General features: G+C 59.5%; 114 protein-coding genes, 4 tRNA genes and 1 pseudogene (2 of these 119 only partly in view). 72 read left to right on the top strand and 47 right to left on the bottom strand.

The window, feature by feature from the left end:
* Positions 1–378: the 5' portion of a MarR family winged helix-turn-helix transcriptional regulator gene (locus ACOH1Z_RS03340; protein ID WP_449647065.1), read on the bottom strand. Its footprint begins 213 nt before the window's first position; 378 of the gene's 591 nt are visible here — the first part of the coding sequence; its start codon is at positions 376–378; the stop codon falls past the left edge of the window.
* 75 nt (positions 379–453) lie between these two features.
* Between ACOH1Z_RS03340 and ACOH1Z_RS03335 the strand changes: the two genes are divergently transcribed.
* Complete coding sequence (locus ACOH1Z_RS03335) at positions 454–2652, top strand: MMPL family transporter (RefSeq protein WP_449647064.1); 2199 nt, start codon at positions 454–456, stop codon at positions 2650–2652.
* 29 nt (positions 2653–2681) lie between these two features.
* On the opposite strand, the gene ACOH1Z_RS03330 is transcribed toward ACOH1Z_RS03335, so the two are convergent.
* Positions 2682–3224 (bottom strand): M23 family metallopeptidase, encoded by a 543-nt coding sequence (locus ACOH1Z_RS03330; protein ID WP_449647063.1) that lies wholly within the window; start codon positions 3222–3224, stop codon positions 2682–2684.
* Between the two features lie 321 nt (positions 3225–3545).
* Here ACOH1Z_RS03330 and rpsB point away from each other — a divergent pair, with 321 nt between their 5' ends.
* The 9 genes from rpsB to ACOH1Z_RS03285 all read left to right on the top strand — a co-directional run bounded on the left by rpsB (position 3546) and on the right by ACOH1Z_RS03285 (position 10230).
* Positions 3546–4556, top strand: a complete 1011-nt coding sequence (gene rpsB, locus ACOH1Z_RS03325) for a 30S ribosomal protein S2 (protein ID WP_449647062.1) — start codon at positions 3546–3548, stop codon at positions 4554–4556.
* A 12-nt stretch (positions 4557–4568) separates the two neighbouring features.
* Complete coding sequence (tsf, locus tag ACOH1Z_RS03320; protein ID WP_449647061.1) at positions 4569–5396, top strand: translation elongation factor Ts; 828 nt, start codon at positions 4569–4571, stop codon at positions 5394–5396.
* A 165-nt stretch (positions 5397–5561) separates the two neighbouring features.
* Positions 5562–6275, top strand: coding sequence for a UMP kinase (gene pyrH / locus ACOH1Z_RS03315; RefSeq protein ID WP_449647060.1), 714 nt, complete (start codon positions 5562–5564; stop codon positions 6273–6275).
* Positions 6276–6470: 195 nt separating this feature from the next.
* Positions 6471–7022, top strand: a complete 552-nt coding sequence (gene frr, locus ACOH1Z_RS03310) for a ribosome recycling factor (RefSeq protein ID WP_449647059.1) — start codon at positions 6471–6473, stop codon at positions 7020–7022.
* Positions 7022–7897, top strand: coding sequence for a phosphatidate cytidylyltransferase (locus tag ACOH1Z_RS03305; protein ID WP_449647058.1), 876 nt, complete (start codon positions 7022–7024; stop codon positions 7895–7897). The genes frr and ACOH1Z_RS03305 overlap by 1 nt, the downstream gene beginning before the upstream one ends.
* A 14-nt stretch (positions 7898–7911) precedes the next feature.
* On the top strand, positions 7912–8463 hold the full coding sequence (locus tag ACOH1Z_RS03300) for a DivIVA domain-containing protein (RefSeq protein ID WP_449647057.1): 552 nt from the start codon (positions 7912–7914) through the stop codon (positions 8461–8463).
* Between the two features lie 158 nt (positions 8464–8621).
* On the top strand, positions 8622–9155 hold the full coding sequence (locus ACOH1Z_RS03295; protein WP_449647056.1) for an aggregation-promoting factor C-terminal-like domain-containing protein: 534 nt from the start codon (positions 8622–8624) through the stop codon (positions 9153–9155).
* A gap of 31 nt (positions 9156–9186) precedes the next feature.
* Positions 9187–9486 (top strand): Rv1322 family protein, encoded by a 300-nt coding sequence (locus ACOH1Z_RS03290; protein WP_449647055.1) that lies wholly within the window; start codon positions 9187–9189, stop codon positions 9484–9486.
* Between the two features lie 9 nt (positions 9487–9495).
* The gene (locus tag ACOH1Z_RS03285; RefSeq protein ID WP_449647054.1) at positions 9496–10230 is read left to right on the top strand and encodes an alpha/beta hydrolase; all 735 of its coding nucleotides are present in this window, start codon (positions 9496–9498) and stop codon (positions 10228–10230) included.
* A gap of 23 nt (positions 10231–10253) precedes the next feature.
* Here the strand turns inward: ACOH1Z_RS03285 and ACOH1Z_RS03280 are convergent, their stop codons facing one another.
* Positions 10254–11315 (bottom strand): AI-2E family transporter, encoded by a 1062-nt coding sequence (locus ACOH1Z_RS03280; protein WP_449647053.1) that lies wholly within the window; start codon positions 11313–11315, stop codon positions 10254–10256.
* 70 nt (positions 11316–11385) lie between these two features.
* The gene (locus ACOH1Z_RS03275; RefSeq protein WP_449647052.1) at positions 11386–13728 is read right to left on the bottom strand and encodes a hypothetical protein; all 2343 of its coding nucleotides are present in this window, start codon (positions 13726–13728) and stop codon (positions 11386–11388) included.
* Positions 13729–14010: 282 nt separating this feature from the next.
* Between ACOH1Z_RS03275 and ACOH1Z_RS03270 the strand changes: the two genes are divergently transcribed.
* Both ACOH1Z_RS03270 and ACOH1Z_RS03265 read left to right on the top strand, forming a co-directional pair.
* Positions 14011–15759, top strand: a complete 1749-nt coding sequence (locus ACOH1Z_RS03270) for a DUF8094 domain-containing protein (protein ID WP_449647051.1) — start codon at positions 14011–14013, stop codon at positions 15757–15759.
* Positions 15756–16679, top strand: coding sequence for a tetratricopeptide repeat protein (locus ACOH1Z_RS03265; RefSeq protein WP_449647050.1), 924 nt, complete (start codon positions 15756–15758; stop codon positions 16677–16679). Before ACOH1Z_RS03270 ends, ACOH1Z_RS03265 begins: the two co-directional genes overlap by 4 nt.
* 15 nt (positions 16680–16694) lie before the next feature.
* On the opposite strand, the gene ybaK is transcribed toward ACOH1Z_RS03265, so the two are convergent.
* On the bottom strand, positions 16695–17174 hold the full coding sequence (gene ybaK / locus ACOH1Z_RS03260; protein ID WP_449647049.1) for a Cys-tRNA(Pro) deacylase: 480 nt from the start codon (positions 17172–17174) through the stop codon (positions 16695–16697).
* Between the two features lie 116 nt (positions 17175–17290).
* Here ybaK and ACOH1Z_RS03255 point away from each other — a divergent pair, with 116 nt between their 5' ends.
* The 8 genes from ACOH1Z_RS03255 (at position 17291) to gatA (ending at position 26180) form a co-directional block, all read left to right on the top strand.
* Positions 17291–18481, top strand: a complete 1191-nt coding sequence (locus ACOH1Z_RS03255; RefSeq protein ID WP_449647048.1) for a cysteine desulfurase family protein — start codon at positions 17291–17293, stop codon at positions 18479–18481.
* A gap of 80 nt (positions 18482–18561) precedes the next feature.
* Entirely contained in the window at positions 18562–18936 is a 375-nt protein-coding gene (locus tag ACOH1Z_RS03250) for an ArsR/SmtB family transcription factor (RefSeq protein ID WP_449647047.1), read from the top strand.
* Complete coding sequence (locus tag ACOH1Z_RS03245; RefSeq protein WP_449647046.1) at positions 18936–19190, top strand: hypothetical protein; 255 nt, start codon at positions 18936–18938, stop codon at positions 19188–19190. Before ACOH1Z_RS03250 ends, ACOH1Z_RS03245 begins: the two co-directional genes overlap by 1 nt.
* Positions 19191–19226: 36 nt before the next feature.
* A complete protein-coding gene (mnmA, locus tag ACOH1Z_RS03240) occupies positions 19227–20384 on the top strand; it encodes a tRNA 2-thiouridine(34) synthase MnmA (protein WP_449647045.1) in 1158 nt (385 codons plus the stop codon).
* A 67-nt stretch (positions 20385–20451) separates the two neighbouring features.
* Entirely contained in the window at positions 20452–22779 is a 2328-nt protein-coding gene (gene ligA / locus ACOH1Z_RS03235) for an NAD-dependent DNA ligase LigA (protein WP_449647044.1), read from the top strand.
* A 192-nt stretch (positions 22780–22971) separates the two neighbouring features.
* Positions 22972–24261, top strand: coding sequence for an alpha/beta hydrolase (locus ACOH1Z_RS03230; RefSeq protein WP_449647043.1), 1290 nt, complete (start codon positions 22972–22974; stop codon positions 24259–24261).
* Between the two features lie 90 nt (positions 24262–24351).
* Positions 24352–24666, top strand: a complete 315-nt coding sequence (gene gatC, locus ACOH1Z_RS03225) for an Asp-tRNA(Asn)/Glu-tRNA(Gln) amidotransferase subunit GatC (RefSeq protein WP_449647042.1) — start codon at positions 24352–24354, stop codon at positions 24664–24666.
* 8 nt (positions 24667–24674) lie between these two features.
* The gene (gatA, locus tag ACOH1Z_RS03220; protein WP_449648186.1) at positions 24675–26180 is read left to right on the top strand and encodes an Asp-tRNA(Asn)/Glu-tRNA(Gln) amidotransferase subunit GatA; all 1506 of its coding nucleotides are present in this window, start codon (positions 24675–24677) and stop codon (positions 26178–26180) included.
* Between the two features lie 84 nt (positions 26181–26264).
* Here the strand turns inward: gatA and ACOH1Z_RS03215 are convergent, their stop codons facing one another.
* A complete protein-coding gene (locus ACOH1Z_RS03215; RefSeq protein ID WP_449647041.1) occupies positions 26265–26822 on the bottom strand; it encodes a CGNR zinc finger domain-containing protein in 558 nt (185 codons plus the stop codon).
* A 71-nt stretch (positions 26823–26893) separates the two neighbouring features.
* Here ACOH1Z_RS03215 and ACOH1Z_RS03210 point away from each other — a divergent pair, with 71 nt between their 5' ends.
* From ACOH1Z_RS03210 to ACOH1Z_RS03185, 6 genes are all read left to right on the top strand, one after another.
* On the top strand, positions 26894–27937 hold the full coding sequence (locus tag ACOH1Z_RS03210) for an EamA family transporter (protein WP_449647040.1): 1044 nt from the start codon (positions 26894–26896) through the stop codon (positions 27935–27937).
* Positions 27930–29447 carry an Asp-tRNA(Asn)/Glu-tRNA(Gln) amidotransferase subunit GatB gene (gene gatB / locus ACOH1Z_RS03205; protein ID WP_449647039.1) on the top strand — a complete coding sequence of 506 codons (1518 nt, stop codon included), beginning with the start codon at positions 27930–27932 and terminating at the stop codon, positions 29445–29447. Before ACOH1Z_RS03210 ends, gatB begins: the two co-directional genes overlap by 8 nt.
* Before the next feature lie 50 nt (positions 29448–29497).
* Positions 29498–29830: a glutamyl-tRNA amidotransferase gene (locus tag ACOH1Z_RS03200; RefSeq protein ID WP_449647038.1), complete on the top strand. Its 333-nt coding sequence runs from the start codon at positions 29498–29500 to the stop codon at positions 29828–29830.
* A 26-nt stretch (positions 29831–29856) separates the two neighbouring features.
* Positions 29857–31251 (top strand): MFS transporter, encoded by a 1395-nt coding sequence (locus ACOH1Z_RS03195; RefSeq protein ID WP_449647037.1) that lies wholly within the window; start codon positions 29857–29859, stop codon positions 31249–31251.
* A gap of 80 nt (positions 31252–31331) precedes the next feature.
* The gene (locus ACOH1Z_RS03190) at positions 31332–31883 is read left to right on the top strand and encodes an OsmC family protein (protein ID WP_449647036.1); all 552 of its coding nucleotides are present in this window, start codon (positions 31332–31334) and stop codon (positions 31881–31883) included.
* Positions 31884–31948: 65 nt separating this feature from the next.
* A complete protein-coding gene (locus ACOH1Z_RS03185) occupies positions 31949–32242 on the top strand; it encodes a DUF1905 domain-containing protein (RefSeq protein ID WP_449647035.1) in 294 nt (97 codons plus the stop codon).
* A gap of 46 nt (positions 32243–32288) precedes the next feature.
* On the opposite strand, the gene ACOH1Z_RS03180 is transcribed toward ACOH1Z_RS03185, so the two are convergent.
* Genes ACOH1Z_RS03180 through ACOH1Z_RS03165 form a run of 4 tightly spaced genes read right to left on the bottom strand, consistent with a single transcriptional unit; the run spans position 32289 to position 34486 of the window.
* A complete protein-coding gene (locus ACOH1Z_RS03180) occupies positions 32289–32708 on the bottom strand; it encodes a DUF1761 domain-containing protein (RefSeq protein ID WP_449647034.1) in 420 nt (139 codons plus the stop codon).
* 47 nt (positions 32709–32755) lie between these two features.
* Entirely contained in the window at positions 32756–33505 is a 750-nt protein-coding gene (locus ACOH1Z_RS03175) for a cytochrome c biogenesis CcdA family protein (RefSeq protein WP_449647033.1), read from the bottom strand.
* 6 nt (positions 33506–33511) lie between these two features.
* Complete coding sequence (locus tag ACOH1Z_RS03170; RefSeq protein ID WP_449647032.1) at positions 33512–33988, bottom strand: thioredoxin family protein; 477 nt, start codon at positions 33986–33988, stop codon at positions 33512–33514.
* Between the two features lie 57 nt (positions 33989–34045).
* Complete coding sequence (locus ACOH1Z_RS03165; protein WP_449647031.1) at positions 34046–34486, bottom strand: hypothetical protein; 441 nt, start codon at positions 34484–34486, stop codon at positions 34046–34048.
* A gap of 144 nt (positions 34487–34630) precedes the next feature.
* On the opposite strand from ACOH1Z_RS03165, the gene ACOH1Z_RS03160 reads away from it, so the two are divergent.
* The 5 genes from ACOH1Z_RS03160 (at position 34631) to ACOH1Z_RS03140 (ending at position 38558) form a co-directional block, all read left to right on the top strand.
* Positions 34631–35239, top strand: coding sequence for a hypothetical protein (locus ACOH1Z_RS03160; RefSeq protein ID WP_449647030.1), 609 nt, complete (start codon positions 34631–34633; stop codon positions 35237–35239).
* Positions 35240–35282: 43 nt separating this feature from the next.
* Complete coding sequence (locus tag ACOH1Z_RS03155; protein WP_449647029.1) at positions 35283–36653, top strand: glucose-6-phosphate dehydrogenase; 1371 nt, start codon at positions 35283–35285, stop codon at positions 36651–36653.
* A complete protein-coding gene (locus ACOH1Z_RS03150) occupies positions 36650–37144 on the top strand; it encodes an SRPBCC family protein (RefSeq protein ID WP_449647028.1) in 495 nt (164 codons plus the stop codon). Before ACOH1Z_RS03155 ends, ACOH1Z_RS03150 begins: the two co-directional genes overlap by 4 nt.
* Before the next feature lie 125 nt (positions 37145–37269).
* Positions 37270–37716, top strand: a complete 447-nt coding sequence (locus ACOH1Z_RS03145) for a VanZ family protein (RefSeq protein WP_449647027.1) — start codon at positions 37270–37272, stop codon at positions 37714–37716.
* On the top strand, positions 37713–38558 hold the full coding sequence (locus ACOH1Z_RS03140; protein ID WP_449647026.1) for a DUF3097 domain-containing protein: 846 nt from the start codon (positions 37713–37715) through the stop codon (positions 38556–38558). Before ACOH1Z_RS03145 ends, ACOH1Z_RS03140 begins: the two co-directional genes overlap by 4 nt.
* Before the next feature lie 9 nt (positions 38559–38567).
* On the opposite strand, the gene ACOH1Z_RS03135 is transcribed toward ACOH1Z_RS03140, so the two are convergent.
* Positions 38568–39494, bottom strand: a complete 927-nt coding sequence (locus ACOH1Z_RS03135; RefSeq protein WP_449647025.1) for an LLM class F420-dependent oxidoreductase — start codon at positions 39492–39494, stop codon at positions 38568–38570.
* 154 nt (positions 39495–39648) lie between these two features.
* Here ACOH1Z_RS03135 and ACOH1Z_RS03130 point away from each other — a divergent pair, with 154 nt between their 5' ends.
* The 4 genes from ACOH1Z_RS03130 (at position 39649) to ACOH1Z_RS03115 (ending at position 43004) form a co-directional block, all read left to right on the top strand.
* Positions 39649–40290, top strand: a complete 642-nt coding sequence (locus ACOH1Z_RS03130) for an ECF transporter S component (protein ID WP_449647024.1) — start codon at positions 39649–39651, stop codon at positions 40288–40290.
* Positions 40291–40361: 71 nt separating this feature from the next.
* On the top strand, positions 40362–41726 hold the full coding sequence (locus ACOH1Z_RS03125) for an ABC transporter ATP-binding protein (protein ID WP_449647023.1): 1365 nt from the start codon (positions 40362–40364) through the stop codon (positions 41724–41726).
* On the top strand, positions 41723–42478 hold the full coding sequence (locus ACOH1Z_RS03120; protein ID WP_449647022.1) for an energy-coupling factor transporter transmembrane component T family protein: 756 nt from the start codon (positions 41723–41725) through the stop codon (positions 42476–42478). The genes ACOH1Z_RS03125 and ACOH1Z_RS03120 overlap by 4 nt, the downstream gene beginning before the upstream one ends.
* The gene (locus ACOH1Z_RS03115; RefSeq protein ID WP_449647021.1) at positions 42468–43004 is read left to right on the top strand and encodes a nucleoside/nucleotide kinase family protein; all 537 of its coding nucleotides are present in this window, start codon (positions 42468–42470) and stop codon (positions 43002–43004) included. Before ACOH1Z_RS03120 ends, ACOH1Z_RS03115 begins: the two co-directional genes overlap by 11 nt.
* On the opposite strand, the gene ACOH1Z_RS03110 is transcribed toward ACOH1Z_RS03115, so the two are convergent.
* From ACOH1Z_RS03110 to orn, 4 genes are all read right to left on the bottom strand, one after another.
* Positions 42991–43581 carry a hypothetical protein gene (locus ACOH1Z_RS03110; protein WP_449647020.1) on the bottom strand — a complete coding sequence of 197 codons (591 nt, stop codon included), beginning with the start codon at positions 43579–43581 and terminating at the stop codon, positions 42991–42993. The genes ACOH1Z_RS03115 and ACOH1Z_RS03110 overlap by 14 nt on opposite strands.
* A gap of 70 nt (positions 43582–43651) precedes the next feature.
* The gene (locus ACOH1Z_RS03105; protein ID WP_449647019.1) at positions 43652–44002 is read right to left on the bottom strand and encodes a metallopeptidase family protein; all 351 of its coding nucleotides are present in this window, start codon (positions 44000–44002) and stop codon (positions 43652–43654) included.
* Positions 44003–44142: 140 nt separating this feature from the next.
* A tRNA-His gene (locus tag ACOH1Z_RS03100) sits at positions 44143–44218 on the bottom strand.
* A 46-nt stretch (positions 44219–44264) separates the two neighbouring features.
* Complete coding sequence (gene orn, locus ACOH1Z_RS03095) at positions 44265–44885, bottom strand: oligoribonuclease (protein WP_449647018.1); 621 nt, start codon at positions 44883–44885, stop codon at positions 44265–44267.
* A 66-nt stretch (positions 44886–44951) separates the two neighbouring features.
* Here orn and ACOH1Z_RS03090 point away from each other — a divergent pair, with 66 nt between their 5' ends.
* The 5 genes from ACOH1Z_RS03090 to ACOH1Z_RS03070 all read left to right on the top strand — a co-directional run bounded on the left by ACOH1Z_RS03090 (position 44952) and on the right by ACOH1Z_RS03070 (position 46510).
* On the top strand, positions 44952–45230 hold the full coding sequence (locus tag ACOH1Z_RS03090; protein WP_449647017.1) for an oligoribonuclease: 279 nt from the start codon (positions 44952–44954) through the stop codon (positions 45228–45230).
* A complete protein-coding gene (locus ACOH1Z_RS03085) occupies positions 45208–45513 on the top strand; it encodes a thioredoxin family protein (protein ID WP_449647016.1) in 306 nt (101 codons plus the stop codon). Before ACOH1Z_RS03090 ends, ACOH1Z_RS03085 begins: the two co-directional genes overlap by 23 nt.
* Positions 45514–45562: 49 nt before the next feature.
* Positions 45563–45635: transfer RNA gene (locus tag ACOH1Z_RS03080), tRNA-Arg, on the top strand.
* A gap of 20 nt (positions 45636–45655) precedes the next feature.
* On the top strand, positions 45656–46096 hold the full coding sequence (locus tag ACOH1Z_RS03075) for a DUF1801 domain-containing protein (protein ID WP_449647015.1): 441 nt from the start codon (positions 45656–45658) through the stop codon (positions 46094–46096).
* Positions 46097–46111: 15 nt separating this feature from the next.
* Positions 46112–46510 carry a BP74-related protein gene (locus ACOH1Z_RS03070; protein WP_449647014.1) on the top strand — a complete coding sequence of 133 codons (399 nt, stop codon included), beginning with the start codon at positions 46112–46114 and terminating at the stop codon, positions 46508–46510.
* A 10-nt stretch (positions 46511–46520) separates the two neighbouring features.
* Here ACOH1Z_RS03070 and ACOH1Z_RS03065 read toward each other — a convergent pair whose 3' ends face one another.
* From ACOH1Z_RS03065 to ACOH1Z_RS03055, 3 genes are all read right to left on the bottom strand, one after another.
* On the bottom strand, positions 46521–47207 hold the full coding sequence (locus ACOH1Z_RS03065; protein WP_449647013.1) for a hypothetical protein: 687 nt from the start codon (positions 47205–47207) through the stop codon (positions 46521–46523).
* 55 nt (positions 47208–47262) lie between these two features.
* The gene (locus ACOH1Z_RS03060) at positions 47263–47508 is read right to left on the bottom strand and encodes a hypothetical protein (RefSeq protein WP_449647012.1); all 246 of its coding nucleotides are present in this window, start codon (positions 47506–47508) and stop codon (positions 47263–47265) included.
* 155 nt (positions 47509–47663) lie between these two features.
* Positions 47664–48671, bottom strand: a complete 1008-nt coding sequence (locus tag ACOH1Z_RS03055; RefSeq protein WP_449647011.1) for an aldo/keto reductase — start codon at positions 48669–48671, stop codon at positions 47664–47666.
* A gap of 90 nt (positions 48672–48761) precedes the next feature.
* On the opposite strand from ACOH1Z_RS03055, the gene msrA reads away from it, so the two are divergent.
* The 6 genes from msrA to ACOH1Z_RS03025 all read left to right on the top strand — a co-directional run bounded on the left by msrA (position 48762) and on the right by ACOH1Z_RS03025 (position 53160).
* Positions 48762–49283: a peptide-methionine (S)-S-oxide reductase MsrA gene (gene msrA, locus ACOH1Z_RS03050; protein WP_449647010.1), complete on the top strand. Its 522-nt coding sequence runs from the start codon at positions 48762–48764 to the stop codon at positions 49281–49283.
* Positions 49284–49442: 159 nt separating this feature from the next.
* Positions 49443–49655 carry a methyltransferase gene (locus ACOH1Z_RS03045; RefSeq protein WP_449647009.1) on the top strand — a complete coding sequence of 71 codons (213 nt, stop codon included), beginning with the start codon at positions 49443–49445 and terminating at the stop codon, positions 49653–49655.
* Positions 49656–49854: 199 nt separating this feature from the next.
* Entirely contained in the window at positions 49855–50397 is a 543-nt protein-coding gene (locus ACOH1Z_RS03040) for a single-stranded DNA-binding protein (protein WP_449647008.1), read from the top strand.
* 70 nt (positions 50398–50467) lie between these two features.
* Entirely contained in the window at positions 50468–50959 is a 492-nt protein-coding gene (locus tag ACOH1Z_RS03035) for a DUF6993 domain-containing protein (RefSeq protein WP_449647007.1), read from the top strand.
* 48 nt (positions 50960–51007) lie between these two features.
* The gene (gene ettA / locus ACOH1Z_RS03030; RefSeq protein ID WP_449647006.1) at positions 51008–52690 is read left to right on the top strand and encodes an energy-dependent translational throttle protein EttA; all 1683 of its coding nucleotides are present in this window, start codon (positions 51008–51010) and stop codon (positions 52688–52690) included.
* Between the two features lie 2 nt (positions 52691–52692).
* Positions 52693–53160 carry an acyl-CoA thioesterase gene (locus ACOH1Z_RS03025; RefSeq protein ID WP_449647005.1) on the top strand — a complete coding sequence of 156 codons (468 nt, stop codon included), beginning with the start codon at positions 52693–52695 and terminating at the stop codon, positions 53158–53160.
* 35 nt (positions 53161–53195) lie between these two features.
* Here the strand turns inward: ACOH1Z_RS03025 and ACOH1Z_RS03020 are convergent, their stop codons facing one another.
* From ACOH1Z_RS03020 to ACOH1Z_RS03000, 5 genes are all read right to left on the bottom strand, one after another.
* On the bottom strand, positions 53196–54428 hold the full coding sequence (locus tag ACOH1Z_RS03020) for a glycerate kinase (RefSeq protein ID WP_449647004.1): 1233 nt from the start codon (positions 54426–54428) through the stop codon (positions 53196–53198).
* Between the two features lie 158 nt (positions 54429–54586).
* Positions 54587–55480, bottom strand: a complete 894-nt coding sequence (locus tag ACOH1Z_RS03015) for a glycine betaine ABC transporter substrate-binding protein (protein ID WP_449647003.1) — start codon at positions 55478–55480, stop codon at positions 54587–54589.
* A 104-nt stretch (positions 55481–55584) separates the two neighbouring features.
* Positions 55585–56553: an ABC transporter permease gene (locus tag ACOH1Z_RS03010; protein WP_449647002.1), complete on the bottom strand. Its 969-nt coding sequence runs from the start codon at positions 56551–56553 to the stop codon at positions 55585–55587.
* Positions 56550–57896, bottom strand: a complete 1347-nt coding sequence (locus tag ACOH1Z_RS03005; RefSeq protein ID WP_449648185.1) for a quaternary amine ABC transporter ATP-binding protein — start codon at positions 57894–57896, stop codon at positions 56550–56552. The genes ACOH1Z_RS03010 and ACOH1Z_RS03005 overlap by 4 nt, the downstream gene beginning before the upstream one ends.
* Positions 57897–58294: 398 nt before the next feature.
* On the bottom strand, positions 58295–59149 hold the full coding sequence (locus ACOH1Z_RS03000) for an acyl-CoA thioesterase (RefSeq protein ID WP_449648184.1): 855 nt from the start codon (positions 59147–59149) through the stop codon (positions 58295–58297).
* 32 nt (positions 59150–59181) lie between these two features.
* Here ACOH1Z_RS03000 and ACOH1Z_RS02995 point away from each other — a divergent pair, with 32 nt between their 5' ends.
* On the top strand, positions 59182–59862 hold the full coding sequence (locus ACOH1Z_RS02995) for a DUF8185 domain-containing protein (RefSeq protein WP_449647001.1): 681 nt from the start codon (positions 59182–59184) through the stop codon (positions 59860–59862).
* Positions 59863–59874: 12 nt separating this feature from the next.
* On the opposite strand, the gene ACOH1Z_RS02990 is transcribed toward ACOH1Z_RS02995, so the two are convergent.
* Both ACOH1Z_RS02990 and ACOH1Z_RS02985 read right to left on the bottom strand, forming a co-directional pair.
* Positions 59875–60513, bottom strand: a complete 639-nt coding sequence (locus tag ACOH1Z_RS02990; RefSeq protein ID WP_449647000.1) for a hypothetical protein — start codon at positions 60511–60513, stop codon at positions 59875–59877.
* Positions 60514–60551: 38 nt separating this feature from the next.
* Positions 60552–62210, bottom strand: a complete 1659-nt coding sequence (locus ACOH1Z_RS02985; protein ID WP_449646999.1) for an FAD-binding dehydrogenase — start codon at positions 62208–62210, stop codon at positions 60552–60554.
* A gap of 225 nt (positions 62211–62435) precedes the next feature.
* Between ACOH1Z_RS02985 and pdhA the strand changes: the two genes are divergently transcribed.
* Genes pdhA through ACOH1Z_RS02960 form a run of 5 tightly spaced genes read left to right on the top strand, consistent with a single transcriptional unit; the run spans position 62436 to position 67429 of the window.
* A complete protein-coding gene (gene pdhA, locus ACOH1Z_RS02980; RefSeq protein ID WP_449648183.1) occupies positions 62436–63548 on the top strand; it encodes a pyruvate dehydrogenase (acetyl-transferring) E1 component subunit alpha in 1113 nt (370 codons plus the stop codon).
* On the top strand, positions 63545–64546 hold the full coding sequence (locus ACOH1Z_RS02975; protein WP_449646998.1) for an alpha-ketoacid dehydrogenase subunit beta: 1002 nt from the start codon (positions 63545–63547) through the stop codon (positions 64544–64546). Before pdhA ends, ACOH1Z_RS02975 begins: the two co-directional genes overlap by 4 nt.
* The gene (locus ACOH1Z_RS02970) at positions 64546–66039 is read left to right on the top strand and encodes a dihydrolipoamide acetyltransferase family protein (RefSeq protein ID WP_449648182.1); all 1494 of its coding nucleotides are present in this window, start codon (positions 64546–64548) and stop codon (positions 66037–66039) included. Before ACOH1Z_RS02975 ends, ACOH1Z_RS02970 begins: the two co-directional genes overlap by 1 nt.
* Positions 66040–66074: 35 nt before the next feature.
* Complete coding sequence (locus ACOH1Z_RS02965) at positions 66075–66662, top strand: signal peptidase II (RefSeq protein ID WP_449646997.1); 588 nt, start codon at positions 66075–66077, stop codon at positions 66660–66662.
* Entirely contained in the window at positions 66659–67429 is a 771-nt protein-coding gene (locus ACOH1Z_RS02960; protein ID WP_449646996.1) for a hypothetical protein, read from the top strand. The genes ACOH1Z_RS02965 and ACOH1Z_RS02960 overlap by 4 nt, the downstream gene beginning before the upstream one ends.
* Positions 67430–67493: 64 nt before the next feature.
* On the opposite strand, the gene ACOH1Z_RS02955 is transcribed toward ACOH1Z_RS02960, so the two are convergent.
* Together ACOH1Z_RS02955 and ACOH1Z_RS02950 are read right to left on the bottom strand one after the other, a co-directional pair.
* Positions 67494–68030: a hypothetical protein gene (locus ACOH1Z_RS02955; RefSeq protein WP_449646995.1), complete on the bottom strand. Its 537-nt coding sequence runs from the start codon at positions 68028–68030 to the stop codon at positions 67494–67496.
* Between the two features lie 146 nt (positions 68031–68176).
* Positions 68177–68752, bottom strand: a complete 576-nt coding sequence (locus ACOH1Z_RS02950) for a TetR/AcrR family transcriptional regulator (protein ID WP_449646994.1) — start codon at positions 68750–68752, stop codon at positions 68177–68179.
* A gap of 98 nt (positions 68753–68850) precedes the next feature.
* On the opposite strand from ACOH1Z_RS02950, the gene ACOH1Z_RS02945 reads away from it, so the two are divergent.
* From ACOH1Z_RS02945 to ACOH1Z_RS02915, 7 genes are all read left to right on the top strand, one after another.
* The gene (locus ACOH1Z_RS02945) at positions 68851–70452 is read left to right on the top strand and encodes a carboxyl transferase domain-containing protein (RefSeq protein ID WP_449646993.1); all 1602 of its coding nucleotides are present in this window, start codon (positions 68851–68853) and stop codon (positions 70450–70452) included.
* Positions 70452–72431, top strand: a complete 1980-nt coding sequence (locus ACOH1Z_RS02940) for an acetyl/propionyl/methylcrotonyl-CoA carboxylase subunit alpha (RefSeq protein WP_449646992.1) — start codon at positions 70452–70454, stop codon at positions 72429–72431. The genes ACOH1Z_RS02945 and ACOH1Z_RS02940 overlap by 1 nt, the downstream gene beginning before the upstream one ends.
* Positions 72428–73615 carry an acyl-CoA dehydrogenase family protein gene (locus ACOH1Z_RS02935; RefSeq protein WP_449646991.1) on the top strand — a complete coding sequence of 396 codons (1188 nt, stop codon included), beginning with the start codon at positions 72428–72430 and terminating at the stop codon, positions 73613–73615. Before ACOH1Z_RS02940 ends, ACOH1Z_RS02935 begins: the two co-directional genes overlap by 4 nt.
* Positions 73612–74091 (top strand): MaoC family dehydratase, encoded by a 480-nt coding sequence (locus ACOH1Z_RS02930; protein ID WP_100388689.1) that lies wholly within the window; start codon positions 73612–73614, stop codon positions 74089–74091. Before ACOH1Z_RS02935 ends, ACOH1Z_RS02930 begins: the two co-directional genes overlap by 4 nt.
* A complete protein-coding gene (locus ACOH1Z_RS02925) occupies positions 74088–74903 on the top strand; it encodes an HpcH/HpaI aldolase/citrate lyase family protein (RefSeq protein WP_449646990.1) in 816 nt (271 codons plus the stop codon). Before ACOH1Z_RS02930 ends, ACOH1Z_RS02925 begins: the two co-directional genes overlap by 4 nt.
* Before the next feature lie 211 nt (positions 74904–75114).
* Entirely contained in the window at positions 75115–76194 is a 1080-nt protein-coding gene (locus tag ACOH1Z_RS02920) for a toll/interleukin-1 receptor domain-containing protein (RefSeq protein WP_449646989.1), read from the top strand.
* Between the two features lie 352 nt (positions 76195–76546).
* Complete coding sequence (locus ACOH1Z_RS02915) at positions 76547–77305, top strand: hypothetical protein (protein ID WP_449646988.1); 759 nt, start codon at positions 76547–76549, stop codon at positions 77303–77305.
* A gap of 109 nt (positions 77306–77414) precedes the next feature.
* Here the strand turns inward: ACOH1Z_RS02915 and ACOH1Z_RS02910 are convergent, their stop codons facing one another.
* From ACOH1Z_RS02910 to ACOH1Z_RS02875, 8 genes are all read right to left on the bottom strand, one after another.
* On the bottom strand, positions 77415–78446 hold the full coding sequence (locus tag ACOH1Z_RS02910) for an XRE family transcriptional regulator (protein WP_449646987.1): 1032 nt from the start codon (positions 78444–78446) through the stop codon (positions 77415–77417).
* Positions 78447–78482: 36 nt separating this feature from the next.
* Positions 78483–78962, bottom strand: coding sequence for a hypothetical protein (locus ACOH1Z_RS02905; protein ID WP_449646986.1), 480 nt, complete (start codon positions 78960–78962; stop codon positions 78483–78485).
* A gap of 528 nt (positions 78963–79490) precedes the next feature.
* Complete coding sequence (locus ACOH1Z_RS02900; RefSeq protein WP_449646985.1) at positions 79491–79790, bottom strand: thioredoxin family protein; 300 nt, start codon at positions 79788–79790, stop codon at positions 79491–79493.
* Positions 79791–79856: 66 nt separating this feature from the next.
* Positions 79857–80336 carry a hypothetical protein gene (locus tag ACOH1Z_RS02895; RefSeq protein ID WP_449646984.1) on the bottom strand — a complete coding sequence of 160 codons (480 nt, stop codon included), beginning with the start codon at positions 80334–80336 and terminating at the stop codon, positions 79857–79859.
* Between the two features lie 167 nt (positions 80337–80503).
* Positions 80504–81736, bottom strand: a complete 1233-nt coding sequence (locus ACOH1Z_RS02890; RefSeq protein ID WP_449646983.1) for an Nramp family divalent metal transporter — start codon at positions 81734–81736, stop codon at positions 80504–80506.
* Positions 81729–82709 (bottom strand): Gfo/Idh/MocA family oxidoreductase, encoded by a 981-nt coding sequence (locus ACOH1Z_RS02885; protein ID WP_449646982.1) that lies wholly within the window; start codon positions 82707–82709, stop codon positions 81729–81731. The genes ACOH1Z_RS02890 and ACOH1Z_RS02885 overlap by 8 nt, the downstream gene beginning before the upstream one ends.
* A gap of 6 nt (positions 82710–82715) precedes the next feature.
* Positions 82716–83780, bottom strand: a complete 1065-nt coding sequence (locus ACOH1Z_RS02880) for a dihydrodipicolinate synthase family protein (RefSeq protein WP_449646981.1) — start codon at positions 83778–83780, stop codon at positions 82716–82718.
* Positions 83780–84811, bottom strand: coding sequence for an NAD-dependent epimerase/dehydratase family protein (locus ACOH1Z_RS02875; protein ID WP_449646980.1), 1032 nt, complete (start codon positions 84809–84811; stop codon positions 83780–83782). Before ACOH1Z_RS02875 ends, ACOH1Z_RS02880 begins: the two co-directional genes overlap by 1 nt.
* A 227-nt stretch (positions 84812–85038) precedes the next feature.
* Here ACOH1Z_RS02875 and ACOH1Z_RS02870 point away from each other — a divergent pair, with 227 nt between their 5' ends.
* Positions 85039–86163: an ROK family protein gene (locus tag ACOH1Z_RS02870; RefSeq protein WP_449646979.1), complete on the top strand. Its 1125-nt coding sequence runs from the start codon at positions 85039–85041 to the stop codon at positions 86161–86163.
* A gap of 63 nt (positions 86164–86226) precedes the next feature.
* On the opposite strand, the pseudogene ACOH1Z_RS02865 reads toward ACOH1Z_RS02870, so the two are convergent.
* The 3 genes and pseudogenes from ACOH1Z_RS02865 to pepN form a co-directional block, all read right to left on the bottom strand.
* Positions 86227–86595 (bottom strand): annotated as a pseudogene (locus tag ACOH1Z_RS02865) (globin); the annotation flags it as partial.
* A 152-nt stretch (positions 86596–86747) separates the two neighbouring features.
* Entirely contained in the window at positions 86748–87737 is a 990-nt protein-coding gene (locus tag ACOH1Z_RS02860; RefSeq protein WP_449646978.1) for a mechanosensitive ion channel family protein, read from the bottom strand.
* Between the two features lie 78 nt (positions 87738–87815).
* Positions 87816–90356, bottom strand: a complete 2541-nt coding sequence (gene pepN / locus ACOH1Z_RS02855; RefSeq protein ID WP_449646977.1) for an aminopeptidase N — start codon at positions 90354–90356, stop codon at positions 87816–87818.
* Between the two features lie 106 nt (positions 90357–90462).
* On the opposite strand from pepN, the gene ACOH1Z_RS02850 reads away from it, so the two are divergent.
* From ACOH1Z_RS02850 to ACOH1Z_RS02835, 4 genes are read left to right on the top strand one after another with little or no spacing between them, the layout of a single operon-like run.
* Entirely contained in the window at positions 90463–90951 is a 489-nt protein-coding gene (locus ACOH1Z_RS02850) for a ribose-5-phosphate isomerase (RefSeq protein ID WP_449646976.1), read from the top strand.
* Complete coding sequence (locus ACOH1Z_RS02845; protein ID WP_449646975.1) at positions 90951–92024, top strand: Fpg/Nei family DNA glycosylase; 1074 nt, start codon at positions 90951–90953, stop codon at positions 92022–92024. The genes ACOH1Z_RS02850 and ACOH1Z_RS02845 overlap by 1 nt, the downstream gene beginning before the upstream one ends.
* Position 92025: 1 nt before the next feature.
* Positions 92026–92649, top strand: coding sequence for an FMN-binding negative transcriptional regulator (locus ACOH1Z_RS02840; RefSeq protein WP_449646974.1), 624 nt, complete (start codon positions 92026–92028; stop codon positions 92647–92649).
* Positions 92636–94081, top strand: a complete 1446-nt coding sequence (locus tag ACOH1Z_RS02835) for an amidohydrolase (protein WP_449646973.1) — start codon at positions 92636–92638, stop codon at positions 94079–94081. The genes ACOH1Z_RS02840 and ACOH1Z_RS02835 overlap by 14 nt, the downstream gene beginning before the upstream one ends.
* Before the next feature lie 36 nt (positions 94082–94117).
* Here the strand turns inward: ACOH1Z_RS02835 and ACOH1Z_RS02830 are convergent, their stop codons facing one another.
* The gene (locus ACOH1Z_RS02830) at positions 94118–94606 is read right to left on the bottom strand and encodes a Dps family protein (RefSeq protein WP_197105938.1); all 489 of its coding nucleotides are present in this window, start codon (positions 94604–94606) and stop codon (positions 94118–94120) included.
* Positions 94607–94821: 215 nt separating this feature from the next.
* Here ACOH1Z_RS02830 and ACOH1Z_RS02825 point away from each other — a divergent pair, with 215 nt between their 5' ends.
* Together ACOH1Z_RS02825 and ACOH1Z_RS02820 are read left to right on the top strand one after the other, a co-directional pair.
* Positions 94822–96192, top strand: coding sequence for a sensor histidine kinase (locus tag ACOH1Z_RS02825; RefSeq protein WP_449646972.1), 1371 nt, complete (start codon positions 94822–94824; stop codon positions 96190–96192).
* 10 nt (positions 96193–96202) lie between these two features.
* Positions 96203–96850: a response regulator transcription factor gene (locus ACOH1Z_RS02820; RefSeq protein ID WP_449646971.1), complete on the top strand. Its 648-nt coding sequence runs from the start codon at positions 96203–96205 to the stop codon at positions 96848–96850.
* A gap of 17 nt (positions 96851–96867) precedes the next feature.
* Here the strand turns inward: ACOH1Z_RS02820 and ACOH1Z_RS02815 are convergent, their stop codons facing one another.
* Complete coding sequence (locus ACOH1Z_RS02815; RefSeq protein ID WP_449646970.1) at positions 96868–102318, bottom strand: SCO7613 C-terminal domain-containing membrane protein; 5451 nt, start codon at positions 102316–102318, stop codon at positions 96868–96870.
* A 51-nt stretch (positions 102319–102369) separates the two neighbouring features.
* The gene (locus tag ACOH1Z_RS02810; RefSeq protein ID WP_449646969.1) at positions 102370–102555 is read right to left on the bottom strand and encodes a DUF2510 domain-containing protein; all 186 of its coding nucleotides are present in this window, start codon (positions 102553–102555) and stop codon (positions 102370–102372) included.
* A gap of 185 nt (positions 102556–102740) precedes the next feature.
* On the opposite strand from ACOH1Z_RS02810, the gene ACOH1Z_RS02805 reads away from it, so the two are divergent.
* Positions 102741–102914 carry a hypothetical protein gene (locus ACOH1Z_RS02805; protein WP_449646968.1) on the top strand — a complete coding sequence of 58 codons (174 nt, stop codon included), beginning with the start codon at positions 102741–102743 and terminating at the stop codon, positions 102912–102914.
* A 6-nt stretch (positions 102915–102920) separates the two neighbouring features.
* Positions 102921–103814 carry an alpha/beta hydrolase fold domain-containing protein gene (locus ACOH1Z_RS02800; protein WP_449646967.1) on the top strand — a complete coding sequence of 298 codons (894 nt, stop codon included), beginning with the start codon at positions 102921–102923 and terminating at the stop codon, positions 103812–103814.
* Positions 103815–103875: 61 nt separating this feature from the next.
* On the opposite strand, the gene ACOH1Z_RS02795 is transcribed toward ACOH1Z_RS02800, so the two are convergent.
* Positions 103876–103949 (bottom strand) — tRNA-Gly (locus ACOH1Z_RS02795).
* 234 nt (positions 103950–104183) lie between these two features.
* Here ACOH1Z_RS02795 and ACOH1Z_RS02790 point away from each other — a divergent pair.
* Positions 104184–104257: transfer RNA gene (locus ACOH1Z_RS02790), tRNA-Pro, on the top strand.
* Positions 104258–104291: 34 nt separating this feature from the next.
* Complete coding sequence (tig, locus tag ACOH1Z_RS02785) at positions 104292–105623, top strand: trigger factor (RefSeq protein WP_449646966.1); 1332 nt, start codon at positions 104292–104294, stop codon at positions 105621–105623.
* Positions 105624–105693: 70 nt separating this feature from the next.
* On the opposite strand, the gene ACOH1Z_RS02780 is transcribed toward tig, so the two are convergent.
* Together ACOH1Z_RS02780 and ACOH1Z_RS02775 are read right to left on the bottom strand one after the other, a co-directional pair.
* On the bottom strand, positions 105694–106650 hold the full coding sequence (locus tag ACOH1Z_RS02780) for a nucleoside hydrolase (protein WP_449646965.1): 957 nt from the start codon (positions 106648–106650) through the stop codon (positions 105694–105696).
* 28 nt (positions 106651–106678) lie between these two features.
* Positions 106679–107167 (bottom strand): tetratricopeptide repeat protein, encoded by a 489-nt coding sequence (locus tag ACOH1Z_RS02775; protein WP_449646964.1) that lies wholly within the window; start codon positions 107165–107167, stop codon positions 106679–106681.
* A 119-nt stretch (positions 107168–107286) separates the two neighbouring features.
* Here ACOH1Z_RS02775 and ACOH1Z_RS02770 point away from each other — a divergent pair, with 119 nt between their 5' ends.
* Positions 107287–107907, top strand: coding sequence for an ATP-dependent Clp protease proteolytic subunit (locus tag ACOH1Z_RS02770; protein WP_219948205.1), 621 nt, complete (start codon positions 107287–107289; stop codon positions 107905–107907).
* A 2-nt stretch (positions 107908–107909) separates the two neighbouring features.
* On the top strand, positions 107910–108584 hold the full coding sequence (locus ACOH1Z_RS02765) for an ATP-dependent Clp protease proteolytic subunit (protein WP_449646963.1): 675 nt from the start codon (positions 107910–107912) through the stop codon (positions 108582–108584).
* 90 nt (positions 108585–108674) lie between these two features.
* Here ACOH1Z_RS02765 and ACOH1Z_RS02760 read toward each other — a convergent pair whose 3' ends face one another.
* The 3 genes in view from ACOH1Z_RS02760 to ACOH1Z_RS02750 are tightly spaced (at most 57 nt apart) and all read right to left on the bottom strand, a layout consistent with a single transcriptional unit that may run on beyond the window.
* Positions 108675–109307: a copper resistance CopC family protein gene (locus tag ACOH1Z_RS02760; RefSeq protein WP_449646962.1), complete on the bottom strand. Its 633-nt coding sequence runs from the start codon at positions 109305–109307 to the stop codon at positions 108675–108677.
* An 8-nt stretch (positions 109308–109315) separates the two neighbouring features.
* Positions 109316–110056: a YcnI family copper-binding membrane protein gene (locus tag ACOH1Z_RS02755; protein WP_449646961.1), complete on the bottom strand. Its 741-nt coding sequence runs from the start codon at positions 110054–110056 to the stop codon at positions 109316–109318.
* A gap of 57 nt (positions 110057–110113) precedes the next feature.
* On the bottom strand, positions 110114–110465 hold the 3' portion of the coding sequence (locus ACOH1Z_RS02750) for a hypothetical protein (RefSeq protein ID WP_449646960.1). It continues 227 nt past the right edge of the window; the window shows 352 of its 579 coding nt (coding positions 228–579); its start codon lies beyond the right edge, outside the window; the stop codon is at positions 110114–110116.

Below are 110465 nucleotides of genomic sequence, written 5' to 3'. Positions count from 1 at the left end.
GTCGAGTACGCGATCGATGCCCATGATCATTGGCATCAGGGTCGCCATTGCTGTTTCAACTGAGCGAGGGTTCGGCACAACGACAACGCTGCGGCGGTCAGTCGGATGTTGCTGTCTGGTGACATGCCCGACGCCGATGAGGCGGTCAATCACTCCGGTGACTGCTGCGGTTGAAATGTTGAGTCGACGCGACAGTTCGGTTGGGGGAAGCGGGCCGTGCATGATCAGGTGTTCCATCGCTTCGAGATCGGTGGAGTTGACGGAAAGCGTGCGCCCGACATGCTGCTCGAACTCATCGCTGGAATCGAGAATGTCGCGCAGCAGCTGAGTGGGCCGCCGCGCTGCTGGGCGCTCCGTTGCTGCTTGAGGAGGTTGCATGTCCACTACTTTACCGGTAGGTTCCTAAGTTGTCTAATAACTAAGCAACCGAAACATATTTTCAGGAGGAGCGCGATGTATCGCCTCAGGACCTTCATCACCTCACGACGCACCTCCTGGATCGTTTTGGTCGGAGCACTCGTCGCCGCCGGCGCCATTTTCGCCGCCGGAACCGGCAACGAAGAAGGCACACTTCCGGGAGTTGGGCTTCCAGAATCGGCCGAATCCGCACAGGCCGCCGCGGCCGCTGAAGCGCTGCCAGGCGCAGACTCTACCGTCGCGCTGTTGGTCTTCAGCCGCGACGGAGAGACCCTCACCGACGCTGACACGCAGGCCGTCGCATCCGCCGCCGGATCGCTCAGCGACTACTCGGCTGAGGACTTCGTTCCGCCGCCCACATTTTCTGATGATGGAACCACCGCGCTGGTAACAGTCCCCTTGGACAAGCTCTCTGAAGCGGGGGAGCAGGCTGAACGCGCTGACGAGATTCGCGCAACAGCGAACGCTGACCTGCCCAGCGGCCTCACTGCGCTCCTCAGCGGCCCAGAAGGTTTCGCGGTTGACATCGCGGCCGTCTTTGAAGGCGCCGACTTTACGCTGCTGCTCACAACAGTCATCGTGGTTGCTGTTCTTCTCTTGATCACGTACCGAAGCCCGTGGTTGTGGCTTGTTCCACTCGTCGTCGTCGGAACCGCTGACGGTCTCGCCGGAATAGTAGCCGCCAGAGTCGCGGCACTCGCGGGCATCCAACTGGATGCGTCAGTCACCGGCATTCTCTCGGTACTCGTCTTCGGTGCCGGCACCAACTATGCATTGCTGCTAATCGCTCGTTACCGCGACGAATTGCGGCTCGTTGAGGATCGCCGTGAAGCAATGTCCCGTGCGCTGCGCGGCGCTGGCCCCGCCATCATCGCCAGCGGAAGCACGGTCGTTCTCGCCCTCCTCACGCTTGTCTTCGCGGAGCTACAGGGCAACCGTGCGCTCGGAATTGCGTGTGCGACGGGCGTTGTGATCGCGATGATCTTCGCTCTCGTAGTGCTTCCGGCCGCACTGGTCCTCTTCGGTCGTGGCTTGTTCTGGCCGTACATCCCCAAATTCGGATCCGAGGGCAGCGCTGAACGCGGTGTCTGGCACAAGCTCGGTGTTCTGGTCTCCAAGAAGCCCGTTGCCGTCGCGATTCTTGGTGCGATTGTTCTTGGTGCACTCTCGCTTGGTGTTCCCCAGATCAAGATTGGGCTCTCGCAGACCGAGAGTTTCACCCAGGTTCCTGAAGCAGTTCAGGGGCAAAATATCATCGCGGATGCTTTCCCGGCAGGAAGCGGTTCGCCAGCATCCGTCATTGTGAACTCTGATTATGCTGAGGAAGTTGCTCAGGCAGCCGAGGGCGTCAACGGCGTCGATTCGGTGCGCATCGGCGAAAGCACCGACACCATTACCCAGCTCACTGTGGTGTTGGATGACGCCGCCGAGACGGAAGAATCCTTCGCCGCTATTGAGGCCCTTCGCTCGGAGCTGTCGACTATCGAGGGCGCCAACGCGCTCGTTGGCGGTCTGGATGCTCAAGCTCTTGATGTCGAACGCGCTCAACAGTCAGATCAGGATCTAGTAATCCCGCTTATCTTGGGCCTCGTGTTCATTGTGCTTGTGCTCCTGCTGCGGTCGCTGCTCGCGCCTATCCTGTTGTTGCTGACGGTTGTGGCGTCGTTCTTTGCCAGCTTGGGAGCCAGTTGGTTGCTTTTTGAGTCGGTATTCGGCTTCCCCGCGATCGACACGAACGTGGTCTTGTTCGCGTTCCTCTTCCTCGTGGCACTCGGTGTTGACTACAACATCTTCCTGGTGACTCGAGCTCGGGAAGAAGCGGTCGAGCACGGTACGCGAGCGGGAATGATCCGCGCACTGTCGTCTACAGGCGGCGTCATCACAAGCGCCGGTATTTTGCTTGCCGCCGTGTTTGCGGTACTGGGCGTTCTGCCACTCATCACCCTCACCCAAATCGGAATTATTGTCTGCATCGGTGTGCTGCTTGACACGCTTCTCGTTCGCACGGTTATTGTGCCGTCGCTCGCGTTTATTGCTGGCGAGAAGTTCTGGTGGCCGGGTCGCGTGATCTCGATCGGCGCCGAGGTACGCACACCGCAGCATTCCGCATCTCCACGTGCTGCTGCACAGCACGCGGCTTCGAGTGCCGCAGAGGCGCCCCGCGCGGAAACCCTGCCGGAGGACGAACTGCCATCGGACGAACCGCACGCTGCCGAGCACAGCGTTAGCCGTTAGCCTTTAGCCGTTAGCGCGGTGCTGGGCGATCAGGGACCGCGCGTCGGCAACAAGATGGCTCGAGGTGTGCCGCTCAGATAGTTGAGCGGCGAGACATATTCGCCATCCAGTCGGACTCCGAAGTGCAGGCAGGGCCTAAGGCAGTGGCCCTCCTGCACTTCGCCAATTATTTCACCCTGAGAAACAAGATCTCCGCGGGTCAGAGCTGTGGTTACCGGTTCATAGCTGGTGATCAACCCTCCCGGATGCCGAATCGACAGCACGGGACGATCGACCACGATGCCAGCGAAGTGCACGATCCCCGCTGTGGGCGCTCGAAGTTCGACGTCAAAGCTCGCACCAATATCGATGCCACGGTGGCCGGCAGAGTAGGGAGTTTCGGGCGAAATGTATGGCCGAACGATGGGATGAGGTTCGGAAATCGGCCAACTCCACGGTGTCGAGGCTGATCCATTCGCAATGTCATCTAGTGGGACGGCGTCAGGCTCACCTCCCCAGGCGACCCCTGCAGAAGTGGTGCTCCCCGAAAGCACGAGTGTCGCAAGAAGCAGAACGGTGGAGGCTCGAAGCATCCCCTCACTCTCGAAGAAAACGCGGTCGGGTGGCCCCAAAAACGCAGAGCCGGGGAAAGTCGCTACCGGTGATGAAGTTGTGGGGGAGCGATGGTATGATTTTTGCAGCACCGCGTGTATTCGCGGTGACTACGCGTGCCCCGCTGCGGTAAAACTACTGCAGCACACGGCCGCTATCTCCACTCAGTCCCCACTCGCACACCGTTGCGGCTGGGGCGGAGGTATGCCCGGGCACCAGGATTCGCGCCAACCGGCCGCGAGTATTAACTGAGAAGGCCGCTATTGCCACGCGCACTAGTGAGCCAGAAAAGGAGAACGGCCATGGCCGTCGTAACCATCCGCCAGCTGCTCGACAGCGGCGTACACTTCGGACACCAGACTCGTCGTTGGAACCCGAAAATGAAGCGCTTTATTCTGACCGAGCGCTCGGGCAGCCACATCATCGACTTGCAGCAGTCGCTCGCTCACATCGACGCTGTCTACGACTACGTCAAGGAGACGGTCGCCCACGGCGGAACCATCCTCTTCGTCGGTACCAAGAAGCAGGCACAGGGAACCATCGCTGAGCAGGCACTGCGCGTAGGCCAGCCCTACGTCAACCAGCGCTGGCTCGGTGGACTCCTCACCAACTTCCAGACGGTTTCCAAGCGTCTTGCACGCATGAAGGAACTCGAAGAGGTTGACTTCGATGACACCACTCGTGGTTTCACCAAGAAGGAACTGCTCATTCAGAAGCGCGAGCTTGTGAAACTGCAGAAGAGCCTCGGCGGTATCCGTAACCTCACAAAGACCCCGTCGGCCATCTGGATCGTCGACACCAAGAAGGAGCACCTCGCCATTGACGAGGCTCACAAGCTTGGTATCCCCGTTATCGCGATCCTGGACACCAACTGCGACCCCGACGACGTTGCGTACCCGATCCCCGGTAACGACGACGCTATCCGCTCGGTAGGTCTCCTCACACGTATCGTTGCTGACGCTGCCGCTGAGGGTCTCATCCAGCGTCACCAGAAGCCAGAAGAGGGCAAAGAAGTAGAGCCCATGGCTGCATGGGAAGCTGAGCTTCTCGGCCAGGCGGACGCCGATGCTGCTGCAAAGTCAGAAGAGCCTGCCAAGGCTGAGAAGGCTGAAGCACCCGCGAAGGCTGAAAAGGCTGAAGAGCCTGCCAAGGCTGAGAAGGCTGAAGAGCCCGCCAAGGCCGAAAAGGCTGAGAAGGCTGAAGCACCTGCCAAGGCAGACAAAGACGAGGCAAAGGCAGCAAAGCCTGCTGCCAAGCCCGCAGCAAAGAAGCCCGCCGCGAAGGCCGCTGACGCAGCCGACGACAAGAAGTAAGGATTCGAAACAATGGCAGATTTTAGCCTCGAAGACCTCAAGACCCTGCGCGAGCGCCTCGGCACCGGCATGGTCGAAACGAAGAACGCACTCGTTGAAGCTGGCGGAGACCTCGAAAAGGCCACCGAGCTGCTGCGTCTGCGCGGTGCCAAGAGCAACGCCAAGCGTTCAGACCGTTCAACTAGCGAAGGCCTCATCGCCGCGAAGTCGTCCGGTGCAACGACCACGATCATCGAACTCGCTTGCGAGACCGACTTTGTTGCCAAGGGTGACAAGTTCGTCGCGCTAGGTGAGGCCGTTGCTGAAGCGGTCGCTGCTGCTGGCGCCTCGACTGTAGAAGAAGGCCTTGCGGCATCCGCAGGTTCGAAGACTGTCGAAGAGCTCATCAACGATGAAGCTGCGATTCTGGGCGAGAAGTTTGAGCTCCGTCGCCTTGCCAAGCTCGAGGGCGACTCGTTCGAGGTCTACATGCACCGCACCAACAAGGACCTGCCGCCGCAGGTTGGCGTTGTCGTTGCGTACACCGGCGACGATGCAGAGACTGCTCGCGGAATCGCGCAGCACATCTCGTTCGCTGCACCGTCGTACCTCTCGCGCGAAGACGTTCCGGCAGCTGATGTCGAGAACGAGCGTCGTATCGTTGAGGAAATCAGCCGTGGCGAGGGCAAGCCTGACGCTGCTCTCCCGAAGATCGTCGAAGGTCGTCTCGGTGCGTTCTTCAAGCAGGTCGCACTGCTTGACCAGGACTACGCTCGTGACAACAAGGTATCGATCGCTAAGGTTTCTGCTGATGCTGGCATCACCATCACTGGTTTTGCACGCTTCAAGGTAGGCGCCTAACACGCACACTCATAGGGCCCGGGGCATTTTTGCCTCGGGCCTTTAGTGTGCCGGAAGCCACAGTGGACGTTGAGCAAATCGCTTGCACCGAATTTGCTGTGCGGCGCTGCTGAACGCTAGTCAAACCAATAGCCTGTATATGTCGACCACGAAGGAAAGAAGACGATGACAACTCAACGCAAACGCCGGGTGCTGCTGAAACTGTCGGGAGAATCCTTCGGTGGTGGACAACTGGGGGTTAACCCCGATGTCGTTTCGTCATTGGCCAAAGAGATCGCCGCAGCATCCGCCGATGTTGAAATTGCCATCGTCGTTGGTGGCGGAAACTTCTTCCGTGGTGCTGAACTCAGCCAGCGCGGTATGGACCGCGGCCGCGCCGACTACATGGGCATGCTCGGCACCGTCATGAATGCCCTCGCCCTCCAAGACTTCCTTGAGCAAGCCGGCGTCGCTACGCGAGTGCAGTCCGCGATCGCGATGACCCAGGTTGCTGAGCCCTACATTCCTCTTCGCGCAGAACGTCACCTTGAAAAGGGGCGCATTGTGATCTTTGGTGCTGGCGCAGGCTTGCCCTACTTCTCCACTGACACCGTGGCTGCGCAGCGCGCCCTCGAGATCGGTGCTGAAGAGGTGCTCGTGGCAAAGAACGGAGTCGATGGAGTTTACGATGCCGATCCTCGAAGCAACCCGGATGCTCGAAAGCTTGACTCCATCAGTTTCCAAGACGCGCTTGTTCAAGGTCTCAAGGTCGTCGACTCGACCGCCTTTAGCCTGTGCATGGACAATGCAATGCCGATGCTAGTTTTCGGTATGGAACCCGCCGGAAACCTTACTCGTGCCATCGTGGGGGAGCAGATCGGAACCCGCGTGCACGGCTAACGTGCTCAGAGGCTCTGCTCGCGGCCAACCCAGACCAACCAACGCAGACCAACCAACGCAGACCAACCAACCCAGATCGACCCAACTGCGCATAGCAAAGCAAGAGCTGAGCGAAGCCAGAAAGACTCCGAGCGCGCTGCAGCCGTCGTTGCGACGACTGCACGCTAAACTCGGGTGAGACTAAGAGGAGCGCTCGTGATTAGTGATGTTCTAGCGGAAGCTAGCGAAAAGATGAACAAGGCACTGGAAGCTGCCAAAGACGACTTCGGTACAGTGCGCACTGGCCGCGCCAACCCTGCGCTGTTCCAGAAGGTGCTCGTTGACTACTACGGCACTCCTACTCCCTTGCAGCAGCTCGCGTCGATGGTCAACCAGGAAGCCCGCACGCTCCTTATTACCCCGTTCGACAAATCTGCGCTCAAAGACATTGAGAAGGCAATCGCTGGTGCACACCACTTGGGTGCCAGCGTTGGTAACGATGGAAGCGTCATCCGCGCGACCCTTCCCGAACTGACCGAGGATCGCCGCAAGGAGTTCGTCAAGATTGTTCGCGACAAGGCCGAGCAGGCTCGCGTGTCGCTTCGCAATATTCGTCGCAAGGCAAAAGACGACCTCGATGCACTTACTGAGGTTGGCGAAGATGATGTAGCGCGTGCCGAGAAGGAGCTCGAAGCGAGCACCAAGGCTCACGTAGACGCGATCGACGACGCTCTCAAGCGCAAAGAGTCCGAGCTGCTCGAGGTCTAATGGTTTCCGAATTCGAAGCTCAGGTTCGGGCAACTAACGACAAGATCAACGCCCGCACAGGGCGTCCATTGGCGATGGCTCTCACAGTGGGTCTTGCGTTGGGGCTTTCGTTATTGTTCAGCCTGATCTTTGTCAAAGAGCTCTACATGCTCTTTGCCGGAGTTCTGGTTGCATTCACGGCTTTTGAGCTCGCCAGTGCGCTTCGATTTGCAGGGCTGAATATTCCGAGGCTGCCGACGGTCATTGGTGCCGTCGCTGTAGTGCCGGCATCGTTCTACTGGCTCGCTGAGGGTCAGTGGTACGTCACACTCGCAGGTATTGCCTTCGTCGGAGTGTGGCGACTCGTGTGGCTGTTCTCGCCCAAGCACCGCGCCCCAGTGCGCGCTGTTCTCAGAGATCTCGGTGCTGGCGTTTTCGTCATGCTTTATGTCGCATTCTTGGCGAGCTTCACCGTTTTGCTGACGACTCAAGATGGTGGCCAGTGGTGGACGCTGGCAATGCTGATCGTCGTTGTTGTCAGCGATATTGGGGCGTATGCGAGTGGTCTTTCCTTTGGCAAGCATCCGATGGCACCGACGATTAGTCCCAATAAGACGTGGGAGGGATTCGCCGGAGCTGCGCTCGCTTCGGTGACCGCCGGAGTGCTGCTGGCGCTCTTCATGATTGACCAGCCTGTGTGGGTGGGAATAATCTTTGGACTCGTTATTCTCGGCACGGCAACTATGGGTGACCTAGCCGAGTCGCTGATCAAGCGTGACTTGGGAATCAAAGACATCAGCACGTGGCTTCCCGGCCACGGTGGCTTCCTCGACCGGGTCGATTCATCGCTGCTGTCGGCCGCAGCTGGCTACGCGCTGTTTCTTATCTTCGCGTAAGGCACAATAGAACCGTGAGCACCACTTTCCCCCGCACCCGAAAGTCAAAGTTGGGCTACAACGTTGACCAAGTCGAGGACTTCCTCGAGGAGGCTCGCAGCGCCTACACTTCCGATCGAACCGATAGTGCCGTGGTCTCTTCGCGCACTATCCGAAAGCTTGCTTTCGCAATGCAGAAGGGCGGCTACTCGCCCGTGCATGTTGACTCTGCACTTGAGCGTCTCGAAGACGCTTTCGCCGCTCGTGAACGTGATCGCTCCATTGCCGAGCTCGGTGAGTCGGCATGGTACGCAAATGCTCGTTCAGAAGCGCAAGAGATTCTCAATCGCCTGGCACGTCACAAGGGCAAGAAGTTTTCGCGAGTTAGCTCGTTTACTCGCGGCTACGCGATAAAAGATGTCGATGCGTTCGCGGAAGAACTGGCCAACTACTTTCAGAACGGTGCACCGCTCACAATCGAACGAGTGCGCACTGTTGCTTTCCGCAGCACTAAAGGCGGATATCGTGAGGCGCAAGTGGACTATCTGCTCGACAGCGTGATTGATGTAATGCTGGCGGTTCGCTAGTTCCCTCTGTTTTTTCAGGTGAGTGGGCTAATATCGCACTTATTGTGGTCAAAAATTCGCGAACAGCAATCCTCCGCGCCCAGGCTAAAAGCCAGAGCGCGGATCTTTCTGGACGCCACACACGTTCGTCGTTGAGTCTTCGACTCTTCGCATCGATAGTGAGTCTCGGGTTTGTCGCTACCTTCGTCATGGCTGCGCCAAATCCCGTGAGCACAGTGTCTGCTTCGAGCGTTCCGCTCGCCGCCGTCGAGCGCGCTGAAGTTCAGTCAATAACCGTCGCGGAAGGTTTCGTCAATGAAATCGCGCGCGACAAGCTTGCGGTTAAAGAAATTGTCGTCGAGCCCGTAATTCCGGCTGCCCCTGTTGCCCCTGCCGCTGGAGTTCCTGATCCTGGAACAGCTCAAGCAATCGCGCTGTCGATCCTCACGTCACGAGGTATGGGCGCCGATCAGTACAACTGTTTGGTAAGCCTGTGGAATCGCGAATCAGGTTGGAATGTTTACGCGATGAACTCGTCGAGTGGCGCGTACGGCATCCCACAAGCGCTCCCTGGCAGCAAGATGGCCACTGCTGGCGCCGACTGGGCAACGAACCCGGCAACCCAGATTAACTGGGGTCTTAGCTACATTTCGGGCCGCTACGGCACTCCGTGCGACGCCTGGGCCTATTCTGAAAGCCACGGCTGGTACTAGCCGTTCCCGATCGAGCGCATAAGCTTGAACTATGCCTCGTTCGAATCGCCCCCGCGGACGGCGTCGCCCCGATGATGATGACCGCGGTGACCTGAATCAGGTACTTTTTGGTTCTCGACGCACTGAGCACAAATCTGACGGCGAATGGAATGTTCAGCCTGTTTCCTCAGGTAGCGCGGTCAAAACTTATACCTGTCCAGGATGCTCTCAACCTGTTTCGGTGGGAGTCGCCCACACCGTCACTTGGCGCGCCGACGGCATCATGGGCGCAGCAGACGATCTTGCAGCACGGCGTCATTGGCACCAGCACTGCTGGAAAATCAGATTGTGAGAACCGTACGTGAGTGAAACCATCCGAGGCGCTAGCGAACTTCCTGCTACACGCGAAGATATCGAGCTGCACACCAGCGACGGTTTCACGTTGGTTGGGGAACTCACTTTGCCCGAGTCCGGTCATATCGCTGCGACGCTTGTCACCTTGCACCCCCTGCCAACTGCCGGTGGTTTCATGGATTCCCACATCATTCGCAAGGCTGCGGCACGCCTGCCAGCGCTGGCGGATGTCGCGGTCTTGCGTTTCAACTTTCGCGGGGTTACTTCGCCACGCGGTACGTCGGAGGGGTCATTCGGCGAAGGCGAACAAGAACAGTTCGATCTTGCTGCTGCCATGAACTTTGTGCGCGAGCGAGGCTTGCCGAATGTGTGGCTGTTGGGCTGGTCATTCGGCACTGAGGTGACTCTCAAATTTGGTCGCGAACATCCCGTTGACGGCGCGATTTTGCTCTCGCCGCCACTCCACCGTGCCAGTGCTGCCGAGGTTGCCGCGTGGGCAGGGGATGAACGTCGCTTGGTCGCGATTATTCCGGAACTTGACGACTACTTGCGGCCAGAGGAGGCGGCAAAACGTTTCGCATCGGTGCCTGAAATAGAGCTCGTCGTTGTCGAGGGCGGAAAGCACCTGTGGGTGGGAGAAGCGCAGACGTACCGTGTGCTCAGTGAGATCGTTGCCCGACTGAACCCGATGGTGTTGCCATTGCCCCGCACGTGGCCTCCGGAGGCCGCTCAACCGCTCTAAACGGCCTGTTGACCGCCGTCCGCTTAGAGATCGGCCTGGCGGGGAACAATCACTTGCTGAACGACGAGCAGGATTGCTGCCGCAACAGGAATTGCAATGAGAGCGCCAAGGATCCCGAGGAGCGTTCCTCCGGCGAGAGCTGCGATCACGACGAGGGCTCCGGGAAGTTTCACAGCTTTGCTCATGATTCGTGGGTTGAGTAGGTAGGCCTCAATCTGCATATAGATCAGATAGTAGATTCCCACGGCGATGACGCTTGGTGGACCGTTGAAGAGCAGAACCAGCAGGGTGATCACTACCGAACCGCTTAGCGTTCCCACGAGCGGAATCAGCGAGCCCAAGAAGGCGATAAAAGCGAGCAGCGCCGAGTACTTGACCGGCAGGTCGAATGCCGGGAAGACCCACGTGAGCACAATGAAGGAGAGCACGCCGTTGACGAGGGCGAGTGAACCTTGGCCAATGACATATCGACCGACTGCTGTGCTTACTTGCTCAGCAAGGTCGATGAACTTGGCACGCTTTGTGGCGGGAACGAGTTGGTAGATTCCCGACTTGATGTTGTTGATGGACGACACAAAGTAGATCGTCAAAATGAGCACGATAATCGCCCCGGTAATGCCGGTAGCGATTCCGATTCCGACAGCAAAGACGCCGCCGCCGATGGTCGTGAAGTCGAGCTCGGTTAGCCACGTGGTGAAACCGTCGAGGAGGTCCTCAACCTTGAGCCAAGGAAGTGCAGTTTCAACGTTTTCCTTGATCGTTCCGTCGAAGAACGCTGTTACGAGCCGGGGGATTGCTCGAGTGGCATTACGCACTTGCTCAGCGATCACGGGAACGATCGCAAAAACCAGGCCAGCGAACACGCCAAGAACGCCAGCGAGGACAGTGAGGATGGCGGTCCAGCGGGGAAATTTCTTAGTTTCAAGCCACGTCACTACCGGGTCGAGACCGAGTGCAAGGAAGAGTGCTGCCCCGACGTAGGTGAGAATCGTCGCCAAGGAGATGATCGTCTGGCCGATTCCCACGGCGACGAGCACACCAAGACCGCCAAGAAGACCGAGGCGAAAGGGGTTAAGAATCTTCATAGCGAGGCTCCGTCCAGCCTGAGGCGACGAGGTGTCAGGCTGGACGTAATTCTAGATGCCAGCGGGCAACTTACCGGTCAACATCCTCGGCTTGGTTCAGAACTCCACGAAGGTTCTCGAAGTAGCCAGCAACTGTCTCGCGCTCTGCCTTGATCTTGGACAGGCGTTCTTCGGCATCGCTAATGAGTTCATTAGAACGCTTCTCGGCATCGTCGACAAGCGACTTTGCGCGCTGTTCCGCATCCGCGATTTCATTGGCCGCGCGCTCGGCTGCGTCAGCCAGAACTGACTTCGCTTCTGCCTGAGAACTGGTGCTGAGCTCCTCGGCCTCGTGACGTTTGGCGTTCGCTTCGCGCACAGCCTCGCCCAACTGGGCTTGAGCCTCTTCGAGGTAGTTCTGGGTCTGAGTTGATGCCTCTTTGTGCTGGGCCAAGAACTCCTTCTCCGCCTCATCGCGTCGCACAGCGAGCTCTTGTTCTAGAGCGATGCGTGCGGCTTCGGCTTCGCGCTCGATTGCGGTTCGGGTCTCTTCACGCTGGTGCTGAATGGATGCTCGAGTCGACTCGACTTCGTTCGCCAGTTCGGCGCGCTGGCGAGCGATGTCCCGTTCGAGGTCTGCAGTCTGTTTCTGCACATCGTGGGCAAGGGCGGTGCGAGTTTCGGCGTCCTCGGTCTCAAGAGCAGTGCGCTTGTTGTCGATTTCAGCGTCAAGGTCAGCGTGACGGCGAGCCATCTCTTCTTCGAGGCCAGCAGTTCCCGTTGCGATTTCTGCTTCAAGTTCGTTGCGGCGTTCAGTCATCTCGGCTTCGAATTGGGCACGAGCTGTTGCGCTTTCGTTTTCGAAGGCGCTGCGCGCGGTGCTGATTTCTTCTTCAAGTCCCGAGCGGGTGGTCTCGACATCGTTCTCGAGAGCGGCACGCGTTGTGCTGACTTCCTTGGCGAGTGCCTTCTTGGTGGAGGTAACTTCGCGGTCTAGCGCCTTCTTCAGTGCTGCTTGCTCAGCAGCAAGCTCACTTCGTGATGTTTTGACGTGGGCTTCGAGCTCAGCGCGAGTCGTTGTCACTTCATCGTTGAGGGCTGCCTTCGCAGTCGCGACTTCCTGCTCAAGGTTCGAGCGAGTGGTCGTGACTTCTTGCTCAAGCGCAGCCTTGGTGACTTTAACTTCCTGGTCGAGCGCCGTCTTGGTGGTGGTGACTTCCTGTTCGAGCGCAGCTTTCGTGCTCGTCACTTCGTGTTCGAGGGCCGCCTGGGTCGTTGAGACCTCGTCGTCGAGGGCAGCGCGGGTGGTGACAATGTCGCTCTCGAGTTGCGTTCTCGCTTCTCGTTCTTCCTGTTCCCACTGCTCGCGGGCCTCTGAAAGTTCTGCGTCAAGCGCTGTTCGCGCCGCAAGCACGTCTTTTTCGAGCTCGTTGCGGATGCTCGCGGCCTCTGCCTCGACAGCGGCTCGAGCGGTGCTGGTCTCGGTTTCGAGCGCAGCGTATGCCGCATCAAGTTCGGCCTTGAGCTTCGCCTGAGCGGCGTTGGTTTCGTTCGCCAGCTTCGCGTGGGCGGATGTGGTTTCGTTCGCTAGCTTGGTGTGGGCAGCTTTGGTCTCGTTGGCAAGAGTGTCGCGGGCGGCGGTTGTTTCGGCTTCCAGCTCTGCACGCGCTGTCTCGATCTCTCGAGCCAGATCGGTGCGTGCTTGCTCGACATCGTGTTCGAGGTCTTCGCGTTGCTTCGTGTTCTCAGCCTCGAATGTAGCCCGGCCGAGTTCGGCATCTCGTGCGAGTGCTTCGGCAGCTTCGCGTGCCTCAGCAACTTCAGTTGCTGTGCTCGCGCGGAGTTCGGTCATTGCCCGCTCGGTCTCGGCGCGAAGGGCTGCAGCCTCACGCTTAGCGGAGGTGCGAGCATCCGCAGCTTCGGTAGCAACAGCGCCACGAATAGTTGCTGCTTCGCGTGCCGCGTCAGAGGTGAGCTGCGCTGCTTCGTCACGTGCATGGGCAATGAGAGCGTCTGCCTCGTCGCGGGATGAATGTGCAAGAGCATCCGCTTCGCGACTAGCGTCCGCCAGAATGCGCTCTGACTCGGTCGCAGTTTCATTGCGCAGATTCGTCGTCTCAGCCTGGACGGCTTTACGCATCTTTTCGGCGTCGATATCTGCTTGGCTGATGAGTTGCGTTGAATGTTCTTCTGCGACGCGAAGCATGCTCTCAAGCTTCGAGCCGAGACCGCTATAGGTCGGACTCCCTGTTTCGTCGAGCTCGGCCTGCAGATCCTCATTAACGGCAAGGAGTCGCTTTACCTCTTTGGTGGAAGCGGTGCGGTCAGCTTTGGCGGCAACAAGTTCACGACGGAGTTCGCCAATAAGCTTGTCGACGTCGTCCTTCTTGTAGCCGCGCATTTCGGTGCCGAAATCAGTATCGTTCGCGGCCAAGATGTCTCCTCGGAGTCAGCGGAAAGGACTTCTAGAGTTTAGTGGTGCGGAGCGGCTAACTGTCATTTTGGTCTCGATGGGCAATCGGCACTCAACGTTCTCTCAGACAGTTCCCAGACGCAGGACTAGGTGCGCACACGCCCATCCGCTATTCTTGAACGTCTTTGTTGTTGCCTACCCGCCTAAATCGGGCCCTTGACCTGCAGACCGTACTGGGGTTCCGCCAACGTGGCGAAGGGTTTTGTGACGTAAGTCACTGTAGGCAGCGCGAAAGGAGAGATAGTGAGATTCGTTCTCGCCATAGTTAGCTTTATGCTCGCAGCCGTGATGATCGGCTACGGCATTGCGCAGCAAACCATTCTTGCGACCCCAGATGAGGTCAGCGTGTCGGCCGAGTTCGATGGCACTGCCCCCTTGACGGTGATCGATGGAGCAGCTTTGAACGCCTATGAGGGCAAGCAGACTATTAGCGTTACTGGTCCAGGTCGCATCGTTGCCGCTTACGGCAGCACATCAGACGTACTCGCGTGGGTGGGTGACGCCAGCTACAACAAGGTGAGTATCGACCCTGGTACGGGTGAACTCATCACCGAAGAAGTCAGCGGTACCGAGCAGGAAGTTCCCGATCCCTACGATTCTGACCTGTGGCTCGAAAGCTACACGGCCGATCTCGAACTCGCGCTGACGGTCAAGATCCCCTCTGATGTGTCGTTTATCTTGGCGGCGGATGGGGTGGAGCCTGCTCCGAGCGGAGTTGCGCTTTCGTGGCCACTAGACAACACCACTCCGTGGGCAGCCCCTCTCATCACTGGCGGTGCGGCCATCCTTCTTCTTGGCCTGATCTTCCTCATGTGGGCCGTACACCACATGCGTCGTGCTGGCGGTCCCCGTCGCACTCCGCAAAAAATGCCTAAGGTTCCGAAGAAGCCGCTATACAAGCCGGCGAGGCGGTCGACAAAGACCGGCGAGACCGCGACGATCACATCGCCTCAGCGCATTGCTGTTCCTGCTGTCTTGCTGAGCGCTCTGATCTTGAGCGGATGCACCATTGCGTCACCGTCAGGCTCCGCCGACGACGCTAGTGCCCCGGTTCCGACCCCCACTTCGACCTCTGCGGGCAGTGAGTCCCCGATGCCGGCCGTTACCGTGCGTCAGGTGGAGAAAATCGTTGCGCGGGTCAGCGCTGTTTCGCTCGAAGCAGACGAATCTCGCGACACCGATCTCATCAAGACTCGCTTTGCCGAAGCTGCCCTTGAATATCGTCTAGCGAACTACAAAATGCGCAAGGCAGATAGTTCCATTGCCGCACCCATTGCTGTTCCTGACGGACCGGTGCAGCTGACGCTTCCACAGCAGACAGATTCGTGGCCGCGCACCGTATTTACGATCATCCTGGATGAGTCAGACAGTGCTGTGGCCCCGATTGCGCTCTTCCTCGAGCAGGCGTCACCTCGCGAGAATTACAAAGTGAGCTACTCGATCAACCTCGAGCCCTCAATCGTGTTCCCGGATGTCGTAGCCGCCAGCGTAGGAACGTCACGCTTGGCAGCAGACAGTGGCTTGCTTCGCTCGTCACCGACCGAAGTGGCACTCGACTACGCCGAAATTCTCGAGCAGGATGTCGACAGTGACTCCTACCTTGACTTTGAAGCCGAGGGCGACAGCCTGCGGGTCAACGTCGGTCTTGCCGTGAAGCAAGCCGAGAAAGCCGAGCTATCGACTACGGCCACGCTCACCTATGGTCACGAACTCGGCTCAACCGATCCCATAGCAATGGCGACCATTGACGCTGGTGCGATCGTTGCCGTGCATCTCTACGAGACCAAGGTTGCGAAGCCAAAAGAAGAAGGCTCCGCAGTAACTTTTAGTGGTCAGACGAAGGCGCTTTCGGGGATTTCGATCACCGAAACCGGAATCAAATCTACCTACGGAGATCAGCTACTCTTCTATGTTCCGGCAGCCGGTAGTGGAGAAAAGATCGTACTGCTCGGATACACCCAAGGACTTGTTGCAGCATCGGAGTTGAATTGACAAACGCCCCACTGAACGCCGCTAGCTTGCGCGGTGCAGTCGACCTCTCATCGTTGGTTCGCCAGCACAATGCGCCCCCCGCACCTGCGGGAACGGGAGAAACCCCGCAGCCGTCGGGATTCGCCACAAATGTAAACGATGCGTCGTTCACTCAAGTGCTTGAACTTTCGAACACCGTTCCGGTGATCGTGGAGTTCTATGGCCAAGGCATTGAGCCAACGTTGGAGCCGACGATCGCAGCGTATTCTGGCAAGTTTGCCTTGGTGACAGTCGATGCTACGAGCAATCCCCAACTCGTGCAGGCATTTCAGGTGCAGCAGGTTCCCACCGTTGCCGCCGTTATCGGTGGACGACCAGTGCAGCTCTTCGCTGGAGTGATGGCGGCGAACGATCTCACAGAGGTTCTCGACCAAGTGTTGACGCTCGCTGCCGAGAGCAATGTGACAGGAACGCTTCCCGCACCGGACCCCTCGGGGGAAAGCGCCGACGAGCCTGTCGAAGAGCCGCTACCACCGCTGCACCAAGAGGCCTTTGATGCAATCTCCGCTGGAGACTTTGCGACCGCAATCTCGAAGTACGAAACGGCGATCGCGCAGAACCCTCGCGATCAGCAGGCAGTCGCTGGACTCGCCCAGGTGTCGCTACTCGCTCGTCTCGAGAACAAGACAGCCGAATCTGTGCGCAGCGCGGCAGCTCAAGATCTCACCGACGTTGACGCACAACTCGCTGTCGCCGATCTTGACGTTTCTGGCGGGCACCTCGGTGATGCGTTTGGTCGCTTGCTCGAGCTCTATCCTGCCGCTGATGCAGAAGGCAAGAACAGCATCCGCACTCGATTGCTCGACTATTTTGAAATCGCTGGCGCCGAAGACCCTCGAGTTGTTGACGCGCGTCGCCGATTGACTCTGCTTCTTTACTAGCATTGCTGGCTGTTGCTAGCTGTCGCGTGCGATTGCCGCGATTGTTGCGTCGGTAGCTCGAACTAAGTCGCTTGGTGTGAGCTCGATGTCGAATCCGCGCCTTCCGCCGCTGACAAACACGGTCTCAAATAGCTCAACGGTTTCGTCGATAACGGTTCTGTTGGCGGTTTTTTGACCGATGGGGCTGATGCCCCCAACAACGTAACCGGTGCGACGTTGAGCTACGACAGGATCGGCCATCGCCGCGCGCTTGCCGTTGACAGCACTCGCGAGCGCTTTGAGATCGAGCTTTCCTGAGACAGGGACAACGGCAACGATGAGTTCGTCGTCGACCACCGCCATGAGCGTTTTAAATACTCTCTCGGGTTCGATTCCCAATTCGGTGGCGGCTTCACGACCAAATTCGACGGCGCGTGAGCTGTGCTCATAGGGGTGCGGCGTGAAGGGGATCCCCGTGGTGTCGAGCGCAACCGTCGCGGGGGTGCCGAGTGCCATCAGCGCTCACAACTCTCGGTTGGGCCGGTGGCGGAGTCGAAGCGTTGGCGCATGCGATCTAGAGTAATGACACGCGAGCATCCATGGGGAGTGCACGCGAGAGTAGCGGAGAAACAGTGACTATCTATCTGGATCATGCGGCCACGACGCCGATGCGTCCTTCCGTTGTTGACGCGTTCGCTGCGGCACTGCCGGTAGTGGGCAATCCATCGTCAATACATTCCCAAGGGCAGTCGGCAAAACGGATGCTCGAAGAAGCGCGAGAGACGGTCGCTGCCAGTCTTGGTGCGGATTCCGTTGAGGTGACTTTCACCTCAGGGGGCACCGAATCAATCAACTTGGCTATCAAGGGGTTGTTTTGGGCCCGAAACTCGACTGAGGTTTCCCGCCCACGTATTTTGGTTGCGCGAGCCGAACATCACGCGACGATTGATGCCGTTGAGTGGATGCGCGAGCACGATGGAGCGGTGCTGGATTGGATTCCTGTTGACGCTTTCGGTCGCATAGACGTTGATTACGTTCGCGATGCGCTCGCGGATGATGTCGCCCTTGTCACGATGCTCTTGGCTAACAACGAAGTCGGTACCCTTCAGCCGGTTTCTGAGATTTCGACGCTTGCGCATGGTCACGGTGTTCCGGTGCACGTAGATGCTGTCTCTGCTTTTGGCTATGTCCCGATCGACTTTCATGCGGCTGGCGTTGCAGCCCTGAGCGTGTCGGCTCACAAGATTGGGGGACCGGTCGGGGTTGGCGCTCTGGTCATTGCGCGTTCGGCGACAGTGACGCCGCTGATTCATGGTGGTAGCCAGCAGCGAGCTCGATCAGGAACGCTGGATGCTCCTGGTGCTGTGGCTTTTGCTGCCGCAGCGCGGGAGGCAACTGGTGACTTGGCTGACACCGGACGACGGCTGAGTGAATTGCGCGATGAGCTGATCTCTGGGGTGCGAAACGCGGTTCCTGCTGCGGTCCTTCGTGGCGATCCCGAGCACAGGCTGCCGGGAAACGTTCACTTCACTTTCCCTGGTTGCGAGGGTGACTCTTTGCTGTTTCTTCTCGATGTGGCCGGGTTTAGCGTCTCGACTGGATCGGCATGTCAGGCCGGAGTCCCTGAGGCTAGTCATGTGCTGCTTGCGATGGGGCTCGATGAGCCAACCGCGAGGGGCGCACTGCGAATTTCGCTGGGGGAGACGACGACGGCTGCTGAGATTGCGCAGTTCGTTGATGCTCTGCCGCGTGCGGTCGAACAGGCGACGGCTGCCGGGTATTCGAGCCGGGACACGATTCTTGGCCACTATCCAGAAGCCTAGGGTGGCCTCGGGGCGCATTCAGGACGCGCGCGTTGACAGAATTTACCTTCACCTGTAAGTTTTTTATTACAGATGAAGGGATGCTCGTGAACTCTGATGAGCTCGGTGCCTGGTTGGCTGCCGTTGCCAACCCGCAACGCATGCGCATTCTCGCGGAACTCGCTGGCGGACAAGCCCACGTCAGCGATCTCGCCAGACGAGTGGGAATGTCGCGGCCACTTCTCTACATGCACCTCGCAAAGCTCGAAGAATCTGGCTTCGTCGCCGGCCATCACGAGCTCAGCGACGACGGCAAAGCACTCAAGTTCTTTGAAGTTGTGCCCTTTCGCATCACCGTGACTCCAGCATTACTTGCTCGAGCGGTAGCTCAGTCAGCGCAAGAACGACACAACCTAGACACCACCGAAGTAATCGACAAACAACCCGCCAGCACAAACTCTCACAAAGGAAAGTAATGGAAATCTTCTTTAGTCTCTGGTTCTGGATCGGCGTAATCGCCATCACCGGCATCATCGCCGGTGTCATTACCAACGCAGTGAACAAGAAAGCGGAGACAGCAAAACACGTGGCTGACGCCCAAGCCGGCGGCGACTATCGAGCACTCGTCGAGCAAACTCTCGAAACCAACCGATCCCTCCTTGAGCGACTGGATGCCGTAGAAAGCCGACTGGCCGGGGTCGAGAAGACCCTCACCGACATCCCGCAGTAAGAACTTGCCCAGCAACGCGTCTCGTACACTGGTTTTATGAAGGTTTTAGCGGCGATGAGTGGCGGAGTGGACTCCGCGGTTGCTGCCGCGCGGGCAGTCGAGGCAGGGCACGAGGTTGTTGGGGTGCATCTGGCGCTGAGCCGGCAACCAGGAACCCTGCGCACGGGAGCACGTGGCTGCTGCACAATCGAAGATTCGATGGACGCGCAGCGGGCGGCCAACATCATTGGCATCCCGTACTACGTGTGGGATTTCTCCGAGCGTTTCAAGCTCGACGTTGTCGATGATTTCATCGCTGAATACTCGGCGGGCCGCACTCCGAACCCCTGCATGCGCTGTAATGAGCGCATCAAGTTCGCTGCTTTGTTGGAGAAGGCCGTCGCTCTAGGTTTCGACGCCGTTGCAACTGGCCACTACGCCAATATCGTTGACGACGAGCATGGCAATCGCGAGCTTCACCGCGCAGCGGCCTGGGCGAAGGATCAGTCCTACGTACTAGGCGTTCTCACGACAGAGCAACTGGCTCACAGCATGTTCCCGCTCGGGGCGACCCCATCCAAGGCTGAAATTCGCGCTGAGGCAGCGGAACGCGGGTTCTCCGTAGCCAACAAACCTGATTCGCATGACATTTGCTTCATTCCTGACGGCAACACTCGTGGTTGGCTTGCCGACAAAGTCGGAGCTGAGCAGGGCGAAATTTTGGGCCGCGATGGTGAAGTCCTTGGCAAGCACGAGGGCGCCCTCGCTTTCACGATCGGTCAGCGCAAGGGCCTGAACGTGGGTTATCCCACCGACGATGGCAAGCCGCGATTCGTTCTGGAGATTCGACCGAAGACCAACCAGGTTGTTGTCGGACCACGCGAAGCGCTCGCATTGGCTGAAATTGCCGGCTCTAAGTTTTCTTGGGCAGGACTCGACCCGCTTGAGTCGGGATACATTTCTGAGCCAGGCGAAAGTTTTGAGTGCCACGTCCAGGTGCGCGCTCACTCTGACCCGATGCCTGCTGTTGCCAGACTCGATCCTGCCGCCGTTGACGCAGAGGGCAATGAGATTGGCCCAGAACTTGTCGTCACCCCTCACGAGCCTCTCAATGGCGTCGCGCCAGGGCAAACAGCTGTGCTCTACGTCGGTACTCGCGTTTTGGGTCAGTGCACAATCGCACGGTCTGTGTCTGCGGTTCCTGCTCAGGTCTAGTCTGCATAACTGCCGCCGATTTCCTCCGTGCGCAGGTTTCGTCGTAGGCCCTGTTTAGACTTGACCTGTGGCCAACAACACCGAAAAATCCGGTTCAGCGAGCGAATCTGACGATCAGGTCGCCGAGACGACTGACCCGGCTCTCGCAGCCGCGCGTGACGAAGTTTCCGCGCTTACGACCCGCATTCTCGAACTGCGAGACGCCTACTACGTTCGCGATGAAGTCCTCGTTGACGATGCCGAATACGACGACCTGATCAAGCAGCTCGAACAACTCGAGCTTGATCATCCAGAACTTCAGAGTCAAGATAGCCCGACTCAGCGAGTTGGTGGCCGAGCCGCCACGCTGTTCGACCCTGTCGAGCACGTGGAACGCATGCTGAGTCTTGACAATGTGTTCTCGGTTGAAGAGTTCGCTGAGTGGGCAGCGAAGGTCGAGCGATCTTCCGCTCGCCATATTGATTTCTTGTGTGAGCTCAAGATCGATGGTCTTGCGATCAATCTTCGGTATATCGATGGTGTGCTGGTGAGCGCTGCCACTCGCGGAGATGGTCGAGTCGGTGAAGACGTAACCGAGAATGTTGTTCGAGTTGAGGGAATTCCCCAGCGTCTGGCAGGAACAGGTCATCCGCCGATCGTTGAGGTGCGAGGAGAAGTCTTTATTCCTCTCGAATTGTTCCGCGAACTCAATGCGGAACAGACTCGCATCGGTGAGAAAGTTTTTGCGAACCCTCGCAATGCGGCCGCTGGCTCGCTTCGGCAGAAGTCTGAGGGCAAGTCAGAAGAGAAGCTCGCGCACATGCGGCGCAGGTTGTCTTCGCTACGGATGCTCGTGCACGGCATTGGAGCGTGGGACGGCACGCGCGCCCACCACGAGCCCATCCGCAGCCAGAGTGAAATCTACGGAGTGCTCGCCACGTGGGGATTGCCAACAAGCACCCATTTTCGCGTTGTTGATTCCGGAGAGAAAGCGGCAGAGTTCATCCGCTATTACGGAGAACACCGCGACAGTGTCGAACATGAGATCGACGGGATCGTCATCAAAGTTGATGAACTTGCCCTCCATGATGAGTTGGGGGCCACGTCACGTGCTCCGCGCTGGGCAATTGCCTATAAGTACCCGCCAGAGCAGGTAAACACCAAGCTTCTCGACATTGTGGTCGGTATTGGTCGCACGGGTCGGGCCACTCCGTATGCGGTAATGGAGCCCGCTCATGTTGCCGGTTCAGTAGTACGGCAAGCCACCCTCCACAATCAGGATGTAGTGAAGCGCAAGGGTGTTCTCATCGGAGACACTGTTGTCTTGCGAAAAGCCGGAGATGTGATTCCGGAGATCCTCGGCCCGGTCGAAGAGCTTCGCGATGGCACTGAGCGTGCGTTCGTCATGCCCAAACTCTGCCCAGAATGCAATACACCGTTGCGCCCGATGAAAGAGGGCGACATTGATTTGCGCTGCCCGAACGCTCGCAGTTGTCCGGCGCAAGTGCGGGGGCGGGTCGAACACGCTGGCAGCAGAGGCGGACTCGACATCGAAGTGCTTGGAGAAGTAGTGGCGCGAGCTCTGACTCAGCCGAAGTATCCCGAGATTCCGCCGCTCATCAATGAAGCCGGCCTGTTCGATCTCACGGTCGAAGACCTATTTCCGATCGTTGTCGCCGTGCGTGATTCCGAGACCGGGGAAGTTGTCACTGATGACGACGGCGCTGAACGGACGATCACGCCGTTTAGCCGGTTGCGAAAAGTAGCGGGTGCTGGTGCCGATCCCTCGTACGATCCTGCTGCTACCGAATTTGCTGGCGACGAGCACGCCGTACCTTCGAGCAACGCGCTCAAGCTCATCGCCAATCTGAGTGAGGCGAAAACTAAGCCACTGTGGCGCCTCTTGGTGAGCCTCAGCATCCGTCATGTTGGCCCTGTAGCGGCACGAGCCCTCGCCGACTACTTCGGTTCGCTTGATGCGATTCGTTCGGCAACCCGAGAGCAGCTTGCGGCTGTTGACGGAGTTGGCCAAATTATTGCTGACTCGGTCGCCGACTGGTTCGAAGTTGATTGGCATCAAGAGATCGTTTCTCGGTGGGCTGCCGCCGGCGTTCAGTGGACAACTCCCGGGCATCCTGGCCCCGGGGCCGCCCAGTCGAATGACGGCGTTCTCGCTGGACTCACGATCGTCGCAACAGGCAGTCTCGACGGCTTTACTCGTGAAGGAGCCCAAGAGGCAATCATCGCGGCTGGGGCAAAAGCGGCATCCAGCGTGAGCAAAAAAACCGACTATGTCGCTGCGGGCCCCGGCGCGGGCTCTAAACTGACCAAAGCAGAAGAATTGGGGATCCGGATTCTTGATGCGGCGCAGTTTGCGAGGCTCCTCAACGAGGGGCCTTCAGCTCTTGGTGACTAGTTGCTCACCAGCTAAAAACAAGCATTCGACCCCCGAACGGGGTATTTTGCCCTAAGGTTATACAAAACGTGTTCGCGTGCGGGGATGGCACGCGGCAATCGTTCTTGAGGGGAATACCCGGCGTTGCTATTCGAAATTGCAGTTGTTATAGCCACCTCGGTTGTCGGCTTACCCGCCACCGAGGCGTCTGCTATGCCCTCAGTAACTTTCGAGTCCATAGTGACGAGCGATGCCCCACCCGCTTTCGTGGGCCCCGTCGTTGACCGTGGCACTGGGGTGTTCTCCGCTTCAGCATCTTTTGGTGCGCAAACGCTGTCCACGCTTGCGCGCATTCCGGCCGGAAATATTTCTCAGTATTTTGAGTCTCGACCCGCGGCCGTCGACCAATTGCTTGGTGAGCAACCTCCGGCCCAAGAAGTTGCACTGTGGTGGGGCGACCTCGATGCCGATCGCCGAACGGCCCTCGAAATCGCTTCTCCTCAGCTGGTTGGCAACCTTGAAGGTGTTCCGTACACAATTCGCGACACTAGCAATCGCACAATGCTTACGCAGACAATTTCTGAACTCACAACAGTGATGAACTCAGACGCGGGCCGCGCCGTACAGCAGAACGCGCATCAGCAACTGAGTATGCTTTCGTCGATTTCTGAGGCTCTCGTTTATGACAATGATGAGCCAGAACGCACCCTTGTAACGCTCGATGTTTCGGGTCAGGGTCGTGCCGCAATCGTGCTGGGTGACCTCACTACTGCGGACTATGTGAGTTTTCTTGTTCCCGGCATGTTCTTCACCATTGAAGGTCAAATGTCGTACTGGGTAGATGCAGCCAATGAGCTGTATTGCCAGCAGCAGATGTGGCTCGATTACTTCGATGCGCAATCGGTATTCGTGCACAACAATTCAGTTGCCACGGTTGCGTGGATTGGCTACGACACCCCGAACCTGACAAATGTCGGAGCAATCGACAACGCTGATCAAGGTCGAGACAGCCTTGCGGCAGCGATTCTCGGGCTCCAAGCAGAACGTGGCGCCGATCAGCCGTATGTCTCAGTGGTAGCTCATTCGTACGGCACGACCGCCGCGATGATGGCGTTGTCGGAGTACAGCTTTGAGATCGATGCACTTGCCATGGTCGGTTCGCCAGGTAGCCCCGCAGAATCCGTTGACGATCTGCACGTTCGCAACGGTAACGTTTTCGTCGGAGAAGCCGCCTGGGACCCGATCCCCAATAGCTCGTATTTTGGGCCAGATCCTGGAGCGGCGTCGTTCGGCGCCAAGTCATTGGGTGTTGGCGGCGGTTTCGACGTCATCATGAAACGGTCCCTCTCTGGCTCAGTCGGTCACAACGAGTACTTCACCCCCGGTAGCGAAGCGATGCGCAATTTCGCGCTCATCTGCATCGGTCGCAGCGACCTTGTAATCGCCGAAGGGGAACCGGTGGTGCAACGCGCTATCGCGACAACCTCGCATTCGCAGAGCTAGCGTGCCCGCTCTCGCCCTGTCGCTCCTCGCTGCGCGCTAAGCCGAATACACTTAGACGGTTCCCTGTCTGTTTCCCATCTTCGGAGCTCCATGACTGACACCAATCCTGGTGCGATCACCAGCGAGGTCGTTTCGCACCTCGCCTCGCTCGCCCGTATCGCCCTCACCACTGACGAAATCGAGAAGCTCACTGGCGAGCTTGGTGCGATCGTCGATTCTGTGGCCAAAGTCAGCGAAGTCGCTACCGACGATGTTCCGGCGACGAGTCACCCCATTCCGCTCAGCAATGTGTTCCGCCCTGATGTTCCCGGCGTGACGCTCACTACCGAGCAGGCACTGGCAGGAGCACCCGAGCACGATGGTGCACGTTTTGCGGTTAGCGCGATTCTGGGAGAAGAGCAGTAATGGCAGATCTGAACGACCTCACCCGCTTGTCGGCGTCCGAGCTGGCTACCAAGTTGAGTTCCGGCGACGTCTCCTCGGTTGAAGCAACCCAAGCTCACCTCGACCGTATCGCTGCCGTCGATGGCAAGGTTCATGCGTTCTTGCATGTGTCTGCGGATGCTCTGGCCAACGCCAAGCGCATCGATGAGCGTCGTGCGGCAGGGGAGTCACTTGGCGAGCTCGCCGGTGTGCCCGTTGCCGTCAAAGACGTGCTGTGCACGATCGACATGCCGACCACTGCTGGGTCCAAAATCCTTGAGGGTTGGGTTCCTCCCTACGATGCAACACCCGTTGCCAAGCTGCGTGCCGCTGGCCTGATTCCGCTCGGCAAGACCAACATGGACGAGTTCGCCATGGGGTCATCGACCGAGCACTCGGCGTATGGTCCAACTCGCAACCCGTGGGATCTTGACCGGATTCCCGGCGGTTCCGGCGGTGGATCGGCTGCTGCGGTCGCCGCGTTTGAAGCCCCGCTTGCTCTCGGTTCTGACACGGGTGGATCGATTCGTCAGCCAGCATCCGTCACGGGTTCTGTTGGCGTGAAGCCTACCTATGGTGGGGTATCCCGCTACGGCGCGATCGCGTTGGCTTCGTCGCTCGACCAGGTTGGCCCCGTCTCGCGCACCGTTCTTGACTCGGCATTGCTGCACGATGTCATCGGCGGCTGGGACCCGCGCGACTCGACGTCGCTCAATGAGCAGTGGCCGTCATTTGCCGCCGCAGCTCGGGCTGGTGCCGCTGCCGAAAGCCTCAAGGGCGTTCGGGTCGGAGTCATCAAGCAGCTCGACAGCCCCGGTTTCCAAGCTGGAGTCTCGCAGCGCTTCCACGAGGCACTGCAGCTGCTGACCGACTTCGGCGCCGAGATCGTTGAAGTGGATGCTCCCCACTTTGAGTACGCCGTTGAGGCGTACTACCTCATCCTCCCCGCTGAAGCCTCGAGCAACCTCGCCAAATTTGATTCGGTCCGCTTCGGACTTCGGGTCACTCCGCAGGGTGGCGGAACCGTTGAAGACGTCATGGCAGCAACCCGTGAAGCCGGTTTCGGCGACGAGGTCAAACGCCGCATCATCCTCGGCACCTATGCCCTGAGTGCTGGCTACTACGACGCGTACTACGGCAGTGCACAGAAGGTTCGCACGCTCATCCAGCGGGACTTCGCTGCGGCTTTCGAGAAAGCCGATGTGCTCGTCTCGCCCTCAGCGCCGACCACCGCGTTCAAGCTCGGTGAGAAGCTCGAAGACCCGATGGCGATGTACCTCAACGACGTGACGACGATTCCGGCGAACCTTGCCGGCATCCCCGGAATGGGGCTCCCGATGGGCCTTGCTCCCGAGGATGGATTGCCGACTGGCTTCCAAATTATGGCTCCCGCTCGCGGCGACGCCCGGCTTTACGAAGTTGGTGCAACCCTTGAGCGTCTGCTCGAACAGCAGTGGGGTCACACCCTGCCGAGCCAGGTTCCTTCGCTCGGCTAAGGAGCGTCATTTCTGCCAGTCACCCTGTGCTTATCATAAGCACGGGGTGACTGCGCTAACGCGCTCACCTTCTCGAGTGTGTGGCTACGCGTTGTCAGCTGCTTGTCGCTCGCGGTGCGCAATCTGACTCATCCGGTTGCCACAACGGATGCTGCAGAAGCGGCGTGAGCCGTTGCGGGAAAGGTCGGCCATGATTCCCTCGCAGTCGGGGGCTTCGCAGCCGCGGAGTCGCCACATGGAGTCTGTGCGCACAACGTCGACGAGCGCGAGTCCAATTTCGGACTGAATACGTTCGGCTAATGGAGCATCCGGAGAATTAGCGTGCAGATGCCAGTCGAATTCGTCATGGCGGGCGAGAAACGGCAGAGCATTTGCCTCGGCGAGCAGGTCGTTGATTTCTCTAGCGGCATCGTCGCGAGTGAGCTTCCAGATGCTGCGGATGCGCTCGCGGGCGGCGCGCACTTCAGCGAGTTCCGCACGGTCGTTGTCGATGCGGCCGGTGTAGCGATATTTAGTGAAGAATCCGTGAACGTGTTCGATGGTCGCGAGTTCGTCGATGCCGCTTTTGGTGGCGGACCGGTGGGTATTTCCAATGGCAACGGCGAAGTCTAGCGACGCGATTGTGTCAGGTGCAAACTGCAATTTGACTCCTTATCTCTTCACAGACTAGCGTCATCAGAAATACCAGTCAATGTGATCTCAAGGCGGCAATCATGACGCGCTCCTCCACAACTTTCGGCATGTTCATCGCGCTCATCGCTGCCGCCAGTTTTGGACTATCCGGAGCACTCGTGAAGCCCGTTCTCGAAGCCGGGTGGAGCCCGGCCGCTGCCGTGACACTTCGGGTGCTCATCGGGGGAGCGGTGTTGGCGCCGTTCGCGATTCTTGCTCTCAAGGGCCGCTGGATCGCGCTCTGGTACGCGCGCAGTCGAATCCTCCTGATGGCGATCATCTGCGTCTCGGGAACCCAGCTGGTCTACTTCTCGGCGATCGAGCGTATTCCGGTTGGTATCGCGATTCTTCTCGAGTACATGGCACCGTTGCTGCTGGTTGCTTTCGCGTGGGTTACTTCGCGACGCACGCCCAAGGCTGTTGTTCTTATTGGCTCGGTCGTTGCCCTTGGCGGGCTGATTTTGGTGGTCTCGCCAGAGGGATCCGGAGCTCTCGATCCGCTCGGAATCATCTTTGGCGCTTGTGCCGCTGTTGGCGCGGCCGTTTACTACGTCATTGCGGCGCGCACGAGCGAAGGGCTTCCCGCGGTTGCTCTGGCAGCGGCTGGACTGTTGATCGGTGGCGTCATCCTCGGACTCGTTGGCCTTGTCGGTATCGTTCCGTTCGAGATGCCAATGGTGGATGTCACGATGCTCGGTATTGTCGCTCCGTGGTGGGTTCCGCTGCTCATCGTGGGTATTGTCGCGACCGGTATCGCCTACTCGACGAGCATTATGGCGAGCGAGATGCTCGGTTCCCGACTCGCGTCGTTCGTCGGATTGCTTGAGGTTGTCACGGCGGCGATTTACGCCTGGCTACTGATTGGCGAGAACTTGTCGCTCATGCAGTTCATCGGTGGAGCACTCATCCTTGCCGGGATTGCCTTCGTTCGTTCTGAGAAGTCTGAGAAGTTCAGCGACTTCACGATCGAGGCTGAAGCGATCCCGAGTGATGATGACGAACCACTTTTGGCGCCAGCTTCCGCGCCGCTCGAACCGGGTACCGATACGGTGCCGCTGCGCCACGTACAATCGTCTGGTGGCTAAAGCTGAATTGATGGACTACGACAAAGCACTCGAACTATTTGAGCCGACGCTCGGTTTCGAGGTGCACGTCGAGTTGAATACCCAGACCAAGATGTTTTCGGATGCGCCGAACCCTGCTGCGGCTGGCGCGGGGGATGCCGAACCGAACACCATGATCACTCCGGTGGATCTCGGTCTGCCCGGCAGTTTGCCTGTCGTCAACGAAGAGGCGATCAAATATTCGATCTCTCTCGGCCTTGCGCTCGGCTGCCAGATTGCGCCGAGTTCGCGCTTTGCCCGCAAGAACTATTTCTATCCTGACCTGGCGAAGAACTACCAGATCAGCCAGTTCGATGAGCCGATCGCGTTCGAGGGTTCTGTCGACATTGAGCTTGAGAGCGGTCGCACGATCACGATTCCGATCGAGCGCGCGCACATGGAAGAAGACGCCGGCAAGCTCACTCACGTGGGTGGCGCTACCGGTCGCATCCAGGGTGCCGAGTATTCGCTCGTCGATTACAACCGTGCTGGGGTTCCGCTTGTCGAGATCGTCACGCACATGATCACGGGAACCGAAGCGGATGCTCCTGAGGTCGGCAAAGCGTACGTTTCGGCTATTCGCGACATCGTCCGTTCGCTCGGCATTTCTGAGGCGCGCATGGAGCGCGGCAACCTGCGCTGTGATGCCAACATTTCGTTGAGCCCTCGTGGTTCCGGAAAGCTCGGCACGCGCACCGAGACGAAGAACGTGAACTCGATGCGCAGCGTCGAGCGTGCCGTTCGTTACGAGATCCAGCGTCAGGCGGCCATTCTTCAGAAGGGCGGAACGATCACTCAGGAGACGCGCCACTGGCACGAAGACACCGGTGTCACGAGCGCCGGTCGCCCCAAGAGCGATGCCGATGACTACCGCTATTTCCCAGAGCCCGACCTTCTGCCGGTTGAGCCGTCGCTCGCGTTGATCGAAGAGTTGCGTGCAGCGCTTCCTGAGCCTCCGGCCGAGCGCCGTCGTCGCCTTCAGGCGGCGTGGGGCTTTACCGATCTTGAATTCCGCGATGTCAATAATGCTGGTCTTTTCAGCGAAATTGAAGCGACTATTGAGGCGGGCACCACTGCGGCTCAGGCTCGCAAGTGGTGGACGGGTGAGATCGCGCGACTCGCCAACATTCAGGGTGCAGACCCGAGTTCATTGATTACCCCGACGGATGTCGCGGCTCTGGTCACTCTTATCAACGACGGTGTTCTCAACGACAGTCTGGCCCGCCAGGTTCTCGAGGGTGTCATTGCCGGTGAGGGGACACCTGCTGAAGTTGTCGAGAGTCGCGGGCTCAAGTTGGTCTCCGACGACGGCCCCCTTATTGCCGCTATCGATGAGGCGCTCGCTGCTCAGCCTGATGTTCTCGCGAAGATTCGTGACGGCAAAGTTCAGGCTGCTGGTGCGGTTATCGGAGCAGTGATGAAGGCGATGAAGGGCCAAGCTGACGCTGCTCGGGTTCGGGAACTTGTGTTGGAGCGAGCCGCAGCCGAATAAGTTGGCTCGGCAGGGGTCGAGGGTCAGTCGTAGGCAGTACCGTTGGTGTCATGTCTGAATCTGCTGAACTTGTTGTTGAAGTCCATGTTCCTCTCACTCCTGACGCCAATGCGGCCGAGGGGGAGACCCGTTTTCCGTGGATTGAGACCCTGGTGGAGTTCACGACGGAACTCGATGAGGCCGGCGAAATTTTCGTTGTTGAAGAGGGCGATGTTTTCAACGATGCCTATGTCATCGTGATTACGGGTGCCGACGAGTCGACCCTGACGGGTATCGCGAATCGGGTAGCCAATCTTCCCGGAATTCCTACTGGCGTTTTCGCCATGGTGACGGATGCTGATGCCGATGAGCTCGGCCAAGGCACCATCGTTGAAATCTCCTAAGCCGAAAGCACTAGAGCATAAACCAGATGACCAGTACGTCTTCGGCAGCGCAACCATCCAGCGCTGAATCCGCTCCGACGAGCATCTTTGCGCCACAGCTGATGTGGACAACAATTGGAGCGTTCGCGCTCATTTTCTTGGGCGCGTTTGAGACGCTTGCGGTGACGACAATCATGCCGACGATTAGTCGCGATCTTGATGGTCAGTCGCTCTATTCTGTTGCTTTTTCGAGCACTCTCGCGGCTAGTGTGATCGGGATGGTCTTGGCAGGTCGATGGTCTGACCGTACCGGGCCCGCTCGTCCACTGATCGCTGCCATGCTCGTGTTCACAGTCGGCCTTCTCGTTGCGGGTTTCGCTGGCACCATGGGTATTTTTATCGTGGGTCGCTTCTTGCAGGGGCTGGGTTCCGGCGCGCTCATTGTCTCGCTTTATGTGGTGGTTGCGCGGTTGTATCCGGCAATGCTGCATCCGAAAATCTTTGGACTTTTTGCCTCTGCGTGGGTCTTGCCTTCATTGATTGGCCCGCCATTGGCCGGGGTTGTTGCTGTTCAGGTGAGCTGGCATTGGGTGTTCTTTGGCGTGGTTGTTCTGGTTGCCGGGGCCGCTGCAGCGATACTTCCCGCGGTGCGCGCATTATTGGAGGAGCCGATTCTTGACGGCAAGCAGACGGCGAGTCGCGGTGCAATTGCGTGGGCGCTGGTAGCCGCGCTTGCGGTCATCGGCATCAGCTTGGGTGGTGAGAGCGGTGGTGTGTTTGCGTGGCCGCTCGCTGTCGGAGCATTGGTGATCGCAATTGTTGCGCTGCGGCCATTGCTCCCTCACGGAGCACTACGTTTCCGTCGCGGTCTTCCGGCAACTATTGTGCTGCGCGGTTTCTTTGCCGCTGCATTCTTTTCGACCGAGGTTTACCTCCCGTACCTTCTCAACGAACGCTATGGGTTGCCGCCATGGCTTGCGGGTCTCATCCTCACGGTCGGGGCGGTTTCGTGGGCCGCAGGTTCTGCGCTACAAGGGCGATTGAACGACACTGTGGCTCATGAAACGGTCGTAGTTGTTGGCGCTCTGCTGCTGAGTGTGGGAATCGCTACCCAGTTCGTGACGGCCTACTTTTCGCTTTCGGTGTGGGTCGCTGCGATCGGATGGTTAGTGGCTGGCGCGGGAATGGGCATCACTTTCCCTCGCATTTCGACGCTGGTTCTTGCCCACTCGACCGCCAGCAATCAAGGATTCAATAGCGCTGCGCTGTCAATTTCGGATGCTGCGGGTGGGGCGATCGCCATCGCTTTCGGTGGTCTCGTCTTTAGTGCGGTTGGCGGGCTCGCGAACGGGGCAGGGTTTGTTGCTGCTCTTGCGCTTGCCACTGTTTTCGCTCTTGCGGGGATCGTGGTCGCTGGGCGTGTGCGGGCGAAGAGCATCTAGGGCGGCGAATTGTTAAGGAGTGTGTCGGGCTGTTACGTCACACTCGAACGTCGAATACGCATTGCGATTACCTTCGCCACATGACACTTCTCACTAACGAAACTTCGACCACTGATCTTGCCGCTGACCGGGCCGCTCGACTCACTGCGGCTGGCCAAGCCTGGAACTCACGGATTGCGGCAAAGCCTGCGTCAGCAGATCTCACCTACACGGTCACGGGGGAGGGCGAAGGTTCAGTGGGCACGGTACTGAAAGCGGGCAAGCACGTGTTCCGCATCGACGAGCCTGAGGGACTCGCGGGCGACGATCTAGCGGCAAGCCCCGTCGAAATCGCTCTCGGTGCCCTCATCGCCTGTCAGGTAGTTGTCTTCCGCCTTTATGCCCAGGCGCTCGACATTCGCGTTGATGACATCTCCGTTGTGGCCGAGGGTGACCTCGACGTGCGCGGTCTCTTTGGCATTGATGACACCGTTCGCAATGGTTTCGGTGGCATTCGTTTGCTCACCACGATCACTGGGCCGGAATCCCAAGAACGCTACGACGAACTCCGTGAGGCCGTCGACGCGCACTGCCCCGTTCTGGATCTCTTCGCCAACCCCACCCCCATCACCACTCGGGTGGTCAAAGGCTAGTTGGGAGTGCGGCAGCGGCGATCGACTGGTAGAGCCGCGCGGTGCGCAGTACTACTCTCGGGGCTATGAAGCCGTCGTTTGAGTTCAGTTCAGCGTTGACAGAGTGGGATGCGAAGCCGAACGTCTTCTTTTTACAGGTGCCGCCGGATGTGGGTGCCAACGTTCGCGATGTGCCAACACCTCCGCGAGGTTTCGGGTCGGTGGCGGTAGTCGTCACGATTGGTTCCACAACGTGGAGCACGTCGATTTTTCCCAGCAGCAGTCATGACGGCTTCTCGTTGCCAGTGAAAGTCGCTGTGCGTCGCGCAGAGGGCATCGAGCCTGGCGACACAGTCAACGCGACGATCCAGCTCGTCTAGGTCGCTCTGAGGGCATGGGAGGCCCGGGCGCGAGGTCGTCGCCCTGCTAGGCGGGCCAGACACCAATAATTATGGCCATGATGACGAGCGTGACGAACTCGTGACTGATGTTCAGCACAGTGAGACCGTTTGGGCGACCATCGAACTGGTCGTGGGTAGTGAAGCGGGCGGCGGTAAAACCAGCCCACAGGATGATGCTCGTGAAGAGCGTGTTCCAGAAGAAACTGCCGCCATAGAAGTCGAAGGCGATAAATGCTGCGCCAGCGAGGACCCAGGCCGTGATGAAGCTCACGACGACGGTGACAAGGATGGGGCGCAGGGCATCGGCTGCGTTTCCGGTGGGGGTAATTCCGGCGGCTTTCATCCAGTAGTTGCCGAATACTCGTGGCGAATACCAAACAGTGCCGACAAGCATGCTTGACAGTGTCGCGAGCACAACCGCGATGTAGTTGATTTCGGGAGCCATGGCAACCTCCTGTGATTGTGGTGCCCCGAATCTTACTCCGCCGGATGCTAGCCAGTGATGCTTTCTTCGAACCTTTGAATGGGGTCGTACCAGCCCTGCTCGAGAACGAAACTCTGAAATTGCTTATCGAGACCAAGGATCACGGCAACGCCGACCACGATCAGAATTATGCCGAAGACGCGCTTGAAGGCGCCATGCGGGTTGGCCAACCATCCCAGCTTGCGAGCAAATGCTTGACCGAGGAATGCGATGAGCAGTAGAGCGATTGCAAGACCGATCGCGTACACCACGATGTACAGCAGTCCTTCCCCAAACGACACGGGCAATACCGCGGCCAAGATCAAGGCGTAGGTGGGGGAACAGCTGCTGAATGTCGGCCCTAGCGCTGCTCCGAGCATCACATCGCCGCCAAGTCCGCCTCGTGAGTAGGAGCGGTTCATCATGGCGTTGGCCCGATTTTGGATGCCCGTGGCGAGCATGAAGCGTTCCCAGAGCGAGGGGAACACGAGGGTAAGGCCGAAGATCACTAGGATGCCGCCGGCGATAATCTGCCAGACGAGTTGGGGAACGCCAAGCAACGCTGTGGTTGCTTTGAGCAACAGCGTGAAGACGACGACGGATCCGGCCAAGCTGAGGGCTATTACGACGGGGCGGAACCATTGGCGTTCTGCTACTGCTGCATCGCTGCTTGTGCGGGCGATCGATCCACCCACGATTACGGGAAGTAACGGAAGAACACACGGTGCGGCAACAGTGAGCACTCCCGCAACGAAGGAGAGCAGAATCAGACTGAGCATTGCGGCCTAGAGGAGTGCGTTAAGGACAGTCTGGAGTGTGGGGTCAGAGTAGGCCACGAAGTTTTCTTGAAGCTTTTCGCCGCTCGCATCGACCTCAACGAAAGTCGTTTGCTGGGTCACTCCGTATTGAGCACGCAAGTCTTGGTTCGAGTCGTAGTCGACCTTCACGATAGTGACGCCAGACGGAACGCCTTCGGAGTTGATGTCGCCGTCAATCGAAACGCACTGCGGGCACCACGTGGCGTGGAAGAACAAAAGTACTCGGCCCTCAGCATCAGCAACCGCTGTGGGGCTGTACTCAACGTAGGCGCCACCTCCATCGTTGGCGACGACCTGGCTGGTCTCATCACCCGCGTTTCCTGACGATGAACTCGATTCTGCGGAGTCCGTGGGGTCCTGGGCTGTGCCGATCGAGAGACCTACGAGCGCACCACCGATAACAACGGCGAGGACAACCACAATCGTAAGAATCTGCTTGTTCATGCTGATCAGTAACCCATAGAGCCGCGAATTTATTTCGCTCTCAGCTCAATTCTCGGGCTATACCCAGACTTCGGCTTTGTGAGAAAACAGTTTGAGATCGCCGAAGGTGAGTGCCCCGGTAAATCGGGCCCGGGTGTATGGCAGCAAGACCATGAGCGCCGCACCAGCACGGTGTTCGATCCGCACCTCGATGGCATCCGTCTTCTGGGCTGCGAGGCGCGTGTTCGAAACAATGGCGCTGCAGCGGGAGATGTTCGCCATCTGACGCAACTGCGTGACTGTCTGATTCAAGAGCGCCTGAGCGTTCGGGTGTTTTTTGCGGAGCGCGTCATCCGCTGTCATCTCTAATACTCGACCGCTCCCGTCAGTCATGAGAGCGAAAGTCATGAACTCACTGGCGTGACCAAGATTCGTTCTGGCCACATGAAGAGCGGAGTCGAGAATTCGATCAACGTCGGCTTGTTCGTCGGCGTTGAGCGCGTCCCTCCACGATTGCATATCCAAACCGTAGCGACTCCATACCCTCCTTGTCCCACGAAGCGCCCAAATCACCCGCGTTTTGGTGTCACGGGTGCTCAGGACGTTTCGATCACTTTCGAGCGTTTCTCGACGGGTTTAGTGACGCTGCGCTAACGTCTAATCATGCAAAAAGCGCAGCTCAGCAGTACACAACGTAGCCATTCTTTGGTCGCGGGAGCGGTGGGACACGTACTGTTCTCATTCGGTTGGCTCCTTGTTGGATTTGTGGTCCTTGGTGGCGGGATAACGCTTGTGCTCGGCGGTACTACACAAGGAGTCGGCGGACTATTTGGAGATATCTCCGCACTCAGAGCGTTCTTGAGTAGTGCCGGTGAAGTGCTCGGAGTCATCGTCATCGTTCTCAGTGTCGTTGCTCTCATCCTCATTGCGCTCGCAGCGCTCGCTAGTGGATTTATTCTGAAACGGGGCACGGTGCGAAAGCCTTGGCTGGTCACGTTCCAATCCCTCGGGATCGTTGCCATTCTTGATGTGCCGCTATTCGTCGTCTACCTGTCGATCGCGGCCGGTGTTACCGATACCAACGTTGCTGGCCCGGTATTGCTTGGTCCGCTCGTTGGCGTCGTCGGTTCCGCCATTGTTGGTGTTCTGGTGTGGTGGTGGATGGCGTGGTCCCGTCGCGGGTCAGCCTCCAAATTTGCCGGAGCGACTGCTACAGCGTCGGCAACGGCAGTCCCTGCTCAAGCGCCTGGTGCCTCCGCGCCTAGCGAGTAGGGCTCGGAGAGCTGGTAGCTACAACTGATCAGGAGAGCGTGTCATGGCTGAACTCAAACGTATCGAGACACTAATTATTTTGGGGGCTGGGGGAGACCTGACGTCTCGCTTGCTCTTGCCGGGTCTTGCCTCATTTTTGGCGAGTGATGAGGCGCAGAATTTGACCCTCATCGGTGTTGATCGACAAGAGATGGATGATGCGGCCTGGAAGAGCCGCGTCGCTCAGTCGTTCGCGGCCCAAGAGTCAGCGGCGTCAGCCGAGGTCGTTCGCGGTGCGCGCTACGTGCGCGCGGATGTCACAGACGCTGCACAGTTACGGCATGTCTTTGCCGAAGCGCAGGGAAGAGTGGCGCTGTATTTTGCGCTTCCACCGGCGATAACCCACACGGTGTGCACTGCGCTGGCGAACGAAGAACTCCCTGAAGGGATTGTCTTCGCGTTAGAAAAGCCGTTCGGTACTGGCGAGGCGAGCGCTCGCGAACTCAATCGGCTTCTCGAACGAATTCTGCCAGAAGAACAAATTTTTAGAGTCGATCATTTTCTTGGCAAGTCCACCGTCTTGAACCTCTTGGGACTTCGTTTCGCCAACCGTGTCTTTGAACCATTGTTGGGTGCACCGAATGTGGCGAAAGTTGAGCTGATTTTCGACGAGCCGCTGGCTCTCGAAGGGCGAGCAGGCTATTACGACCGTGCCGGCGCTGTCGTCGATATGATCCAGAGCCATCTCTTGCTTGTGCTCGCGTTGACCGCAATGGAGCCGCCGGCGAGTGTTGGATCTGAAGATCTCCGTGGGGCGATGGCCCAGGTGTTGAGGGCGACCAGGGTGCAGACGGCAGACGGAGCGTGCGCTCGGCGTGCTCGATACACGGCGGGGACCATTGGCGATCGGCAGTTGCCTGCCTACGTCGATGAAGACGGTGTCGACCCGGCGCTCGGCACGGAAACCCTTGCCGAAGTGACCTTTGAGATCGACAACTGGCGGTGGGCAGGGGTGCCATTCATCTTGCGGTCGGGGAAGGCTATGGGAGAGGCCCGTCAGGACATTGTCATCACTTTCGCGCCCGTTCCCCACTTGCCGAGGGGGCTGACGGGGATGGCTGATCCCGCTCAGCTGACTATTTCGATTAAGCCCGCGACTCTTGAATTAGATCTCATCGTCAATGGCGAGGGTGATCCGTTCACTCTTGACCGCACCAAGCTTTCGACGACGCTCGGAGACCCTGCCATGGGCGCTTACGGTGAAGTAATCGCCTCGCTTATCGATGGCGATCCCGTGTTATCTGTGCGCGGAGATGTTGCTGAACAGTGCTGGAGAATCGTCACTCCGGTGATTGATGCTTTTCGGGAGAATCGTGTTCCTCTCGACGAATATCCGGCAGGTTCACAGGGCCCGACAGCGTGGAGCACAACGTGAGCGGGCAGCGAGGGCGTGGCATCAGTGCATCCGCCGATGCTCTCGTGCGGACCACGGCGAAGCAAGCCTACGAACTCTCTTGCCCCCTTGATCCCACCCAGTTTTATCCTCGCTTTGGCCCGTTGCCGGCGGTTGTCGACGTGCGCGATCAGTCTGGCGAGTGGAACACGGTGGGGCGTACACGCACTCTGTTGCTCTCTGATGGTGGTCATGTCATCGAAACGATTACCGACACGGAGGTGTCAACGCTCTTCGCCTATGAGCTGACGGAGTTCCAGAAACTGTTCGGCACTCTCGTCTCGGGCGCGCGTGCGGAGTGGCGATTTGAGCCTCGATCAAGCGGTTCGATTATCCGCTGGAAATATACCTTTTTTGCTCGTCCCGCTCGCGGCTGGATCGTTCAATTGAGCGTGCGTCTGTGGTGGGCTCGCTACATGCGGCGAGTGCTTCCTCCGATCGCTCGAGAGATCGAGCGCCTCGCAGCGCGCTAGAAACTCAGGAGCGGCGCGCGTTACAGCGACTCGGTTACCGAATCGTTGTCATTTTCGGGGTTGTTCACACCGGGCATGCACCCTTCTCACAACTCGCACAAAGACGCGGTTGTCACAATGTCAGTATGTTCCGATCGAGATTCGTAGTTGCGCTGTGCGCCGCGCTCTACTTTGCCGTGCTGGCGAGTCTCGCATTCGTGAACGCTCCCGGCGCTAATGGCCGTTATTGGCTGTGGCCGATCCTCGCCTTTATCCCCGTCGGAGCATTTCTCGTGTGCCTGTTTGGGCGCCGTCGGTGGTGGGCAGCGCTCGCGTTTAGTGTGGTAGCTGCCGCCTGGCTTGAAGCCGCTCAGACCGTATGGATGCCCGCGGGCTACGCGAATGTGACCGACATCCTGCTGGCCGCTCTCGGCGCCGGGCTTGGTGTTTCATCCGCAGCCGGAGTCGCACTGTGGTGGGAACACTCGCAGCGCGCCAACAGCTCTGCGGTCGCAAAACCCGTGCGCAACCTTTCGTCGAACCGACGCGCCTCCGCCAGCAACTCGGCGACACCGCTTAACCTCGATCGGTGACCGACGACCGCTACTCGAATGATGTGCTCGCTGACTTTCGGCGCGAACGCACGCCAACTATTCTCCCCAAAGTCCCCATCGAGTCCGGGATGGTTATCGAAGTCATCGCCGACGGTTACGTTGGGGCGCTCGTGCGGCATGCCAACGGCCTCATCGAGCTCGAGGACCGCCACGGTCGCTCCCGCGCATTTCCGCTCGGACGCGGCTACCTCATCGACGGTGTTTCTGTTGAGCTGACCAAGCCGGTTGCCCAAGCCTCGGCCCCCCGCACGACGGCATCAGGCTCGCGCGCAGCACCAGAACAGCGTGCGCGCACCGCGCTGGCGAGTCGCATCTATGTCGAAGGCCGTCACGATGCAGAACTCGTCGAACGGGTGTGGGGCGATGACCTACGAGCCGAGGGCGTTGTCGTGGAGTTCCTCGGTGGCATTGATGACCTCGAAGCGATCGTGGCAGACTTCGCCCCGACCTCCGAACGCAAGCTGGGAATCCTTGTCGATCACCTCGTCGCTGGCTCAAAGGAGAGTCGAATTGCGGATGCCGTTGGCCGCGGAAAGTACGGAAAGTACGCTCTCGTGGTCGGGCATCCATTTGTGGATGTTTGGCAAGCAGTTAAGCCTCAGAGTCTCGGAATTGCTGCCTGGCCCACCATCGCTAGAGGCACCGAGTGGAAGCACGGAATCTGCGAAGCGTTCGGCTGGCCCCACAACGATCAAGCCGACATCGCGCGAGCGTGGCAGCACATTCTGTCGAAAGTTACGAGCTACTCTGACCTCGAGCCTGCGCTCTTGGGTCGGGTAGAACAGCTGATCGATTTCGTTACGGTTGATCAGGAATCGTAGCGGGCGACCCTAGTCGAGCTGGGGTAGTACTTCGCGGGCGAGGAAATCGAGCTGGTCGAGGTCGTGGAAGTCCATGAGTTGGAAGTACACGCGCGTGAAGCCCAACGTCTGAAGCTCCGAGATCTTGTCAACGACCTCGCTCGCTGTACCGGCGAATCCTCCGGCGCGCAGCGCGGTCGGGGTGCTGTTTGCGGCCGTGGCACGCGTGTCGATTTGGGTTTCTGTTGCGCCGACAGCGGTCGTGCCAGCGATCGACAGCACGAGTGTTTCGGGATCACGGTCGAAGTGCTCGCAGGCGGCGCGCACACGATCGATTCGTTCTTTTAGGGGTGCTATGGTCGCGAACCCAGCGTTGTATTCGCTGGCAAATTTTGCGGTGAGCGCTGGTGTGCGGCTCGGGCCGCTGCCGCCGATGATGATAGGCAGTGGGCTCTGCACAGGCTTGGGAAGCGCGGGGGACTGGTTCAACCGGTAGTGCTTTCCGTCATACGAGAAGGTTTTTCCCGGGTCGGTGCCCCAGATGCCGGTGATCACGTCAAGCTGCTCTTCGAGCATCCCGAATCGCTTCGCAGGAAAAGGAATGCCGTAAGCGTCATGTTCGCGCTCGAACCAGCCAGTGCCAAGCCCTAGCTCGATTCGTCCGCCAGACATGTCGTCAACCTGCGCTACCTGAATCGCCAGGATTCCCGGATGCCGAAAAGTGGCCGACGACACCAGCGTGCCCAATCTGATCGTGGAAGTTTCGCGCGCGAGCCCTGCCAACGTCGTCCAGGAATCGGTGGGTCCGGGCATCCCACCATTGCGGTCATCCATTGTCAGGTAGTGATCAGAGCGGAAGTAGCCGGTGAAACCAAGCTTCTCTGCCGCCTGCGCGAGAGTGAGCTGGTCGGTGTAGGTAGCGCCATTTTGCGGTTCGGTGAAAATGCGGAAATCCATATCCTGAGCCTATTGATGATTAGACTGGGTGGCGAACACGGGAGTCCGGTGAGCCGGGCTGAGAGGGAGCTTCTCCAAGCTTCGACCGTCGAACCTGATCTGGATCATGCCAGCGCAGGGAGCAGACACTCTTAGAACCCGTGCCATTCATCAAATGAAAGGCACGAAAGTGACCACAACAGCACCATCTTCTTCCCCATCCACCACGACTGGATCGCGTTTTCAGTGGCGCGTCATCGATATCGTCGTTGCGAGCGTTATTGGCGTCGCAAGCGGCCTCGTCTTTGTTGTCTGGAACATTGTTTCTTCACCGGTTACGGCACCACTTGAGGCGCTTCTTCCTGGACTGCAGTCGCTCGGCTACGGTTTCTGGCTTTTCGCCGGCGTCTTGACCGCACTCGTTATTCGCAAACCGGGCGCCGCGATCTATGGCGAAATGGTTGCCGCATCAGTCTCCGCGCTCATCGGAAACCAGTGGGGCGCGCTGACGCTTGTCAGCGGTCTAACGCAGGGCCTTGGCGCCGAGCTTGTGTTTGCGGCGTTCCTCTACGCTAACTGGCGTGCTAGCGGCGCTGTGCTTGCTGGTGGAGGCGCAGGTCTCGCCCTAGCGATTACTGACCTCACACTCTGGTACCCGGGCGCAGAAACGATTTTCGCCATCATTTATACGATCTCAGCGATCATCGGCGGCATGTTGGTCGCTGGTCTCCTGTCGTGGCTTGCCACTCGAGGTCTCGCCGCGACCGGAGCGCTTAGCCGCTTCGGCGCTGGTCGTGAGATTGCGAAGCGGGTCTGACCTCGATAAAGCCTGCTGGCGTCACCGTCGAAGGATGGGGGTGGCGCCACTCCAGCAGGCTCGCTTGGGCCGTGCGTGGTCTTGACTTGCGCATTGACCCCGGCGAACGAGTGCTGCTCCTTGGAGAGTCTGGGGCGGGAAAGTCAACCTTCCTCCACGCCCTTGCCGGGGTAGTTGGAGACGACGAGGGGGAGTCGGAAGGCTTCCTTCGTGTTGATGGCGAGCATCCGGCAGCGCACCGTGGCCGAACGGGCCTCGTCATTCAGGACCCTGACAGCCAAGTGATTTTGGAGCGCGTCGGTGACGACGTTGCCTTCGGTTGCGAGAACCTCGGTGTGCCTCGTGATGAGATTTGGCGGCGCGTTCACGACAGTCTCGTGGCTGTAGGGCTTGACCTTTCCCTTGATCGCAACACCAGTGCACTATCCGGGGGCCAGAAGCAACGACTCGCCCTCGCTGGGGTTCTGGCTATGCAACCTGGTCTTATCGTTCTCGATGAGCCAACAGCCAATCTCGATCCCGCAGGGGTAATCGAGGTTCGGGATGCTGTGATCCGGGTTGCCGAAGCAACAGGGGCCACGATTGTGGTTGTCGAACACCGTGTTGCCGTGTGGAGTGACGTCGTCGACCGCGTTGTTGTTCTTGCTGCTGGTGGGGGTGTCATCGCCGACGGTGTTCCCGCTGAGGTGTTGTCGCGTCAGGGGCGCGAGCTTGCGGCGCGGGGCGTCTGGGTTCCCCGGTTTCCTCCCCAGCGCCCTCACCGTGCCGAACGTGGAGCGCCACAGTCACTTCTGACAGCTGAACAGCTAGCATTTGGTCGCGGCAAAAGTGCGCTTGGTGACCCTCGTGAATTTGACGTGATGAGCAGTCGGGCTCTCGCGATCACTGGACCTAACGGTGCTGGCAAATCAACGCTGGCAATGACTTTGGGCGGCTTGCTTCCCCCCGTCAGTGGTGCCGTGGTGGCGAGTGATGCTCTCGCGAGCGGTGCCGGCGAGCATCCGATCCGCTGGAAGTCGCGCGAACTGCTCACCCGCATCGGCACCGTATTTCAAGACCCAGAACACCAGTTACTCACAAATACTGTGCGCGCTGAACTTGAAGTTGGCCCCCGGGCGCTCAAACTTTCCGACATCGAAGTGGATGCTCGGGTTGACGAGTTGCTCACACGGTTGCGGCTTGATCGGCTCGCCGAAGCCAACCCCTTCACACTCTCGGGAGGCGAGAAGCGTCGGTTGAGCGTCGCCACGTCGCTCGCTACGCGCCCGAAAGTGCTCGTGCTCGACGAACCCACGTTTGGTCAAGACTCACGAACCTGGAGCGAATTGCTCGCGCTACTGGCTCGACTCGTGGATGACGGCAGCAGCGTGATTGCTGTCAGTCACGATCTGGAGTTTGTCGATGCGCTCGCGGACGACACGGTGGTGCTGAAGTGATCCCGATATCCTCGGTAAACCCTGTGGCAAAACTTGGTGCCGGCCTTATCGTGAGCCTGTTTTTGATCGTCACCATTGACTGGGTATCTGCCAGCACGGCACTCGTGCTGGAACTCGCAATCATTGTCTTTCTGGGAATCGAGCCTCGCCGTTTCTGGTTGCGCACTCTGCCAGTGTGGATCGCCGCCCCGCTGACTGCAGTCACGATCCTGCTCTACGGCCGATATGACGGTGACGTGTATTTTGAGTTTCTCCTCATCAGGATCAGTGACGGATCCATCGAGCTCGCGCTGGCAACGTTCCTGCGTGTTCTCGCAATCGGACTTCCCGCGGTGGTGCTGTTCATCTCGATTGATCCAACCGACTTCGCTGACGGACTTTCTCAGCGGCTGAGGCTTCCTGACCGTTTTGTGCTCGGAGCCCTTGCCGCCGTTCGGATGGTTGGCCTCTTTCTGGAAGATTGGCGTTTCCTCGAGCTAGCGCGGCGTGCGCGCGGTGTTGCTGACCGCGGGCGCATCCGTCGGCTTGCCGGTCAAGGTTTTGCTCTTTTGGTGCTCTCGATTCGCCGGGGAAGCAAGCTGTCGATCGCGATGGAAGCCCGAGGTTTCGGCGGCGATACTCCGCGAACGTGGGCGCGAGAATCTCGCTGGGGCGCGGCCGAGTGGGTAACTTTAGGGGTCGGTGCCGTTATTGGTTTGATTGCTACTGCGGTGGCCGTAATTTCAGGGAGCTGGAACTTCATTGTCGGTTAGCGATGACACCAGAGCGCGGTTCACCGCGGATCGTGCCCCTAGCGCGCACTGGCGTTGCCTCATCGACGGCCGTTCCGGCTCCGGAAAGACCGAACTGGGGCGAGCCATCGCACTGGCCTGGCCTGAGGTGCAATTGATCAAGCTCGACGACTTCTACCCCGGGTGGGACGGGCTCGACGAGGCGAGCGCAATGGTTCCCGAAATTCTGAGTTCGCTGCGCTGGCGAGAGTGGAACTGGCAGAGGAACACGGCAGGACAGTGGCACGAGCTCGACCCCAATCGCCCGATCGTCATTGAAGGCGTTGGGGCGCTAAGCCGCGCCTCGCAGCCACTCGCAGATCACACAATCTGGGTAGAACTCGACGACTCACGCCGCAAGAAACGTGCACTGGAACGGGACGGTGAAGCGTACGCTCCGCACTGGGAACGTTGGGCGAAACAAGAGCTTCGATTCATCGCCAGAGAAAACCCGAAAGATCTCGCCAAGGAGATCCGTGATGGAGCTCGTGCTGCTAGCTGGCCTTAGTCCAGCGCTGAATAAGATCCGTTCCGCGGGGGTTGACTGTCAGAACGTCTGATTCGCACGTCACGATCAAGCCGAGCATGTCATCGAAGTCACTGCGCGGAATCGTGTACGGAACCTCTTCAACTGGCTCGTCATTCAACACCGCCGAAGTCGTGTTCTCGTAGTTTGAGACATCCCAGTCACGGGGGATTGCGACATCCACGTTGATGAGGGCCTTGCCCGTGACAGTGCCGGTGTACGCCTGTGTGATGATCATGACCTGATCTTTCTTGGGCGCCGCCGTAATCGTGAAGGTGAGATCGGAATCGATCGTCAGATCGCCGTTCGCCTTCCACGTCCACGTTTGCCCACCGCTTGGCTCAACAGCGCTAGCCGGAACGCCCTCAATGGGCAATTCAACGAGGAGCTTTTCGGAAAGGTCAGTGGTGTCGAGTTCCCACGTGTGACCGAGAGCACACACCTGCATTGCTGTGGGAGGCTCGCTGGTGTCTGCAGGTTCGATCAGGGCACAACCTGACACCACCAGCAGTACTGCGGGCGCCAACAACAACGCACGGGAGCGCTTGCTCGAAATCATCAATCCTCCTGAAAACCGGGACACTCACGAAATCCTACGCGGTCGTGACCGCAAGACAGCCTAACGGGCGCTACGCCCATCCGAGTTCATGCAACTCTTCATCATCGATGCCGTAATAGTGCGCGATTTCGTGCACCAGAGTGACGTGAATTTGCGCTCTCAGCTCGTCAAGTGATTCGCAGATTGCCAGAAGCGGTTCTCGAAACAGGATGATGCGATCGGGCAGCTCGCCAAACCCGTACTGACCTCTCTCGGTTAGGGCAACTCCGTCATAAAGTCCGAGAACGTTGAGAGACCCATCCTCTGGACGGCTCTCGGTGACAAAGACAACATTTTCTAAACCATCGACAATTTCATCATCAAGAGCGTCGAGGCCTTCTACGACGAGGGCCTCAAACTGTTTCTCGTCGAGAGTTTCCATGGGTATAGCTTGTCAGTTGAGGCTGGGGACGAATCGCGCACAACATCGCGTTAAACAAAACAGTGACTTGGCACTGAAAGAAATCACACCGGGTGAAATCTACACCGGGTGAAATCTCGCGTGCCAAGCCACTATTTTCTTGGGGTGAACGACGGGGCTCGAACCCGCGACTTCCGGCTCCACAAGCCAGCGCTCTACCAACTGAGCTACGCCCACCAAGGTTGTTTTTCACCTTTCGGCGATAAGCAACTCTACAAGTGTATTACAGTCGCGAGGCAAATCCGTCCACTACGTCAGCAGAAATTATCTTGACCTGATCTGTAGTGGGGCCCGGCTCTCCAACAAAGACTGCCTTGCGGTAGTACTCGAGCTCGCGAATCGACTCGAGGATGTCTGCCAGGGCGCGATGTCCGCCATCTTTCGCCGGAGCATTGAAGTACACGCGAGGGAACCAGCGGCGTGAGAGTTCCTTGATCGATGAGACATCGATGCTGCGGTAGTGCAAGTGCGAATCGACGCGCGGCATGTACTTGGCCAAGAAAGTGCGGTCGGTGCCGATGGTGTTGCCGGCGAGCGGCGCCGAGCGAGGATTGGGAACGTAGCGCACGATGTATTCGTTAACGGCGAATTCCGCGTCCGCAAGCGAAACGCCATGAGGCATTTCATCGATAAGGCCGCTAGAGGTGTGCATTTGCGTGACAAATTCACCCATATTGGCGAGAGCTGCCGCACTAGGTTTGATGACGATTGTCATTCCCTCATCGACGGGAACGAGATCGTAATCGGTAATGACCACCGCAACTTCGACTAGTTCGTCGATTGCGACATCCAGTCCCGTCATTTCGCAGTCGATCCAGACCAGATATTCAGCTTGTGATGCCATGGGCCGATTCTACCGTTGATGCGGTGTCGCCAGCGTTCGTTCAAGCTTGTCTGGTAAAACTGGGGCATGACCGAATCAACTCCCACGCTCGCGCACGGCGACGAGTACATCGTGTTCTACGTCGGCGGCCCCTACGACGGCCAGAACGACAAGCGCATTGCAACCGAAGCAGGGTGGGATGATTATGTGACCCTGATTGCGGCAGACGCTGAAGGGTCAGAAACTCAGCTGCGTTATGACGCCCCTGTTGCCAAACAGGTCGGCGAACAAGTTCACGTGACCTACACGTGGGATAAAGCAGACAGCGACCCCTTGGAAGACCTTGACGAACGAAACGACCTCTAAGCCCGACGCCGAAGAAACACGGCCGACAGTTCTCTTCTTTTCGTCGGCTTTCTGCGACCCGTGCACAACGGCCCGCAACACCCTTGATCAGGTGTCGAAGCTCGTGACGAAGGTCGATTACGCAGAGTTGGATGTCGCCCGCCACCCTGACGAGGCGGAGCGCGCAGGTATTGTCTCAACGCCGACGATCGTCATTGTTGCCGCCAACGGTGACGAAGTTTTTCGGGCGCAGGGCGCACCGACGGTGAATCAGATGCTGGTTGCGCTCGCGAAAGCGATGTAGCGCGCCGACACGCTATCGCCGACACGCTATCGTTTAAGCCGTATACCCCGCCCTCGTAGCTCAGGGGATAGAGCAGGAGCCTTCTAATCTCTTGGTCGCAGGTTCGAATCCTGCCGAGGGCACTCGAATAGAGGGGCTGACGATGACGCACCAACCCAATAAGACGAATGCAACTGCGGCTAGCGTTGCCGATTTCATCGCTTCTGTCGATTCTGATCGTCGTCGTCATGAAGCAGAGTCTCTGTTGCAGATCTTTGAACGTGCTTCTGGACAGGATGCCGTGATGTGGGGACCGTCGATCATCGGTTTCGGGTCAAGTCACTATCGTTATGCCACCGGTCGAGAGGGCGACACTGCGACTATCGGGTTTTCGCCCCGTAAAGCAAAGATTTCGCTGTACACGGCGCGAAACTTTCGGGAGTTCCCGGAATTGCTTGAACGTCTAGGAACCCACGAACTTGCGGTCGGCTGCCTCTATGTGAAGAAGCTTTCCGATATCGATCTGACGGTTCTTGAGGAGTTGCTTGTGCGCAGCTACGACATTGCCAAAGTCGATTACGACGCCAGAAACGCCCAAGGCTGAACTGTGGCAGTCCCAGTGAAACGCAGAGCTCTAGTGGCGTTAGTGCTCGCCGGCTCAATTGCGGGTGTTTCTGGTTGTGGGGGAGGCCCTCAGCCGACTGTCGCAACTTTTGAGGTTGCTGGTGGTGAGCAATACAAGATTGAACTTGCTACTCCCGAGCTGATTGAGCACGCGAAGGCGTTGCTTGCGGGGGAGAGCCTGGCCGCCATTCCCAATGGCGTCGTTGTTCGTGGCGATTCGGCGGTCAATGAGCCATGGTCGTGGCACATCGATCCGGCAACACTTGAATTCGCGAACGTCACAATCGAAGTGTGCGACGGAATCCCGCAGTATGTCGAAGACGAAATCATCACCTCGGACCGATTCTGTCCTTGGTCTGCGCGGGTCGTTGCAGTCGACGGACCTGGCGACTAGGACCGATAAATTACTTGCGGTCGGGCGTCACGACAGTCGTAGGTGCAGTGTGGCCACTGCTTGACGGGGCGCTGCCTGCAGCAGTGGCGGTAGAACCACTTGCCGCAGCAGTGGTGTTGCTCTGGGAGGCTTCCTCGGCGGCCTGACGTGACGCCCACTCCTGCTGCTTCACGACCAGTTCGTCTTCGGCTTCGCCCGTCTCGTACTTCCAGCTTGCGAGGTCTTGAGCGAATAGCTTCTTGGCGCGGCCTGGGCGTGCTTGCCAATCGAGGAGGCCTTCTTGAAGTTCCGCAAGGTCTTGTTCCGCTTGGAAGCTGTAGTTGACGGAGTTCTTCTTCATTGTGGCGAGCTTGTGTGCTGCCCAGTCGGCAGCAATATTGGAACCTTTGAGCGGAAGAAGGCGCACGCGCACTTCGGCTTCGCTTGATTGGTGGTCGACGTGCTCTTTTTCGCCAGCAGAGAGCGTGCTCCAGGCTGCAGCGCGGCGGCCCGAAGAAATGAGGGCTGCGACAGCGGCAGCTTTGGCCTGGCGATCTTGCTGACCGATGAGTCGACGCAGAGACGAGCGGGCGATCAGGCCAACGATTATTCCTCCGACGATGATCGCGAGGAAGGGCACAAGGGCGCCGGTGACGAAGGCCGTTCCCTGATCGGAGTTGAACCAGTCAACGAGGTCGTTCCACCACTGAAGAATCATGTTGGAACTGTAACCCCGCTAGTGAGCGAGGGCGCATAGCGACAGGCGCGTCACATCAAAATCGAAAGATATCGAGGGCGTCATCAATCGACCAGAAGTCTCCGAGCGGCAAGAATCGACGCTGTCGTTGCAGCATCCGCTTGGCCTGGAATCGGGCACCTGCTGCTGACTGCCAGCGGTGCACGTAGCCGAGCACTTCTCCGTCGGGGCGTGTAATCCGCCACAAGTCGTCGTTGAGCTCGACGGTGACAATGCCCGATTTGATGGAGTGCGCAGTTTCAGCGAAGTCGAGGGTGGTCATAATTGCTCCTTCGGTCAGCGAGGCCAATGTGTGTTGTTCGAATATATGTTCGAACACTGACATTTGGCGGTGAGCTGTCCACAGAGCGTTAACGAGAAAACCGGGGCCGCCTGATGAGAGCGGCCCCGGTTTCGCGGGATGGAGCGAGCGAACGTTTAGCGGAGGGTAGTTCCATCAACGGCCAGCGGCTCGATTGCGGCAAGCTCTTCTTCGGAGAGAGCTGCACCGTCAAGGGCCGCGAAGCTGTTTTCCAACTGCGCTACGCTGCTGGCTCCGACCAACGCCGAGGTGACTTGCGGATGACGTAGCACCCAGGTGAGAGCAAGCTGCGCGAGACTTTGTCCACGGTTCTGGGCAATCTCGTTGAGGGCACGGACGCGCTGGAGGTACGTGTCGCCGAGCGGGCCAGGCTGAAGCCAGCGACCCTCGGAAGCACGCGAACCATCCGGAATGCTGCCATCCATGTAACGGTCGGTCAGTAGTCCCTGCGCAAGTGGGGAAAATACGATGCTTCCCGCGCCGATCTGGTCGAGAACGGGGAAGAGACCATCTTCGATGTGGCGGTCGAACATGTTGTAGCGCGGCTGGTGGATCGTCAGCGGGATGCCGTATTCCGCGAGCGCTTCTTCGGCAGCCAGCGTTTCTTCGGGGTTGTAGTTCGAGACACCGACGTAGAGGGCCTTGCCTGAATTGACCGCGGTCGCGAGGGCGCCCATCGTTTCTTCGATGGGGGTTTCGGAGTCGGGGCGGTGGTGGTAATAAATGTCGACATACTCAAGGCCCATGCGGTCAAGACTCGCGTCGAGCGATGAGAGCAGGTACTTGCGCGACCCACCGTCTTGGTGCGGGCCAACACCCATCTCGTAGCCAGCTTTGGTCGAAACAATCATTTCGTCTCGATATGGCACGAAGTCATCAGCAAAGATCTCGCCAAAGTTGCGTTCTGCTGCACCAATTTCTGGGCCGTAGTTATTGGCGAGATCAAAGTGGGTGATGCCGAGGTCAAACGCGCGGCGCAGAATTGCACGCTGCGTGGCCTGCGGGCGATCAGAACCGAAATTGTTCCACAATCCTAAAGAGATCGCGGGAAGTTTGAGGCCACTGTGGCCTACGCGGTGGTACTCGGTGGAGTCGTAACGGTGGGGAGAGGCGTCATAAGGCATACGTTCAGCATATGCCCAGAGACTGGGGGAACACGGAGCGTTGGATGAGCGTTGTATGAGACATCCAGCCCAAGAAAGTAGGCTCAACTTATGCACACATTTCATCTCGCAGGCGGCTGTTTCTGGTGCCTCGATGCGGTCTACCGCACCCTCAATGGCGTTACCGACGTAGTTTCTGGATACACCGGTGGCACTGTGCCCAACCCCAGCTATGAACTGGTCTGCACTGAGACCACTGGGCACGCTGAAGCGGTTGCCGTCACCTTTGACCCTGAGATCATTCCCGACGAAGTCATTCTCGACGTGTACTTCACGCTGCACGACCCGCGTCAACTCAATCGGCAGGGCAACGACGTTGGTTCGTCGTACCGTTCCGCGATGTTCTATGACGGTGACGAGCAGAAGGCTCTTTTTGAGGCAGCTCGAGACCGCGCATCCGAATACTGGGATGGCGGCATCGTTACCACAATCGAACCTCTCGACGCCTACTACAAGGCCGAGGAATATCATCAAGATTTCTTTGCGAAGAACCCCGGTCAGGGCTACTGCATGGCGGTAGCGCTGCCCAAGGTCAATAAGATTCGCTCCTCGTTCTCCAGCTACATCCGCTAGTTCGGTAGCAATGGGCTCGGTGAGAGCTCTTGGCTACTTGCTGCGGCAAAGTGGCGCTGCGCCGTTCGACAAAGAAGGTCTTTATCTTCTGAGTCGGGCGGCGTAGGTTCGTTAACGAGCGACGCTGGTGTCGCCTCACTAATCGAAGGAGGTTCGGAAATGACTGATCACACTCTGACCGGACAAACCTGGGTGGCATTCACACAGGCTGGAGCAGTCGGCTCAGTTCATCGAGTCACTGATGGTTTCACCTTCAAGTTATTGAGCGACGAAGGGTTCCGAGGGGTTTATCCCACCCTCGATGCTGCGAAGGCAGCCCTGCACGCGAATCTGCTGCCTGGCACCGCGTGGCCGGAGTTCCGCGAACACTAGACAACCCACTTCTCCTAGTCACTGTTGCCGCGGGCGCGGCATCCACAGATCGCTGTGCCCGCGGTGACTCATGTCTGCGCTGCCGAACACTAATGAGTGACGGATGTCGGGTCGACTTCCCGGCACGAGTGTCGGCCCGCATCTGTCTCCATTCACTGTCGCTGCACACCGCTGCAGCGACGCAGACAGAGGAGCAGAAATGACAGACAACATCACGGTCTCCGGGCTCGTAGCAACGGCGCCTCGCCACATCGTTACAGGCGAGGGGCTGCCGATCACTTCCTTTCGCCTTGCCTCGACTCAGCGCCGGTTCGATCGAAGCAATCAGCGATGGATCGACGGCGAAACGAACTGGTACACCATCACTGCCTTTCGGCAATTGGCGATCAACAGCGCAACGTCGGTAGCCAAAGGAGATCGCGTGGTTCTCGCAGGGCGGCTGCGCATTCGGGAGTGGGAGAATGCGGACCGGAGCGGAACCAATATCGAAATTGAGGCTGATTCTCTAGGGCACGACCTCATGTGGGGCACCGCTCAGTTCTCCAGAACGATCGCCAACGCAGGCAGTGCTGGCAGTGCTGGCGCAGGCCAGCATGGTGGCGATAGTGCGTCGGCTCACGATCGCTTTGAGCCGGCATCGGCAGGAGAAGAAGGCTCAGAGGGGCGAGACGACTCAGAGTCATCTCGCGCCGAGACGGAAGAAACCGAAGACCGGGAGCTCGAGCCAGTCACCCCGTTCTGAGTGGATCGTGCGCGCAGGCAATCTAGACTTGAGGCGGCCCTGAAGGCAGAAGGCCACCGAAAGGATTGCAATGCGCGTACGACCAGCTCACCGAACCGGCGGAGCAATCGCGCTAACCCTTGTGGCTGCAATGACGCTCAGCGGATGCGTGGCGTCAGCGCCCGCGCCAGCACCGAATGTCACACCGAGCGCTGATGCCTCGAGCACACCATCGCCAGAAGTAACGCCCACTGGCCCCATTTTGCGTCCCGGTGAGTCAGCTGCCGCAAACCGTCAATTCTTCGACCTCATCAACACCGAGTATCACGACGCAAACGGCCGCGGCGACGGCCGCAGCATCGTTGACAACCTCATTGCTAACGGCTTCGTCAAGCAAGACATGGAAGTCACTCCAGACAACACCGCAATAGGAATCGCTGCGGACTCCATCGTGGTGTCGGTGCGGATCAAGGGCGAGTGTCTTCTCGGTCAGTTCACGCCGAACAATTTCGTCTCATCCATCGAGCCGCTACTCGGTACCGGTGGCTGCCTTGTCGGAAAGACGCGCACAATCGACTGGTAGTACCCCGAACGGGTTCGACTGAGCTCGAAGCCTCCGTAGAATGGTCCCATGGCCGAATTTATTTATTCCATGGTGCGCGCGCGAAAAGCGGTCGGTGACAAGCTCATTCTCGACGACGTCACGATGTCGTTCTATCCCGGAGCAAAAATTGGTGTGGTCGGGCCCAATGGTGCCGGTAAGTCGACCATCCTCAAGATCATGGCGGGGCTCGACACGCCAAGCAACGGTGAGGCTCGACTGAGCCCCGGCTACAGCGTCGGAATCCTCATGCAGGAACCTGAACTCGACGAATCCAAAACCGTTCTAGAGAACGTTCAAGAGGGCGTTGGCCCCATCAAAGCTAAGGTCGATCGCCACGCTGCCATCGGGCTCGAAATGGCAGAACCAGATGCCGATTTTGATGCGCTCATGGCCGAAATGGGCTCGCTTCAAGAAGATATCGATGCCGCAGATGCCTGGGACCTCGACTCCCAGCTTGAACAGGCAATGGATGCCCTGCGCACGCCGCCCGGAGACTGGCCAGTCAACAAACTCTCCGGTGGAGAGAAGCGCCGCGTTGCGCTCACCAAACTCCTCCTACAGAAGCCTGATCTGCTGCTTCTCGATGAGCCAACTAACCACCTCGATGCCGAAAGCGTTCTCTGGCTCGAGCAGCACCTCTCCAAGTACCCGGGCGCCGTACTGGCCGTAACCCACGATAGGTACTTCCTCGACCATGTCGCCGAATGGATTGCCGAAGTCGACCGCGGTCACCTTTACCCCTATGAGGGCAACTACTCGACCTACCTCGAGAAGAAGCAAGAACGCCTCCAAGTGCAGGGCAAGAAAGACGCCAAGCTCGCCAAGCGACTCTCGAGTGAACTCGAATGGGTGCGCTCAAACTCCAAGGGCCGTCAGACCAAGTCGAAAGCGCGACTCGCACGCTATGAAGAAATGGCGAACGAGGCGGAGAAGACCAGAAAGTTGGACTTCGAAGAGATCGTCATCCCCATGGGACCGCGACTCGGAGCACAAGTCATCGATGCCAAGAACCTCAAGAAGGGCTTCGACGAGCGCATCCTGATCAACGGATTGAGCTTCACTCTTCCTCGAAACGGAATTGTTGGAGTCATCGGGCCAAACGGTGTCGGTAAGACCACACTCTTCAAGACCATTGTTGGGCTCGAACCCCTCGACTCCGGAGACCTGAAGATCGGTGAGACCGTCGACATTTCCTACGTCGACCAGAGCCGTGGTGGCATCGATCCCAACAAGACACTGTGGGAAGTCGTCTCAGACGGCCAGGACTACATTCAGGTAGGAAAGACTGAAATTCCGTCGCGCGGCTACGTCTCCCAGTTCGGCTTCAAGGGGCCCGACCAGCAAAAGAAAGCTGGAGTTCTTTCCGGTGGTGAGCGCAACCGTCTCAACTTGGCGCTGACGCTCAAGCAGGGTGGAAACCTCTTGCTGCTTGACGAACCAACTAACGACCTGGACGTTGAGACTCTCGGAAGCCTCGAAAACGCCCTTCTTGAGTTCCCCGGCTGCGCTGTGGTGATCACTCACGATAGGTGGTTCCTCGACCGCATCGCGACCCACATCCTCGCCTATGAAGGTACCGAAGCGAACCCGGGCTACTGGCACTGGTTCGAAGGAAACTTCGACGCCTACGAAGAGAACAAGATCGAGCGACTCGGTCCAGACGCCGCAAAGCCGCACCGCAGCGCCTACCGCAAGCTCACTCGCGACTAGGGATGAGACTTCACGTACCACTCCCGCTGCGCTGGTCAGACGTTGACGCGTACCAACACGTCAACAATGCCGAAGTGTTTCGCCTGCTCGAAGAGGCGCGCATCCACGCATTCTGGCCAGCTGCGGGAGTGGATGCGCCCCTCACCGCTGTTCTTGACGGTCGCCCCGGCGGCCCAACCATGACGCTCATCGCGCGGCAGGAGATCGAATACCTGCTGCCGATTCCGTACATGCGCGAACCCATTGATATCGAGATGTGGATCGGTCGCGTCGGGGGAGCAAGCCTCGAAGTCTGCTATCAAATACACACGCCGGCAGGGATCGAACCTCGCGAACTATTTGTTCGCGCGTCAACGACGCTTGTGCTCGTGGATGCCGCGACCTCTCGCCCTCAACGCATCAGTGATGAGCAACGTGAAGTATTCGCCCGTTACGTCGAAGAGCCTCTGCAGTTCGCTAAGCGCCGCTAGCCTGCCGCGTTCGTGCGCCCTGCTAGCTAACCGGATCAGCTAGGGCTTGCGGCCGTGTCATCGCCGTCATCGTCTCGGAATTCTTCGTCGAGATCGGTCGGGTCAAGCCATTCTGCAATCGCGTGCGCTCCGCGAGCTTCAAGCAAGTGTTCGGCGTACTGGAAGAGTTCTTTGCGGTTTTCGACGCCTGAGCCCAGCGGCAGCGCCACGTTGATTCCTGCTGCTGACGACTGTGCTGGAGTGAGATCGACTATTGCCGCCACCACAACGAGGAACGATGCTGGACTCTTGGCGCCGCGCAAGTAGTCGACGACTTTGCCGTCCAGCGACTGCGCATCGAGCTTCCCTTCGCCGCTGATAATCACGTCGGCACTGCCAATTACGTCGCTGAGTCCTGTCGTGTCAGCGACGAGTTGGGCTCCGCGCACAAGTTCTGCTGAGAAGAGCGCGACGAGTGGCGCCGCAGTACCACCGGCCGCACCCATGCCGGGCAGGGCTGCGATTCCGGCGGCGGAAAAGCGGCGGTCGGCTACCAGCGGGTGGTCGGCTAGCACCTGCGCTAGTCGGGTGAGTCCGGCATCCAACACTGTAATTTCGGATGCCGTTGCCCCTTTTTGTGGAGCAAAAACGTTGGCAGCGCCTCGGCTCCCCGTGAGCGGATTGGTGACGTCGACGGCGATGTGCCACTTCGTCTCCAGTGCGCCGGGGATAAGCCCGCTGAGGTCAATCGTGTTGAGTGCGGTGAGCGCGCCACCTCCGGGCGCTAGCTCGTTTCCTTCGACGTCGAGGAGGCGTGCTCCGAGGGCGCGCAGTAGGCCGCTGCCTCCGTCGGTGCTGGCAGAGCCACCGAGAAAGAGGGTGATGTCGCGGGCACCTCGTTCGATGACGCTGGCGGCGATGAGACCGACGCCGTAGCTATCGGCTCGCAGCGGTTCAGCAGCGATGTCGCCGACATGGGGGAGTCCGTTTGCTTGAGCGGCTTCGATTACGGCGCGATGTCCGTCGAGATCGAAACCGTAGCGGGCGTCACGTTGACGGCCGAGGGCATCGACGGTTGAGATGGTAAGGGCGGGCTGAAGCCAGGCGGAAAGCACAGCATCGAGGGAGCCTTCTCCGCCGTCGGCCATGGGAAAGGTGAGGACCGTGGCAGTGTCGGGAAGCATCTCTCTAACGCCGCGTTCCAGGGCGGCTGCGGCATCCGCTGCGGTCAGGCTGCCCTTGAAGGAGTCGGGCGCGATGATGACGACGGGGTTCTCAGTTGCTGGCACCCTTCGACCCTAGCGCGGGCGAGCCGAGCACGAAGCCAAGGGCGGGGCAAAGCGGCGGAGCTATGGCACTGAACAGTGGGGCGCGAAAAAAGGGGCCGCCCGAAGGCGACCCCTTTTCGTAGATCACAGTGCTCAATGCACCGCAGATTCACACAGTGTTAGCTGGTGAGGCCGTCTACGTAGTCCTGGTTCGCTGCGATCCAGTCTGCAACGATGGGCTCGTAGTCGCTGCCCTCGTATTCGTTGTACATGACGTTCTCGAGCGAGTAGAGCAGCTCGGAGTCCATCTTGAAGTCAGAGATCCACGAAGTGATTTCTGGCATGTCGTCGCTCAAGGTGTCGCGTGCGAAGGAGTGAATTCCTTCGGCGTCTCCGAGAGTTCCCTCTGGGTCAGCAAGGTCCTTGATGGGGAATGCATCGTAGGCCCAGTGCGGACGCCAGAGTGTAACGGCAATGTTCTCGCCGTTGTCGAGCGCTGCCTGAAGTTCAGCAAGCATTGCTGGGGTCGACGAGGTTAGAAGTTCCATGCCGTCGAGACCATAGGTAGGCATGGTCTTGGTCATGACTGCCTCGGTGAGGCCGGCGCCAGGCTCGATACCGACGATGCGGTTTCCGAACGCGTCAGCGTTAGCTGCGAGCTCTTCGAGCGAGTCGATCGGTGCATCTTCGTTCACTGCAACGGTCAGTCCGGCTTCGGTGTTCCATGCGCCGAGGTCGGTGATGGTTGCGCCGTACTCTTCCATCAGGCTTGCGTGGGTGACTGGAAGCCATCCGTCAAGCGCGATGTCGTAGTCGCCAGTGCTGAGGCCCGAGAAGATGGGGGTAACGTCAGCGTATTCCAGCTCTACGTTGTAGCCCTTGTCTTCAAGGATTGCCTTCCAGAGGAACGAAACTGCTTCGCCCTCAGGCCATCCGTTGAATACGGCGATGGTGAGATCCTTGTTCTCAGGAGCGTCACCTGCCGCGGTGTCGTCTCCGCCTGCGGCGCAAGCCGACAGACCGAGGAGCGTTGCCGCTCCAATTGCAAATGCAGCACGTGTCTGCTTCTTCATTGTGTCGTCCTTTTCTGCCAACGCCGAAGCGTCGACGATGTTGACGTCGATGCACACAGGGTTTTCTGTGTGCGGGAAAACGAGCGCGGGTGAGCGCCCGAAAATTAGCGAACTGGAGGAGTCAGTTCTGCTGGCTCGGCTGTGGCGGGCGCAGAAGTTGCGCTCGTGCCGTCAGCCTCGACCGTGTCGGATGCGCTTGGCTTACCGCGGAAGCTGAAGGAGTCCAGGATGAAGCGGAAGTAGCCCTTGCCGGTGCCGAAGGATGCCGTGAGCCGGTCAAGGAAGATGGCCAGAAGCACTACGGAGAGTCCAGCTTCGAACCCGAGCGAAACATCCGCCCGGCTCAGGCTCTGGATAACGGGCTTACCGAGGCCACCAGCGCCAACCATCGAGGCAATAACGACCATCGAGAGCGAGAGCATGATCACCTGGTTGATACCGGCCATGATCGACGGGAGTGCCAGGGGAAGCTGAATCTGTCGCAGGATGCGGCTCGGTGACGAACCAAATGCCTGCCCAGCTTCAACAACCTCTTTATCGACGCCACGAATGCCCAGCTCAGTAAGACGTACGCCGGGGGCAAGGGCGAAGAGCACCGTTGCCACGATTCCGGGAACATCACCAATGCGGAAGAGGATCAGTGCGGGAATCAGGTAGACGAATGCTGGCATTGTCTGCAAGAAGTCGAGTACTGGCTTCACGATGGTGGAGACCGTTTGATACTTGGCCGCGAGAATTCCCAGCGGAACACTGATCAGAACTGCAATTGCTGCAGCTACCAAGACCAACGCGAGGGTATCCATAGCGTTTTCCCACTGATCCAAGCTGAGGATCAACAGGAAGCTGATTGTGGTGCCCAGTGAGAACGCCCAACCGCGCGCTACGAAAGCGATCACGGCAAAGATGATCAGCATTATCCAGAATGGCGGCGACGTGAACAGGAAGTTCATTCCGTCGGCAACCGAGGCAATCATGAACTTGATGACATCGAAGAAGACTCCGAAAGTCACGGTGATGTAGTCAATGCCATCTTCGACCCATTGGCCGAGGGGAAGTCTAAAGAAATCGTTCATCGGGTGACCTCCTTCTCGGTGGCGGTTTCGGTGGCGGTTTCAGGGGCGTCGACTTCAGGAGTAGCAAGAGCGTCAGAAATCAGCTCCGTCGAGACAGTCAACGACGGCTCCATCGAAGGAAATTCGCCAGTGTCTGTCGTGACATTGCCGAGTGCGGCGAGCAGTGTGACGCGCGGGACTGCCCCAATTAGGCGGCCACGCTCATCCACTACCGCGAGCGGCAGTGGACTCTCCACTGACGGAACGAAGAGTTCCGAGAGCGAGGTGTCTGCTTGGATAACGTTGAAGTCGTCGCTGATGATCGAGCTCAGGTCGGTTTCGCCGCGGCGGACCAACGTCATTGCCTCAGCATCGCGAACGATGCCCTTGAGCGTGCGATCGCGACTGATGACGAATGCGGTCGAGCTTTGCATGTCGCGCATCGTTTTCAAAGCTGCACGGGGTCCTGAGCCGGCGAATGCGGTGACGCGGGCTGGCTCCATGACGCTTGCTGCGGTGAGAACGCGTGAGCGGTCAACATCCTGAACGAACTGGGCAACATAGTCGTTGGCCGGGTCGGTGAGGATGTCTTCTGGAGTCCCGATCTGAACAATGCGACCGTCGCGCATCACGGCGATGCGGTCACCGAGGAACATTGCCTCGTTGAGATCGTGAGTGATGAAGATGATCGTCTTGCCGAGTTCCGTCTGAAGCTCGAGCAGCTGCTCTTGCATTTCGCGACGGATCAGGGGGTCGAGAGCGCTGAACGCCTCGTCCATCAAGAGCACATCAGTGTCAGCGGCGAGGGCGCGGGCAAGGCCTACGCGCTGCTGCATTCCACCAGAAAGCTCTGACGGCATCTTGTCGCCCCAACCCTTAAGGCCGACGAGGTCGATCGTCTTCTGGGCGCGAGCGAGACGTTCCGTGCGGGGAATGCCCTGAACTTCGAGCGCGTAGGCGGCGTTCTCAAGAACACTGCGGTGAGGGAACAGCGCGAAGTGCTGAAACACCATTGAGATGCGGCGACGGCGAACGTCGCGAAGTTTTGCGGCGGAAAGGCCTGAAATGACATCGTCGCCAACTGTTACTGACCCGGATGTGGTGTCCCACAGTCCGTTGAGCATGCGGATGAGCGTTGATTTGCCCGATCCGGAGAGGCCCATGACGACGAAAATCTCGCCCTTGTGAACATCGAAGCTTGCATCAATGACGGCAGCGGTGCCCAGCTCTGATATCTCGTCGCGAGTTGCTCCGTGCTGGAGTCGCTCGACTGCTTCGTTTGGGCGGCGGCCGAAAACCTTATAAAGGTTCTTGGCGCTGACTGCGATTTCCTCGGTCACGTTCTCCTGAATGCTCGGCACCATAAGGGCTCCGCTCTTCTCGATTACGGTCCGGGTTGCGGGCACCTCGCTACTCACGCTGCTCCCTGTCGAGCTGTGCGAGAAGGGGAATCATTGTCGGAACGATTCCAGTGCGAAACAACCGTACGAACGTCAACTCGGACTCCCGAGGTGGCGCGCGCGGCCTGATTCGTTGCGCCCCGTCCACAACGCCAAACAAGGGCGTACCGGGAACCGGGCCGTAATCAAACGTAACTCTTTTGCGGAATGCTCGCAGCTTCAGGTCCACCAGATTGGGGACATCCCGTGGCATTGGCCGACCTCGATCCGCGGCACAGTAGGCATCGGGGCCGGTCGACTTCGTTGTCTATTCGTTACATTGGCGACGCCGCCGTGAGGCGAGTCGCAACGAATAAGAGGGCTTAGCGCGGCGGGCGCACCATACCTTCTTGAGCAACACTGGCGACAAGGCGACCAGAACGATCGTAGATGCGGCCGAGCGAAAGCCCGCGCCCACCGATTGCATTCGGCGACTCCTGAACATAGAGGAGCCACTCATCCACTCGCGCCGCCCGGTGCCACCACATGGCATGGTCGAGGCTGGCAACCTTGATCCCCGGAGTAGCCCAGGCGAGCCCGTGTCGACGCATGATCGACTCGAGAATCGAATAGTCGCTCGCATAGGCCAGAGCTGCGCGATGAAGGTTCATATCGTCGGGCATCGGACCAACCGACTTCAACCAGACAGCCTGGTGAGCCACATGCCCGCCCTCAACTGAAATGAAGATCGGCGAAGGAACGTAACGCATATCGAATGGGCGCTCGGATGCCCAATACCGTGCGACCGGATGATCGAGCGACGCCAACGACTCTGCAGTCGTTGGCAACGACTCCGGGTCGGGGAGGTCGCTTGGCATATCAATCTGGTGATCGAGACCGTCGTCTTGGTCCTGGAACGATGCGATGGCCGAAAGAATTGGCACCCCATCTTGATAGGCCTGCGTACGTCGTGTTGAGAACGATCGACCATCGTGGATGCGGTCGACTGAAAAGGTGATCGGGAGGTTGATGTCTCCCGGACGCAAGAAATAGCCGTGCATCGAGTGCACGATTCGGTCCGCGGCGAGAGTGCGCTGAGCGGCAACAAGAGCCTGCGCAAGCACTTGACCTCCGAAGACTCGACCCTGCGGCATCCATTGGCTTGGACCCGTAAAAATGTCTTCGTTTGTTCGTGCGCCGGTGTCGGTCAGATCGAGGGCAGTTAGAAGCCCAGACATAGGGTCGCTCATGCCTGTAGTTTAGGAGACCTATGACTGGATCGTTTACTTTGGTGGATTCCCTGGCTCTGGGTGATCTGCATGTCTTTTTGGGTCGCGCTGCTCGTGTTGACGACGGCTCCGTTCGACTTATTGGTGGCGCAGGCGTGCTTGCCGTCTACGTTTCCGTGCTGCATCCCGCTGGCTTGCTTGACCACAGCCCAACCGTTCTTGGTTTGAGAACCTTCGCTTTGGCGTCGAAAGATACCTTCGACGCTGTTGTGCCCGTTCGCTCCCTTATCGGTCGCGTGGAAAGCGCGATAGACGAATCCGCCGACTCGTTTGGGGAACCCGTGACGGTGAGCCTGCCCATGAGCGTGAACACCGTCACGTGGGCTGCGATTACTCCGCCGCGTGGAGGATGGGTGGCAATCGATACGGTTGCGGGCGAGATCCTTGAGACTGCGGCCAAAGAGGGAATCGACGAAGTTGCGCAGGCCGTGCCCTCGGGCGTTGGCGAAGCGATCGTGCATAAAGTGCGCACAGAAGTATGGGGGCGTCCGCTGGACAACCCCGATTACCTGCCAGCGGGAGCAGGATTTGCTGCCGTAAGTTTGGGCTTCCTCGGCGACGACGATTCAGCGTCAGTCTACGAATCCGGTGCGTGGACGCGAATCACCACCAAACGGGGGCACGTACTCGTCAAGCGTCGGGCGTGGTCTGTCGCGCGCTAGCCCTCAGGTTCTCTAGACCCCGAGTCCGCTAACAAAGTTGAGCGATAGCAGTAGTGATCCGACTCCGGAAACGAACCAGACGCCCAACGATGCCCAAATGGGTGTGAGCCCCCAGCCCAGCTGACGCTTCACGACAACCGAACGCCCGATGCAGTAAATGAGTGGGCCCAGGAAGATGAATGCCGGATGAAATGGGCGGTCGATCCCGCGACGTTTCAGGCTTCGAACATCGCGAAAAGCTAAAACGATTGTGGCGATATAGGCCACCCACGTGCCGACGATCACCATGATGAATCCGGGATCTGAATAGACCAGAAGCGGATCGTAGGCGCTGAGAATCAGCGTCGTGGGGTCGATGAGGGCGAGGCCAATGAGCGGCAGGAACGGCAGCAATATGATCGTCCAGATTTGCCACGTGTACGGCGACACCTCGCTCGATGACGCAGCCGGCGCCTGAGCATACTGGGGTTGCGCATACTGCGGCTGCGCGACCGTAGCCGTGGACGTGGCAACGGGTTGCGACGCTTGGCCACCCGCAGGCACGTATTCTGACGGACCCCAGGCTGAGCCGTTCCACCACGCCTTGCCTCCACGACCCGACGGATCCGAATACCAGCCCGGTGCCGTTGGCTCCGCCGAAGAATTGCTCATGTTGGAATTCTAGCTGCAGCGGCGGCTCATTCTGTGGCTTAAAGCGCTGCGACACTCCGCCCAGCAGCACGACCGCTGAAGAGGCAACCGCCGAGGAAGGTGCCCTCAAGCGCGCGGTAGCCGTGCATCCCTCCACCGCCGAATCCGCTGGCCTCTCCTGCCGCCCACAAACCCGGCACCGTGGCTCCGTCAGCGCTGAGTGCTCGGCCCGCTAGATCGGTGTGGATGCCGCCCAAACTCTTGCGAGTCAGAATATTGAGCTTGACCGCAATGAGCGGCCCCGCTTTCGGATCAAGGATGCGGTGCGGCTTGGCCACACGGATGAGTTTGTCTCCCAGATAGTGGCGAGCTTGTCTGATCGCATTGACCTGCGAATCCTTCGAGAATGAGTTGGTGAGTTCGCGGTCGCGCGCCTCAATCTCGCGACGGACGTGCGGCAGATCGATCGCGACATCCGGGGTCAGATTTTGCATTCCGGTGAGTAATTCGTCGAGGGTGTCAGCAACAATGAAATCGGCGCCGTGCTTTTTGAAAGCCTCGACGGGAGCTGCGGCGCCCTTGCCGAGCCGTTGCTTCAGGAGTTCGCGCACGCTTTTGCCGGTCAGGTCGGGGTTTTGCTCGCTACCGGAGAGCGCAAATTCTTTCTCGATGATTGCCTGAGTGAGCACAAACCAAGAGTGGTCGTAACCAGTCGCGAGGATGTGTTCCAGCGTGCCGAGCGTGTCGAAACCGGGAAACAGGGGCGTCGGTAGGCGGTGCCCTGTCGCATCCAGCCACACACTCGACGGGCCAGGCAGAATGCGGATGCCGTACTTCGGCCACACCGGATCCCAGTTCTGAATTCCTTCGACATAGTGCCACATGCGGTCGCCGTTGATGAGGCGAGCGCCAGCGGACTCGGCGATGCCGAGCATCCGTCCGTCGACGTGAGCGGGAACACCGCTCAGCAGCTTCTTGGGGGCTGCCCCCATCCGCTTCGGCCACTGGGCGCGCACGAGATCGTGGTTGCCGCCGATGCCTCCGCTCGTCACGATCGTGGCGGGGGCGCGCAGCTCAAAGTCGCCAACGGTCGTTCGGTTGCTTGATGCACCGCGTGCTGCGTCGTCTGCAGCTAGCGTCGCACCGCGTACGCCAACAACGGCACCGTTCTCTCTGAGGAGTTCATCGACGCGGTGACGAAAATGCAGAGTCGCGAGACCATCAGCGACACCACGGCGCACGGCATCGATAAAGGGCTGAACCACGGCAGGGCCAGTTCCCCACGTCACGTGAAAACGCGGAACAGAATTGCCGTGCCCCAGCGCTGAGTAGCCGCCGCGCTCTGCCCAACCAACAACAGGGAAGAACCCCACACCGCGCTCGCGAAGCCATTCGCGTTTCTCGCCGGCAGCAAATTCTAGATAGGCCTCGGCCCAACGCCGGGGCCACTCGTCTTCTTCGCGATCGAAACCAGCCGTGCCGAACCAGTCTTGACGGGCAAGTTCGAGTGAGTCTGTGATGCCCATGCGTCGTTGTTCTGGAGAATCCACCAGAAACAGCCCGCCGAAAGACCACCACGCTTGGCCGCCAAGGCTGGCTTCTGGCTCTTGTTCGACGATGGCGACGTGTTTGCCTGCCACGATGAGTTCGGCGGCGGCGACAAGGCCCGAAAGGCCTGCTCCGACGACGATTGCGTCCAGTTCGCGCGACTGCATCATACGTGACTCCTTTGACACTGATGTGCTGACAGTATGTCGCGTCACCCACCAATTTGGTGGCAACTTTCGCGCGCCACCTTGTGAACCGCGCACGGTGTAGGTACGGTCAAATTAACTCCGAGCGACGAGGCTCGGGTCAACCTGTGATTTACCAATCACGGTTGTGAGGATCGCTTGCGCGTGGCTTACCGGCAGACGCAATGGCAGATCGGAGGAACGATGAGTATGACCGTGCCCGTGAAAGCCCAGAAATCTGAGGCTAAGAAGCAGAACCCTGAGTTCGTGCAGCTTCTCGATCCAGAGGGAAATCGGCTCAGCGATGATGTCTATGACCCTTGGGTGTCGGATGTCACCGGCGATCAGCTTGCCAGCCTCTATGAAGACCTCATCATTGTGCGTCGCATCGATACTGAAGCGACTGCCCTCCAACGTCAGGGCGAGCTTGGACTGTGGCCGCCGCTCTTTGGTCAGGAAGCCGCTCAAGTCGGTTCCGCTCGCACCCTGCGGCCCGATGACTTTGTGTTCTCCAGCTACCGCGAAAACGCCGTTGCATACTGCCGTGGAGTGAAGCTGCCCGATCTTGTTCGGGTGTGGCGCGGAACTGCGGCCTCGGGGTGGGATCCGTTCTCGGTGGGAATGGCAACGCCAGCCGTGATTATCGGCGCCCAGACGCTTCATGCCACTGGATACGCCGTCGGCTGCAAAAAAGATGGCGTCGATAGTGTTGCTGTGGCCTACTTCGGTGACGGTGCCACTAGCGAAGGGGATGTCAGCGAAGCAATGGTCTTTGCTGCCTCCTTCAAGGCTCCCGTGATTTTCTTCTGCCAAAACAACCAGTGGGCGATCTCCGAGCCAGTGGGGTTGCAAGCTCAGCGGCCGATTGCCGATCGGGCTCCGGGGTTCGGTATTCCGAGCATCCGTGTTGATGGCAACGATGTGTTGGCTGTCATGGCGGCAACTCGCAGCGCTCTCGACCGCGCGCGTAACGGTGGCGGCCCCACCTTCATCGAAGCGGTGACGTACCGCCGTGGACCGCACACAACCTCCGATGACCCGAGTCGTTATGTCGACCCAGTGGTCGCAAAAGAGTGGGAAGCTCGCGACCCCATTGCGCGCGTCGAAGCCTTTTTGCGCAGTGAAGGGGTACTGACGGACGAACTTGCCGCCTCCATCCAGGCGCGCGCCGATCAGGTCGCCGCCGAATTCCGGGCGGGATGTCTGGCGCTCGAGAACCCAGAACCGCTCAGCGTTTTCGACAACGTCTATGCGACAGAACACTCGGGTCTTGCGCGTCAAAAGAGCCAATACAAGGCGTACCTAGAGGGGTTTGAGAAATGACTGAACTAACTCTGGCGAAGGCGCTCGGCTCAGGTTTGCGCCGAGCCCTAACCGACGACGACAAGGTTGTATTGCTTGGCGAAGACATCGGTACTCTCGGTGGAGTCTTTCGAGTGACCGATGGTTTACAGCGCGATTTTGGTAATGATCGAGTGATGGATACGCCTCTCGCCGAAGCCGGGATTATCGGTATGGCGGTGGGGCTCGCATTCCGGGGCTACCGTCCGGTGTGCGAAATTCAGTTCGACGGCTTCATCTATCCAGGCTTTGACCAGATCGTCGCGCAGGTGGCGAAGCTGCACTACCGCACGGCCGGAAACGTGCGGATGCCGTTGACAATTCGTGTTCCCTACGGTGGAGGAATTGGCGCGGTCGAGCACCACTCAGAGTCGCCGGAGGCCTACTTTGCCCACACCGCTGGGCTGCGTGTTGTCACGTGTTCGACGCCGCAGGATGCTCACAGCATGCTGCGAGAGGCAATCGCGAGCGACGATCCTGTGCTGTTCTTCGAACCCAAGCGTCGCTACTGGACCAAGGGTGAGGTCGACGAAGATGCTGACGGCCTGCCGATGGGCAAAGCGCGTGTCGTGGTTGAGGGTACTGACGTGACTCTTGTTACCTATGGCCCGCTGGTTGCTACTGCTCTGGATGCCGCAGTTGCCGCCGCCGACGAGGGTATTTCTGTCGAGGTGGTTGATTTGCGTTCGCTGTCGCCGGTTGACTTTGACACCGTTTCGGCGAGCGTGCAGAAGACGGGGCGGCTCGTGATTACCCATGAAGCTTCGGAATCTGGCGGTCTCGGTGCCGAAATTGCGGCGACTCTGACTGATCGTTGTTTCTACTACCTTGAGTCGGCCCCGGTGCGCATCACGGGGTTTGACGTGCCGTATCCGCCAGCAAAGTTGGAGGATCACTTCTTGCCGGATCTTGACCGCATTCTTGATGGTGTCGATCGCGCTCTTGGTCGCGTCAATTCGCTCACCGGGTGGAGCGCATGATGGCCGTTAAGGAGTTTGCTCTGCCCGATCTGGGGGAGGGACTCACCGAGTCGGAGATCGTTGAGTGGCATGTCGCTGTCGGCGATATGGTCACGCTGAATCAGCCCATTGCTGAGGTGGAGACGGCGAAAGCAATTGTGTCGCTGCCGTCGCCAGTGGCGGGCAAGATCACGGCTCTTCATGCTGAGCCCGGGGCTACCGTCATGGTCGGGGCCAAGATCGTGACATTTGAGCTCGAAGGTGCTGCCGGGTCTGCTGATGCTGCGGCTTCGTCAGATGCTGTGCCTTCGTCGGATGCTGCAGAGCCGAACGATTCGGCTGAGTCAGAAAGCGCGTCCGCTTCCTCAGCCGCATCAGCCGCTCCGGAACGCAATTCGGTGCTAGTGGGTTACGGTCCGGCGGTGGAGAGTGGCAAACATCCCACTCGCAAGCGTCGTGCGCCTCAATCGGCAGAGCCTGCTCCCGCCGAGTCGACCGCAACCGAAGTTGAAGCCGGAACCGGACCCGCAGCAGGAACGGCAGCCGAAGGCGCAACCTCGACACCAGCCGCAAACGCTACTGCCAGCCCGGCCGAAGCGCGCACCAAGTCAACACCGCCGGTTCGTAAGCTCGCCCACGACCTAGGGGTTGACCTCACGACCGTGCAGGGCAGTGGACCAGACGGCGTTATTACCCGTGAGGACGTGTCGAAGGCGGCCGCTGCGGGAGGAGACACTGCTGCAGCCACCTCCTCAACAGCCAGCACAGCAACCACCGCAGCAACAGCGCCTCGAGCGCCTCGAGCAGGTGGTTCTGAGTCCCGCCAGCGCGAGCAACGCACCCCCATCAAGTCAGTGCGCAAAGCGACAGCGGCTGCCATGGTGGCGAGCGCCTTTACGGCACCCCATGTCACCGAGTTCTTGACGATTGATGTGACTCCGACGCTCGAACTCGTTGCGCGCTTGAAAGCGAAGGGGAGTGCGGCATCCGTTCTCTCCGTTGTTGCGAAAGCGCTGTGCATTGGCGTTGCACGCAACCCCTCGCTCAATTCGCGCTGGGATGCGGAAGCTAACGAAATTGTTGAGTTCGGCTATGTGAATCTGGGCATTGCGGTGGCAACACCGCGGGGGCTCATGGTTCCGAATCTGAAGGATGCTGATTCGCTTACATTGGCTGAGCTCACGGAAGCGATCGGCGTTATTGCTCGGGATGCTCGTGCCAGCAAGGCCACACCGGCATCGTTGAGCGGCGGAACAATCTCGATCACGAACGTTGGTGTGTTTGGTATTGACACCGGTACCCCCATCCTGAACCCGGGTGAAGCTGCAATTCTGGCGATCGGTGCTGTGCGCAAATTGCCGTGGGAATACCGTGGCGAGGTAGCGCTCCGCGATGTCATGACACTGAGTCTGTCGTTCGACCACCGACTTGTTGATGGCGAACAGGGCGCCCGCTTTCTCACCGATGTTGGGGCAATTCTGAGTGACCCAGGCACCGTATTGAGCATGGTGTGACACGAGGGGTGGCCGCGACAGGTGACAATGGTCTTATGACCGAGAATTTCGACCCTGCCGCGGCCACCACCACCTCGCGTAAATCGCGACGTCTGTTGTGGGGCATTCTTGCGCTCGCTGCTTTCGTGGTTGTCGTCGACCAGGTGAGCAAGTGGTGGGCTGTGGCAACTCTCGGCGACGGCACGACCATCCCCATCATTGGGGATCTGCTGTCGTTCCAGCTTGTCTACAACCCGGGAGCGGCCTTCTCCATTGGCGAAGAGTTCACGTGGGTTCTCACAATCATTGCGGCGCTCGCGGTCGCGGCGATCACTTGGTATGCGGCGCAAGTTGAGTCACGCGCGTGGGCCTTTGCTCTCGCCATGCTGTTGGGTGGGGCCATCACCCACCTCGGAGATCGTCTTTTTCGCGACCCCGGTTTTGCGCGCGGCCACGTTGTCGACTTCATCAACTACAACGGTTACTTCATCGGAAACATCGCCGATATTGCTCTCGTCGGTGGCGCCATCATGATCGTGGTCATTTCGCTCATGGGCATCGCATCGAAGCCTGAACCGGTGGCGATCGAGAGTGCGGATGCTGCGGCAACACCTCCGGCAGCAACACCCCCAACGGCACCATGACAGACCTCAGTCTGCGGATGCCCAACTCGCGGCTGAGGGCTGTGCTCAATCTCGGCACACGACGCACGCCGCCCATCACTCTGCCAACGGCGTTGGCCAAGCCGGAGCTCTTCGCGGACTGGGATGACGAAGGGCAACTGAGCGACCTCCACGTCGAGTACAAGACTGGTCAACTGCACCTCGAAACGACCAGTGCCGGTGTCAGCCACCACTTCCACACTCCGCACGGTGAGCACCGCCCCTCAAGCCCGTGGCGGGCCAACGACACCAACACGCTCCTGCAGTGGGCAACCCAACTAGCTACCGACTTTCATGCACTCTTGCCGACTGTGCTTGAGGACATCACTCAAGCGGCAGCCTGGCACGATGCCGGATTCGACCTCTACATTTGCGAAGTTGAGGAGCCGGTGCAACTTGAACTGCTCGAGATTGAAGTCGAGGGTGAGCTGCTGACGTTGCCGTGGCTCGGTGCGGGAACGGTGAGTCACGACCACATCGATGGCGAGAATCATCCGATCGCCCTCCTGTGGGGTGCAGGCGACTCTGAACCCGACCAGCCAATCGCCGAAGCATGGACTGATCCCCGCACTGGAGCGCCGCGAACCAAAGCCGTTCCGGGAGTCAACTGGGATGTTATCGGGCTGCCAGCGGTCGAAGTATTGCCGTGGCTGGAGGGAATCTACCTCAACCACCATGTCATTCCGGATGCCGAAGGAACGCTGCTCAATGCGGTTCTCCGACGCCTCGGCGGGCTCGATCGCCCCTAACGCATTGTGAAGGCGAAAGGGCCTGCGACCGATCAGTCGCAGGCCCTTCATCGTGCTGGATTTGTTAGTCGTCAGTGTTGTCTTGATCGCTGCTAGTGGTAGCGCCGCGATCGCCGTGATCTGCGCGGTCGCCGCCACGGTCGCCATCGGTGGCGTCGGGGTTTGCTGCGCGCTCGGCTTCATGCTCGGCACGAAGTTCGGTGAGGGCAGCGGTAAGGGTGTCTTCGTCTAGGTTGAGTTCGGTGGCGAGAGCTGTCACGAAGGCAGCTCGACGAGCATCCTTCGCTGCTGTTCGTTCTTCTTCGGTGGCGCCGGATCCCAGTCGTTCTGGGCGCTCGGTGCTGTCGCGCACTGCCGTGAGGGCGTCAGCCACGTCGGCTTCGGCGAGGCCGAGCTTGATGGCGAGGCCGTCAGCGTCGAGGCGAGGGCCGTGACCGGCTCGTTCGCCGCTTGTGGTGGTGCTGTTGGTGGTTGTTTCGGAGGCAGCTGCGCTTGTGGTGGCAGTGTCGATGGTGTCAGCCTGGGCGGGCAAAGCGATGCCCAGTCCTACACACGAGGCCAGCACTACGCCAGCTGCTCCGGTGATCAGTTTCTTGTTCATGGTTGATCCTTTTCGTCCTATCCGGAATCTCCGGTGTACGAAATCCACACTGGGGTTGCCACCTATCAAAACCCTATGGGGACGCCGCTAGGGCGATGGGCAAGTGCTGTGGTCTCACCTGCCGTGGCCTTACCTGCCGTGGTGCGCTACGCGTCGAGCGCGGCCAGCGCCATCCGCTCGAGCACGTGTCGGGTAGCGCCCGCGCGCCCACTGTGGGGAGTGGAGTTGATGAGCCCGAAGGTGGCGTGGGCGCGGGTGCGCAGTTCGGCGGTCGCGGCATCCGGATTGATTTGGGAGAGCACGCCAACCCACAACTCGACGTAGCTGCGTTGCAGGGTGCGCACTTCGTGTTGGTCGCTCGCGGCGAGGCTGTCGAGGTCGCGATCTTGAACGCGGATGACGTCAGCGTTGCCGAGCGCAAAGTTGACGTGAAATTTCACCAGGCTTTCGAGCGCGGCTCGGGGTGTGGGGGCGTGTTCGATCACGGTCTGGGCTCCGCTGCGCAGGTTGGTGCTGGCGTCGACGAGCATTGCGGCGAGCACGTCTTGTTTGCCGTAGAAGTGGCGGTAGACGGCGGGGCCGCTGACGCCGGCTGCGGCCCCGAGTTCTTCGAGGGAGACCCGGGTGAATCCGCGCTCGGCGAAGAGGCTGGCGGCGGCGGCGAGGAGGGCCTCGCGCCGGTCGGCCTTCGCTTGGCTTCGCGGAGTTGGCGTCTCGTTCATGTTCTGAGTCTAGACAGTTCGGTTAATGCTCGCTAACCTATTTGAGTTAGTAGTGACTAACCCAAGTGGCCACAAGCTGCGCTGAACGAAGGTGTTCGATGGAGAAGATTTCCTCGGCCGCTCAACCGTCCCACCCGACGTTTGCGGCTAACGAAGAGTCAATGCGCGGCCTTGTCGAGCAATTACGCGAACGACTCGCGACGGCAGCCCTCGGCGGCTCAGAGAAATCTCGCGAACGTCACGTCTCCCGCGGCAAGCTGCTTCCTCGCGATCGAGTCGATGAGTTGCTCGACGAGGGCAGTCCTTTTATCGAGATCGCTCCGCTCGCCGCGAATGGAATCTATGACGACCAGGCCCCCGGCGCTGGCGTTATTGCCGGTATTGGCCTCATCCACTCTCGTCCCGTTCTCGTGATCTCCAACGACGCCACGGTCAAGGGCGGCACCTATTTTCCGCTGACGGTCAAGAAGCATTTGCGCGCTCAAGAGATTGCGCTCGAGAATAAGCTGCCGTGCGTGTACCTCGTTGACTCGGGCGGGGCATTTCTCCCGATGCAAGACGAGGTGTTTCCCGACCGCGACCACTTCGGGCGCATCTTCTACAATCAGGCTCGGCTCTCGGCGGCGGGCATCCCGCAGATCGCGTCAGTCATGGGATCGTGCACCGCGGGTGGTGCGTACGTTCCGGCGATGAGCGACGAGACGATCATTGTGCGCAATCAGGGCACGATCTTCCTTGGCGGCCCGCCGCTCGTGAAGGCCGCCATCGGCGAGATCGTCACGGCCGAAGAACTCGGCGGGGGAGACGTGCACGCGCGCACGTCGGGCGTCACCGACCACCTCGCCGATGACGACCGTCATGCGCTTGAGATTGTGCGGGACATCATCAAGACCATCCCCAAGCCTGCTGCTCCCGCGTGGGATGTTGTTGCCTCGCGCCCGCCCGCCGTGAACCCTGACGAGCTCTACGGGGTTGTACCCACCGACGTGCAGAGCCCTTACGAAGTGCGCGAAGTGATCGCGCGCCTTGTTGACGGCAGTGAGTTCCACGAGTTCAAGAAGGAATACGGCACGACGCTCATCACCGGGTTTGCGACGCTGCACGGGCATCCGATCGGCATCGTCGCCAACGCCGGGGTGCTGTTCAGTGAGTCGGCGCTCAAGGGCGCGCACTTCATCGAACTGTGCGATCAGCGAGGTATCCCGCTGCTGTTTCTGCAGAACATTTCTGGTTTCATGGTCGGCAAGGAATATGAAGCTGGCGGCATCGCCAAGAATGGCGCCAAGATGGTGACCGCGGTCGCGACAACCCGTGTTCCCAAGTTCACGGTAGTCATTGGCGGCTCCTTTGGTGCCGGCAACTACTCGATGTGCGGCCGCTCCTATTCTCCACGCTTCTTGTGGATGTGGCCCAACGCCCGCATCTCAGTCATGGGCGGCCCGCAGGCTGCGGCCGTGCTCTCCACGGTGCGCCGCGACCAGCTCGGCGAAGATGCCTTCACCGACGATGACAAGGTCGAGTTTGAGAAGCCCATCCGCGAGCAATACGAACGCCAGGGCAGTCCCTACTATTCGACAGCCCGCCTCTGGGATGACGGAATCATTGACCCCAAAGACACTAGAGACGTGCTCGGCATGGCCCTCGATATCGCCGCGGCAACCCCGCTGCCCGACCCGGGCTTCGGCCTCTTCCGGATGTGATGGCGATGTTCTCTGCTGTTCTGGTCGCCAATCGTGGCGAAATTTCCTGTCGCATCACGCGCACCCTGCATTCCATGGGCATCCGTTCGATCGCGGTGTACACGGAGCACGACCGTGACGCAAAGCACGTTCGAGTCGCGGATGCCGCGGTGCTGATCGACAGCTACCTCTCGGTTGAATCGATCGTTGCTGCCGCCCATGCCGTGGACGGCATGCACGCCGATGCGGTGCACCCGGGCTATGGCTTCCTCTCCGAAAACGCGTCCCTCGCCGAGGCCTGCGCGGCAGCCGGAATCACGTTTATCGGCCCCGGCGTCGAAGCGCTTGAGATCATGGGCGACAAGATTGCGTCGAAGAAGCACGTGACCGAGCGTGGCGTCGCCGTGATTCCCGGAGTCGCTGAGCCGGGCATGACGAACGACGATCTCGTGGCTGCTGCGGCCGAGGTCGGGTTCCCGCTGCTGATCAAGCCGTCAGCCGGTGGTGGTGGCAAGGGCATGACGATCGTGCGCGAGCCTGATGCCGTTGCTGGTGCACTCGACTCTGCTCGTCGCGTGGCCAGTGCCGCATTCGGCGATGACACTCTCTTTCTTGAGCGCCTCGTGGAGAAGCCCCGGCACATCGAGGTGCAGGTGCTGGCCGATAGTCACGGCACGACGATTCACCTGGGGGAGCGCGAATGTTCGCTGCAGCGCCGTCACCAGAAGATCATCGAAGAAGCACCATCGCCGCTGCTCGACGAGGCAACGCGTCAGCGCATCGGTGAAGCCGCCTGCGAGGTGGCGCGCAGCGTGAACTACGTCGGCGCGGGAACCGTCGAGTTTCTCGTCTCCGACAATGCCCCCGACGAGTTCTTCTTCATGGAGATGAACACGCGCCTGCAGGTGGAGCATCCGATCACTGAAATGGTCACGGGCATCGACCTCGTGGAGTGGCAAGTGCGCATCGCCGCTGGCGAGAAGCTCACGGTGGAGAAAGCCTTGCTCACTGGTCACTCGGTTGAGGCACGCATTTACTCGGAAGATCCCGCCAACGACTTCTTGCCCTCCGCCGGTCAGATCGTGCACCTGCACGAAGCTGAGGGCGTGCGCGTCGACAGCTCACTCATCCAGGGTGGCACGGTCTCGGCCAACTACGACCCGATGCTCGCGAAGGTGATCGCCCACGGCGCCACCCGCGCCGAAGCCCTCCACGCCCTCGACCGCGCCCTCGCCGAGACAGTGATCCTGGGCGTCACCACCAACATCGAATTCCTCCGCGCCCTCGTCAACCGCGACGACGTCAAAGCCGGCGAACTAGACACCGGCCTCATCGAACGGGCTCTTGCCGAGATCGAGTTCGCCGCCCCAACCCCTGCCGTTCTCGCGGCGGCGGCCCTGAGCATCCATTCCGAGCGTTGGATGCCGGGCTCACCCTGGCAGCGTCCCAGCGGCTGGCGTGTGGGCCACCATCGCTCAGCCCGCTACCGTCTCGCCTGTGCGGGGCAGGTGCACGAGGTTCTGGTTGCCGGCCCGCCCGACGCAGCGGACGTCACGATCGACGGCATGACCACCCCGGCCCGCTTGACGAGCTCCGGTGTCGAGTGGGGTGCGCAGAGCATCCGTCTCACTATCGAAACGGTGGACTCCACGGTGTGGATTGCGCAGGAGGGCACCTCCTGGGCTCTCACTGCGCAGAGCCGCGCTGAGTCGCTCGCCGCTCACCGCGCCACTCTCGCGAGAGTCGCCGGTGTGGTCGATCCCGAACTGCGTTCGCCGATGCCGGGCACCGTTGTCGCGGTCGCCGTAACGCACGGCGACGCGGTGACTGCCGGTCAGACGGTGCTCACGATTGAAGCCATGAAGATGGAACACCCCGTTGTCGCGACCCTCGATGGGGTTGTCGACATCAGTTTGAAGCCTGGCGATCTGGTCACACGAGACCAGATCGTTGCCCGAATCGAATCGCCACGAGCGAGCACTGAAGGAGAAACCTCATGAGTCACGACGCTACCCGCGGCGAAATCACCCACCTCGGCCTCACCGATGAGCAGCTGAAGTTGAGCGCTGACGTGCGCGATTTCGCTGACAAGGTTGTTGCCCCGGCAGCGTATGAGTACGACACGAAGCGTGAACTGCCCTACGGCATCATCGCTCAGATGGGCGAGATGGGGCTCTTCGGTTTGCCGTTCCCCAAAGAATTCGGTGGGCAGGGCAAAGACTATGTGTCGCTGTGCATCGCGATTGAGCAGCTTGCTCGCGTTGACCAGTCGATCGCGGTGACGCTCGAGGCTGGCATCGGTCTTGGCGCCATGCCGATCTTCAAGCACGGCAGCGACGAGCAGAAGCAGCAGTGGGTGCCGATGCTGGCGCGCGGTGAAGCTCTCGCCGGTTTTGGTCTGACCGAAGCGGATGCGGGCTCCGATGCTGCGGGAACCAAGACCACTGCCGAGCTCGTCGATGGCGAATGGGTCATCAACGGCACGAAGCAGTTCATTACTAACTCGGGCAGCGAGATCACGAAGGTGGTGACGGTCACGGCGGTTACGGGTCGTCGCGAGAATGGCCGACCTGAGCTGAGCGCCATCCTCGTTCCGAACGGTACGCCCGGGTTCACGGTGCACCCGGCCTACGACAAGGTCGGCTGGCACACGTCTGACACGCATCCGCTGTCGTTCGACAACGTGCGGGTTCCCGAAGCGAACCTGATGGGGGAGCGCGGCCGTGGTTTCGCGAACTTCATTGAGGCTCTGGATGAGGGTCGCGTTGCGTTCTCGGCACTCTGCACGGGTGCGGCTCAGGGCTGCCTCGAGGAGTCGATCCGCTACGCCAACGAGCGTCACGTCTTCGGCCGTTCGATCGGTTCGAACCAGCACATCGCGTTCAAGATTGCGCGGATGCAGGCGCGAGTTCACTCGGCACGCTTGGCAACCTACGACGCAGCCCGCAAACTGGTTGCCGGAGTTCCTTTCAAGATGGAGGCGAGCTTGGCGAAAATGATCAGCAGCGAGGCGGCCATGGATAACGCTCGGGATGCCACCCAAATCTTTGGGGGCTATGGCTTCATGAACGAGAACCCTGTCGCCCGCCACTACCGTGACTCCAAGGTGCTGGAGCTCGGTGAGGGCACCACTGAGGTGCAGATGATGGTCATTGCTCGTGAACTGGGGTTCGCGACCCTATGACCGGCAAACGTATACAGCAGCGCGGTCTCTGGTTCGACGAGTTCGAGGAGGGCGCGGTCTATCTGCACGCACCCGGCCGCACCGTCACCGAGGCTGACAATGTTCTCTTCACGACGATGACGATGAACACGCAGTCGCTGCACCTTGATGCGGCGTGGTCAGAGCAGCAGCCTTTCGGACAGCGCTTGGTGAACTCGATGTTCACGCTCTCGACGATGGTGGGAGCATCCGTCGCTCAGCTGACGCAAGGCACGATTGTGGCGAACTTGGGCTTCACGGAGGTCAACTTTCCGCATCCGCTTTATCACGGCGACACGATGTATTCCGAGTCGGAGGTGCTGGAGAAGCGGCTGTCGAAGTCGCGCCCCGGCCAGGGAATCATTTCGTTGCGTCACACGGCCAAGAACCAGGACGGTGTTGTGGTGGCTGTGGCAACCCGTTCGGTGATGGTCTGGACTGAGGAGGGCGCACCGTGAGCTTCACTTTAGGGCCGTCGATTCTGTTTGTTCCGGGGGATCGCCCCGACCGTTATGCCAAGGCGCTGGAGCGCGCGGATGCCATCATCATCGACCTTGAGGATGCCGTAGCCAGTGTCGACAAGGCTGCGGCCCGCGCTGCTCTGATCGCTAACCCGATGGATCCGGCCCGCACGATCGTGCGACTGAATCCGGCCGGCACTGAGGATCACGATAGTGATCTGGAGGCGTTGGAGCAGACGGAGTACCGCACGGTGATGCTCTCAAAGTCGGAGTCGGTTGCTGACTTCGATGCGCTCAAAGAACTCGACGTGATCGCCCTGTGCGAGACGGCGAGGGGTGTGCTGGCGGCCACGAGTTTGGCGGCGCTGGATTGCGTGGTTGCCCTCATGTGGGGTGCCGAAGATTTGGTGGCGTCGCTCGGCGGTTCGTCGTCGCGCGAAGATTCCGGCCCCTACCGTGGTGTCGCGCTGCACGCTCGCTCGTCGGTGTTGTTGGCGGCGGGAGCCTACTCGAAGGCGGTGATCGACGCGGTGCATCTCGACATTGCCGACACTGATGGTCTGGCTGCTGAGGCTCGGGATGCCGCAGCACTCGGGTTCACGGCCACGGCCTGCATTCATCCCTCTCAAGCCGCCATTGTGCGCGAAAGCTATGCGCCCACGGTCGAGCAAATCGCGTCAGCACGGGCACTTCTCGCTGCAGCGGAATCGCAGCCCGGGGTCTTCAGCTTCGAGGGTCGCATGGTCGACGGCCCCATCCTGCGGCACGCGGAGTGCGTGGTCGCGCGGGCGGGGTTGCGCGAGGGGTAGCCAAAGAACCGGGCGTGCCAAGCCCGACCGTGATGATCGCCGCGTAAGTGGCCACCTAGAGACGACTTTCTGCCCATAGCGTGCACCGTGCCGCTGATGGGGCGAGCAGGGTTCGGGCAATCGGCGAACTGCAGGGGTAGTCGAATTCTCGGGAGCCACACGAAACTCATCGACCCTTTTCGGGCTGGTTTGCTACCGATAGCATGTGGCTATGACTGAAATTGCGTCGAAATGCTTCATCAGCTATCACCGCCCAGATAACACTGACTTTTTGAGTGTCGTCGACAGGTTGAAGTCAGAACTTGGTGGGAGGTTCAACGCACAGACGGGAAGATCTTTGGAGATCTTCCTTGATCGGGACTCAATCGGATGGGGCGCTGACTGGCGCCAAGAAATTCGAGAGAGTGTGCTGGGCGCGGCGGTTTTTATGCCCGTCATTACAATGCGCTTCTTTCAGAGCGATGCTTGCCGCGAGGAACTTTCTGCCTACTACGAGAACGCCCGTGAACTTGGTGTTACTGAGTTGATTGTGCCCATCGTCCTAGCAGGGGCAAGCCGAATTACCCCGGACCACCCTGACGAACTAGTACAGCTGATTGAACGGCTCAATTACATCTCCATCGAAGCTGAATGGGCCACGGGATATGAATCGTCCGCTTGGATCGGTGCGATAAATAGAATGATTGAGAACCTTGCCAGCCACCTAGATGCGGCAGAAGTTGTGTTGTCCGAGCGCGAAGTAGAAAGGGCTAGCAGCCTCGCCCCTAGCGACACACCTGAAGAAAGTGCCGCGGACCTTGAAGCGCTGAATGAGCTTGTTACGGATGTGACTGCGTCGCTCACGAACGCGAACGAAGCGATGGCCAATCTCAGCTCAGTGCTTACGCAAGTGACTGAGGACACGGCGGCCGAGACTTCACCCCAGGCAAAGAGGGCAAAGCAATTGCGAGGAGCCATGCAGATAAAAGACGCAGCTGAGTCTTTCGCGATAACCGCTTCGGAAATGGAGGGTGGTGTTGCGGCGGCAGACGTTCAGCTCCGCTCAGTCGTTTTCGAACTTCGGGATATCGGAAACCCAGAGTCGCTACAAAGTCTCGAAAGGCTCTTGACGCCTCTCGGGAACTTTCCTGATCAACTCCCGTCACAAACTGTAATTGATGAGGCTATTGCTGGCTTGCGTCTTGCCTCGCTTGGCAATGTGAGCACACGTCGAGCGCTCGAACCAGCGTTGAGAGGGATGCAGTCTATGCGCGCCGGTATGGGTACTGCGAGAACTTGGGCGACGCTCTGAGGCTCTCAATAGCGTTTCCGCGCCCTCACCGAGCTCCAGTGCAGCTTGAGTCCATTTGCAAGGTCAGGTGAGGGGCGCATAGCGATCTCATGTTGCCTTCCACTTGCGCGCGGCGGGCGGGAATTGATTCGTGAGGGCATTCTTCGCTGGCAACTACCGGCGACCTAGGTCGTTAATGCCGGGGCCGGAGGATCGATGGGGGCATTTCTTTTCTCGATCCCAGGAAGTGCGGCGTCAGGAAGCCAGAACGCTGCAGCTAGCAGCTAGCAGCTAGTAGCGAGGCCGTGAGGGAAGAGAAGCTCTTTTCTATTGATGAGATTTTCTGCGTCTATATGGCGGATAGATTTAGAGCATGAGCGGTAGAACGTCCAAACACAAAAGACAGGTAGCTCGCCTGCGCCCCGAACGCATAATAAATGCGGAAATCATCGGTAGGTCCGCCGATGCTGTCCTAAGTGCAAGGATCGACGATGTACCGCTGTCGAACCGCACAACTCAAGTGGTAGTAGGACTTTGTCGCGCGGCGTTTGCCCAGGATAAGGTGTTGGCTATGCTCGCGGAGGCCGACCAGTTATCGGCTGGGGCGCCGAACCGACGTCTCGTTCTAGAGGTCGCACTTCGTCTTCACTGGCTCCAAGGAGTTCCGCCGTCGGACCGCGGAATTGCGGTCGACACGATGCTCGAGAAGGACAGGCAGGACACAAACCGACTTCTAGACTACTTGCGGGATGCAGGCCAAGAGATAGATTTTGACGCTGCCGAGATGAACACTTTCGTCTTGGAGAACGCGACGAAAGGTAAGATTCATCAGGAGGTGACCCGACTCAGCGCTGCTGTTAGTTCGGGTGAGGTCAAGGCCTGGTCCACATATTCAATGTGGCTTGCGGAGACGCCATTCTCACACGCGTCCGCCAACCTTGCGGGCAAGTATGCACCCTCAGATGACAACCGCCGAATGTCTCGTGGCGTGCCGGATCCGGCAGACGAGGACCTTAAGGCACACCGGTTGATTCAGCTTCAGATCATCATGGCGACAGGTTTTCTGCTGTCGGACGAAGACGTGCCAGACGAATTCGCTGGGCGGTTTGCAAAGGCGTTTTTTGCAGCCTAGGTAGGTCTTCCAAGCCGCCCGCAGGCGGTCGAGGGTTAAGCGAGGCTGCGCTGATGCTCGGCGCACGGGGACAGCCCTTGTCGCGCTAGGAGGCGCGCCGAAACATATTCTAGGCAGCGACTGGCACAAGGCCGTTGACGAAATGAGCGACGTCGGTTGGTTCGAGGTCGAGCGCCCGTGCCGCGGCACGGGCGCTGAACTTGCCATCTCCACCGAACATCACTTTTTTCAATAACTGTGATGTTTCTGGGACGATCCCGCCGGGCTCCGATGAGCGGTAGCCGTTGTCCGACAACGTCACGCACGCCGTCCTGTATTGCCAATCAGAGAGAAGATGAAGTTCATGAAGACGGTGGGTCATCGCCATGGCAGAAACCTTCCAATGGCTGCGTGCCGCGAGGATCCGGTCGATGCTCGCCCCCTTCATCGACTGAGCGAGGACAGCTGACTGGGGCATGAGAAAGCTTGCTGCAAAGCGGTTGGCTTCCACTTCACGTTCCTTGGATTGACTTGGATCCATTTCAAGCTCGGCATGCAGAACAAGGTGTCCAAGCTCATGGGCGGCATCAAAGCGTTGGCGCTCGGCCGATTTAGACGTATTGAGAAAGACGTATGGCGTGCTATCGCGGAGAAAACAGAACGCGTCTATGTCTCTGTACGCATGGTTGATTGCAGCCACGCGAACACCTTTTGACTCCAGCAGATGGACCATGTTCGAAACTGGCCGATCTGCCAGCCCCCAACGGCGACGAGTGAGTTCAGCTGCTTGTTCGGCACTCAACTTGTCCAGTGAAGGGATATCTGATTGTGGGAGCTTGAATTTCGACTCGATTACTAGGAAGAACTCGATAGCAAGAACTGCGGCAGCAAGCACGGCATCTCTCTTCAACGCGGTCGTCTTGCTGAGTTTTCGGAAACTCACCGCGTCGGTAGGTACTAGGTCGACTGCCTCGCGCTCAAAAAACTGCCTCGGGACTTCGAGAGTTCTGGCGAGCTTGAGTAAATTCTCCTCGCTTGGAGGTGATGCTTCGTTTTCATAGTTGGTAAGCGAGCGCAAGGAAACACCACTTTGCTCGGCCACCTTGGTTAGGCTCAGCCCCAAGCGCTGTCGAGCTAGTTTAAGTCGGACTGGGTTGAACATTGATCATCACGTTTCAGGCGAAAGCCAGTGTGTGTTCTAGAGGCGCTCGACTGATACGTCGAAATCCTCGTCAGAATCGGGGTTATCGAATACGGATAGGTCGCCGTCTAAGTGCAATGGTTCTACAGTGATGCGATCAGAAAACCCGGTGACGATGCCGCTCGGCGTCATATCGCGCGGTCGCGCGAACAGGAGGTCAAGCCCTGTGGCTGTCCGCTCGTGCAGCAGCATCCAGAAGGGGGCGACTTCGGCGGCATCGACGTTGGCGCTGTTTTCTTCCGACTTAGGGAGGTCGAAGAGGGAAAAAACCTGATGGGGCTGGACTGATAGCGCATTGCGGGTTGCAGTCCCCTTTTTCTGAGTGCGGGGTGAAATGCGCGGATCCGGATGAGCGACATTTTTAGCAGAAGCGAGCGTGAACGAAATCAAGCCCTCGGGGTGAAGGAGACGTGGTTGCCCTCCCACGTCGACACGCTGCCAACCCAAAGGAGTGAGCATCAGCGCAAACTCCTCCATGGCATTGTGGTAAATGTCATTGCCCGGAGTAGTGGGCAGGGCAAGCGAGGTCCTACCTCGGGCTCGACTCGTCCCGGGAGTCAACGCCGTGTGGAAGACTTGCGAAGAAAGTGCGAACGCCTCGAGGCGCTGCTCATCGCTTAGCTCGTCGGCCGGCTTGAAAGATACAACGTTCGACATGGAGTTCCGTTCTGTTGCGTGTAACAGTACCACAAATGTGGTCCCAAATTGCGCAACAGTCTAACTTTCGGCCGCGATGCGCGGTCACTCCTCAAGCTTATTGACACTGGCGTGCGCGGCGCGGTCGAGGAGTGCCCAGATTCCGGTGTCGTGGAGCGGCGGTAATTCGTGGATGTCGAGTGCGGCGTGCGTGTGGCTCGACTAGCGGCCGCGATCATCCGGTTCACCTTGAAGGGCATGTGACGCATGCGCAGGTGCTGGATCGCACCCTCGGGATCGGCAGCAGCACCTCATCCCTTGCCGCGTCCATATAGGACCCGAAGGCGAGTATCTCGAACGTGTCGCGGGCTACAAGCCGCGCAGCTTCTCTCGCAGTTGGTCAAGGGTGGGTGCGCCGGCAAAGCCATCCGGGGTGACATAGCGGCGGCAGGCAAGCCCGACCGGGGCATCCGGCTGGGCGAAGGGATCCACGCCATCGAAGAGGATGCTCGGTGACCCGCGGAACCCCACACGCTCAGCTTCTTCGACCGTGTCGACCAGGTGTCGCGACACCGTGATCTGCGGGAACTCTTGGACGAGCTCGGTGATGTGCTGATCGGCAACCTTCCAGTTAGGGCAGCCCTCGAAGTATTGCAGCGTGATCTCCATACCCTCACGGTAACCCCTGAAGTGCGCGTGAAGCTGGAGCGGTGATTCTGACGGGATCGTGGCCTGTCAGAACTCGTAGATCTCAGTGAGCTCATCCGACAGCAGCACAGTGTGCGGAAGTTCGCGCAGATCGTCGGCGTCAACCGCGATGCCGCGGAGCTGTGCGGCCTCGGCATACGCTTCCCACGGAAACGAATCGGGTTTTGCGGCGTCATCGTTGCGAATCAGATCGAGAACTTCTGAGATCACCTCGGCTGCGGATCGTTTCCACGAAACGACGTCGCCACCCCCATGTCGGGATACGGTCACGCCGCGATCCATGTCGAGACGGATCATCGAATCATCCGAAAGTCGCAGATACTGGGTCATCTTCATACTCATGTGCGGCCCTGTGTTTTCTGGAACCGGATCATCGAGTTCACACATGATGACCAGACCGGTCACCGACAGGGTCGAGAGATCGAAGGGCAGACGATGCAGGATCTCGGGGCGTTCGGCACCCTGTCTGATCGGCGCATAACTTCCCTGCTCATCGTTATCTGCCATGGTTCGCAGTTTAGATCTTCGGCGTCGCAGAGCGGCGGTAATTTGAGAGTGTCCAGGAGGTCGAGAGTGTGATGCAGCCAACCGTTATCAGCATGAGTATGGCTCACCGACCCCAAGCAGGAAGCTGGGGCCTGTGAGCCATACGAGCACGTTGATGGTTCCGGAAATTAGCCGAAGATGCGAATCGCGTACATCACTGCAAGGAATACCAAGAACGCGAGACCGAGCAAGCTAAGAACTAACTGGGGCACGCCGATGCGTAGGCTGCCGCGATCCTTGTGGCGTCCGAGGATTACCATTACGACTCCGATAAGTGGCACGGCAAGAATCGTGACCGCCTGGGCCGTGATGATGAGCTGAATCGGAATGCCGCCGAAGATCGCCGCAACAATCCCACCGAGCACGATCACAAATGAGATGCAGAGCTTGACCGGTGTTGAGGAGAGGCCACCGCGGTCGATACGGAAAACACCGGCGAGCATCGTTCCGCCAATGGTGGAGTTGCCGAGCATGGATGAGAATGCCGACGCCCACAGTCCAATGGCAAAGAGAACGACTGCCCACGATCCGATTGGTGCCAGAATCTGGGCCAATGCTGCCGGCGATGTTGCTGCGATACCCGCTGGGTTCAGAGTGGCGGCCGCAGCGATCATGATGATTGCTGACAGCAAGCCAAGAATCAGCGTTCCGAGAACAGCATCCCGTCGTGCAATTTTGTAGTCAGAGGGAGCCCAGCCTCTTTCACGAACGAGCTGAATCTGGTAGAGCGCCCCGACAACCGAGAACGTGGTTGCGGCGAGTCCCACAATGAGCGGCACAGACGCGTCAGGGATAGACGGGACCAATCCGCCGATGATTCCGGCGGGATCCGGGTTGCTGATGATTGCCGTAGTGATCATGGCCACGAGCATGATCAGAATGACCACGATCATGAGCTTCTCGAGCGCCGGATAGAACTTAGGGATCCAGACGAACAGGACTCCGATTATGGTGAAGCCGATCGCGAACAATCGTGGGTCGCCACCGAAGAGCAACTGGCCGGCAGCACCGGTGCCAGCGGAGTTGCCTGCCTGAAACGAGGTGACGACAAGGAACGAACCGATACCCACAACGATGGCGACGATGCCGGTGAGTCGGTGGGTGATCGTTCCGAGAATGCTGTCTTTGGTGCTGAGCCCGATGCGAACACCAATGTTCACAAAGCACAGCATGAGAATCGTCGCGATGACGGGAACCCAGAGCAGCTCATAGCCGAAGGTGGCGCCCATCGCGCTCGCGGTGGCGATTGATCCCGGGCCGAAGACAAGAGCAGCGGTGATAAAGGCTGGCCCGATGGATCCGAAAATGCCTTTCTTCGGTGCGACTCCGGAGGCACTCGGTGGGGCAATAGTGTTAGTCATTGCGTGAACTCTTTTCTGTGCGGTGAAATTCGCGCAGCGTCAGTGCTGCGTGAATGGTGTTGGCGACGATGGTCTGGGCTGAACTCCACGGCGTGGTGGTGCGGCCGAGTTGAGCGTTTCGTACGAGCTCATCAGCAAGTTCTGCGAAACCTAACGAATCGTTCGCATTGGTGGATGACAGGGTCAACGAATGCGTGCCGGTGGCGGTGAAGACATCCACCGCATATACCTCAGGGCCGGGAGTTCCCGTGACGGTGAGGGCAAGAGGCACGTTCGTTCCGCCGGGGGTCACGAGCCATCCATCTAACTGAGCTGTCTCTTCTGAGGTGCTCGCGGAGTTGATGGCGTGATGGATCCACCCTTGTGCCGGGCTGGCCAGTGTTGCCTGGGGGAGTAGCTGGTCGACTATTTCCCAAGCGTGAGTGCCAATAGTGACGAGGGTTCCCCCGCCGAGTTCGGGATCGTCTTGCCACTTTCGGCCTTCTGCAAGAAACATCGCGATGTCATGCTGAACAAGAATCCGCAGTCCCCAAATCTCTGCGCCAGCAGTCTGTTCGGCAAGCTCACGAAGGCGAGGAGCGAATCGGAGCACGGATGAGGTGCCCACGCGCTCAGGGGCGCTGTCGATTGCTGCAATCCAATTCCTCAGTTGCGTGTGGTTGGCGGCGACAACTTTATTGAAGAAGAGTGGTGCTGAGGTTTCGCTCAGCAGTGTCTTGGCATAAGCAGTTATCTCGTGGGGCCTCGCCGTGACGATGAACAGATCCGCGTCGAGTGTGATGAGCGCGTCGAGTGTGCTGGCGGCAGCGCAGGCGAAGCGCTCGGCGAAGATCTCTGCCTGGCTCGCATCGGAGTCGTAGACACCGACTACGTCAACCTCGACACCCTGTTCCTTGAGCCTGACAAGATTCGTGGCGTCGGTGAACGGATGCGAGTGTGCGAGGCCCGCGAAGGCAACGCGGATGGTGGTCACGGCGGCCTACCTCAACCAGTCGTCGCGATTCGCGGCGATGAACGCGTCATCGTTGAGCTCCGGGTAGGCGAGGCGCACTCGTACAATTTCTGCGGCTTGGCCTGCGGATAGTCCCTCATTGGGGTCGAGACACCAGGTGCCTTCGAGTAGTCCCTGCTGACGAAGCATTTCATGCACGCCAGCGATCACTCCGTGAAAATCGTTGGCCGGGTCGAATACCGCCTGGTTGAGATCAACCAGATCTGCGCTGCTACGGTTCAGGCGAACAAGCGCTTCTGCATCGCCGGCGGCAGCCAAATGAGCAGTCTTCAGCAGGCCGACTGCTGCGCGTGTACCCACTGCCCACTGACCAAGCAGGCCGCCGACGAAACGGAGCGTGCGCGGCCCGGTAGGGGAATCCACGTGAAATTCCGATTGCAAATCGGCGATGATTGCATCGTCATTTCCGGTGTAGAGCGAGATTTCATCCGCCCGTCCTGACTCTGCGACCCCTCTCATAAGCTCGAGCGTGCGGTAGCGATCGAAGGGGGCCGCCTTGACGGCAACGACTGAGGGTATCGCGGCGAATTCTCGCCAGAACGCGCGGCTGAGGTTGGGCCCACCAATTGCGGTTTGCAGATAGAACCCAATGATCGGGAGCACCTCGCCGACTGCACGTGCCCGTTCGAGAAGGCTCTGCTCGTCTGCTCCTGCGACCCGCGGGCTTACGAGCACCGCATCGTATCCGAGCGAGCGAGCGAGCGTTGCTTCGGCGACAGCTTGCGCGGTGTCTCCGGTCACTCCAGCGATGCGGATGATGCCCTCGTCACCATGATTGTTGATCTCTTCGGCAGCAAGCGCGAGAACTGGCTCGAACAGGTTGTGCTCTGGGTCACGAATCTCAAATTGTGTCGTGTGGACCCCGACTGCGATCCCACCGGTGCCAGCGGCAAGGTAGTAGCGGCTGAGTGCGCGCTGTCGCCGTTCATCGAGTGTGCGTTCCGCGGTGAGTGCGAGTGGGTGTGCCGGAATGACGACTCCGGCCGAGAGCGAGGCGGCGGCGGAAGGGCGAAGCTGGGGGATGACGCTCATTAGAACTTTCCGTCTCGAGTAGCCCACTTCGTCGGTTTGGCGGTCATCGGCAACCCCGCTTCGATCCACTGCGCTTGCCACTGGATGAGGGTCTCGGCAGAGACGCTGGGGTAGCCGAAGAGTGACATGCACTTGCGGGAATCGTTCAGCAGTGCCGTCGGTTGTGGCTCGCCGACGATTGTCACATCGCGCTCCAGCAGTTCGCCCATCCGGCGCGCGATGGATTCGACGCTCAGCGTTTCGGGCCCGGTGAGATTGATGGTGAACACCTCTGAGCTGGCGTGCGTAAGGCTTCGCAGTACCACTTCGTTCGCATAGCCCTGCCAAATCACGTTGACGTTCGCTGTCTCGATTGAGACCGGTTCGCCGGCATGAACTGCGCTGACAATGTCTGCGAGCACACCGTAGCGGAGGTCTACTGCGTAGTTGAGGCGAACGATAGCAACACTCGTTCCGCGCTCCTGCGCCGCGAACTCAAAGACACGTTCACGGCCAAGGCATGACTGTGCATATTCCCCGATGGGAGCCGGCGCGACACCTTCTGAGGCTCCGCCGGTGGCCGGAGAAACGAAGGGATAAATGTTGCCGGTCGACAGCGCAACGATCGAACTTGAGCGGTAGCGGCGAGCAATGCGGTCGGGAAGAGCAGCGTTCACTTCCCACGCCCAGGAGGGGCTAGTGGCTGCACCGAACTTGGCGCCCACCATGAAGACAACATTGGGAGCATCCGGCAGTGAGTCCAAGCTCTCACTTTCGATGAGATCGAAGGGGATGACTTTCACACCAGCGGCCGTTAGTCCCTCGCGAACTGACTGCTCGGCGAATCGAGAGACCGCATAAACCGTATCGCCGGAGCGGCCAGCGGCATCGAGCGCTTTGCGCGCCAGTACTGCAAGCGTCGGGCCCATCTTGCCCCCGGCACCGAGTATGACGAGGTCGCCGGTTCCCTGAGAGAAGTCGCTGATCAAGCCTGCGCTCGGTGTGACAAGTTGCTCTTCCAACTCGGCTTCGGAAGCAAATCCCTTAGTCATACTCGATCCTCCATTGGTCGCGTGTCGGTAATTCAACACTAGGTTGTGATAATTAGCAACCAGCAACGTCAATGTCTCGATTTTGAGCGGTAACGGCGTGAAATGATTGCGTTATTCGTCTGAGATATTAGAAGTAATTGAGTGCGGTCGAGCGCACGGGAAGCTAGAGTTAATCCTTAGATCGCCTCGGATTTGTGAAGGGCGGTTGTTCACAAATCGGAGGTGTAATGCAGACCCCAGCAACGCCATCGCACGCTACTCGGGTGGCACTTCATCTTCGAGACAGCGGTCCAGATGCCGTAAATGGCATTGCTCAATCACTTCAGATCTCCCGCACGTCAGTAGAAAATGTGCTTGGCACCCTCGCGCAGGCGGAGATCGTTACCCGCACAACTGTGCCGGGTGCGGGGGTCGGGCGGCCATCCAGATCGTATGAGTTCACTGGTTCTCAGGGCTATGTTGCTGGTGTCGACGTGGGCAAGGCGAGCATTAGGGTTGTGATCTCTGACCTGCGCGGTGTTGTTCTCGCCGACCATGTCGGGCCGGGCGCTGATGGGTATTCAGACGGTGCAGCCAAATTGGGCGCGGTCACTCACGAGGTGAAACGAGCTTTTAGTGCAGCAGCACTCCCAGTGAAGAGACTCCGAGCAGTGGGCCTTTCTCTTCCTGGCATCGTTGATGAGTCGGGGTTTGTTCTCACGTCTGTGGTGATCCCGGAATGGTCTGGTGTTGAAATAGGTGTGTATCTGCAGCAAGAACTTGGCGCGGTGGTCACCGTTGACAACGGTGTGCGGCTTGCAGCCGTTGCGGAACATCATCTCGGCGCAGCACAACTTGTCAACGACATCCTCTACCTTTCGGTGGGTAATCGTATTGCGGTGGGTCTCATTCTTGATGGCAAGCCGCGTCGCGGCGCCCACGATGCGGCAGGCGATGTGGGGCGGTTGGCCTTCCCTGGGGTGCAGCCGCTGACGGGCGAGATTGCGTGGGAGAGCGGCGAGAACGCGGCTGTTGTGTTCTCGCGGGCGCGTGATGGCGATCTCTCAGCGCAGCGGGAGATTGCAAGTTTTATTGAACGTGTGGCTCGCCCCCTCGCCACTCTGATGATGACGGTCGACCCCGCGCGAGTGGTGATCGGAGGAGGCCTGTCTCGTGCACACGAGGAGTTTTTGCGCCCGCTCACCGAGAGTGTGCGCAAGCACATTCAGCTCCCTTTTGAGATCCCTATTGTCGAGGCCCGACTCGGCGATGAGGCAGCAGCGCACGGTGCTCTCGTTCTCGCGTTCCGCCGCAAGTCATTTGAGATCTACGGGCTCGATGGCATGACAGTTCCCACAATCGCGCCACTCTAAGTGGGTCGGGGCGATATTGACAGACGCCGCGCGGGGCTGCTCATAGCTGGGTAGCGACAGATACTCCTCAAACGTGTTGACCATGGCGTGCGCGGCACGGTCGAGGTACGCCCAGATTTCGGCGTCGTAGAGCGGCGGTAGTTCGAGAGTGTCGAGGGCGTTGCGCATGTGATGCAGCCAGCGGTCACGGGCATCCGGGTTCACCTTGAAGGGCATGTGGCGCTGGCGCAGGCGGGGGTGCCCGCGTTCCTGGCTGTACGTGTTCGGGCCGCCCCAATACTGTTCCAAGAAACCCGTCAGGCGCTGGATGGCACCCTCGAGGTCGGGCTGCTCCGGATACATCGGCAGCAGAACCTCATCCGTTGCCACACCCACATAGAACTCGCGCACCAACTTCTCGAACGTGTCGCGACCACCAATAAGTTCCCACATCGAATCGGCCGGAGCATCCGGAGTCACCGCCGGTTTCGCGATGATGCGAATCTTCGGGCGCTTCGCGGGCTCCGCCGCGTTCGCAGTCTCGGCTACGTTCTCGGCGCCGGCGCCAGCTGCATTCTCAGGCTCAGCTACATTCTCAGAGTCGGTCATTTCTTGGGCTTCTCCTCGCCGAAGTTCACGGGCACCGGGCGCGTGCGGGGCGGTCGTGCACCGCGCACACTGGCAGCACCCTCAAAGCCACTCAACACGATCGAGTTCAAAGCGGGAAGTTTGACACCCGCCTCATCCAAATCCTTCTTCAAACGAGCCCGCAGCTCGCGAGCAACATCATCCTTCGTCGCGGATGCCGTCTTCACCACCAGGCGAACCACCACCGCCTCCGACGAAATAGATTCAATGCCCCAAATCTCGGGCTGCTCCAAGATGCGAGTCGTCCACTTGGGAGTCTTATAGAGGTCGACGGCGGTTTTCAGGATGCGCTCCTGCACGGCATCCACATCGGAGTCGTAGGGCACAGCAAGATCAATGATCACGCGCGCCCACCCCTGCGACATATTGCCGACCCGGGTGATCTCACCGTTGCGCACAAACCACAGGGTTCCGTTCACATCGCGCACCTGTGTGGTGCGGATGTCGACCGACTCCACGACACCCACAGCGGGGCCTAGATCAACAATGTCGCCAACGCCCAACTGATCCTCGGCGACCATAAAGAGGCCGTTCAGCACGTCTTTGACCACGTTCTGGGCACCAAAACCCAGACCAGCACCGGTCGCCGCAGTGATGAGAGCGAAGGCGCCCGTGGCACCGGGAACAAAAAGATTGAAGAGCAGAAGCAGCACGACGATCACAATGGCAACCGTGACCAGACTAGAAAGCACCCCGCCCAGAGTGCGAGTGCGCTGCACAACACGAACGGCCGCCAGTGGCGAGGTCATCAAGACCTGAGTGTCGTGAATATTCTCTTTGTGCTTCACACCATTAACGATGCGGTCAACGACGCGCTTGATGACGAACAGCAAGACGAAGCGCAAAAGCCACGCGACAACAACAATCGTCAGGCCCTGCAGCAGCCGCGAACCCTCATAAAAACCGCTGATTGCAACCCACAGGCCGCCCAACGTGAAATCTTCCATGCTGGGAGCCTAGCGAGCGACTGCTGAATAGTCGCCGCTAGGCTCCCGCACGACCACCCGAAGGCGGCTGAAAAGGGGTTAGGAGTTGTCGCGAGCCTGAACTACCAGCGCACGCTCAACCCCCGCAAGGTTCTCCACGATGATGCGGCGCAAAGCCGGAACATCAGGGTTCGCCTCAAGCCACGCGTTCGTGGCATCCACAAGCCCCTGGTTAGCCAACGGTGCCGGGTAGAGGCCACGCAGAACCATCTCGGCAATCGCGTAGCTACGGTTGTTCCACACATCGTTGATTGCCTCGAAGTACGGAGCCACAAAAGCCTCCAACACAGCGGGGTCGTTCACGTGGGTGTAGCCCGTCGTCACGTTACGCACGATCGCGTTCGGCGCCTTGTCACTCTTCACGAGCGAATCAAACGCGGCCTGCTTGCCCGCTTCGGTCGGAATCGTGGCGCGAACCCGAGCCGCAGCCTGCTGGCCGTTTGCTGTCTTGTCCTTGGCGAGAGCCTCATCCACTTCAGCATCACCGGCAGCACCATTGAGCACGAGGCCCTCCAGCAGCTCCCAGCTCAAATCAGTATCAATCTCGAGACCCTCCAGCGTGGTCGAACCGCTGAGCAGAGCGCGAAGAACCGCGACGTGCTGTTCGGTGGATGCCACATTCGCGAAATACTTCACGAACTGGAACTGAGCATCCGAACCAGCCTCAGCACTCTGAGCGAGACCCCAGAGCGTGTCGCCGATCTTCTCGACCGTCGCGGCACGACGCTCAGGCGCAACGTACTGCTTAGCAACCAACACGAGCTGAGCGAGTGTGGTGCGGATGGTGGTCGACTCGCTCTCCGAAGCGATGTTGTTCAGAACGAGGGCAACATAATCGCTGGCCGGAGTTTCAGAATCACGAGCGGCATCCCACGCGGCACCCCACACGATGGCACGAGCCAGCGGGTCAGTGATGTCCGAGAGGTGCTTCATGGCCACAGCAAGCGAGGAGTCATCGAGACGGATCTTCGCGTACGCGAGGTCGTCGTCGTTGATCAGGATGAGGTCGGGGCGCTTCGTGCCGACAAGCTCAGGAACCTCAGTGCGCTCACCCTCAACATCGATCTCGATGCGGTGGTGACGAACAAGCTTGTCGCCCTCCAACGAGTAGTAACCAATAGCGAGACGGTGCGGGCGAATCGTGGGGTAGTCGTCAGCTGCGGTCTGAACGATCGCGAAGCTTTCGACGGTTCCGTCTTCGGCAGTCACCACATCCGGACGCAGCGTGTTCACACCAGCGGTCTCAAGCCAGAGCTTGCTCCACTCCATGAGCTCGCGGCCACTGGTCTTCTCAAGCTCGACCAGTAGATCCTTGAGTTCGGAGTTGCCGTAGGCGTGCTTCGTGAAGTACGCGGCGACACCGGCCATGAACGCTTCGAGGCCAACCCAGGCAACGAGCTGCTTGAGAATCGAGCCGCCCTTGGCGTAGGTGATGCCGTCGAAGTTGACGAGAACATCATCGAGGTCATTGATCGAGGCGTAAACGGGGTGGGTGGAAGGAAGCTGATCCTGCTTGTAGGCCCAGCTCTTCTCCATGGCCGCGAACGTGGTCCACGCTTCAGTCCACTCGGTGGCTTCAGCAGTCGCGATAGTCGATGCCCACTCGGCGAATGACTCGTTGAGCCACAGGTCGTTCCACCACTTCATGGTGACGAGGTCGCCGAACCACATGTGAGCCAGCTCGTGCAGAATCGTGACGACGCGACGTTCCTTGATGGCGTCGGTCACCTTCGAGCGGAACACGTAGGTTTCGGTGAACGTGACAGCGCCCGCGTTCTCCATAGCGCCCGCATTGAACTCGGGCACAAACATCTGGTCGTACTTGGGGAAAGGGTAGGGGTACTGGAAGTGCTTCTCGAAGTACTCGAAACCCTGCTTAGTCTTCTCGAAAATGTAGTCAGCATCGAGGAACTCGCTCAGCGACGCACGCGTGAAGATGCCGAGGGGGATGACGCGGCCATCGCTTGAGGTGAGCTCGTCGCGAACCTCGGCATACGGACCAGCCACGATCGCGGTGATGTAGCTCGACATGATCTGAGTGGGTGGGAACTCCCACGTGGCATTCTCTCCATCCACTGTTGGAGTCGGCGTGGGGGAGTTGCTGATAATGGCCCAGCGTGCCGGCGCGGTCACCGTGAACTGGAACGTTGCCTTGAGGTCAGGCTGCTCGAACACAGCGAAAACACGGCGCGAATCCGGCACCTCGAACTGCGAGTAGAGGTAAACCTCATCGTCAACAGGGTCAACGAAGCGGTGCAGGCCCTCACCGGTGTTGGTGTATTCGGCATCCGCCACAACCTCAAGAACGTTGTTCTCAGCAAGGTTGTCGAGCTGGATGCGCACACCATCGTTCACGGCAGCAACATCAAGAGCGGTGCCGTTGAGCGTGACCGAATCAACCGTGCGGGTGATCGAATCAATGAAAGTGGATGCGCCAGCAGTGGCAGTAAAGCGAACAGTCGTGCTGCTCTTAAACGTCTCAGGACCCGTTGTGAGGTCAAGCGCAATCTCATAGCTGTCAACGTTGACAATCGCTTTACGTTCTTGCGCTTCAACACGGGTGAGGTTCTCTCCGGGCACGTACAACTCCTTCGTTTTGGGGCGGTTTGTGGCCGCACCCAACTAGCTTATGCCGCGCCCCCTTAATGTCAGCACTACAGCCCGGATGCGACCGTAGACTGAACGAATGCGCATCCATATCGCCACCGATCATGCTGGCCTCGAGTTCAGTGCCACCCTGCAGCAGCACCTCACCGATGCAGGTCACGAAGTGATCGATCACGGTCCCGTTCAGTACGACGCCCTCGACGATTACCCTGGGTTCTGCATTGCCGCAGCCCGTGGCGTTGCCGCTGACCAGACCGCCGGTGTCGAAGCCCTCGGTGTTGTCTTCGGTGGTTCGGGCAATGGCGAGCAGATCGCCGCAAACAAGGTGAAAGGCATCCGCGCCGCCCTCGTCTGGAATGACTCGACCGCGGCTCTCGCGCGCCAGCACAACGACGCCAACGTCATCTCCATTGGCGCACGCCAGCACACCGTCGACGAAGCCACCCGTTTCATTGACCTCTTCATTGCCGAGCCCTTCTCCGGCGACGAGCGTCACGCCCGCCGCATCGCTCAGCTCGCCGAGTACGAGACGACAGGCACCATCGCCGCGCACCCCTTCGAGAACTAATGCCTGAGGGGCACTCCGTACATCGCATTGCGCGCCAGTTCGCGCTGCACTTCGTCGGCAAAACCGTCGCAGTGTCGTCACCTCAAGGCCGCTTTGCTGCGGGTGCTGAACGCATCGACGGGCTCCGGATGCTCAGCGCCAAAGCCGTGGGCAAGCAGATGTTCCTCGAATTCGAGCACGACCGCTGGCTGCGCGTGCACCTCGGGCTCTACGGAGCCTGGGATTTCGCCGGCAACTTCACCGCAGACGCCACCACGGCATCCGCTGCTGGTCGTATGGGGCAAACCAACCAGCACGGAACCGTTATTGATGGTGCGGCTGTTGATGGTGCGGATGCCGGTGGTTCGATTGCTAGCGGCGCAGTTCGTCGCGACACGGTCGTGGGGGAGCACGAAGACTCCCTCGCGAGCATCGGTGCCCCACGACGCACACGCTTGCGGATGTCTGAGCAAGAAAAAGCCAGCGATGCGCCTTTAGAATTCCCGCCTGAGCCCATCGGCGCCGTTCGAGTTCGCCTCCTGACCGAAACCACCTGTGCTGACCTGCGCGGGCCAACGGCCTGCGAAGTACTGAATCCTGACGAAGTGCAGATCGCGCTCAACAAGCTCGGGCCCGACCCGCTCGTCGATGACAATGGCGAGGCCGAAGAACGCTTCGTCGCCACCGTGCGCAAAAAGCAGACAGCTATCGGCATCCTGCTCATGGATCAATCGGTCGTCAGCGGCATCGGCAATGTTTACCGCGCCGAAATTTTGTTCCGCGCTCGCCTCGACCCGCACACACCGGGCAAGCTCATTCCCCAAGAGCTGTTGCGCGAACTCTGGCGGGACTGGGCGCGTCTGCTCGAAATCGGTGTGCGCACCGGGCAGATGATGACCATGGAAGGCCTCACCGGCGACGACTACACGGCCGCGCTCGCAAACCGCGCCGACCGACACTGGGTTTATCACCGTGAGGGTCTCCCGTGCCGCGTGTGTGGAACGAATATCGCCATGGAACTGGCCTCGGCGCGCAAACTGTACTGGTGCCCTAATTGTCAGGCACCATTAGGCACCAACCCTCAGGGAGGCTGACATGCGACACACCCCCACCTACGTCATCACTGACCCGGCTGAAGTGCGCCGACTCGTCAGCGAAAACCCGTGGGCCACGATCGTGTCACCAACCTCGAACGGCATGGTCGCCTCGCACTATCCAGTGATGCTCGAAGAGCGCGACGATCAGATCAGTCTCGTCAGTCACTTCGGGCGCCCCGATGACGAACTGCACGAACTCGGCCAGCACGAAGTACTCGTCATTATTCAGGGACCGCACGGCTACATTTCGTCAAGCTGGTACCCCGAAGGCGATGACATCCCCACCTGGAACCATGCCACCGCCCACCTTTACGGCACTCCCGAGATCCTCAGTGAAGAAGAGAATTTTCGGGTGCTGAGTGAACTCGTTGATCACTTCGAACACCACGTTGAGCATCCGGTCAGCCTCAAGGATGACGAAGCCGGCGCTCGCCGCACCGCCAAAGGAACCGTCGGCCTGCGTATCGTCATCGACCGCTTTGACGCCCGCCTGAAGATGAGCCAAAACAAAAAGCCAGAAGTGCACCAGCACATCGTGGATGAACTCAACTCAAATGGCACGTACAGTAGCCCAGAACTGGCCGCAGAAATGATAAGGGCACGACCGAGTGAAACTGAGTAACGCCCGCATCGTCGGAGATGATGCAACACGTTTCGTAGACGTGACCCTCACCGAGGGACGAATCTCATCCATCGAGCCGCACGACGCTTCGGCGGCCGAAGCACACGACGAAATCGTCGACCTTGACGGCCGCTGGATCATGCCCGGTCTCTGGGATCAGCACGTGCACTCCAGCATGTGGGCCCAACTGTCCCAGCGAATCGACCTGAGCCACACCACCTCAGCGACCGAAGTCGCGGTCACTCTCGCCACCTCCGTTCTGGCGCACTCCGATGGCATCATCGTCGGCCAAGGATTTCGGGATGCACTCTGGCCAGACCAGCCCACCCGGGCGCTGCTCGACTCCGCCGTTGCCGACATCGCCGTCGTGCTCGTCAGTGGCGACCTGCACTCCTGCTGGCTCAATAGCCTCGCTCTTGAACGGTTCGGCTTCTACGAGCATCCGACAGGATTTCTTCGTGAAGAAGAAGCCTTTGCGGTGGGAAGCGCACTCAGCCGAGTCGAACCCGAAATTCTCGATGGCTGGATTCGCGACAGCGCGCAAGAAGCAGCATCGCGGGGAGTCGTCGGCATTGTCGACCTCGAAATGACGTGGGAGTTCGACAACTGGCACCGCCGCATGCTCGAAGGCTTCGACCTGTTCCGGGTGCGGGTTGGCGTTTACCCACGATTTCTCGAACGAGCAATTTCCGAAGGCCTCGCAACCGGGCAACGACTCGCCCCATTGCTCGAGGTCGGGCCATTCAAAGTCATCACCGATGGCTCGCTCAACACCCGAACCGCGTACTGCATGGAGTCCTACCCCGGAGATGGCGAAAACCGGGGAATGCTAAATATCCCCACCGATGAACTCATCGACTGGATTCGCACCGCAAGTGACGCCGGCCTTTCGCCGGCCGTGCACGCCATCGGTGACGACGCCAACCGGCTTGCCCTCGACGCTTTCGAAGCCGTCGGATGCGGTGGCCGCATCGAGCACGCCCAGTTGCTTTCCCCCGAAGACATTCCTCGTTTCGCCGCTCTCGGAATTGCCGCGAGCGTGCAACCCGAACACGCCATGGATGACCGAGATGTAGCGGACGCTTACTGGGCTGGTCGCACCCACCGCACCATCGCGTTGCGAGCGTTGCTCGACGCTGGCGCGGAACTCCTCATGGGTTCTGACGCTCCGGTCGCTCCGCTTGACCCGTGGGCCACCATCGCCTCGGCGGTCAGTCGCAGTCGCGATGGGCGCGAGCCGTGGCATCCAGAACAGTGCATCACTATCGACGAAGCATTGCGGGCATCGACCCAGTCAATAATCGCCGTCGGCGAGGTCGCCGACATTCTGGTGACACGAAAAAACCCGCTCGACTGCAGCGGTGAAGAACTGCGGGCGATGCGGGTTGATGCGACGATTCTTGATGGTCGCTTCACTCACAACGAGTTGTAGAACAACACATCGCAGGCAAAGCGACCACCAGAAAAGTTACTTGGTGGCGAGGTGGGCGAAGAGGAACCAGCGGTCCTTCTCAAGCCCACGAGCGATCTCAATCGCGACGTCTTCGCTGACCTTGTCGAGCTCGCCGAGCTCATCGACTGCGGTGCGCACGGTGACGAGCGTTGCGTCGATCGCGGCGATGACCTGAGCGATGACCTCGTCAGACTGCTGGAATCCAGCCGTCATGCTCGGGGTTGTTGCCTTGGCGCCGACGGTCTGGGTGCGGGCATCAATCGGGAGTCCAAGGGCCACAACACGCTCAGCGGCGGTGTCTGCCCATTCGCGGGCGTGGTCGACGATCACGTCGAGGAGTTCGTGTACGGCCTGAAAGTTGACACCACGAACGTGCCAGTGAGCCTGCTTGCCATCAATCGACAGTGCAGTGAGGTCGGTGACTACCGGACCCAAAAACTGGGCAACACCCGAGGTGACGTCAGGATCGGCTGAGGTCTGCGGAACTGCTTTAATCTCGGTCATTTGTGCTCCTTCGTTGTTCTTCAGATACAACGTTACGACGCAGCAAAAATTTCACAAGCAAGCTGAGGCAACGCTAACCAGCCGCGACTCGACTTACGGGGGCTAACCCCACTGTCGATCGGTGAGCATCCACTCTGTTCGCCGTCCCTCGATTTCGCGATCCTGAATAAGGCAACCATCTGCCCTGTAATGCGCGAGACTAAAGCGAGAGACCAATGACGACACAGACAGCAGTAAAACCCCGCAACCCGTACTGGCAGCTGTGGCGCAGCACGCCAAAAGAGGTGCTGTACCTGATGCTGGGCTTTCCGATCGCGATGACCGGGTTTGGTGTGGCCATCTCTCTCGTCGCCACCGGCATCGGCACCCTTGCTATCTTCCTCATTGGTTTCTTCGTGATGATCCTCGCGCTGTACGTCGGTCGCGGCTTCGGGCTCGTACACGTCAACCTTCTGGAGTGGGCTGGGCGCCAGAAACTTGAACGCCCCGACTGGCAAGACGACCGTGCCGCCACCGGATTCGGCGGGTGGTTGAGCGCAACGCTCGGCAACCCGCACTACTGGCTGTACCTGCTGCACACCACCATCTTGGGCTTCGTTCTCACCCTCATCACCTGGACAATCTCATTCGTGTGGGTTGTTGTCGGGCTGACCGGGCTCTCGTCCTGGTTCATTCGCAGTCAAGTCGATGGGGAAAACTCCGACTGGTCGCTCGGAGAATGGTTCTTCGGACTCCTCGGCGTGAACACCACCGGCTGGAACCTTGAAATCGCCGACAACATCGTCGCCTTCGCCGTCGGACTCATCTTCATCGCGACGCTGCCCTTCGTCACACGCGGTCTCGTCCTGACCCAGTGGTGGCTTGCCCGTGGAACCCTCACCGCCTTCCGGTCGGACGGGCTACGACGTGAAGTGCAGTCCCTCGAAGAGTCGCGCGGGGCAGCGCTCTCAGCAGAAGGTCACTCTCTTCGTCGCCTAGAGCGCGACATCCACGACGGCCCACAACAGCGACTCGTACGACTGCAAATGGATCTTGCCGCGGCGGAACGCCAACTCGACACCGACCCAGAAAAAGCTCGTCAGCTGTTGACGGAAGCCCAAGCGCAGTCTTCCGAGGCCCTCGAAGAATTGCGGGCACTTTCTCGCGGTTTCGCACCGCCGCTCTTGCTCGATCGAGGCCTTGTCGCTGCCCTCGAATCGGTGGCCACACGCTCCGTCGTGCCGGCCTCGCTCACTTCAGAGCTTCCGGCCCCACTCATCTTGCCCGGTGAGATCGAACGAGCGTCGTACTTCGTGGTTGCTGAGTTGCTGACGAATGTCGCGAAACATGCTCAGGCCAGCCACGCCGAGGTGCACTTGAGCACTGAGCTGGCCGACGACCGTTCGTGGCTACTAGTGAAGGTCACCGATGACGGTCAGGGCGGCGCCGCTATCACCGCCGAGCACGGCTTGGCCGGAATCGCGGAACGCGTTCGCGGCGTCGGTGGAAGCTTCGAAATCGAAAGCCCTGAAGGCGGGCCTACCTCGGTGACGGCGCGACTACCGTTACCGAAGCAGAGTGCAGAACAGGCTCCCGTTGCCCTCTAGTCTTGAGCGCATGAGCCCTTTACGTGTTGCTGTTGCCGACGACTCGGTGCTGCTGCGTGAGGGGCTCGTGCGTGTGCTCGTCGAAGCAGGGTTCGATGTTGTCGGCGCTTTTGGTGACGCGGATGAACTGCTCACCAATCTCGATAGCTGCGAGCCCGATCTGGTCGTGCTCGATGTGCGAATGCCGCCGACGTTTCGCGACGAGGGAGTGCGGGCGGCGATTCATTTGCGCGAATTGCGACCGCAGATCGGCATCCTGTTGCTGTCGCAGTATGTCGAGGTTGTTTACGCCCAAGAACTGCTCTCTTCTGGCCGTGGCGGTGTCGGCTATCTACTGAAAGATCGTGTGGCTTCGCTTGATCAGCTTCGGGATGCTGTTGAGCGCATTTCTGCCGGCAGTACGGTGCTTGACCCTGAGGTTGTCGCGCAGTTGGTCGGTCGCCGTCAGGATCCGTTGATGACCCTCACGCCGCGTGAGCACGAAGTGATGACTCTGGTGGCAGAGGGGCGCACCAACGCCGCCATTGCCCAGAAACTGGTGATCGGAGTTGGCGCTGTGGAGAAGAACGTCACATCGATTTTTCAGAAGCTTAATTTGGAAGATTCCGGCAGCGATCATCGACGCGTGCTCGCTGTTCTCACCTGGTTGCAGCGCTAAGCTCGCTCGAATTAGCCCTAGCGCAGCGCGCTGAATTTGGTGTTGAGGGTTGTGAGATCGCGGATGCGTCGCTCAAGTGTGATGCCCAAGAACAACACGATCGCGCCGCCGATAACTGCCCAGAGCCACCACGAGGTCAGCTGGTAGAAGCTGATCAGCGCGGGAGCGAACGTGTGCGATGCGTGGATGAGTACGACAATCGTGGCGATAACGAGTGGTGCTTTGAGCTTGAGCCATGCCCCAACAACGATGATCGCTACCGCGACGATTCCGAGGGCGACGATGCGCCACTGAGTGCCATCGCTGGCAGTGTCGATGAACGTTGCGATGAGGCTTGGTGCCAGCAGGATGAGGAGCCCAGCACTGAGCCAACGCATGCTTCGAGCATCCGGGTCGCTCACCATTCGAAGGCCTCCGTGGGTGAGGAGGGCAACGCCGATGAGCACGGTGACCCATTCCAGTGGCTGCACGAGATCGCCGAAGTAGGCGATAGCTCCGACAATGCTGGCAAGGGCGAACCCTAGGTAGCTCATTCGGTGGGTGAGTGGTCGCGTCGACGGGCGTGCAGCGAGCACGAGCAGTGCGCCGCCGAGGGCTACGAGAACGATGATTCGGATGGTGTCGATTGGCTGGTCGCGCTGAACTGCCTCAACGAGCGCAAGCGTCTCTATCGCGTAGAGCAACACGAGCGCGCTACCGAGTAGCACTTCGCTGAGCATGGCCCAGCGGGGGCGGTTATCGTCGTGCGAGAATCCGCTGGCGGCAGCACCGAAGCTGGCAAGGGCAAGCACTCCGGCCGTGGCGAGCAGTCCAGCGTCGAGTTCGGGCACCATTCCTCGACTGTCGGCGATCATCATGATGGCGCGCGAAGCGGTGGTGACGACAAGCCCAATCGCGGAGGCGATGATCGCAACGCCCCAGAAGTCGATAAGGTCGCTGCGCGGTTCCACGAAGGCGGCGGTCAGGAGCAGTGCCCCGCAGAGCCCAGCAATGACGAGGGTGCGGAGTCCGTCACCGCTGGCAGCATTCAGTGCGAGTGGCAGTATCGCGATGAGGAGTCCGGCGAGAGTAATCGCCGGAGCCGAGGCTAGCCGTGCTTGCCGCAGTTCTGCGCGCGCGATGAAGATCGAGAGTGCGATGACGATGGCGGCGAGGGGAAGCACATAGGCTTCGAGCGCTTCGACGCGGGACTGATCGAGGCGCAACCAGAGCGCCCAAGTGCCGAACGCGACAGCACCCCATATAGCGTGGCGGCGCAATGATGCCGATCCGAAGACTCCGTCACGCGAGATTGAGCTGAGGAGCACCGTTACAGACACGAGCAGCGCGATCAACCATGGCGTGTGCTGTGGTTCAAGAATTGCGCTCACTGTGGTGATTGCGGCAACAGCCAGCGCGCTAATCTCGCTGGCTCGTCGAACGGGAGCGTCGTGGTCGCGCAGGCGCAGAATCATGCTGAAAGCGCCGACGAGCACGGATGCTGTGGCGGGGGCGAGTTCGATGGCGACCGTGGGGAGTTCGATCATTCTGCTTGCGCTGTCGAGCAACCAGGCCGTGGCGGGGGCGAGGGCGGCAGCTGCAGCAATTGCTTCGGGAACGGAGGTGCTCGCGCCGCGTCCAAAGATAGTGAAGCTCAGTGCGGTGAGTACGAGAACGGCGCCAACGACGTTGACGATGGACAGATCGAGCATGAACGGAGCGGGTGACCCGGCTCCACTTGCAAAGGCCGTGCCCCCAAGGTTGGCACTCCAGAGGGATGCTGCCGCCAGAGCCGTGACACTGAATCCGGCCCACCACAGCGTGCGGGGTTCGAGCATGGCGTTCTCACGTGAGCGCATCATGAGCGCTCGGGCGATCATCCCGAAGCCAAGAATTGCGGCGATGAGCCAGAATTCGAGGTAGAGCGTTGCGCTGACGACGTAGGTGCCGAGCGCTACGAGCACAGCGAAGGTGAACGCCACGTAGGCAACGGTGCGGGTGAGTGGCGGCTTCGCGAACCGAGCGTTGGTGACGAGGAGCGCAGCGCCGAGAGTCACCAAGGCAACGATGCGGATGCTGCTGAGCGGTGTCGACGAACCGTTCAAGTCGATCGCGATGATGCCTTCGACCGCATAGAGCAGTACGACGGCGGCGCCCAGTAGTGCGGGGCTCGACTTCTGCCACAGAGTTGAGTGCGAAACGCGCGCGAAGTCTGTGTAGGCGAGCCCGAAACTGGCAACGGTCAGAAGCGTCACGGCGCCGATGAGCATGAACTCGGCGTTGGGCTGAGCACTTGGTGCGGCAGTGAACGAGTAGAGGGTGCGGGCTGCTGTGGCGGTGATGAGTCCGGTGGCGGCGGCTACAACGCTGATGCCCCAGAAGCTGAGCAGTGACGGGCGTGGTGCGATGAAGGCGGCCGCGAGCAGGAGTGCCCCACAGAGTGCGGAGATGATGAGCGTACTTGTTCCCGAGCCGCTTGCTGCGTTGAGCGCGAGCGGAACTACGGCAATGAGGAGGCCGGCGAGTGCGATGAAGGGTGCCGAGCGCAGGGAGGATTCCCGTAACTCTGCGCGGGCAGTGAAGATCGAGATAGCCAACACGATTGCGGCAAGCGGGAGTACGTAGGCTTCGAGGGCCTCAACCCGGGACTGGTCGAGGCGCAACCAGAGCGCCCAAGTGGAGAACGCAACTGCGCCCCAGATGACGAAGCGACGCGGCGAATGTGAGCCAAAGATTCCGTCGGCGGAGATCGACGCCAGCAGAAGCGTGATCGAGACGAGCAGGGCGATTAGCCAGTGCGTTTCGTGGGGTTGAAGAATTGTGCTTGCCGTGGTGATTGCCGCAACCGTTAGCGCGCTGAGCTCTCCAATGCGCCGAACGAGCGTGTGGTGTTGGCGCACGCGAAGAGTCATGCTCAGAGCGCCGACGAGAACGGATGCCGTGGCCGGAGCCAGCTCGATCGCTATGGCGCCGAGACCGGCGGTGCGGCTCGCACTATCGAGAGCCCACACCAGAGCGGGAGCGAGGGCGGCAGCAGCGACGAGTCTTTCGGCAGTGCGCGTCTGCGTCGGGCTCGTCACACCCGTGCCGGTAGACGCTGTGCTGGTAGAAACTGTGTTGCTGAATGTGGTGCTCCTCAGCATGGTGATGCTGAGTATGGTGACCAAGAGCACGGCGACGACCACACTGATGATGTTCAGGCTGAGAGCGAGCGGTGCGTCGGGGAATGGGGCCCCGTCGACTGTCGAGGTCCAGAGAATGCTGCCTGCCAGTGCTGTGCTGACGAATCCCATCCACCACAAAACTCGTCGTTCGAGGTCGGTTACTTCGCGCGTGCGGGGCCAGAGCGATCGGGCACTGATGATCACGGCAAGAACGGAGACGGTCAGCCATGATTCGAGAGGGTTGGGGCTCGTGGCGGTGAGAGCGAATTGCAGTTGTTCGCCGAAGCCAGCGGCTGCGAGAAGAAGCGCGAGCATCGCCGTGCCGAGCATCGTGGCGCGAACGGCAACGGCGGTGACGAGGTAGCGGGCGGCGAAGAGAATTGCGGCGGTGCCCATGCTGGCGAGTAGCCACGTGCCGTAGCTCGACCATCCTGAGACATAGGCGAGCACCAGAGGAAGGGAGCCGCCAATGATGAGGATGACCGTGCTGGTGCGTAGCCCAGGGCGGCGGCGCTGGCTGATGCCAATTGCGACCACAGCGAGTGCCGCCAGCGCGAGCCAGACCGCAATGACCGGCAACAGCGTTCCGGCCAGCGGCGCAGCGAGGGCGAGCGCAGCACCGGCGCTCGCGAGCACTAGGGGGAGCCGTGCGCGAAGTTGTCCTGTAGCCCACCACGCGAGCGTCATGATGACGGGAACGCTGAGAATCGCGAGTTGGGGCCAGCCGTTGTCGCTGACGTCGAACGGCGCGCTCGCCGGTGTGATGCGGCGCAGCGACGACTGAGTAACGTACTGCATGGCAATAGCGAGTGAGCTCGCGAGGGGCGAGATGAGAGCGATTGCGGTGATCGCCCAGACTCCGAGCGACGCCCAATGGGTCGTGTTGCGGCTCGCAGCGCCGAAGTATCGTCCGCTGCCTTCGCTGAGTACAGCTAGGGCGGTCAGGGTTGCGACGACGGCGAATGCGCCGATAGGGGCATCAGTTTCGATGAGATTCCACACCGCAGTTGCCACGGTTATCCCAGAGATCACGGCAAAGCTATTACGGATGATCGTGCCGAAACCTGCCCGCTGTGCGGCAACACTGTGGGCTGCCGCGACGGCGCCCAACAGGAGGAGCCAGCCTGCGGTCGAGTCGTCGTCTGACAATCGGAGCGGGAAATAGAGGGAGGCGAGCGCGCTGAGGAATCCGATCGAGAGTGACACGAACGCGTAAACGATCATGATCACTCGCTCGGCTACCCCACGGTAGTTGCCGTGGGCGGCGGTCAGGTAGATGAGCGTCGCGGCGGAGAAGGCCACCATCGGAATCAACACGAGAGTGTTCGGGGAGTCTCCATTGGCGAGCCCAGCGATGAGGAGTGCGGCGGCGGGAGGGAACGCGGCGAAGCCAAGCACGTTGACGAGGGTGAGTTTGCTCGCCCGGTGCCAGAACATGAACCCCAGCGAGGCCACAATCAGGGCGGCTCCCCAGTACACGCGACCAGCGGAGTCGCCGACGACTAGTAGCTCGTTGGCGCGCACTGCATAGATATCGAGCACAACAAGCACGACGGCCAGTGCTGAGAGTGCTTCTGCTGTCGCGGAGAGCCCACGTTTTTTCACCATCGTTGCGCCGACGATGCTCGCGATAGTGATGGTCGCGATGATCGCTGACCGCCAGATGAGTCCGAAGCTAATGAAAGCGTAGATGAGGAAGAAGATTGCGCCGACCGACAGTAGTGACACTCCGACGATCAGCAGGATGACCTGGATGCCCGTATGTGAGCGAGCGGTGGGTGCTTCATTTACGCCGGACGCTGTGTATTCGGTCAGGCGAGGCGCAGGCTCGAGAGGGCTCGCAAGAGATGAGGTGGCTGCAGCAGCAGCCGAAGCAGCTGCAGCAACATCTGGCGCCGATGTCGGCTGCGGATACACCGGTGCTGCAAGTGGCGTCGGGGGAGCCTCGGCGGCAACAGTGTGAGTGGGGGGTGCCAGTGCGGCTGTTGAGCGAGCCGCGCGTTGAGCTGCGGCTGCTTCGAGCGCGGCTCGTTCGGCAAGACGGAGCTCATCGCGAATTCGCGTGCGTTCGGCGGCTGTCTCGAACCGGATCTTTCCGATCAGTTCAAGCCGCGCATCCATGAGTGCAACGACGTTGAGCGACTCGTCCCGTAGGCGAGCGGCGTCGGGGTGGTTCATGTCGAGCCCGCAACTCACACACACCAGGTTGTTCGGAAGTGCTACAAAGCAGGCAGGGCAGCGTGAACTGTCAATGAGGTCTTTGGGGCCACGGGGAAAAAGTACGTGGCCGACATGCTCAATAAAGGAACGCGGTGCACCAACCATTTACTCGGAGTTCCTTTCGGGAGGAACCCTCAGAGTAGCGTTGAATAATCCTTAAGAAGCGATTAGACGCGAAAGTGTGGACTGCTGCTGCGAGAAGCCATTCGCTATCTGGATTTCTGGGCGAGGCTTTTCGAGGCGGTTAGTCCACGCTTGACCATCCCACCAGCGCAGCATGTGGCTGCCAGCGGGATCCGGGTACCAACCGAAGGGGGGAAGTTGAGTAGCGGTGTTAGACATCGGGGGAGTCCAAGGTGCCCTGCCGCGGTGGGCGATACGGGTGCGGCGTGCGATCCAGCCGCGGGGGATCAGTTCGGGGAACGGCTATCCCCAGTATAGGGGGCACGCTCGAATCCTGACAAGGGGTCAGTTGGTTGCCGCGCGCGGCTAAACGCGACCCCTCTGACCGTGGGTAAGATAGTCGCGTGAACATCTTCGGTTTTGTAATCTCTTTGGCGCTCTTTGTCGGTGGAATTTACATGATGGGCGAAGCTTTTTATGTAGAGGGCCTCGAGTCGGTCGTCTTCATGGGCGGACTCCTCATCACGTGCCTCGGAGTATTCGTGCCGATTCACATCATGAAGCGCATCGATAGCTAGTTGACCGTGGCGAGCTTTCTGAGTCGGCTCGCCCCTCTTGCGTTGACCCTCCGCGGGTCAAAGCGCATGTTTAGTGATCCGCAAAAAACTCTCAACAGGGTTGAGCAGCTTCGACTGCACCCCGCACAGGCCACACCGCCAGCATCCATCTCCCGTCACGTGGATGTCACTTCTCGCGTTGTTGACGGATGGACAGTATTCGACGTCTCCGCCCGCGCCGGCGCTAGCCCAGCCAAGGCACTCTTTCTTCACGGCGGTTGCTACGTCTTCGAGATTGATCCACTGCACTGGCGATTTGTTGCCAAACTCGTTCGCGAAACCGGCGTAACCATCAGTGTTCCGATCATGCCGCTTGCCCCAGCCGGGCAGGCATCCGTCGTTGTCGACAAAGTTGCCAACTTGGCGCAGTCGCTGATCGCCGAGGTGGGTGCCAGCAATGTCAGTGTGATTGGTGATTCATCCGGAGGTGGAATGGCGCTCGCGGTGGCGATGGAACTTCGCGACCGCAAACACGAACCGTTGCGGGCGATCGTCCTGTCGGCGCCGTGGCTCGACATCAGTGGGACTGACCCCAAACTGGCGGAGATCGCGCCAAGTGATCCCTGGCTGGCTGTGCCGGGAACTAAGGCAGCGGGAGCACTGTATCGCGCAGAATTGCCGGAATCTGACTGGCGCGTAAGCCCGATCCATGGCGAGCTAGCGGGCCTCGGTCCGATAACCGTGTTCACCGGAACGCGAGACATCGTGCACGCCGATGCACTTCGACTGCTCGAACAAGCAACCGAACAGGGCATTCAGATCGACTTCCATGTGGGGGAGGGAATGATCCACAACTATCCGATCCTGCCCATCCCTGAAGGGGCACAAGCTCGGGCAGTCGCAGCGACAGCTATTCGCTGAGCAGCCTCACAGAACCGCGTTAACGACTAAAGGCCGCCTCAAACGAGGCGGCCTTTAGTAGTGGAGGGGATACGGAGAATCGAACTCCGGTCATCAGTTTGGAAGACTGAGGCTTTACCATTAAGCTACATCCCCACTTGGCACCCGATCGTGCTGTGCGCCGAGGAATACTGTACCTGAAACCTGGCGAAGAACGAAGTCGAGACCGGCATAACTGAATTTCGCCGCCTATTTACTGGCAACAGCTGGGGGAGAACTGCTGATCTGCAGATCTCGTCAACATTCTGTTCTCGCTCAGGCTAGACTTGCCGAGGCCAATTGAGTACCGGCGCGATTTTCTGCGTCGCGGTCAGATCTATGTACGGCGCCCGGGGCGTAGCTCAGCTTGGTAGAGCGCTCGGTTTGGGACCGAGAGGTCGCAGGTTCGAATCCTGTCGCCCCGACGAATACACACAACGAATTACAGGAGTCCACAACGTGAAGACAACCGTTGAGAAGTTGAGCCCGACCCGCGTCAAGCTCAACATTTCGGTCACCCCAGAAGAACTCAAGCCGAGCATTGACCACGCGTACAGCCACATCGCATCGCAGGTCAACATTCCCGGTTTCCGCAAAGGCAAGGTTCCACCGCAGCTCGTTGACCAGCGCGTCGGCCGTGAAGAGATCCTCAACCACGCAGTGAGCGACAGCCTTGACGGTTTCTACCGCCAGGCCGTAACCGAAGAAGAGATTCGCGTTCTTGGTCGCCCCGAGGCAGACATTGTCACGTGGCCAGAGGTCAAGGACTTCAGCGGAGAACTTGTTCTCGCTATCGAGGTTGACGTTCGCCCCGAATTCGATCTTCCTGACTACGACAAGCTCACCCTCACGGTTGACGCTGTCGAAGCATCCGCGGATGACGTGAAAGACGAACTCGACACCTTGCGTGCTCGCTTCGGAACCCTCGTTACCGTTGATCGCCCCGCAAAGAAGGGCGACTTCGCTCAGCTCGACCTCGTAGCCAAGATTGGCGACACCGAGGTCGACTCCGCATCGAGCATTTCGTACGAGCTTGGCTCTGGCGAACTGATCGAGGGCATCGATGAGGCGCTCGACTCGCTCAGCGCCGGCGAATCGACCACCTTTGAGTCAGTTCTTCTCGGTGGAGACAACGAGGGCGAGACAGCAGTAATCAGCCTTTCACTGCTGACCGTCAAGGAGCGCGAGCTTCCTGAGGCAGACGACGACTTCGCCCAGATGGCCAGTGAGTTCGACACCATCAAGGAACTCAAGGCTGACCTCAAGGAGCAGGTCAAGCGCTCGAAGGCCTTCGGCCAGGGTGCAGCAGCTCGCGACCAGATCGTTGACGAACTGCTCAAGACTCTTGACATCCCCGTTCCCGAGAAGCTCGTTGAAGACGAAGTTCACCGTCACCTCGAGAACGAAAATCGCCTCGAAGACGACGAGCACCGCGCTGAGGTCGTAATCGCTAGCGAGAAGACTTTCCGTTCACAGATCCTCCTCGACTCCATCGTTGAGAAGGAAGAGATCAAGGTCAGCCAAGAAGAGCTCACCTCGTACCTCGTGCAGGGTGCTCAGCAGTACGGCATGGAGCCGGGCGAGTTCATCCAGGTTCTGGACAAGAACGGCCAGATCCCCGCAATGGTTGCCGAAGTTGCTCGCAGCAAGGCCCTCGCGGTCGTGCTCAGCAAGGCAAAGGTTGTTGACACCAAGGGCAAGACAGTAGACGTGTCGGCATTCACCGCCATCGCAAACGCTGACGTTGTCGAGGATGACGCTGCAGTAGAAGAAGCAGCAGACGAGTCCTAAAACACAGCTTCATACTCGTGGCCAGCTAGTTATCTAGCTGGCCACGAGTTCGTTAACGAGCAGTGTGCGATCAACCAGTGATGGTGTCGAGGAACAGCCGCGAGTAGCGTGCACCGTCGACTCCGAGAGCCACATCGATCCGGCGGAATAGCGGATCGCCAGCGCCCGACTGTTCATGACCGGCAGTTCTATGGTCAACAACGGTCTGCCCCCGAGTAAGCGGATCGCCGAGACTAACTCGAACAGGCAAATTCGTGGTGCTCAGACCATCCGGATCGATCGCGGCGCACACCGCACCCGCGTCTCCGATGTCTCCATGGCCTTCGCCAACAACTCGCACCTCGCCACCCTTCACGGTGACTATGTGCTGGAGCAAGCGACCTGCTAACTGCGCGCCTGGTTCGGATGCCGCTGCAAGGTCCGCGATATCTGTGGGGGAAATCGTCACCGAGTAGAACACATCGAGACCATACATAGTGATGGGAACGCCAGAACTCAACACGATTTCGGCGGCCTCTGGATCGTGCCACGTGTTGAACTCGGCAACAGCTGTCGCGTTGCCAACGGAGGCCGAACCACCCATGAACACGATTCGTTCAACGTTGGCCAAAACTTCGGGATACATACGCACCAAGAGGGCAATGTTGGTCATCGGTGCCAACGGAACCACAGTCACCGGGGTAGGGCTGGCAAGAATTTCGCGGCGCAAGAGTTCAACAGCATGCAGCGGCACAGTGCTGCGTGGTGAAGGCGCGAGGTTCAGGTCGCCAAGGCCGTCTGTGCCATGCACATGAGCGGCATGGTTAGCCTCGGCGAGCAGCGGGCGACTGGCACCCGCAGCGACCGGAACATCGCCGGCGCCCGCAGCATCCAGTACCGCAAGCGTGTTCTTGACGACCTGTTCAAGGCTGGCGTTGCCTGCGACACACGTGACCGCACGCAGATTAACGTCGGGATGCCGCACAGCGACCATCAGGGCAAGGGCATCGTCAATGCCAGTATCAACGTCGAGAATCATTTGCTGCATGACGCAATGCTAACCGCGGCGGAGCTGCTTAATCAGCGACAAGTTCGGCCGCGTAGCCACGCACCGAGCGCGAGTAAATCGGCAGATAGTCAGCCAACGCCATCAGGGCAACCGCAGCCGCATGAGTTGCCTCTCCGCGACTGGTCAACGCGAGAGCGAGAAAGGCAGCAGAAGGCCCCGTCCACTCATCATCGGGATGCTCGTGCAATTGCTGCTCAAGCATCGCTATCGCCTCATCGATGCGACCGAGATTGCGCAGCGTGCTCGCCAACTGAATGATTGCGCGTGGCCGTAGCGCGACATCCAGCCCGTTTTCGAGCGCTCGACGATAGAGCGGTTCGGCTTCAGCTTCGAGGCCGGCATAGTCGCGAGCGCCTGCGGCCTCGAACAAAGCCTCGGCATCGTCACCATCGCGTTCGGCGACAAGCTCATCGATAGCGATGACAACATCGCCTTCTGCCATGGACTCCGCGTTGGACCAGATATCTGCGACTCGGTCGCGCCAGTTGTCATGCATTTTGTGAGCCTACAAGCACCGCTGAACGACGCGGTACTTTGCCTAGGGCGAACAAGCCAGAATCGGGACGCGTACTCGGATACATTCGTATCAAGCGATTACTGAAACGGAGCGCAACAATGGCCCAACCGGCATTGGTCTCAAGTGTTTTTGACCAACTCCTCAAAGATCGCATCATCTGGCTTGGCTCAGAGGTGCGGGACTCAAACGCGAACGAGATCTGTGCAAAGATCTTGCTGCTCGCGGCAGAGGACCCCAAGCGCGACATCTACCTCTACGTCAACTCACCCGGTGGATCTATCACCGCGGGAATGGCAATCTACGACACGATGAAGTTCGTACCGAACGACATCGTTACCGTCGGCATCGGCCTTGCCGCGTCGATGGGGCAGTTCCTGCTCTCATCCGGCACCAAGGGCAAGCGCTACATCACCCCGAACGCTCGTGTTCTCTTGCACCAGCCGTCGGGCGGATTCGGCGGAACCTCTGCTGACATTCAAACTCAGGCTGGCGTCATCCTCGATATGAAGAAGCGCATGGCTGAGCTCACTGCAGAGCAGACCGGCAAGAGCGTCGAGCAAGTGCTCATCGACAACGACCGCGACAACTGGTTCACGGCTCGTGAAGCGCTCGAATATGGCTTTGTTGACCACCTGCGCGAGTTCGCGTCCGACGTCGTAGGCGGCGGCGGAACCGAAGAGGGCGCATCCGACAACGACGCCACCAGCAAGAAGGACTAGCAATGACGAATTTCAACCTCGGAGCACACGCGCCCGCCGGCATTGGTCGTCCGGATGTCGATGCTCGCTACATTCTGCCGACGTTCGAAGAGCGCACAGCCTATGGCTACAAGCGTCAAGACCCGTACGCGAAGCTGTTCGAAGATCGCATCATCTTCTTGGGTGTGCAGATCGACGATGCTTCCGCTGACGACGTTATGGCACAGCTTCTCGTTCTCGAGAGCCAAGACCCTGATCGCGACATCGTGATGTACATTAACTCGCCCGGTGGCTCGTTCACCGCGATGACGGCTATCTACGACACGATGCAGTACATCCGTCCCCACATCCAGACTGTGGTTCTCGGTCAGGCAGCATCTGCCGCCGCCGTGATCACTGCTGGTGGAACGAAGGGCAAGCGTCTCGCTCTGCCCAACGCTCGCATCATGATCCACCAGCCTGCTGGCGGTTCAGAAGGTGCAAGCCAGGCTTCGGACATCGAGATCCAGGCTCGCGAGATCCTGCGGATGCGTACGTGGCTCGAAGAGACCCTGTCGCACCACTCGAACCGTACGCCCGAACAGGTCAACAAGGACATCGAGCGCGACAAGATTCTGAGCGCCGCTGACGCTGTCGAGTACGGTCTTATCGACCAGGTGCTCACCAGCCGCAAGACGTTGCCGGCGATCACAAGCTAACGAACTCAACGCAGCGCTAGCGGCTTCGGCCTATAGCGACTGTGCAGCACTGAGGCGGTCATCCGAATTGTGGATGACCGCCTCAGTCAGTTAATTGTCGGAGTCGTCAGCCTTCTTGCGTCTCGCGGAGATGAGGAAGATCGCAACGCCAGCTACAAGCACCAAAGTAATCGCGGAAGCAATCAGCACAACCGTCGACGCATCGAGCGTGGGGCTCGCATCAGTACTCTCGTTTTCAGAGTGTGTCTGGTCTGGTCCCGGTGCAGCCTCGTCGAGAGTTCCGCCACCGCACGCTGGGGGAGTGGTGAGCCCCCTAGAGATTGTTTGGCTGGAATCGGGCTTCCAGTCGAATCCGACCTCTCCAGAGATCGTGTGCCCATCTGCGGAGACAACCTGCCACTGCATTAGATAGTCGCCAGCCTCCCCAAGCGTGGCTCCGGTAGAGAGCGTTGCATCACGGATGGCGAAACATCCGTCACCGAAGTACTCTCCCGATTCGTTAGTGATCTGGATGGCGAAGCCGCCAGCATCGCCGGAAAGGTCGAGCAGAGTGTCGTTTGTGGTCACGGAAAATTCCGTAGGCAACTCAGTGACGATCGCACCCTCTTCGGGATTGCTCGTGACTAGGTAGTTATGTGCGTACGCGGGCGCGGCCACGAGCAGCATGAGCGCTGCAATCATGGCCGCGCTAAGCGCAGCGCCGGTGCGGGTAATTCGACGCATCTGTGGAGCTACTTGCTGGTGGGGCGACGGAAAGCGAAGGCCAAGACCAGCGCTGCGAGTCCAGCAACGAGTCCAGCAATTCCGAGACCGCGCGCGACAGGATCACTGCTGTTTGCAGCCGCAGCGTTGTCACTCGCTGCCGCGTCATCGTGGCTGTCATCGCCGCCGTGCGTGTCTTCGTCAGTGGCAGCAGCATCGTGATGGCCAACCGGCTCGTCGTTGATGTAGAGCACAGGGGCAGGCTTCTCCGCGCCCTCTCCGGTTCCGCTCCAGCTAACGACTGAACCATCGGTGTACGTCTGGTCTGCCGTGAGCACGACGCTGCCGACGTCGGGGATGGGACCGAGTGAGACGGGCAGGAGTAGGAGCGCGCCGTCGCCGAGTTCTGAGCCAGCCTGAGCGGTCCAAATGATCGACGTCACAGCTTCGGTGATTTCGCTTTCGCCGACCATGACGGGTTCGGGAAGTTCGCTGCGCACAAGCTCGGCGTCCCAACCGGGAACCGGAACAAAGCGCACACTCGTGAAGGGCGTATCGGTGGGCAGTTTGAGCTCTACCCGGTTAGTTTTTTCGGTTTCTGACTCATTCGGCACCTTAACGGTGATGAGCGCGTACGAGCCAGCTTCGGCTTGCCCGGGTTCGATCGATACGTGTGCGATCGCAGCGAACGGGGCCGCAATAGCCAGGGTTGCGCCTGCCGCGAGGGCGAGGGCAGATTTTGTGAAGGCAGCTTTAGTCAAAATAGTCATTTCGTTCTCTCTGAAGGGTCGCAAGTATGCGACAAAAGTAAGGGGATGCTGTGCGGGCTAAGCCGCTGTGGTCGCGGCAGGTGGGCCGCGATAGCGCATCGTTGAGAGAAAACGGGTGGCAAAGCGCGCGAGATGAAGTGGTTGCTCAGGTCGGGGAACACGAGCTGTTCGCACTGTGATCGCGACAACCGGTGTGAGTAGCCGTGCCAGGAACAACCGTGCCGTTGTCAGAAGACCCCAGAAAGCGACCTCGGCGTAACGGACCATGACGATCGTGACAACGGCAGCACCAAGGTGGGAGAGCGACATGACCGAACTGGCGCTCTGAGTAACAGAGCTGAAGTTCACGGTCATCGCCGACATGTCATGGCCCGCAATTCCCTCAGGCGCGAGCATCGTACTAAAGAGT

The organism is Rhodoglobus sp. (genome assembly GCF_053580035.1).
Note: the sequence above shows the minus strand (reverse complement) of the source record. Positions and strands in the feature narration are given on the sequence as shown.

Excerpts from the sequence above, each read along its gene's own strand:
- ACOH1Z_RS03335 (WP_449647064.1), top strand. The coding sequence starts at position 454 with ATGTATCGCCTCAGGACCTTCATCACCTCACGACGCACCTCCTGGATC.
- ACOH1Z_RS03330 (WP_449647063.1), bottom strand. The coding sequence starts at position 3,224 with ATGCTTCGAGCCTCCACCGTTCTGCTTCTTGCGACACTCGTGCTTTCG.
- rpsB (WP_449647062.1), top strand. The coding sequence starts at position 3,546 with ATGGCCGTCGTAACCATCCGCCAGCTGCTCGACAGCGGCGTACACTTC.
- tsf (WP_449647061.1), top strand. The coding sequence starts at position 4,569 with ATGGCAGATTTTAGCCTCGAAGACCTCAAGACCCTGCGCGAGCGCCTC.
- pyrH (WP_449647060.1), top strand. The coding sequence starts at position 5,562 with ATGACAACTCAACGCAAACGCCGGGTGCTGCTGAAACTGTCGGGAGAA.
- ACOH1Z_RS03305 (WP_449647058.1), top strand. The coding sequence starts at position 7,022 with ATGGTTTCCGAATTCGAAGCTCAGGTTCGGGCAACTAACGACAAGATC.
- ACOH1Z_RS03290 (WP_449647055.1), top strand. The coding sequence starts at position 9,187 with ATGCCTCGTTCGAATCGCCCCCGCGGACGGCGTCGCCCCGATGATGAT.
- ACOH1Z_RS03280 (WP_449647053.1), bottom strand. The coding sequence starts at position 11,315 with ATGAAGATTCTTAACCCCTTTCGCCTCGGTCTTCTTGGCGGTCTTGGT.
- ybaK (WP_449647049.1), bottom strand. The coding sequence starts at position 17,174 with ATGGCACTCGGCACCCCCGCGACGGTTGCGCTCGACACCACGGGGATC.
- ACOH1Z_RS03250 (WP_449647047.1), top strand. The coding sequence starts at position 18,562 with ATGCTCGTGAACTCTGATGAGCTCGGTGCCTGGTTGGCTGCCGTTGCC.
- ACOH1Z_RS03245 (WP_449647046.1), top strand. The coding sequence starts at position 18,936 with ATGGAAATCTTCTTTAGTCTCTGGTTCTGGATCGGCGTAATCGCCATC.
- mnmA (WP_449647045.1), top strand. The coding sequence starts at position 19,227 with ATGAAGGTTTTAGCGGCGATGAGTGGCGGAGTGGACTCCGCGGTTGCT.
- ACOH1Z_RS03230 (WP_449647043.1), top strand. The coding sequence starts at position 22,972 with ATGCCCTCAGTAACTTTCGAGTCCATAGTGACGAGCGATGCCCCACCC.
- gatC (WP_449647042.1), top strand. The coding sequence starts at position 24,352 with ATGACTGACACCAATCCTGGTGCGATCACCAGCGAGGTCGTTTCGCAC.
- ACOH1Z_RS03210 (WP_449647040.1), top strand. The coding sequence starts at position 26,894 with ATGACGCGCTCCTCCACAACTTTCGGCATGTTCATCGCGCTCATCGCT.
- ACOH1Z_RS03200 (WP_449647038.1), top strand. The coding sequence starts at position 29,498 with ATGTCTGAATCTGCTGAACTTGTTGTTGAAGTCCATGTTCCTCTCACT.
- ACOH1Z_RS03195 (WP_449647037.1), top strand. The coding sequence starts at position 29,857 with ATGACCAGTACGTCTTCGGCAGCGCAACCATCCAGCGCTGAATCCGCT.
- ACOH1Z_RS03190 (WP_449647036.1), top strand. The coding sequence starts at position 31,332 with ATGACACTTCTCACTAACGAAACTTCGACCACTGATCTTGCCGCTGAC.
- ACOH1Z_RS03185 (WP_449647035.1), top strand. The coding sequence starts at position 31,949 with ATGAAGCCGTCGTTTGAGTTCAGTTCAGCGTTGACAGAGTGGGATGCG.
- ACOH1Z_RS03180 (WP_449647034.1), bottom strand. The coding sequence starts at position 32,708 with ATGGCTCCCGAAATCAACTACATCGCGGTTGTGCTCGCGACACTGTCA.
- ACOH1Z_RS03175 (WP_449647033.1), bottom strand. The coding sequence starts at position 33,505 with ATGCTCAGTCTGATTCTGCTCTCCTTCGTTGCGGGAGTGCTCACTGTT.
- ACOH1Z_RS03170 (WP_449647032.1), bottom strand. The coding sequence starts at position 33,988 with ATGAACAAGCAGATTCTTACGATTGTGGTTGTCCTCGCCGTTGTTATC.
- ACOH1Z_RS03165 (WP_449647031.1), bottom strand. The coding sequence starts at position 34,486 with ATGCAATCGTGGAGGGACGCGCTCAACGCCGACGAACAAGCCGACGTT.
- ACOH1Z_RS03160 (WP_449647030.1), top strand. The coding sequence starts at position 34,631 with ATGCAAAAAGCGCAGCTCAGCAGTACACAACGTAGCCATTCTTTGGTC.
- ACOH1Z_RS03155 (WP_449647029.1), top strand. The coding sequence starts at position 35,283 with ATGGCTGAACTCAAACGTATCGAGACACTAATTATTTTGGGGGCTGGG.
- ACOH1Z_RS03145 (WP_449647027.1), top strand. The coding sequence starts at position 37,270 with ATGTTCCGATCGAGATTCGTAGTTGCGCTGTGCGCCGCGCTCTACTTT.
- ACOH1Z_RS03135 (WP_449647025.1), bottom strand. The coding sequence starts at position 39,494 with ATGGATTTCCGCATTTTCACCGAACCGCAAAATGGCGCTACCTACACC.
- ACOH1Z_RS03130 (WP_449647024.1), top strand. The coding sequence starts at position 39,649 with ATGAAAGGCACGAAAGTGACCACAACAGCACCATCTTCTTCCCCATCC.
- ACOH1Z_RS03110 (WP_449647020.1), bottom strand. The coding sequence starts at position 43,581 with ATGATTTCGAGCAAGCGCTCCCGTGCGTTGTTGTTGGCGCCCGCAGTA.
- ACOH1Z_RS03105 (WP_449647019.1), bottom strand. The coding sequence starts at position 44,002 with ATGGAAACTCTCGACGAGAAACAGTTTGAGGCCCTCGTCGTAGAAGGC.
- orn (WP_449647018.1), bottom strand. The coding sequence starts at position 44,885 with ATGGCATCACAAGCTGAATATCTGGTCTGGATCGACTGCGAAATGACG.
- ACOH1Z_RS03090 (WP_449647017.1), top strand. The coding sequence starts at position 44,952 with ATGACCGAATCAACTCCCACGCTCGCGCACGGCGACGAGTACATCGTG.
- ACOH1Z_RS03075 (WP_449647015.1), top strand. The coding sequence starts at position 45,656 with ATGACGCACCAACCCAATAAGACGAATGCAACTGCGGCTAGCGTTGCC.
- ACOH1Z_RS03065 (WP_449647013.1), bottom strand. The coding sequence starts at position 47,207 with ATGATTCTTCAGTGGTGGAACGACCTCGTTGACTGGTTCAACTCCGAT.
- ACOH1Z_RS03060 (WP_449647012.1), bottom strand. The coding sequence starts at position 47,508 with ATGACCACCCTCGACTTCGCTGAAACTGCGCACTCCATCAAATCGGGC.
- ACOH1Z_RS03055 (WP_449647011.1), bottom strand. The coding sequence starts at position 48,671 with ATGCCTTATGACGCCTCTCCCCACCGTTACGACTCCACCGAGTACCAC.
- msrA (WP_449647010.1), top strand. The coding sequence starts at position 48,762 with ATGCACACATTTCATCTCGCAGGCGGCTGTTTCTGGTGCCTCGATGCG.
- ACOH1Z_RS03045 (WP_449647009.1), top strand. The coding sequence starts at position 49,443 with ATGACTGATCACACTCTGACCGGACAAACCTGGGTGGCATTCACACAG.
- ACOH1Z_RS03040 (WP_449647008.1), top strand. The coding sequence starts at position 49,855 with ATGACAGACAACATCACGGTCTCCGGGCTCGTAGCAACGGCGCCTCGC.
- ACOH1Z_RS03035 (WP_449647007.1), top strand. The coding sequence starts at position 50,468 with ATGCGCGTACGACCAGCTCACCGAACCGGCGGAGCAATCGCGCTAACC.
- ettA (WP_449647006.1), top strand. The coding sequence starts at position 51,008 with ATGGCCGAATTTATTTATTCCATGGTGCGCGCGCGAAAAGCGGTCGGT.
- ACOH1Z_RS03025 (WP_449647005.1), top strand. The coding sequence starts at position 52,693 with ATGAGACTTCACGTACCACTCCCGCTGCGCTGGTCAGACGTTGACGCG.
- ACOH1Z_RS03015 (WP_449647003.1), bottom strand. The coding sequence starts at position 55,480 with ATGAAGAAGCAGACACGTGCTGCATTTGCAATTGGAGCGGCAACGCTC.
- ACOH1Z_RS03010 (WP_449647002.1), bottom strand. The coding sequence starts at position 56,553 with ATGAACGATTTCTTTAGACTTCCCCTCGGCCAATGGGTCGAAGATGGC.
- ACOH1Z_RS03005 (WP_449648185.1), bottom strand. The coding sequence starts at position 57,896 with ATGGTGCCGAGCATTCAGGAGAACGTGACCGAGGAAATCGCAGTCAGC.
- ACOH1Z_RS03000 (WP_449648184.1), bottom strand. The coding sequence starts at position 59,149 with ATGTCTGGGCTTCTAACTGCCCTCGATCTGACCGACACCGGCGCACGA.
- ACOH1Z_RS02995 (WP_449647001.1), top strand. The coding sequence starts at position 59,182 with ATGACTGGATCGTTTACTTTGGTGGATTCCCTGGCTCTGGGTGATCTG.
- ACOH1Z_RS02990 (WP_449647000.1), bottom strand. The coding sequence starts at position 60,513 with ATGAGCAATTCTTCGGCGGAGCCAACGGCACCGGGCTGGTATTCGGAT.
- ACOH1Z_RS02985 (WP_449646999.1), bottom strand. The coding sequence starts at position 62,210 with ATGATGCAGTCGCGCGAACTGGACGCAATCGTCGTCGGAGCAGGCCTT.
- pdhA (WP_449648183.1), top strand. The coding sequence starts at position 62,436 with ATGACCGTGCCCGTGAAAGCCCAGAAATCTGAGGCTAAGAAGCAGAAC.
- ACOH1Z_RS02975 (WP_449646998.1), top strand. The coding sequence starts at position 63,545 with ATGACTGAACTAACTCTGGCGAAGGCGCTCGGCTCAGGTTTGCGCCGA.
- ACOH1Z_RS02970 (WP_449648182.1), top strand. The coding sequence starts at position 64,546 with ATGGCCGTTAAGGAGTTTGCTCTGCCCGATCTGGGGGAGGGACTCACC.
- ACOH1Z_RS02965 (WP_449646997.1), top strand. The coding sequence starts at position 66,075 with ATGACCGAGAATTTCGACCCTGCCGCGGCCACCACCACCTCGCGTAAA.
- ACOH1Z_RS02960 (WP_449646996.1), top strand. The coding sequence starts at position 66,659 with ATGACAGACCTCAGTCTGCGGATGCCCAACTCGCGGCTGAGGGCTGTG.
- ACOH1Z_RS02955 (WP_449646995.1), bottom strand. The coding sequence starts at position 68,030 with ATGAACAAGAAACTGATCACCGGAGCAGCTGGCGTAGTGCTGGCCTCG.
- ACOH1Z_RS02950 (WP_449646994.1), bottom strand. The coding sequence starts at position 68,752 with ATGAACGAGACGCCAACTCCGCGAAGCCAAGCGAAGGCCGACCGGCGC.
- ACOH1Z_RS02945 (WP_449646993.1), top strand. The coding sequence starts at position 68,851 with ATGGAGAAGATTTCCTCGGCCGCTCAACCGTCCCACCCGACGTTTGCG.
- ACOH1Z_RS02940 (WP_449646992.1), top strand. The coding sequence starts at position 70,452 with ATGGCGATGTTCTCTGCTGTTCTGGTCGCCAATCGTGGCGAAATTTCC.
- ACOH1Z_RS02935 (WP_449646991.1), top strand. The coding sequence starts at position 72,428 with ATGAGTCACGACGCTACCCGCGGCGAAATCACCCACCTCGGCCTCACC.
- ACOH1Z_RS02930 (WP_100388689.1), top strand. The coding sequence starts at position 73,612 with ATGACCGGCAAACGTATACAGCAGCGCGGTCTCTGGTTCGACGAGTTC.
- ACOH1Z_RS02920 (WP_449646989.1), top strand. The coding sequence starts at position 75,115 with ATGACTGAAATTGCGTCGAAATGCTTCATCAGCTATCACCGCCCAGAT.
- ACOH1Z_RS02915 (WP_449646988.1), top strand. The coding sequence starts at position 76,547 with ATGAGCGGTAGAACGTCCAAACACAAAAGACAGGTAGCTCGCCTGCGC.
- ACOH1Z_RS02910 (WP_449646987.1), bottom strand. The coding sequence starts at position 78,446 with ATGTTCAACCCAGTCCGACTTAAACTAGCTCGACAGCGCTTGGGGCTG.
- ACOH1Z_RS02905 (WP_449646986.1), bottom strand. The coding sequence starts at position 78,962 with ATGGAGGAGTTTGCGCTGATGCTCACTCCTTTGGGTTGGCAGCGTGTC.
- ACOH1Z_RS02900 (WP_449646985.1), bottom strand. The coding sequence starts at position 79,790 with ATGGAGATCACGCTGCAATACTTCGAGGGCTGCCCTAACTGGAAGGTT.
- ACOH1Z_RS02895 (WP_449646984.1), bottom strand. The coding sequence starts at position 80,336 with ATGGCAGATAACGATGAGCAGGGAAGTTATGCGCCGATCAGACAGGGT.
- ACOH1Z_RS02890 (WP_449646983.1), bottom strand. The coding sequence starts at position 81,736 with ATGACTAACACTATTGCCCCACCGAGTGCCTCCGGAGTCGCACCGAAG.
- ACOH1Z_RS02880 (WP_449646981.1), bottom strand. The coding sequence starts at position 83,780 with ATGAGCGTCATCCCCCAGCTTCGCCCTTCCGCCGCCGCCTCGCTCTCG.
- ACOH1Z_RS02875 (WP_449646980.1), bottom strand. The coding sequence starts at position 84,811 with ATGACTAAGGGATTTGCTTCCGAAGCCGAGTTGGAAGAGCAACTTGTC.
- ACOH1Z_RS02870 (WP_449646979.1), top strand. The coding sequence starts at position 85,039 with ATGCAGACCCCAGCAACGCCATCGCACGCTACTCGGGTGGCACTTCAT.
- ACOH1Z_RS02860 (WP_449646978.1), bottom strand. The coding sequence starts at position 87,737 with ATGGAAGATTTCACGTTGGGCGGCCTGTGGGTTGCAATCAGCGGTTTT.
- ACOH1Z_RS02850 (WP_449646976.1), top strand. The coding sequence starts at position 90,463 with ATGCGCATCCATATCGCCACCGATCATGCTGGCCTCGAGTTCAGTGCC.
- ACOH1Z_RS02845 (WP_449646975.1), top strand. The coding sequence starts at position 90,951 with ATGCCTGAGGGGCACTCCGTACATCGCATTGCGCGCCAGTTCGCGCTG.
- ACOH1Z_RS02840 (WP_449646974.1), top strand. The coding sequence starts at position 92,026 with ATGCGACACACCCCCACCTACGTCATCACTGACCCGGCTGAAGTGCGC.
- ACOH1Z_RS02830 (WP_197105938.1), bottom strand. The coding sequence starts at position 94,606 with ATGACCGAGATTAAAGCAGTTCCGCAGACCTCAGCCGATCCTGACGTC.
- ACOH1Z_RS02825 (WP_449646972.1), top strand. The coding sequence starts at position 94,822 with ATGACGACACAGACAGCAGTAAAACCCCGCAACCCGTACTGGCAGCTG.
- ACOH1Z_RS02820 (WP_449646971.1), top strand. The coding sequence starts at position 96,203 with ATGAGCCCTTTACGTGTTGCTGTTGCCGACGACTCGGTGCTGCTGCGT.
- ACOH1Z_RS02815 (WP_449646970.1), bottom strand. The coding sequence starts at position 102,318 with ATGGTTGGTGCACCGCGTTCCTTTATTGAGCATGTCGGCCACGTACTT.
- ACOH1Z_RS02810 (WP_449646969.1), bottom strand. The coding sequence starts at position 102,555 with ATGTCTAACACCGCTACTCAACTTCCCCCCTTCGGTTGGTACCCGGAT.
- ACOH1Z_RS02780 (WP_449646965.1), bottom strand. The coding sequence starts at position 106,650 with ATGCAGCAAATGATTCTCGACGTTGATACTGGCATTGACGATGCCCTT.
- ACOH1Z_RS02775 (WP_449646964.1), bottom strand. The coding sequence starts at position 107,167 with ATGCATGACAACTGGCGCGACCGAGTCGCAGATATCTGGTCCAACGCG.
- ACOH1Z_RS02770 (WP_219948205.1), top strand. The coding sequence starts at position 107,287 with ATGGCCCAACCGGCATTGGTCTCAAGTGTTTTTGACCAACTCCTCAAA.
- ACOH1Z_RS02765 (WP_449646963.1), top strand. The coding sequence starts at position 107,910 with ATGACGAATTTCAACCTCGGAGCACACGCGCCCGCCGGCATTGGTCGT.
- ACOH1Z_RS02760 (WP_449646962.1), bottom strand. The coding sequence starts at position 109,307 with ATGCGTCGAATTACCCGCACCGGCGCTGCGCTTAGCGCGGCCATGATT.
- ACOH1Z_RS02755 (WP_449646961.1), bottom strand. The coding sequence starts at position 110,056 with ATGACTATTTTGACTAAAGCTGCCTTCACAAAATCTGCCCTCGCCCTC.